Raw genomic sequence first — 115,343 nt, forward strand, 5'->3', positions numbered from 1 at the left:
GGTCAGGCCGCAGCATGCGCGCGGCGTGTTGCCGGTGTTCATGTTCTTCCACGGCGGTGGATGGATTCTCGGCGACTATCCGACGCATGAACGCCTCGTGCGTGACCTCGTGGTGCAGTCGGGCGCGGCGGCCGTGTTCGTCGAATACACGCCTTCGCCCGAAGCACGCTATCCGGTCGCGATCAACCAGGCCTACGCCGCAACGAAGTGGGTCGCCGCGCATGGCGAGGAAATCGGCGTCGATGGCGCGCGGCTCGCGGTGGTGGGCAACAGCGTGGGCGGCAACATGGCCGCGGTCGTCAGCCAGATGGCGAAGGACCGTAATGGCCCGGCGATCCGCTTCCAGGGCCTCATGTGGCCGGTGACGGACCACGCATTCGACAACGCCTCCTACGACGCTTTCGAAAACGGTTACTTCCTGAGCCGCGACATGATGAAGTGGTTCTGGAATGCCTACATCACCGACGCGACCGACGCAGGCGAGCGCAACCAACGCTACGCATCGCCGCTGCGCGCCACGCTCGACGAGTTGAAGGGCTTGCCGCCCGCGCTGATCCAGACAGCGCAGTTCGACGTGCTGCGCGACGAAGGCGAAGCCTACGGACATCGGCTCGACCAGGCGGGCAACGACGTGACGACGACCCAGTACAGAGGCACGATTCACGACTTCGGCCTGCTCAACGTGCTCGCCGCCGACGCCCCGACACGCGCCGCCATGCAGCAGATGGCGACGGCATTGAAGACGCACCTGCAACAACGCATCCACTAACACGGATATCGAGAGCCAATCATGAACAACGCCAGACAACTGCTTGCCGCTTACCTTGAGTCGATTCGCGACCCGCACGCGGCAGCCGCATTATTCGCCGACGACGGCGTGCTGGAACTGCCGTATCTGAAGTCGCTCGGCATCGACGGCCGTGCGCAGGGACCGGAAGCGATTGAAGGTTTTATCGCTTCACTGCTCGCGAAAGTACCGGATTTCGAATTTAAAAACGTGCGTTTTCTGATCGAAACGCCGGAGCAGGTCTTCGCCGAATATTAAGTGGAAGCGCTCGTGCCGTCGACGGGAAAAATCTATCGGCAGATGTACGCGGGGCGGCTCGCGGCGCGTGACGGCAAGATCGCGCTGTTGCGGGAGGCACTGGATACGGTAAGGGCAGCAGACGCGTTCGCGATGACCCGTGCCGTCTGATGACGACATTGATGAAAGGCCGCTTTGTCGCTGCGGTCCTTGGAGCTGGCATTCCCGATCGCCGGACTCCCGGGTCGCTTGTCTGCCGCGTAGCCGCGTAGTGGTAATCATTGAAAGGCCTCCTGGCCGCCCAGAGAAGGGGCGCAGGGGGCGCCATCTTCCGTGTATGCATGAAGGCCGGTTCAACGCCGGCATCAGCGTTCGTCGGCAGTCTGATAGCGTGTCAGGCCGGGGGGAAAGTGCAGGGCGAACACTCGCGGGTGCCCTGAGACGTTCAGCCGCTCGTTCACGAAGTCGATGTCATCCCGATCATCGACTGACGGCAGGCGGCGGCGCCGCAGTGACATGCGTACATATTCCGGATATCCGCGGTGACATCGCCATCGATTACGAGGCCGCAGTCGATGAAGAGTTCGTCCCCGGCCCGGATGGCGGCGACTGTATGAATAAAAACCCGATCGCCGGCTTCGATTGCTTCGCAGTTCGGTGTGCATGCATGGTTCAGGAAGCGCGCGCTGTTGCCGCCGCGGCTCCCATCAATCACCCGGCCCTGATCCGGATCTCGCATGATGGCGCGGCGCACGCCTTGTGAGCGGCGTGGGGTTCCGAACATGTGCAAGCCTGAACGGGCGGCGAGTCCGATTGCCAGGGAAGCCGTCAACTTGCGCGGGTTCTCAGCGTTTGGTGTGGAAGTCTATCCGGACGATCACGGCGTTTGTTGTGCGCGCAACCGTGCAATCTTCGGCGCAATCATGACGCCTTGGCATGGCGCTTCTGACAATCGTTGACAGTGGGGCAAAGCCAATGCGCATATCATTGAGCTATGCATGCATTGCCACAACAAATATGCTTCCGCTTCCCTTCGCTATCCTGGCCTCGATCCTTCTTGGCGCAGCCCTTTGTGTGCTCGGCCTTCTGCTGCTCGGTTGTCCGATGTAGGGTACCTCGGATGGTGGGGGAGCGAGCATGGCGGAACATGGCGTACAAGGAGCGAATGGGTCATATCGTTAAGGGTTATTCGATGCCTGCCATCGGCCACAGGAATGTGATGGCGGCTCTGCGCGTGTTGGCAGGCGTCGAATAAGCCTCGATGGAGGAAACCGCGGGGCGCGCCGATTCGCTCGGAGTTTCGCGGCTATGGCGATTGATAGGTCAGGATGCTGCGCGGTGTGGGATGCGGCGCGACCAATCGGGATGTGGGATGGGCGTTGACGCGGTGGCGAAGCGGTGCAGTCGTGCAATCGCGATGATGCAGCGAGCACGCGAGGCAGGTCGCGACGTGATATGCGCAAGCGTCCGCTCGTGGGCCGCATTGACGCGAAGCCGACGTTCGACATGCAGATCGGGGAACCGTGGAGCTCATGTCTGACCCCGTCGCATCGGCGGTGCGCGGATCGGAGCGGTGGGCATGATGATGTCGATGACGATCATTGGCGCGCCGCAGTGGCGGCAGATAAAGGTGGGCCGGCGTTCAATGAGAGCGTCGTCTGGTGACAGGCTGAGCCCGGGTGCAACATGCAGCAGTTCGCGCACCTTTGCTAGATTGGCTCGACGCACCGGGTTGGCAAGCAATCCATAGTGACGGATCCGATGGAAGCCGCCGGGCAGGACATGGAGCAGGAAGCGGCGCATGAATTCGTCAGATTCGAGGGTCATGGCCTTGTAGCGGGTACGCCCCTTGGCACGGTAGTCCTTCCAGCGGAACGTCACGCCGCGTTCATCGAAGGAGATGAGACGCTGGTTGGAGATGGCGACGCGGTGCGTGTAGCGTGAGAGGTACTCAAGCACCGCCTTCGGTCCGGAGAACGGGCGCTTGGCGTAGACCACCCATTCGCAGGTGCGTAGCGGTGCAAGCCACCGGGCAAAGGTGGCAGGGTCCGCGAGCTCGGTGTACTCGCCGAAGAACTGCAGTTGGCCATGCCGGTGTGCCACTTCGAGCGCTTCGAGGAAGCGGCGGCGGAACAGGCGTGAGAGCACGCGCACCGGCAGGAAGAAGCCGGGCCGGCACGTAATCCAGCGCTCGCCATCGGGCGAGAGTCCGCCGCCGGGTACGATGCCGTGCACGTGTGGATGATGCGTGAGTGCTGAGCCCCAGGTGTGCAGGACGAGCGTGGCCCCGATCTGGGCGCCGAGGTGTCTGGGATCGGCGGCGATCGTGCGCAACGTGTCGGCGGCGATGTCGAGCAGCAGGCCGTAGATGATCCGTTTGTTGTACCAGGCGATCGCGCTGATGGGTGCGGGAAGCGTGAAGACGACGTGGAAGTATTCGATGGGTAGCAGATCGGCCTGGCGTGCCTCCAGCCAGCGGTGTGCGGCGCTGGCCTGGCACTTCGGGCAATGCCGGTCCCGGCACGAGTTGAAGGACATCTCTGTCCTTGCGCAGCCTGAACAGCGCAGCACATGTCCGCCCAGTGCCGCCGTGCGGCACCGTTCGATGGCCGACATGACCTTCAGTTGCCCCGGGCTCAGCCGTACCGTGTTTCGCCATGCTGGCCCGCGGGCGCGGAAGATGTCCGCGACCTCAAGCACGGGACGTCCTGCGGGGCCAGTCTATTCGGAGGGCAGGAGCTCCAGTGGGCTGGTGACTTCGCGCAGCAGGTCGGTGGCCACCTGCGCGTAAAGCGCAGTCGTCTCGAGCTTCTTGTGACCGAGCAGCACCTGGATGACGCGGATGTCGACCTTCTGTTCCAGAAGATGGGTGGCGAAGCTGTGACGCAGCGTGTGCATGGACACGCGCTTGTCGATCTGCGCAGTCACGGCAGCGGCGTGTATTGCGCGGTTGAGCTGCTTCGGGGTCAGTGGGTTGACGGGATCCATGCCCGGAAACAGCCAGCCACCATCGAGCATCTTCCCCTGGGCACGCGCGACGCGCCACCAGACGCGCAGGCGTTCGAGCAGCACGGGCGAGAGCATCGCGTAGCGATCCTTGCGGCCCTTGCCCTGCTCGATGCGCAGCGTCATGCGTTGGCTGTCGATGTCGCCGACCTTCAGCGCGACCACTTCGCTCGCGCGAAGGCCGGCGCCGTAGGCAACCGAGAGCGCAGTTTGGTGCTTGAGATTGCCCGCCGCGGCAATGAGCCGGCGGACCTCATCGGGGCTTAGGACGACGGGCAGCACACGGGGCACGCGCACCGGCTGCATGCCAGCCATCAGTTCGGGCTGCCTGAGCGTGACCTCGAAGAAGAACTTCAGCCCGGTGATCGCGGCATTGAGAGAAACCGGAGAAGTACCGTGATCGACCAGATGCAACTGGTAGCGTCGCAGGTCCTCGGCGGAAGCCGTGTCGGGAGAGCGGCGGAGAAACCCGGCGAACTCTCGCACGAACCTCAGATAGGCGTACTGGGTCTTCGGAGAAAGCTGACGCATGCGCATATCGTCGATCATGCGCTGGCGCAGCGGGCTGACGGCTGGTTGGAAGGAGGTCATGATTCGGCTCCTGCTGAAGAACGAGGCGGATTGCCTCATTCGCCAACATAGAACCGGGCGCCCGGCCTCTCCCTGACCTCAAGCGTCGGACCGTAGCCCCTACCGCGTAAGCGGTTTAGTCCATCGACCCAGAGCGGTCCTCCGATGCATCTTGCTACCAACGACTCGTTTCAAAGCTATTCCGGTCATTCCTTCGAACACCGATGATTCGTGAACGGAAGAGGTGTTGCCCGAAGCATTTGGCCGACCGCTGCCCCACAGCATCGCACGAAATCTACCCCTTGCGGTGGCTCACGGTCCTCCACGCGAACGGAAGCAACCGGCAGCACAGCGCTGCCGGCTCGCGCGAGTCACCACATTCGCGTACCTCGTTCACCCTTTGAGTTTCTCGAAGTCCGGTAGGCCCCAGGACTTGTCGAAGAACGCTTGCGTCGGCGCGTAAAAGCGGAAGTAGGCGAACCAGCCCTTGTCCGGTACGGTCTGTATCCAGTTCGCTTCCTTCCCGGGGGGCGCCGTCGGGCCAAAATAGACGTCGATGGAGCCATCCGCGTTTTTGACGATGTCTTCCTTGCGTGAAGACAGATCGGGCCGTCCCTGCGCGGCAACGACCATTTGCCGCGTGCCCTCGTCGTATGCGGTCACCGACCAGAATTGCTCGACTGGAGGATCAGGCGGAACGTGCAACTTGTAGGTATTGCCGCCACTCAGCCAGTTGCCGTCGCGATCGCTGTACGAGGCAATGTAACGTTGCCCGACGCCGGGTGTCTGCGTCAGCATTCCTTTTGAAACGGCCACTGCTTCGTAGAACCAGGCTGCCCGCTCGTCGAACTGGTCGCAGTCCGCCGCACGTTGATCCACAGAGACGACAAGCGCGTGCTTCCAGTGCGTACCAGGCCAGAAGTCGGGCTCTACCCGCTTGTCGGAAGTGTTCGCCTTGGCCATTGCTTCGCCTACGACCGCAGCGTCTTCGAGGATTTTCTTCTGGCGCGCATCCGGATTGAATGGCTTGCCCTTTTCGATTCCAAGGAAGCGGAGCTGCGGCAGGATCAGGCGATCTCTCTCCATGACGGGCTCGCTCTGAATCACGTTGTTCAGGCTCTCCCAATAGGCCATGCCATGCGGGGGCATTTGACTCCACACTTCGTCGCCGGCTGGACGCACGGCCATGGCCGGCCCTGCGCCACTGGGTGACCACTGGTAGGTCTTAATGCCGGGAACGATCTCGCGGATTTCCTTTTCCTTGTCAGCGCCCAGAAGTCTCACGCCGGCGAATACCGTCCTGCCCGCAGACTGGACGACATAGTAGCCTTCAGGGTCTACCGTCGAGTGACCGGGCGGCAGGATCAGATACTTGCCACCCTGGCCCTGGTCCGGGCCGACTACGCCAAGATCCGCGAGAACACGCTGCCACGCGTCCATGATCATGCCCGCCATCAGGCCCCGCGGAAGTTCCACGACCAATGGCCCGCTCTCCTGCAGATCGATCAGCGTGGCGATATAGGGTGTTGTGTAATTTGGCGTGAGAATGCCGAGTTTTTCCTTGAAGTCGAGATACGAGAGCATCTGGCCGTTTTGCGCCTTGAACACGTCGCGATGGGCCGATCGCCATTGCTCCATGCCGACCGCCGGAATGCCCCAGAGATACGCCTGGCAGGCGCGCTGGAAATCCATTTCATCGTAGAGCTTCTGCACTGTCTCCTGTGACGGATAACCGCTCTCAAAGGCGAGTTTGCCGATGCGCGTGTCGACAATTTCCTGGGCGACACGGCTTGCCGGGCTGCCAGGAAGGGCGCTGAACGTAAAGATGGATGAAAGCGATCTCACTGTAACCTCTTTCAACGAGCGTGTTCAGGGATGACTTCCTTCGCCGGTGAAGTTGCCAGTTAAGTCCTTGGCGGAGCACTCCATTGCGTGCGGCGCCGCTCGACCTTTGTTCCCGGAAGGAGCCGAAGGCAGGGGCAGGAAATCGAGCCTACTTTGCACGTAGAGGCCAGTGACGATCCATAGGGGTTAAGGGCAACTGGATTGCCCTTGAAGGCAATGCAACGTTATCGATCGTGCCGCCATGGACGAAAGGGGCAGATCCTGCATGATCGGGCAACTGAATTGCCCCAACTCCCTATCGCGTCCGTTTCAAACCTCGGTAACACTGCCAGACGACACTCGTCTGCGTGTCGAAAGCAGGATTCGGCCGTCGGCCGCACGCATCAATTGACCGGGTCGGGAACAACGACGTCGAATAGCAACGCAAATCGAGCGACGCTGTTCGCGTTGTCTGTTGCGTCAACTTTCGGAGGCCACACCATGGCACAAACGAGTCGATTCGATGCCCTCGCGAACAGCGCATTCGTCGAAGGACGGCCAACCGCCGAGACGGCGAGCTCGCTCAAGGACGAGTTACTGTTTCAGCGCGCCACCCAGACTTACCTCTGGGCCATGCCCTTGCTCAACACGATGGGCATGCGCGACGGCTTCGCCGACGCATACGGCACCGGCTACAACGTCATGGCGATCTGGGAAAAGCGTCTCGACGCAAAGACGCTGATCACGACGCCAAATTCCGACCTGATCTACGGCATGCTGTTCGTCAATCTCGCCGACACGGGGCCGCTGGTTTTCGATGCGCCGCCAAAGCTGCAAGGCATCCTGCTCGACATGTGGCAACGCCCGGTACCCGGGCCGACGGTCAATGGCATTGCCTACGCCGGCGACCTCGGCCTGCCGGGACCGGACGGTGGCGCGGGCGGCAAATTCCTGATTCTTCCGCCGGGCTACATGGGCGACGTACCTTCGGACTACTACGTATATCGCTCCGGGACGAACAACATCTTCATTTTCCTGCGCTCGTTCTATCAGTCGCTCGACAACATCGGCCCCGCGTCGGATCTCCTCAAGCAATCCGTGCTGTATCCGCTTGGCAAGAAGGACAGCGCGGAGAAGATGAAATTCGTCGACGCTTCGGGCGTGCCGCACGACATGCTGCCGCGCAGTGACGCCACCGCGTTCCGTGATCTCAAGTATCTGGTGGATACCGAAGGCGGCAGCCTCGCCGATCCGGACTGGTTGGGCATGCTTGCCGGCATTGGCATCGTGAAGGACAAGCCGTTCGAGCCCGACGCCAACACGACGAAGATTCTCGACGATGCCGCGAAAACGGGCTACAAGACGAGTCGTGTGATCGGGTTGCAGGCAGGCAGTGAACTTCGTGTCTTCGAAGACCGGCAATGGGTGAATCCGGTCAACAACGTTTCCGCGCGCTGGCCTAACGCCGTCAATGACCTCAGTTTCTCTTCGAACAGCGGCGGCCATCGCGACCTCGATGCGCGCATCTGGTTCTTCACGGACTACTACTCCATCAGTCCCGGCATGGTGTCGATGACAGCGGGTAAAGGCGCCTTCTACATGATCGCGTTCAACGATGAATCGGGCCAGCCGCTGGTGGGGACGCAGAGCTACAGGGTCACGCTGCCCGCGAATATCCCGGCGGAGCTCTTCTGGTCGGTGACGTTGTACGACGCCTCGAATGCATCGGGCCTCCAGAACGGTCAGCCATTCCCGTCGCTAGGCAAGCTCAATCATCCGAAGGAAAACGCGGACGGCAGCACGACGCTTTACGTCGGACCGGAGGCGCCCCAAGGTGAGGATGGCAACTGGCTGGCCACGGCGCCAGGGAAGGGCTTCTTTGCGATCCTGCGGCTCTATGCACCGGCCGAAGCCGCGCTCAACGGCAGCTGGAAGCCAGGCGACTTCGAACGCGTGAAGTGACAGATGCGCGGGCGTGGCCGCGCTGTCGTTGATCGCGTGCAGCCAATCGTCGCCGGGGCCGGGCGCGCGTGTGCGCCCGCGTCACGAGCACTAAAGCGTCAATCCGCCGGGTTCGACCGATACCGGTTGCGATACTCGCGCGGACTGATGCCATGCAGCCGTTTGAATCCGCGGCTGAAATTCGACATCTCGCTGAAGCCCGTGCGTTCCACGATCTCACCGATCGGTAAAGACGTTTGCCGCAGGTACCAGCACGCCAGTTCGCTGCGCACTTCGTCGATCAGGTCCTGGTAAGCGAGATTCTCGGCGCTCAGGCGGCGGGCGAGCGTGCGTTTCGATACCGCGAGTTGCGAGGCGACTTCCTCGAGCGTGGGCCACTGCGGCGCCTGGGCATTGAGCAGTTTGCGGATACGCGCGCCCACGTTGCCGGATATTCTCGTCAGCTCTTCTTCACCCGCCATTGTCATCAGGCGATACAGATCGACGTCGGCGGTCGGTGAGGGCTTGCGCGCCGCGTTGGCCGTAAAGCCGACGCTGAACGCTGCCTCGCCAAAGCGGAAGCACGGCGACATGACGTTGTGGACGCTTCCCAGATCGGCGGGGGCGTGCCACGGAAAGCCGATGAACCCCTCGCTCAATGTGAGCGGTTCGGAAATCGCCCGAAGGATGTTCAGGATCGCGACCGCCGTCGCGTACTGCAGAAAGCGTTCATAGGCGCGCAGGTCGAGGCGCGGGGTCATCTGGATCGTGACCAGCCGGTCGTCTTCGGCGAAACGATAGTTGAAGAGACCGTTGCGCATCGGCACGTAGCGCACGACGGCCTCCATCGCGTCCCGGATCGTCGGGCTCGAGATCGCGGCCATGCCCATCGGACCGTGCGCGCCGCCCGGGATCGCCATACCGACTTCAACACCGGAGAGTGGACGCGTTGCCGCGAGGATCGCGTCGAACGAAGGCAAAAAGTCGATGATCGGGAGAAGCCGCGCGAGTCCCGCCGGCGGCCGCGGACTGGGGAGGTCGCGCTCTTCGAGCAGCCTCGCGAAGATGTGGAAATAGGACGTGTGTATCGCCGGTTCGAACCAGCCCGCCGGCATGTCACGGGCCGCCACCCTGCGATTTCCCCTCCCAGCCGTGCTCATCTTGTCCCCACCCACCATTAATTTTGGCATCTTAGGATAAATTTATGGCACGTACAACCCTGTGCCTGTGCGGGGTGTCCCGTGAGAATGGCCGACAGTTGACCTCGCCCGATTCGCGGCGCGGTAAAGCAAAAACAAAGTCGGAGACACCATGCAATACCCGAGCGCCACGCTTTCGACGGAGGCAGACCATGTCGTCTAATGCCTCGTCCAAAAACCCCATCAAGATTCCCGCGGAAAAAAAGGCCGAACTCTACCGCCTGACGAATCCGCCTGCGCTCGCGTGGCCGACGTTGTGGCTCATGCTCTACATCGTGGTCGGCACCGTTGCCGTCGATGTGGCGGCCTTCAAAGGCTGGATTCCGATGTGGGCCGGCATGCTGCTGAACGTAGCCACGATGTGGCCGGTGTTCCATGTGGCGCACGACGCGCTGCATCGCGCCGCGTCGTCGAATCTCACGCTGAACGAATGGATCGGCCGCATCGGTCTCGTGCTCGTCGTGCCGCACGTCTCGCTCGAAGTGTTCCGCTACTCGCACATGATCCATCACCGCTTCACGAACGATCCGCAGGACCCGGATCATTACGTGCACGGCCCATGGTGGAACATCTGGCTGCGCTGGATGACCTTCGACCTGTACTACGCCTGGTACAACCTGCGCAGCGGCGATCCGCGTGCGAAGAAAACGCTGCGCCAGACCATGCCGTATGTAATCGCGACCATTGCCATCGTGGCCGCGCTCTGCTATTTCGGCCACGCTCGCGAAGTGCTGATGCTGTGGCTGATTCCGTCGCGCATCACGCTCGGTCTCATCGCATTCACGTTCCTTTGGCTGCCGCACCTCGACGGCGACGAGAACGGCAAGCTCGTGCACATCACGACGGCCGCATCGACGAGCAACAACCTGACTGCCGGCACGACCATGCGCCTTGGCCGCGAGCGCGTGCTCGAACCGCTGATGCAGTGGCACAACTATCACCTGATCCACCATCTGTGGCCGACGACACCGTCGTACAACCACCGCGCCGTATGGGAATTGATGGAGCCTGAACTGCGTGCGCGCGATCTGCGCATCCAGCACGGCTTCGACCTTATCCCAACGTTCCACCCCGGCGGCACGACCGCGGCCGGCACGCATTGATTCGAGGCTTCACGTGAAGAAATACCGCTGTTCCTATTGCGCCCATGTGTACGACGAAGCGAAAGGCGATCCGGATTCCGGCATTGCGCCGGGCACGCGCTTCGAAGATATTCCCGACGACTGGAGTTGCCCCGAGTGCGGCGCCGCAAAGTCGGATTACTTCCTGATTGAAGACTGAGACTACGTAGTCAGCAGTTCATAAGGCGAACGGACTGAGATCCGGCCCAAAAAATCGGAGACATCGAATGAGAATCGCAAAGGTAGTCATTGGCCTGCTGATCCTGATTGCAGCGGCTGGCGGGTTGGTCGTCTTCTGGGCGTCGTCGAAGCTCAAGCACGACGATCCGGCCACACCGCGCCCGGAATTCACGCGTTACGAACTCGATTCGGGCGTGGCGGACGGCAGCGCGAAACCCACGCCCGTGGGTTACGCCGTGGACAGCGCAGGCCGCCAGTGGATCCTGCCCGAGATGCCGAATGCGCGTGCGCTCGACATTCATACGGCGGCCAACACGAAGCACGACCTGAGCCTGCATACCTGCTTCTGGCCGGGCCCGCGCGCGCGCAGCGGTGTGTACACCAACGACCAGAACTCGTTTCATTTCGAAAACCAGTTCCCGGATACCGCCACGACCTACGTGCCTACCGCGTTCAAACTGCCGCCCGGCGCGAAGCTCGTGATCAAAGGCCAGTATCCGCACATGCGTCACTGGAACTTCAACACGTACAACGCGAAGGGCCAGCCGCAGGACTCGCTGAGCGACATCGACATCAATCCGGATGCGGGCTCGTCCAATCCGTTCCGCCCCGGCGTGCCGCGTAACGTCGCTGCGCGCAATTACACGGTCTATATCGTGAGCGGTCCGGCGCCCGGGCAACGTGCGGCCAACACGCTCTACACGAATGCGGATGCCGGTGAGGAAGTGTTCCTCTGGATGCGCAACTTTGTGCCCGACAACAGCGTCGATTACGCGGGCGCGGTGCCGCTGCCGGGCATCCAGCTTCAGATGGCCGATGGTTCGGTCCTGAACGAAGACGCCGCCTGCGCCGCCACCGACACGCCGATGCGCGGCAAGCAACTGCCGCACAACGTCAATCCGATCGCGTGGGAGGTGCTGACCCATCTGCCCTGGGTCGATTCGGAGAACCCGGGCGCGTCGGACGCGACCGTGCGTCCGCTGCAGGCCTTCTTCAATCGCAAGCAGGTCGTGCTCGACGCCTTCGTGCCCGCGCTCGCGCCGAAGGATCCGGAACTGCTGGGTGGCTGGTGGAGCAACAAGGCCACGCGCTACGGTTACACGTTCCTGAGCCGCAATTTCGGCAAGGTCTACGTCGTGACGGGGCGTTTGCCGACCACGCCGAAGACGTACAACGGCGAAACGAACAACGACGCCGACGCGCAGGTTCGCTACGTCTCGTTCTGCACGGGCGGATCGCTGGCCGCTGCCACGACGACCGATTGCCTCTACGACGAACAGGTGCAGCGCACGCTCGACAAGGCCGGGCACTATTTCATCGTGGTCACGCGTCCAGAAGATCGTCCGACGAACGCCACCGAGCAGTGCGGCGTGGAATGGATGGACTTCGGCAACGGCGACGGCCTCGTGAGCGGTTCGTCGGAGTGGGCGATCTTCATCAACCGCCACACGATGATCAATCCTTCGTTCAAACAAAGCTGGTTTGCCGTCAAGAAGCCGGGCACCGAAGCCGAAGCCATGGGCGACTATCTGCCGCGCGTCATCAACATGCGCGAGAAGGCGAAGTTCGAAGCGCTCGGGTGCCCGGTCGATACGTCGAAACTCACCGGCATGCTTGCCGCCAACTAATTGCGCCTGAACTGGGCACATCGAGGGGAACGGCTATGACGCATCGCGAGTTCGACTATGTGGTGATTGGCGGGGGCTCGGCGGGCAGCGTGATCGCCGGGCGGTTGAGCGAGGACGCGCGCACGAGCGTCCTCGTGCTGGAGGCGGGCGGCCGCGGCGACAGCGCCGTTGTACGCACGCCGGCAGGGGTCGTCGCGATGCTGCCGACCAAGGTGAACAACTATGGCTTCGAGACCGTTCCGCAGGTCGGGCTGAATGGCAGAAAGGGCTATCAGCCGCGCGGACGTTGTCTCGGCGGCTCCTCGGCCATCAACGCGATGGTCTACATCCGCGGACATCGTTCGGACTACGATCATTGGGCCGCGCTCGGAAATCATGGCTGGTCGTACGAGGACCTGCTGCCGTATTTCATTCGCAGCGAGAACAACGCGAACATTCGCGGCGCCCTGCACGGCAACGACGGGCCGCTGCATGTGAGCGACCTGCGAAGCGGCAATCCGTTCCAGCAGATCTATCTCGATGCGGCGCGCGAAGCCGGTTTTCCGCTGACCGCCGATTTCAATGGCGAGCAGCAGGAGGGCGTCGGCATTTACCAGGTGACGCAGAAGAACGGCGAGCGCTGGAGTGCAGCGCGCGGTTATCTGCATCCGCACATGGGCAAGCGCAGCAATCTGGACGTGCTCGATGGCGCGCAGGTCAACCGAATCGTGTTTTCGGGCAAGCGGGCGACCGGCGTCGAGTACGTGCGCGACGGCGAGACCTTCACCGTCAACGCGCGCAAGGAAGTCGTGTTGTGCGCGGGCGCCTTCCAGTCGCCGCAACTGCTCATGCTGTCGGGCGTGGGTCCGGCGGAGCATCTGCGCCAGCACGGCGTACGGGTGCTGCACGAGTTGCCCGGCGTGGGCGCGAATCTGCAGGACCACCCCGACTTCATTTTCGGGTATCGGGCAAAGAGCCTCGACCTCGTGGGCTTCTCCGCCGGCGGCACGCTGCGCATGGTGCGCGAGACGGCGCGCTATCTGCGCACACGTCAGGGCATGCTCAGCAGCAACTTCGCCGAAGGTGGCGCCTTCCTGAAGACGGATGCGTCGCTCGCGGCACCGGATATTCAGCTTCACTTTGTCGTGAGCCTCGTCGAGGATCATGCGCGCAAGCTGCATCTTGCGCATGGCTATTCGTGCCACGTGTGCCTGCTGCGCCCGCAAAGCCGCGGCACCGTGACGCTCGCCGGCAACGATCCGCGTTCGGCACCGCGGATCGACCCGGCGTTCCTTTCGCACGATGACGATCTCGAACGGCTCGTCGCCGGGTTCAAGATGACGCGCCGTTTGATGGACGCGCAGCCGCTGGCCCGTTTGCGCAGCGGGGATCTGTTCACGGCCGACGTGCGCACCGACGACGACATTCGACGCGTGCTGCGCGAGCGCGTCGATACCGTCTATCACCCGGTGGGCACCTGCAAGATGGGCGTCGACGATATGGCCGTGGTTGATCCGCAACTACGCGTGCGCGGCGTCGCGAACCTGCGCGTCGTGGATGCCTCCATCATGCCGACGCTGATCGGTGGCAACACCAACGCGCCGATCATCGCGATCGCCGAGCGCGCGGTGGATCTCATGCGGGCGACGGCGTAGTCGTCGTGGTCGCCTGCGATTTGAAGAACGCAATTGAAACTGGCTTAGCATCATGAGCAATCAACCCGAGCCCACCTACGTCATCGACCCGGACCGCTGGCCGAATCTCGTGGCGCTGTTCGAGCACGCCATGGAACGTTACGCGGACAAGCCCGCGTTCACGTGTCTCGGGCAAACACTGACCTATCGCGACGTCGATGCGCAGTCGCGCGCGTTTGCCGCGTATCTGCAATCGGAGCTGAAAGTCGGAGCGGGCGACCGCGTGGCCATGATGTTGCCCAACCTGCTCGCGTTTCCGGTCGCCATGATCGCAATCGCGCGCGTGGGCGCTGTGCAGGTCAACGTGAATCCGCTGTACACGGCGCGTGAACTCGAACATCAACTCAACGACGCCCTGGCGACGACGATTGTCGCATTCGGCGGCGTGGCGGCAACGGTCGTGCAGGTCGCGAGCCGCACCGCGCTGCGCAACGTCATCACGGTCGGTGCGCCGGGCGCGACGCCCGGCGTCGAACCCAGCTCGCCGATGGCGCGCGCGGTCGCGTTCGAGTCCGCCATCGAGATCGGCCAAAGCTTGCCGTTCAAGCCAGCCGAGATCGATCGCGACGACCTGATCTTCCTTCAGTACACGGGCGGCACGACGGGTGTGGCGAAGGGCGCCTCGCTCTCGCATCGCAACCTGCTCGCCAATGTCGAGCAATTCAAGTCGATCATCCCGGACAACCGCCGTGAAGGCGAAGAACGCGTCGTGACGGCGATTCCGCTGTATCACATCTTCGCGTTGATGGTGAATTTCATCACCTACTTCTCGCTCGGCGGTCACAACTGGCTCGTGCCGAATCCCCGCGACGTGAATGCGCTCATTGACGTGCTGAAGACTTCGCGCTGCTCGGTTTTTACAGGGGTAAACACGCTGTTCACGGGCCTCGTTGCGCATCCGCGCATCGGTGAAGTCGACTTCTCTTCGCTGCGCATGGCGGGCGGCGGCGGCTCGGCCATCATGGAAGCGACGTCTGCGAAGTGGAAGGCGTTGACCGGGGTGTTCATCCGGGAAGGCTACGGTTTGTCGGAAACGAGCCCTATCGTGAGCTTCAATCCGCCCGATGTGGACAGCTTTAACGGCACGACGGGCCGGCCTTTGCCCGGCACGCGCATCAAGATCCTCAAGGACGACTACGCCGAGGCTGCCAAGGGCGAGACAGGCGAAATCTGCGTGAAGGGTCCGCAGGTCATGCGCGGCTACTGGCGCAAGCCTGAGGCCAACCTGGTGGCCTTCACGGCGGACGGCTATTTCCGCACCGGCGATATCGGCCTGCTCGACGAACGCGGCTTCCTGAAGATCGTGGACCGCAAGAAAGACATGATCATCGTGTCGGGCTTCAACGTGTTTCCGAACGAAATCGAGTCCGTGGTGAGCGCGTGCGCAGGCGTGCAGGAATGCGCATGCGTCGGCGTGAAAGACGAGCGCACGGGCGAGGCGGTCAGCGTCTACGTGGTGCGCGCGCCGGGTTCGACGCTCGAGGCCGACGCATTGATTGCGTGGTGCCGCGAACAGCTCACGGCATACAAGGTGCCGAAACAGATTGTTTTCGTCGACGCCCTGCCGAAGTCGACCGTCGGCAAGGTGCTGCGCAGGGAACTGCGCGCGTAACACCGTGATCTCCAACCTGCGAGAGGAAAATAATGAATGCACCGATGATGCACGCGGACGCGCCGGCCATTCCCGCTGACTTCACTGCCTGCCACGATGCGCAGCGCGAGGCCCATCTTCAGAATCCCGAGCCGGACTATCGCGAGCGGCTCGCCGACCTCGCGTCCCTCGGCCGGCTCATCAAGGACAACCAGCAGGCAATCGTCGAGGCAATCAGCCGTGACTATGGCAACCGTTCCGAGTTCGAGACATTGTTCGGCGAGATCTTCGTCGTGCTCGAAGGGATCAAGTCAACTTCGAAGCACCTGAAGAAGTGGATGAAACCGCAACGACGTCAGGTCGACGTGCTGCTGTATCCGGGCGCGTCGAACACGCTGATTCCGCAGCCGCTCGGCGTTGTCGGCGTGATCGTGCCGTGGAATTTCCCGATCAACCTGACGTTCTCGCCGCTCACGGCCATCTTCGCGGCGGGCAATCGCGCGATGGTGAAAATGTCCGAGAATTCGCAGCATCTCGCAGACCTGCTCATGCGCGTGAGCCCGCGCTATTTTCCCGAGACGAAGCTGAAGTTCTTCGACGACGGCGGCGGTCGTGGACCCGCGTTCTCGTCGATTCCGTTCGACCATCTGCTGTTCACCGGGTCGGGCGCGACGGGCCGTGCGGTGATGGCCAATGCAGCACGCAATCTCACGCCGGTCACGCTCGAACTCGGCGGCAAGGCGCCGGCGATCGTCGGTCCCGACTTTCCCGTGAAGACGGCCGCGGAACGCATCATGTGGGCGAAGATGTTCAACGCGGGCCAGATCTGCACGAACGTCGATTACGTGTTCCTGCCCGAAGAAGGCGTGACGGAGTTCGTCGGGCATTGCAAGCGGCTCTTCGCGGAACGCTTCCCTGACATCAATGCGAATGACTTCACGTCGATTATCGATGAGCGCTCGTACGAGCGCCTTCAGCACACGCTTGAAGACGCCCGCAACAAGGGCGCGACGCTCGTGAATCTGGCGCAAGGACAGCGGCCGGACCGGAGCGTACGTAAATTTGCGCCGCACCTCGTGCTCAACCCGACCGCTGACATGATCGTGTCGCAGCGCGAAATCTTCGGGCCGATCCTGCCGATCCGCACGTACCGCGACAAGACAGAAGTTGCGCGCTACATCAACGCGCACGACCGGCCGCTCGCGCTGTATCCGTTCACGCGCGACAAGCAACTGCAACGCTTTTATATCTCGCACGTGATGTCGGGCGGCGTGTCCGTGAACGAAGCGATGCTGCACATCGTGCAGCACGACCTGCCGTTTGGCGGCGTCGGCCCCAGCGGGATGGGTCACTACCACTCGCGCGAGGGCTTCACTACGTTCTCGAAGCTGCGACCGGTCTTCCGCCAGGGACCGATGTCGGGCATTCAGATGCTGCTTCAGCCGCCGTATCACGGCAAGGCACTGAAGCTGATCAAACTGCTGATCAAGTTGAAGGGGTAAGTGGGGCAATGGACGAAATGAGTGGGCAGCAAGGCGCGATCACGGTGATCGGTGCAGGCGCGGCGGGCTGGGGCACGATACGCGAGTTCAGAAAGCGCGACGCTGTGACGGAGGTCACACTGATTAGCCTCGATGATGCCGACTTCTATTCGAAACCGGCAATCTCGAACGCGCTCGCGCAAAAGCGCGCTCCCGCGGATCTCGTGACGACGCCGGGCGTGGACCTGGCGGCCACGCTCAACGTGAGGCTCGTCGCGCGGTCGCGGGTGACGTCGATCGATACAACCGGCAGGTCGGTGCAGGTCCAGACGCATGAAGCGGGCGTACTCACGCTGCCCTATAGCTGCCTCGTGCTCGCCACGGGTGCGCAACCGACCCGGGTGCCCGTCGCCGGCGACGAAGACCAGATCGTTTCGGTCAACAACCTCGACGACTACCGCCGGTTCCATGCGCTGCTCGGCTCGACGGCGAAGCGGGTCTTGATTCTGGGCGCGGGCCTTATCGGTTGCGAGTTCGCCGAGGATCTGCTCGCCGCGGGGCATGAAGTGCGGATCGTCGACCCCGCACCGCGTCCACTTGCTTCCATCCTGCCGGAGGCCGCGTCGAGACTCGTGCAGAACGCGCTTGCGCAGCGGGGCGTGCGATGGGATCTCGGCGCGACACTTGCGAAGGTCGAGCAAAAGGCCGGGGGAGCACTGTGCGCCACCCTCTCTACGGGCGAGGCGCATACGGCCGACCTGGTGCTGAGCGCGGTGGGCCTGAGGGCAGACATCGCGCTGCCGCAAGCCGCCGGCATTCGCTGCGAGCGCGGCGTGCTGGTCGACGACCATCTGCGAACGTCTGCGCCCGATGTCTATGCGCTCGGCGACCTCGCACAGTATGGCGCGGCCGGCAATCGCACGCTGCCGTACGTGATGCCGATCATGCACGCTGCGAGAGCACTCGGCGCGACGCTTGCCGGTGAGTCCACCGCAGTGACTTTTCCTGTCATGCCGGTGTTGATCAAGACGCCTTCCGTGCCCACGGTGGTCGTGTCTCCGCGACCGGGCAGCGAAGGCGCATGGCAATCGCTCGGTGAATCGAGCGCCTCGGCGTGGCGTTTCGTCGATGGGGCAGGCAAGCAGCGAGGGTTCGCCTTGCTCGGCGAAAGCGTGGGGCGCCGCATGGAAATGGTGAAATCGATGTCGCTTTGATCCGATCGCGCGTGTGACGGTCTCGATGGAAGTCGAGCCGCACGGGCAGGAACGGTTAAGGAGCGCAGAGTTAGCTGGGTGTTCTTGTTTAGTAGTAAGGATAACAAATCAAATGATCGGGCCTGTATGAAATTGCAGCTCGAATCAGATTGAAAACGAGAAAGACTATTCATCAAAAGAGGAGACGTTATGAGGCAGAAGATCGCCTTGGGCATCACGCTGGCCGCGATTGCGGGCGCGGTTCAGGCACAGTCGTCCGTCACACTGTACGGCACCGTGGATGCCGGCGTGTTGTGGCAGACCTCGTCGGCCGCTTCCTATAGCACGCTGGCAAAGAATCAGGGGGGTGTCGTGCGCTACAAGGACGGCGGCATCTATACGAGCCTTTGGGGTATGCGCGGCGTGGAGGATCTGGGCGGCGGCTACCAGGCGACGTTCCAGTTGCAGGGGAGTTTCGACAGCGGCACCGGCAAGTTCGGCATCGGCGATACCAGCGCACCAACGACGTCGATCTTCAATATGGCCGCGAACTTGGGCATTTCGGGCGGCTTCGGCTCGGTGAAAATCGGTCGGCAGTACGCCCCGATGATCCTTGCGCTGGCCGATACCGATGCACAACATGCCCAATACTTCGGCAGCATCCTCACGGCGCTCCTCGGCCTGAACTCGGCCACGGGCTGGGTGGGTGCGAGCAGCAACGGCTCGATCGGCTCCGTGTACGAAAGCAACGCGATTGTCTATGCTTCGCCGACGTTCGCAGGGTTCAAGGCGACGCTCGAATATGCGCCCGGCGGCGTGGCAGGCAGCATTCAGGGCAACACACGCGAATCGGCGGTGCTTCAGTACAGCAACTACGGACTCAAGGTTGCGGCAATCTACTACGAGGGCCATGACACGAATCCGGGCGCGACCACGGTACTTTCCGGGCTCGCCAACAACCGGTTCATGTCGCTGAGCGCGCTCTATACGATCAAGGGCTTTACGATCAGCGGCGCGCTGGCGAATGGGCGCAATCCTTCGAATACGGCGGCTGGAAATCTCAATCTCTATTCGGGCGGCCTCGGGTATCAGTTCACTCCGGCGTTCTCGGTGTCGTCCGGTGTGTATTACCTCAAGGACATGAACCACTCGTCGAACCGCTCGATCGCGTACGCGATGAACGCGAGCTATAGCCTCTCGAAGTCCACGCTGGTCTATGCGAACGTCGGCTACGTCGACAACCGCGGCACGATGAACCAGGGGCTGGAGTATGGTGCGCCCGTCGCACCGGGTATCGGCACGACGGCGGTCATGGCGGGTTTGCGGCACCGCTTCTGATCGCAGGTGGTTGGATGGACGCGGACCCGATGCATGTGGGGTCCGCGTTCGCGAGAGAGCATGTGCGTTATTGTGCGTGAGTGGGCCGCCATCTTGTGGATATCCACTTCGACTGGCGAACGGCGCACGGAGTGCTGACGAGGCACGTGTGCGCTCCGCACGCCGAACGGCCGCTTTTTCCGGAAGAGCAGCCGCCTGAGCGTCTGGGTTTCGAGCCGCATGAACGGCTCTTACTGGCCGAGAGTACCAGTTCGACGAGTCTCCACTGACCGGACATTGCAATCTTCGAAGGCAGCTTTCGGGTGACTTCTGTGAACGAGTACATTCGGCCACGAAGGGCCACTCGCTCTCGGGCTGTCGGCGACGTTCGAATGACTCACCCGTCCCGTACAGTGTGATAGCCTGGACTCAATCTGACAGTGTTCGGTTTCTCGTGCTGTTGCTCACGGGGCCGAACGGGAGCGTGGCCGCCCGTGTCGCACGCTTGTCTGCCGGCACGCGGACATTGATCTACGAGCCACGCAATAAACAATCGATATCCGGGGGCAATGGAGCGTGCGTCGGCTACGCTCCTCTCGCAGCGCGGCTAGATCGTGATGCTCTTGTACTCGAGATATTCGGCGAGGCCATGGACGCCCAACTCGCGGCCGTTGCCCGACCGCCTGTAGCCGCCGAACGGTGCGGCTGGATTCGCCGCGGCGCCGTTGATGCGCACCGAACCCGCACGCAGGCGTTGCGCCACGCGGCGCGCCCGGTCCGTGTCGCCTGACCAGACGTACGCGGCCAAGCCATATTCGGTATCGTTGGCGATAGCGATGGCTTCTTCCTCGGAGTCGTATGGGATCATGACCAGCACCGGGCCGAAGATCTCTTCGCGTGCGATGGTCGCATCGTTGCTCACGTTGGCGAAGATGGTCGGGCGAACGAAGTAGCCCTTGTTCACACCCTCGGGCAGACCAGGGCCGCCGGCCACCAGTTGTGTCCCATCCTCAATGCCGATTTCGATCATGCGCTGCACTTTCTCGAACTGAGCCCGGCTGGCCATCGCACCCACCTTGCTGTCGGGCGACGCGGGATCGCCGATCGGTAGCGCTGCCGCCGTCGCTGCCGCGATGGCCACCGCCTGGTCCATCAACGTGCGCGGCACCAGCATGCGGGTCGGCGCGACGCACGTCTGTCCGGAATTGATCATCACATTGATCACGCCATCGGATACGGCGGCTTTCAGGTCGGCGTCTTCGAGAATCACGTTCGGCGACTTGCCCCCGAGCTCCTGGAGTACGCGCTTGACTGTCGGCGCGGCATCGGTAGCGACCTGTACGCCTGCGCGTGTGGAACCGGTAATCGAAATCACATCCACGTCGTCGTGCCGGGACAGCGCGGCGCCCACGACGGGCCCCTCGCCGAAGATCATGTTGAACGCGCCAGCCGGTGTGCCGGCTTCATGAATGATTTCGGCGAAGATGCGCGCGTCGAGCGGCGTGACTTCCGATGGTTTCAGCACGACAGTGCAGCCGGCCGCGAGAGCGTAGCCGACCTTGCCCGCGATCGTTCCTGCCGGCCAGTTCCAGGGGGTGATGAGGGCGGCCACGCCGATCGGCTCGCGAGTCACTTCGGCCGAACCGAGCTGCTCGACGAATTCCATCTTTTGGAGGGCCGCGAGCGCGGACTGCAGAATCTGCAGTCCGAGCGGCGCCTGACGGGCCTTGCATAGCCACAGTGGTGCGCCGATGCTCTCGTGGATGGCGTTGGCGATATCGTCGAGCCGGGTCGAATAGTGTTCGATGATGCGCGTGAGTAGCGCCTCTCGCTCTTTGCGGGTGGTGGCCGACCACGCGGGGAACGCGGCCCGTGCCGCGGCTACCGCGCGGTCGACGTCTGCCGTGCTACCCATTGTGAGCTTGCCGATGACCGACTCGGTCGCGGGGTTGACGATGTCGATCGTCGAGCCGCCCACGGCGGGTGCGACCCACTGGCCGCCGATGTAAAACTGATCGAGTTGATGCATGAGAGATTGTTCTCCGGGGATGTCCGCGCGCCGCGTGTTGCGACGGAACGTTGCGGACTATTGGTGTTATTCGTCGAAGACGATGACCGAGCGTGCCAGTTCGCCGCGGCGGAGTTCGTCGAACGCCTCGTTGATCTGGTCGAGCCTGAGGCGGCGCGAGATCATCTGGTCGAGATGCAGCTTGCCCGACAGGTAGAAGTCCACGAGTCGCGGCATGTCCACAGGGAAGCGATTGTGACCCATCGGCGAGCCCTGGACGCGGCGGCCTTGCAGCAACTGATACGGGTCGATTTCAATTTTCTCGCCGGGCTTGACCATGCCGATTACGGTCGCCGAACCCCCGCGGCGCAGCATCGCGTAGGCCTGCTCGACGGTCGTCTTGAGGCCAATGCACTCGAAGGCGTGATGCACGCCACCGTGGGTCATCTCGCAAACAGCCTTGACCGCATCGGCGTCTTTCGCGTTGATGGTGTCCGTGGCGCCGAATTCGCGCGCCAGTGCGAGCTTGCTATTGAGCATGTCGATGGCGATGATCCGGCCGGCGCCGGCTAGCGCGGCCCCGTTGACCGCTGCCAGCCCGATACCGCCGCAACCGATGACAGCCACCGTTTCTCCGGGCGAAACGCGCGCTGTGTTGAATACAGCGCCGGTGCCGGTGGTGACGCCGCAGCCGATCAGCGCCGCGCGATCGAACGGCATATCGCGGCGGATCGCTACGCACGCATGCTCGTGAACGAGCATCTGCTCGGCAAATGCTGAGAGGTTCGCGAATTGCGGGATCGGCTTCTGGCGGTAGGACAGACGCGACTCATCGCCGTCCTTGCGCCTCGTGTCGGGTGATACGCACAGCGAAAGGACGCCGGTCACACAATGCTCGCAATGGCCACAATACGCGGAGAGGCAGGTCACGACGTGATCGCCGGGTTTGACGGTTCGGACTTCCGAACCGACCTGCTCGACGACGCCGGCAGCTTCGTGCCCGAGCACGGCCGGCACGGCGAAGGGATAGATACCGTCGACAAAGTGCAGATCGGAATGGCAGACGCCGACGGCGCGCGTACGGATCAGCACTTCGTGCGGCCCCGGCTTGCTGATCGACACGTCTTCGATCGTCAACGGCTCTCCCGGACTGTGAAAGACTGCTGCCTTCATTGAAGTCTCCTGAATATTATTGGTCGGAGCAATGCGGAGACGGATGAAGTCGCCGGCATCCGTCGTAAGCGTGGGTTGGAGGCACCCCGCGGCATGCTTGTTCAGCACATGTTCCGCGTTCACGTTATCAAATCGCCTCTTCTGTAGAACCTACTCGCCACGGGGGGCAGGACACAGGCAAGACGAACCGCTCTTGCCTCCCTGCTATGGGGGGGAGGGGGCGCGCGTGGAGGGCAATACGATGCTCCGACGCACTGCGTCGATCCGGGCCCGCTTTCCAGAGCACTTTGGCGACGGTACCAGGCGTTGCGTCCAGCGTGCACAAGCCGCGTTGCAAGGCACCCGTGCACCCGGCGCCTGCGGCGCATGGGTCGATTGAGCCTGGCAGATCATCGTATTCTCGAGTCGATAGCCGAACTGACGACTCTCACATTGAAACGGACGTCTCGATATGAAAAAGATAGAAGAGAGACTGGAGATTGGGGCCGTTGTGGGGCAAGAAGGTATCGCGAGTATCGCGGTCACGATTTTCCTGCCTGACGTAAGCCTGTTGCCGGCGCGGCCGGTCGTGATGTTTGCCTTTCCAGGCAGCGGTTACTCGCGTGGATATTTCGACCTGCATATGCCAGGGCACAGCCACTATAGTCAGGCCGAGTACCACTGCCAGAAGGGCTGCATTTTCGTCGCGGTGGATCATCTCGGGGTCGGGGAGAGCGTTGTGACCAACCCTGAGGCGTTGCGGATCGAACAGGTCGTGCAGGCCAACCACGAGACTGTGCAAGCCGTGTTGAAGCGGCTTGCGAGCGCAGACGTGGCACCCGGCTTTCCGCGCGTCGTGAAACCGCTTTGCGTCGGGGCCGGTCAGTCAATGGGAGGCGCATTCGTGATCGCTATGCAAGGGCGGTGCCGGACCTTCGATGCCATCGCAGTGCTCGGATACAGCGTGCCGCGAATCGCGATTCCAGCAAAAGACGGATTTGTCTTCGCCGAGCAAATGCCCACGCAGGATCAGTATCGCTTTGGATTCCACTGGGACGACGAGCCTGAAGAAGTCGTCCGCGCCGATTTCGCGGGCGGCTATCCGATCCGGCAGGTGACACCGGCGTTTGGGAGCAAGACACGCCCGGGTGAGGCGATACGATTTCGTATTCCAAACGTTCTTGGAGAAGACGCTGCGCGGATAGCGCAACCGGTCTTCCTGGCGTTTGGCGAACGAGACGTTAGTTTGAATCCGCATGCGGATCCTGCTTCTTATACGACGAGCCGCGATGTCTCTCTCAATGTGATCTCCTGCATGGCACACATGCACAATTTCGCAAGCACGCGGGAGATTCTGTGGTCGTTGCTGCAAGCCTGGGTGCAGCGACTCGCCGGCGACTTGTGAGGTTTTGCAAGTGCCCCGACTGGGGAAGCTGAAATTCGAAGTGGGTCGCGGCTAAGGATGACCCGATTATCCATAAGAGTCGCGGAAAAGACGCGCGCGAGGAGACAATTCAATGTATTTGACACAAGGCTTGCAGCGTTCCCTCCAACAGCGGCCGAATGAAATCGCCGTGCGCTATCTCGGCCGCAGCCTGACTTTCGCCGAGTTCGGCGAGCGTGTCGCGAGGCTCGCAGGCGCGCTACTTCAGCTTGGCGTGAAGATGGGTGATCGGGTGGCGCTCCTTTCGCTCAACTCTCAGCGCTACCTGGAGTATTCCATGGCGGTGCCCTGGTGCGGTGCCGTCCTCAATCCAGTGAATACCCGCTGGAGTGTGGCCGAGATCGCGTACTCGCTGGATGACTCGGGCACCGCTGTCCTGATCGTTGATGACACATTCAAGGACATTGCGTTCAAGGTGGCAGCGGCGTCGAAGGTGGAATTCCGTCTGGTCTACGCCGGTGACGGGGCTCTGCCTGAGGGCATGATGTCCTACGAGGTGCTGATCGAACAGGCTGAGGCGGTTGAGGATGCATACCGGCACGGTGACGACCTTGCCGGGATTTTTTATACAGGCGGCACGACTGGTTTTCCCAAAGGGGTCATGCTTAGTCACGCGAATCTCGTTTCCGGAGCTGTCAATACGCTGATCAACGGCGCATTCGGGAAGGACGCAAGTTATCTCCACGTGATGCCGATGTTCCATCTGGCGGACTTTGCCGTAACCGTGGCGCTATTCATGACGGGTGGCACACATGTCGTCGCGCCGTCGTTCGATCCAGGTCGCACGCTGGAAACCATCTCGCAGGCGCGCGTGACGAACGCGATGCTTGCACCCACCATGATCCAGATGTGCCTCGACTGGCTCGAGCGCCATTCGGAGCTTGGGGCGCAACTCGACCTTTCGTCGCTGGTAGGGCTGATCTATGGAGCGTCTCCCATGTCGCAGACACTGCTCGCGCGCACGCGCAAGGCCTTTACCAGTGTCCAGCTGATGCAGGGCTATGGCATGACCGAGCTTGCGCCGCTCGCGACGGTGCTGATGCCGGAGCATCACTCGGAGGCGGGAGTCGCGAGCGGCAAGATCCGGTCGGTGGGCACGCCCGTGCCGACGGTGGAACTCAGGATCGTCGACGTCGACGATCGCGAAGTGACGCGTGGCGTCGTTGGCGAGGTCACGGTGCGCGGTCCGAACGTGATGCTCGGGTACTGGAATCGCCCGGAAGCCACGGCAAGTGCGATACGCAATGGCTGGATGCATACCGGCGACGGCGGTTACATGGACGAGGACGGGTTCGTCTATCTCGTGGACCGTCTCAAGGACATGATCATCAGCGGCGGTGAAAATGTCTACTCGGTCGAGGTCGAGAATGCCTTGGGAAGCCATCCTGCGGTCGCCCAGGTGGCAGTGATCGGCGTGCCGCACGAGAAGTGGGGTGAGTCCGTCCATGCCGTCATCGTGCTCAAGCCGGGCACGAATACGACGCTGGAGTCCATTCAGACTCATTGCCGCGAGCTGATTGCCGGATACAAATGTCCGCGCAGCGTTGAATTCGTCAGATCGCTCCCGCTGTCCAGTGTCGGCAAGGTCCTCAAGAGCGAGCTGCGCAAATCCTGGCGAAACGGTCAAGGCAACACTGCGCAGGAAAAGCGATGACTCCGATTCACAGCGAGCTTGCCGTCATTACTGACACCGCTTCAAGCGTGGGCACGGTGAATCCCTCGGAGCGCTCGCGCACTGAACTTCAACGCTCGAGTGTGCGCGGTGTTGCGCGCCAGTCCTACATCGTCACGCCGCTTGGCGAGTGGTTCCGCGAGGACGTGCTGGCCCACCTGCTCTCACTCGACGCAAGCTCTCGCACGCTGCGCTTCGGCGATGCCGTGCGCGACTACACGATCAAAGCCTATGTCGACGCGATGGATTTCGCACGCGACATCGTGCTCGGCGCCCACAACACACACCTGAATCTGCTTGCGGTAGGGCACCTCGTCTTCAGTGGTGAAGCTGGCCAGCCGCCGCCTGTGGCCGAACTCGGTTTGTCGGTCCGATGCGAGTCGCGAGGGCGCGGCATCGGCACCGCGATTTTTCGCAGCGCACTTGAAATTGCACGCGCTCGAGGCGCACGCACGTTTTCGATGCATTTCAGCGTCGAAAACGCGGCGATGCTTCACATCGCCCATCGGGCTGGCATGACACCGAGTTACCAGTACGGCGAGTTTCATGGCGAACTCGACCTGCGCCCTTGCGTCACACCATCCACACCCCCCACCAGTCACCCGCGTACGTGAATGATCTGATGGCGTCGCGCGAGAAGACCATCTACTACTTCTCGTTCCCGCTTTGTGTGCAGCGCCCGTTTTTAATCTATCCTCCGGCGTACCCATTGGGAATGGAAGTAGAGTCGGGCGCGGCGCAGCTGTTCTGGCCGATTGTCCGCAGAAAGAACGCGGTGGTGGAACTGGCGATCAACCTGTCGCCGAGTTTAGAGGCCGAGTTGGCCGCCGCCGTTGCTGCGGCCATCATCGTCATGGCGAGCGGCGTTGCCATTGCCGTCGAGCACCGGGCGGGATGCCACGGATCAGGCGGTTTGCAACGCGTCCCTGGCGTTGAGCCTGAAGAGCGAAACCGCGGCGACTAGATCGGCGGCCTGACCACGCAAAGCCGTGGCCGCTGCCGACATCTCCTCGACGAGCGCGGCATTCTGCTGGGTCGCGAGATCCATCTGCGAAACAGCCTCGCCGACCTGGACTACGCCGACGCTCTGCTCGCTGCTCGCCGCACTGATCTCGCTCATGATCGTGGTGACGCGCTGGATGCTGGCTACCACCGCTGCCATCGTCGCGCCGGCCTCATCGACCTGCGCGCTACCTTGCTCCACACGCTCGACACTGTCGGAGATCAGCACCTTGATTTCCTTCGCGGCTTCGGCCGTCCTGCCTGCGAGACTGCGAACCTCACCCGCGACCACTGCGAAGCCGCGTCCTTGCTCGCCGGCACGTGCTGCTTCCACCGCTGCGTTGAGAGCGAGAATATTCGTCTGGAACGCGATGCCGTCAATCATGTTGATGATGTCGGCGATTTTGCGGCTTGCCTCCGAGATGCCCTTCATTGTGTCCACTACCTGACTTACAACCTGACCGCCCTGCACCGCGACGGTGGACGCGTCCTGTGCGAGCTGGTTGGCTTCGCTCGCATTGTGCGCGTTCTGGCGCACCGTGGCGCCCAGTTCCTCCATGGAGGCGGCAGTCTCCTCCAGTGCGCTGGCCTGGCTCTCGGTACGCCCGGAGAGATCTGAATTGCCCGAGGCGATCTGCGCGCTGGCGGAGGCCACCGTTTCCGAGCCTTGCCGCACGCTGCGCACCACTTCCCGCAGGCTGCGCTGCATGTGATCGAGCGATGCCAGCAGGCTGGCTTCGTCGCCGGACTGCAACGGAATGCTCTGACTCAGGTCTCCGGCCGCCACGTGACGCGCCACCGCCATCGCGATTGCGGGCTCGCCGCCGAGCTCCCGCATGATGCCGCGCACGATGCGCGCAGCGAGGATTGCGGCTGCGGCTGCACCTGCCAGTACGAGGCAGATAACCAGAGCGCGTGCACGTTGGTAGGTTTCCTGTGCATCGGCGTGGGCCGCAATGCCGCCTGTCCTGTTGATTGCGATCAGTTGCTCGACGTCCCCGAGCACCCCTGCAAATGCCTTTCGATCCGAAGTGCGATAGGAGGCCACCGCGTCGTGCTGCCTCGCGATGCCCTGGCGCGACAGCTCCAAAAAGCTTTCCCTCGTTCCGTCGAACGCGGCGAGATCAACCTTCATGTGCTCGAAAGTCCGCTGCTCATCGCCCGGCGTGACCATGGCCGCATAGGCCGTCAACAGGTCGGACAGGACATCGCGCGCTTTCTCGATACGTGCTTCGGCTGCTGTCATGTCCTCTGCGTTGTCGCCGGAGATCAGATGATCGGCCTCCGCACGACGTATCTCATTCAGGGAACCGCGTATCGAAGCGAGCGTTTCGATCGAAGGCATCCAGTTCGTTGCGATGTCCTCGGTATTGGTGTTGATGCGCCCCATTTCGACGACGCCTAACGTCCCGAGCACGAACGCCAGCAAGATCAGCGATCCAAATGAGGAAATGAGCCTGGTTTTTAAACGCATCTCGGCCCCAGCAACATAAACAGCTTTCATGACTCTCAATCCCCCGTTACGTCAATCAGATGAAACTCGCGCGACTTCATGTCTGGCGTAGAAGCTGCAGAAAACCAAGCTTGCTAAAGGCAATGACGATGGCGTGAGATTTTTTAACATGAGGCCCACATCCTGCCCCTCCCCAACGGGGGGGGCATGGAGGCAGGAGTCCTGGAGCTTGCCGACAGTGTGGCTCTGGCGGCCAAGACCATCCGCACCTTTTGCGTTGTTCTCTCTCCCATCGGAAAATTCAAAGCTCGCGGCGACTCCGCTCGTTATCGGTATCGGGATTGGAACGATCGTGAGTGGCAGTGGCGAGACTTGGGGCGGGTGTGCGATGCTTTACGTGCGCCCGGCACCGTGCAATTGCCGGATGAAGCCAACGAGAGGGCCTTTACCATGAACAGCAATGGAGAACAACGTTCCGACGTATCGATCCGGGCAAGCCTTGCGACTTCCGAGTTCCTCAAAGTTATCTGGCACTTGCGCAGTATTGTGCTGGGTCTCACGGGCCAGATTCTCGTGATGTCCGTGTTGATGTTCTACGTTGGCCGTCCCATCGATGTCGCGACGCGCACGCCGGCAAGCATGGGCGAAACGCTCTATTTCTGCGCGGTGACTGCGCTGACGATCGGCTATGGCGATGTGATCCCAACGACCTCGCTTGGCCGCCTCATCGCGGTGCTACTGGGTATGTTGGGCATCGTGATCACTGGCGTGACCACTGCCGCTGCCGTCTATGCGATACAGACGGCGGCAAGGAAAGCGCATTTGTAACGATAAGAGCGGGGTGCAGCAGTTGGTCGCGGCCCGATCGTTGGAAGAGATTTCGCCTGTCGTCGCGCCGCGAGACAGACGTCGTAGAGGCCGATGCACGCCAGCCCACGGTCTTTGGATCGGGCGGCCTCCGGAAAGCGGGTGGCCTCGTCCTGAGCCGCGAAGGCGTCGCATAAATTCAGGCGGCGGATAGGAGTTCACAACCTGGCGGCCGTGTCGAAGTGCTTTGTGCTGCTGCTGAATCACCCGGCGTCGAGAATCCCGGCAGCGAACGTCCGGGAACGGCCTGCGGCGCAGAGGCCAATTGACATCGTTGCCGTCGTCATCACCGCCGGGGTTGGCCCGGCGTTCACCCCAAGTTCTCCTCACTTGCCGCGGAATACTGGCACGCGGCGCTGCATCATCGCGGCCTTGCCTTCCTGAAAGTCTTCCAGCTGGAATTGCCAGCTCTGCTCAACGAATTCGCGTTCGGTCGCGGCTTCGACGGCGTCGGCGAGCCCACGGCGCAGCGTCTCCCGCACCGACATTACCGAGGCGGGCGCCGACGCGGCGATCTCGGCCGCGAGTTGCTGGGCGGCGCGACGCACCTCGTCTTGTGGCACGAGCATGTCGGCGAGTCCGATGCGCACGGCCTCGGTGCCGTCAATGCGGCGGCCCGTGTAGAACAGCAGTGCGGCTTGCTGGGCACCGACCAGACGCGGCAGCGTAGCGGTGGTCCCGAACCCGGGATGCGTGCCGAGGCGGGAGAAGTTTGCGCAAAAGCGGGCTTCGTTACAGGTCACGCGGAAATCGGCGACGAGCGCGAGGCCGAAGCCGCCGCCAACGGCTGCACCCTGGATCGCGGCCACGACCGGCTTGCGCGTGCGGAACAGGCGTATGCCGCGTTTGTAGAGCATGCCGGCGTTGAGCGCGCGGCCGTCGTTGAGTTCGGGCGCGGCGAAGTCGGCGCCCGCGCAGAACACCTTGCCTTCGGAGGCGAGGACGACGGCGCGGCACGCGTCGTCTTTGTCGAGCGCCTCCATTACGTCGGCGATTGCGCTGATGAGGTGCTCATCGAAGTGGTTATTAGGCGGTCGGGAGAACTCTACGGTTGCCACGTATTGCTCGATCTGGACGCGGACGTCGCCGGTAGTCGGGTAGCTGTGCATGGATGTCGATGGGTTGAATGCACGGCGGCGCCATGCATGCGTGAGCAGGAGCAGCACGTCGAAGCGTGCCATTGAGACTGCATGTTGACGACGCCGCCCACAACAGACCCACCCCGTCGCGGGGGGCTGGGCGCGCACCCGAATCCCCCCCGCGACGCACGGTGCGCGCAGATGCCGCCAGCCGTTACCTTCGGGTACATCCCTAGATTTGCGATCAGGAGACACGATGTTTGAAAACTATCAGCCGGCCTGGATGACCGACGATCTGTTGCAGTTCCGCGATGCCGCACGGCGTTTCGCGCGAGAGCAACTCGAAACGACCGACCTGCAATGCCGCGAGGTCAAGCGGACTTCACGCGAGGCGTGGCGCGCCATCGGCGCACTGGGCATGATCTTGCCGGACGTGCCTGAGGAGTACGGTGGCTCCGGCGGCACGCCGGCCCATGCAGCGATCGTGTTCGACGAATTCGGCTACAGCGGCAACACGGGGTTGGGGCTTGGCATCGGCATGAACCATATCGTCGCCCATTATGTGCTGCGCTATGGTACCGAGGCCCAGAAGCAGTGCTGGCTGCCCGGCATGGCGAGTGGCGAGCTGATCGCCGCTATCGCGATGACGGAGCCCGGCACGGGTTCCGATCTGCAGGGCGTGCGAACACGCGCCGAACGCCGCGGCGAGAGCTATGTCATCAACGGGGCCAAGACGTTCATTTCGAATGGCCAGCAGTGCGACGTGGTGCTCGTCGTCACCAAGACCGACCCCACGCTCGGATCGAAGGGCATCTCGCTGGTTCTGGTCGATGCGAACACGCGCGGTTTCCGCCGCGGCAAGGCGCTCGACAAGATCGGCCTGGAGAGCCAGGACACGTCCGAGATGTTCTTCGACGACTGCACGGTTTCAGCCGACTGCCTGCTTGGCGGCGTGGAGGGGCAGGGCTTCTACCAGCTCATGCAGCAGCTTCCCTATGAGCGCGCTCAACTCGCACTGAACGCCGTTGGCGCGATGCGCCGCGCCTTCGACCTGACCGTGGACTACGTGAAAGAGCGCAAGGCGTTCGGCAAGGCGATCGGCGACTTCCAGAACACGCGCTTCGTGCTGGCCGACGTCAAGGCCACGCTGACGGCTTCGTGCGCCTTTGCCGATCAGATCGTGCAGCAATGGGTGGATGGCAAGCTCGACCCCGTCACGGCCTCGATGGGCAAATTCTGGATCACCGAGCGCCAGGGCGAGGTCATGGACAAGTGCCTGCAATTGTTCGGCGGCTACGGCTACATGAAGGAATACCCGATTGCCCGCATGTACGCCGACGCGCGCGTGCAGCGCATCTACGGCGGCACCAATGAGATCCAGCGCGAACTGGTCGGCCGGTCGCTTTGATCCAAATTTAAACCCCCAGCAAGGAGATACGACATGTCCAAGGTAGTAGTGGCCGGCGTCGGCATGGTGCCGTTCAAGAAGCCCGGCGCGAGCGGTACCTACATCGAAATGGGCGCCGAAGCGGCGCGCCTTGCGCTCGCCGATGCAGGCATCGGCTACGGCAAGGTTCAGCAGGCTTATGCAGGCTACGTCTTTGGCGATTCCACCAGCGGTCAGGCCGCGCTGTATCCGGTCGGCATGACGCAGATTCCGATCGTCAACGTCAACAACAACTGCTCGACCGGGTCGACTGCGCTGTTTCTCGCCCGCCAGGCCGTCGAAAGCGGCGCGGTGGACTGCGCCATCGCACTCGGCTTCGAGCAGATGCAGCCGGGCGCGCTCGCCTCGGTGTTCACCGACCGTCCGGGCCCGATGGACCGCGCGCTGGTCCTCACGGCCGAGCTGAACCCCGAAGCCGTCGAGGCGGGCGTGCCGATGGCGCTGCTGCAATTTGGCGGTGCCGGCAAGGAGCACATGGACAAGTACGGCACGAAGCTCGAAACCTTCGCGAAGATCCGCGCGAAGGCGAGCCGTCATGCCGCCAACAATCCGCTGGCCGTATTCCGCAACGTGGTGACGCCGGACGACGTGATGGCTGCTCCGGTGATGTGGCCCGGCGTGATGACGCGTCTGATGGCTTGCCCGCCGACTTGTGGCGCGGCTGCCGCCATCATCTGCTCGGAAGACTTCGCGAAGAAGCACGGCCTGAAGCAAGACGTGCGTATCCTCGCGCAATCGATGACAACCGACAGCCCGGCCCTTTACGAAGATCGCTCGATGATCCAGGTGGTTGGCTTCGACATGGCGAAGGAGGCCGCGCGCCAGGTATACGAGCGTGCTGGCGTGAGCCCTTCGGATATCCAGGTATTGGAGTTGCACGACTGTTTCGCGCACAACGAACTCCTGACCTACGAGTCGCTGGGCCTGTGCCCGGTCGGCGGCGCGGAGAAGTTCGTCGAAGACGGCGACAACACCTACGGCGGCAAGTTCGTCACCAACCCGTCGGGCGGCCTGCTTTCGAAGGGACACCCGCTCGGCGCGACGGGCCTTGCGCAGTGCTACGAGTTGACGCGCCAGTTGCGCGGCACCGCCGGCAGCACCCAGGTGGACGGCGCGAAGCTGGCGTTACAGCACAACCTCGGCCTTGGTGGCGCCTGCGTGGTGACGCTGTACGGCCGCGCCTAACCGGTCGTGCCTAACCGGCCGTGCCTGATCGGCTTCGCCCGGCGCCGCCGGGCGAAGCGCTTCTTCGACTACCCATATGGCAAACAAAAGCGATATCGGCCGCGTATTGTCGCGCGGCTCGGCCGACGTGGAGAGAGGGCGTTTGCGCTTCTTCGCCAAGGCGACGGGCGAAACCCGGCCTGTCTACACCAAGGTGGCCGCCGCGCGCGACGCGGGATACCCCGACCTGCCGGCGCCGCCGACCTTCCTGTTCTGCATGAACAGCGAAGTGGGAAGCTTCGAGGAGGAGTTAACGACGCTCCAACTGGATCTCGGCCGCGTCTTGCACGCGGAGCAGGCGTTCGACTACCACCGCATGGCGTTCGCTGGCGACACGCTTTCGTTCGAGACCCGCGTCTGCGGCGTCTACGACAAGAAGGGTGGTGCGCTGCATTTCGTCGAGCAGATCACCCGGGTTGAAAACCAGAGGGGCGAGCACGTAGCCGATTTGCGCCTCACCATCGTCGAGCGGCGAGGCTGAGGCAGTTCCATTTATTGCATTACACGACAGAAAAGTAAGGAGTCCAATCATGACCAAACTCGCAGGCAAGGTAGCACTCGTCACCGGCTCGGGCCGTGGCATCGGCCGCTCGCTGGCCCTCAAGCTCGCTTCGGAAGGTGCGCGCGTGGTCGTCAACGATCTCGATGCCGATCCGGCGAACGAAGTCGTCGAACTGATCAAGTCGCAGGGTGGCGAGGCCGTGGCGTGCGCCGGTAGCGTAAGCGCACCGGACTTCGCTGATCGGTTCATCAAGACGGCGGTCGATCACTACAAGGGAATCGACATCATCGTCAACAACGCCGGCTTCACCTGGGACAACGTGCTCCAGAAGATGACCGACGAGCAATGGTACGCAATCATCGATTGCCACCTGACCGCACCGTTCCGCATCCTGCGCGCCGCTTATCCGGTGATCTCGGCCGCCGCCAAGGCCGAAGCCGCCGAAGGGCGTGAAGTGTGGCGCAAGGTGGTGAACATTTCGTCGATCGCTGCCGGCGGTAACGCGGGGCAGACCAACTATTCGTCGGCCAAGTCGGGCATCCTCGGCATGACCAAGACGCTGTCGAAGGAGTGGGGGCGCCTGAAGGTCAATGTCAACGCTGTTGCCTTCGGCCATATCGAAACGCGCCTGACCGTGCCGCTCCAGGGCACCGAGAGCAAGACCGTGAATATCGAGGGCCGCGAGATCAAGGTGGGCATCGGCGAGGCGCTGGTCGAAGCCTCGAAGAAGATGATCCCCGCTGGCCGCCCTGGCACGCCGGAAGAAGCGGCCAACGCCGTGTACCTGTTCTGCCAGCCGGAGTCGGATTATGTATCCGGCCAGGTCGTGATCTGCGGCGGGGGCTTCGGCAACGTCTGACCGGCGCGCCGCCCGCGCCACGCGCGCGGGCGCGTGACAAGCCGACCGTTACGCGAGCCGCACCCCAAAGGCTGGACGCCGATCCGCCTTTGGGGTGTTTTGTTTTTCGGGGCTGTGTTTCGAGGCAGCGTCTGGCGAACAATCGTTGCCAGGACAACACTGCGGGGAAGGCCCGGCTGTATGCGGATGGGAGAGCGGGACGGTGAATGGCTTTATCGGCGTCGATCGGTTGCGGGACGCGCGCAAGCCGTCTTCGCCAATGCCTCGACGCAAAGCGAACGCCCCGGGTCCCGGGCGAAGCGGAAGCCGGTGCGCAGATGTCGACCTCCGACCCGCACGGGGACCGTCAAGCCTAGCGCACCTGGTTTAGCGCGCGGGCCGTCTTCGATTCGTCAGAATCGTCATGTGAGGTAGGCGCGCAGAGCTTACGGCGCGAGCGCTCTGTGTGCAGCCAGCGCAGGCAGCCGATGGCGGCACAGAAGATCACGCCGGCCGCGCCCATGTAGCCCAGTTCGTAGCCGTGCGGGTTCGCTGCTCCCGCCGCCTGGACCAGATGCCCCGTCGCGACCGCCGCCACCGCGGCCGCAATGTTGCCGATGGCGGTGAATATTGCGAGCATGACGGGTTGCTGGCCGAGCGGTGTGACCTCGGCGAGCAACACCGGGCCGAACGCGGTGGCCAGGGCGCCGAGTCCGGACGACAGCGCGATCACGACGGTCTTTTGTATCGGCGCGAGCGGAAGCTTGCCCAGCGCGACCAGCAGCAGCGCCGAGATGATCATTGCCGCGCCCAGCAGCTTCGCGCGTGCGTTGCGGCTCGATGTGCCGCGTCGCATCAGGCGCTGTGACAGGCCGCTCAGGAAAACCTGCACCGGCATGAGGATCAGCACGACGACGGTGAACCAGCGCCCGGCCGATGCGGCGCTGTAACCCAGCCCCCGCTGCAGGTAAAGCGGCAGCCAGGTCATGGTGATGCCCAGCACGGTGTAGCCGGCAATCGCCCCGCCGTAGATGGCGAGCACCGAACGGTCGGCGAAGAGCGTGCGATAGGGCAGTGCATCCGGCAGGCGGTATCCTGCGTTGCCGCGTGCGTCGGCGGAGCGGCCTTCGCTGCTGCCGCGAATCAGGCGCGGATTGCAGCCGATGCCGAGCCAGAGCAAAGACCAGAGCGCGCCGATCGCGGCGAGAATTGCGAAGTTGCTGCGCCAGCCCCACGCCGCCGTGATCGACGGGATCAGCAGCCCCGCGAGTACCAGCCCGATCGACGCTCCGGTGCTGACGACCGCGACCGGCAGGTTGCGCTTCTCGTCGGGGAACCATTGGAACAGGGCGACCACGGTGAACGGGAATGCCGGCCCTTCAGCGGCACCGAGCAGCATGCGCGCCCACAGCAACTCGTGCGCATTGGTGGCGAATAACACCGGAATTTGCAGGGCCGCCCACGCTATTCCCATGACGAGGAGCAGCCAGCGCGCGGCGAGTCGTCGGCACGATAATCCGACGAGAATGCCGGATAGGGAGAAGAGCCAGTAGAAGCTGCCGGAAATCATGCCGAACTGGGCGGCGGACAGGTTCAACTCGCTCATCAACGGTACCGCCGTCATGCTCAGGGCGATCTTGTCGAGGAAGTTGACCAGCATGTAGAGCTGCAAGAGGACCACGATGGTCCACGCAGGTCCGCGTCGGAAAATCTGGGAATCAGTCATGGAGATGTGAGGGCGGATTGCTGCGGTAGGAGGACGCCGAGGCGTCTCGCGGTATGGCCGGCGAGACGCGGCGGCTTCGGCGAGTGATGACGAAAGTCCGCCCGGAGTCAGAACGGTTTGTCGCCGACGACGGTGGCGCGCATCATGCGGCGCGTCGCGGGGAAATAGTCCTGGATCGCGTAGTGCTGGGTCGCGCGGTTGTCCCAGAAGGCGATGGTGTGAGGGCGCCATTTCAGGCGGACCTGATACTCCGGCGCAGCCGCCTGCGTATAGAGATACTGCAGCAGGTTCATCTCCTCGAACTGATAGTCGAAGCCGAAGCGGTATCTGCGGAAGCTTTCGAAGTTGAGGATATGCGTCGTGAAGGCCTGGTTGACGTAGAGGATCTTCTCGCCGCTTTCCGGGTGAGTGCGCACGACCGGATGGTGCTGTGCCGGGAACTGCCTGCGCAATTCCTCGCGGCGCTCGGGCGTCACGTCGTTGCCGAAGGTGGGCAGGATGTCGTGCACAGCGATCAGGCCATCCAGGCGCGCCTTGATGTCGTCGGGCAGGTTTTCGTACGCGGCGACCATGTTGATGAAGAGCGTGTCGCCGCCGATCTCTGGGCATTCGACGCAGCGCAGCATCGAACCGAGCGAGGGAATTTCGCGCCATGAGACATCGGTATGGAAGATGTTCTCGCGGGCCTTCCTGTCCCTGCTGCCGCCGAGCAGCACCAGTTCGGGATGATCGGGGTGATGCGGGAAAACGGGATGCACTTCCAGTTCGCCGAAGCGCCGCGCGAAAGCCACATGCTGCGCCGGCGTAATGTCCTGATCCCGGAAGAAGATGACCTTGAACTCCACGAGCGCACGGCGGAGCGCCTTGATGGTGGTTTCGTCCAGGCTCTCGCGCAGGTCGATGTCACCGATTTCGGCGCCGATGCCTGGCTGGCATCGCGTCAAGGAGAAGGGCCAGTCTCCCGATACGGTGGCGATTGTGCGTGGTCCTTCAATGGTATTCATGCTGAAGTTGTCTCCTGGGGCGGCTCACGAAAGAATTTCTCGTTGCAGGCGGCATCGTCGGCGAGCAACGTACGCCGTTGCGCGCACTGCACGGGTGCCATCGTGCGCCGGTGCCGCCTGGGGCATCCCACCCCACGGCGGGGGGGCATTTCGCTCTGCGAAGGAACGCAACATGGATCGTCCGGGTGGATTGCATTGCGACGCCCTGATGTGGCGCCGCCCCCTCGCCAGGAGGGGGCGCACCGCCTGGCCGCGCCCCCCCGCGTTGGGGGTGACTCCGCCTCCCGCGCGACGCGATCATGGGGTCACAGCCCAGCCGGCACCGCGCCGGTCAATATTCGAAGCGGAGATCCGATTGAACATCAGCCGAAACGTATTTCGTGAAGATCACGAGCAATATCGCAACACCGTGAGCCGGTTCTTTGAACGTGAATGCGTTCCGCGCCAGGAGGCGTGGAACGCCGCCGGCCAGGTGGATCGCGAGACCTGGCTGAAGGCCGGACGCGAAGGCCTGCTGTGCGTCACCATTCCGGTGGAGTATGGCGGCGGCGGCGGCGACTTCGGCCATGCCGCGGTGCTCGTCGAGGAGAACGCTCGTGCGGGCGTCAGCGGCTTTAGCTTCGGCGTGCACTCGTTCGTGGTCGCGCCCTACATCAACCGTCTCGGCACGGAAGAGCAGAAGCAGCGTTGGCTGCCGAAGGCGTGCTCGGGCGAAACCATCATGGCCGTCGCCATCACCGAGCCCGGCGGCGGCTCCGACGTGAAGGCCTGCCGCACCACGGCCGTTCGCGATGGCGACGAATGGGTCATCAACGGCAGCAAGACCTTCATTTCGAACGGCGTCATTGCGGACCTCGTCATGGTCGTATGCAAGACCGACCCGTCCGCCGGTGCCAAGGGCGTGAGCCTCATCATGGTCGAGACCGACCGCGAAGGCTTCCGCCGCGGCCGCAAGCTGCAGAAGGTCGGCATGCATGCCCAGGATACCGCCGAGCTGTTCTTCGACAATGTGCGCGTGCCCGCGAGCAATCTGCTGGGCGAGGAGAACAAAGGCTTCAGCTACCTGATGCACGACCTGACCCAGGAGCGCATGGGCATTGCGCTGAATGCTGCGGCGCAACTGGAGCGCGCGCTCGATCTCACGCTGCAGTACGTGAAGGACCGTAAAGCCTTCGGCCAGACAGTGTGGGACTTCCAGAACACCCGGTTCAAGCTCGCGGACGCCAAGGCGGGTGCCGTGGCTGTGCGCACGATGGTCGACCACTACCTCGGCAAGCATATGCGCGGCGAACTGACCGGCGAGGAGGCCGCCATCGCCAAGCTCTACGCCACCGAAACGATGTGGAAGCACGTGGACGACATGGTTCAGTTGCACGGCGGATACGGGTACATGCTGGAGTATCCGATCGCGCGCATCTTCGTCGATTTTCGTGTGTCCCGAGTCTATGGCGGGAGCAACGAGGTCATGCGCGAGGTCATTTCCCGCAAGCTGTGAGCGTTGCGGAGCAATTCGAGGAGAAAAACATGGCAGAAAAGAACATGATCGGCACTGTGCTCGGCACGGGTTCAGTTGAAATCGAAAAGGGGCGCTTGCGATTCTTCGCCAAGGCGATCGGTGAAAACGACCCCATCTATACCGACGACGCCGCAGCCCACGCGGCGGGACATCCCGCATTGCCCGTGCCGCCGACCTTCCTCGCCTGCATGGTCAGCGAGACGTCGAATGTCATCGAGCGCATGAAGGTGCTTCAGATGGATCTCGGCCGCATCCTGCACGCGGAGCAGGCCTTTGACTACCATCGTATGGCCTACGCGGGGGACACACTGCACCTCGAGACGAAGCTGTCCGATGTGTACGACAAGAAGGGCGGTGCGCTGCATTTCGCGGTCATGGAGACGCGGGTTACCAATCAGAACGGCGAACATGTTGCGGACCTTCGCGGCACTCTGGTCGAGCGCCGCGGCTAACAGAAAGCAAGGAGAAAGAGAACATGCAAGCCCCCCGTTTCAGCGATGTCAACGTCGGCGACAAACTGCCCCCGTTGGCCCTGCCGGCGATCAACCGTACGATGCTCGCGCTCTACTGCGGCGCTTCGGGCGACCACAATCCGATCCACATCGATATCGACTTTGCGCGCAAGTCGCGCATGCCGGACGTATTTGCGCACGGCATGCTTTCGGCGGCCTGGCTCGGGCGGCTGCTGACCAGCTGGGCGCCGCAGACCGCGCTGCGCAATGTCTCGGTCCGCTTCACCGGCATCACGCACCTGGGCAACCAGCCGACCTGCACCGGTGAAGTCGTCGAGAAGCTCGAGGCCAATGGCGAGAACCGCGTCAAGGTCGCGATCAGGTGTACGAACCAGTACGGCGAAGACAAGCTGGTGGGCGAAGCCACCTTGGCGCTGGACTGACGGGAAGGACCCCGCGGTCGGCTGCGCGTGAGGGAGCCGTGGCGGGGAGCATTCGGAATCAGGAGCCGGTGGCGAGACAGTCGAACTGCCTCATGCCGCGGCCCGCGGAGATCAACATGTACATGACCCAGGGACTGCACCGGTCCCTCCAGCAACGTCCTGGCGCCGTTGCGATCCGCTTTGGCGACCACAGCGTCACCTTCCGGCAGCTCGGCGCGCGCGTGGCGCGTCTGGCCGGCGCGTTGCGCCAGTTCGGCGTGATGGACGGCGAGCGCGTTGCGATGCTCTCGCTCAATTCGGCCCGCTATCTCGAGTACAACCTGGCCGTGCCTTGGGCGGGAGGCGTGCTGAATCCGGTCAACATCCGCTGGAGCCAGGCGGAAATGCTCTACGCGCTCAACGATTCGGGCACCAGCATCCTTATCGTCGACGAGACCTTCAAGGGCCTCGCCGCCGCGCTGCAGGCCGGCGCGCCGAGCGTGCGCCACGTGATCTACGCGGGGGACGGCCCCGTCCCCGATGACATGCACGGATACGAAACGCTGATCGACGCCAGCGAGCCGGTGGAGGACGCCTGGCGCCACGGCGACGACCTTGCCGGCATCTTCTACACCGGCGGCACGACCGGCTTCCCCAAGGGCGTGATGCTGTCGCATGCGAACCTGACGACGACGGCGATGGCCGCCATCCTCGCGGGACGTTGCGGTGCGGAAGCCGTGTTCCTGCACGTAATGCCGATGTTCCACCTGGCCGCCTTTGCCGCGGCCAACGCACTGTTCGCCTCGGGCGCGCAGCAAATCGTGATGCCGGGCTTCAATCCGCAGGCCACGCTCAACGCCATCGCCCGCGAGCGCGTCAACCAGATCGGGCTCGCGCCGACCATGATCCAGATGCTGGTCGACTGGATGGCCGGGAACCCGGCCGAAGCGGCGGAACTGGACCTAAGCTCGCTTCGGCTCATTGCCTATGGCGCCTCGCCCATCTCGCAGACGCTCTTGCGGCGCGTTGGGGCCGCATTTCCAGGCGTCGCGTTCATGCAGGGCTATGGCATGACCGAGCTGTCCGCCACGTGCACGATTCTCGGACCCGAGTTTCACACCGAAGAGGCTTTCGCGAGCGGCAAAGCGCGCGCCGCTGGCAAGCCGCTGATGTCGGTGGAGGTGCGTATCGTCGGGCCGGACGGCGCGGAGCTGCCGCGCGGCGGAGTCGGCGAGATCGTCGCGCGCGGCGGCACGGTGATGCTCGGCTACTGGAACAAGCCCGAAGCCACGGTCGAAGCGATCCGCAATGGCTGGATGCATACCGGCGACAGCGGCTACATGGACGAAGAGGGCCTCATCTACGTGGTCGACCGGCTCAAGGACATGATCGTCACCGGCGCGGAGAACGTGTATTCGGCTGAGGTCGAGAACGCGGTCTCCAGCCACCCGTCGGTCGCCATGTGCGCGGTGATCGGCGTGCCCAACCAGAAGTGGGGCGAGTCGGTGCACGCGGTCGTCGTGAGCAAGCCCGGCATGAACGTGAGCGCCGAGGAAATCATTGCGCATTGCCGCGAGCGCATTGCGGGCTACAAGTGCCCGCGCAGCGTGGAGTTTCGCGACACGTTGCCGTTGTCGAGCGTCGGCAAGGTGCTCAAGGGCGAGTTGCGCAAGCCTTTCTGGAGCGACCGCGCGCGCAGCGTTGCGTGATGCGCAGCATTCCTGATCAATCATTCCAGGAGCTACTTTGACTTCTCTACTTTCGACGCTGTCGCTGGCGAGCATTCCGCCGGAAGACGAAGCGTTGCGCGCACCCGTGCGGGCATTCCTGCACAGCGAGCTGCGCGACTATCCCCCGCATTTGCGGGCTCGCAGCATTGGCGCCTACGATGCCGACCTCACCCGTGCGCTCGGCGCGAAGGGCTGGATCGGCATGAACCTGCCGCCCGAAGTCGGTGGCGACGGGCGTAGCCACTTCGCGCGCTTCGTGTTCACCGAGGAAGTGCTGGCGTTCGGCGCACCCGTCGTCGCGCACTGGACCGCCGACCGCCAGACGGCGCAGCTGATCGCGCGCTACGGCACGAGGGAGCAGCAGGCACGCTACATCCCCGGCATTCGCGCCGGCGAGATCGTGTTCGGCATCGGTCTGAGCGAGCCCGACACCGGTTCCGACCTCGCCAGCGTGCGCACACGCGCAGTGCGCACCGAAACCGGCTGGCGCATCAACGGCCGCAAGATCTGGACGACCAACGGCCACCGCGCGAGCCACATGTGCGCGCTGGTGCGCACGTCGGGCACAACCGAGGACCGCCACAAGGGCCTGTCGCAACTGATCTTCGACATGAAGACGCCAGGCATCAGCGTGCGCCCGATCCTCAACATCGTCGGCGAGGATGAGTTCAGCGAAGTGCTGTTCGAGGACGTGGACGTACCGGTTGACGCGCTGATCGGCGAGGAAGGCGACGGCTGGAGCCAGGTGACCGCCGAGCTGGCCTTCGAGCGCAGTGGCTGCGAGCGTATCTATTCGAGTGTGGTGCTTGCCGACATCTGGCTGGACGAGATGCGCGCGATCGAGAACCCGCCGTCCATCGTGGTCGATGTCGCGGGTCGTATCGCGGGTCGCCTGGCCGTGTTGCGCGCCATGTCGCTGGGTGTTTGCGCATGCCTCGACGCCGGCAAGAACCCGGAGCTCGAAGCATCGCTGGTCAAGGATCTCGGCACCGAGTTCGAGCAGGAGGTGCCCAGCTGGATCGCCGAGGCCAACGCAAGCATTCAGAGCTTCCGCCCGTCGCGCGAACTGGCTCTGGCGCTTGCCTACGTGACGCAGTACGCGCCGGTCTTTTCGATCCGCGGCGGCTCTCGCCACATCATGCGCGGCATCATCTCCCGCGGCCTTGGACTTCGTTGATTGAGTGACACCATGACTGATTCCATCCTGGGCGGCTTCGAGCGCCCGCTACGCGAACTGTGCACCGTCGAGGCGCTGCGCCGTGTCGAGGCAGGCGAAGGGGCCGAGGCGCTGTGGCAGAGCATCGACGCGCTCGGCTACACCGATGCGCTGGTGCCGGCTGAATCCGGCGGCGCGGGTCTGTCGCTCGCCGACATGCACGCGCTGTTCTTCGCCGCCGGCCGCGCCGGACTGAGTCTGCCGTTCGCAGAGACGGCCGTGGCGCGCGCGCTGCTGGCGTCGGCCGGGCATCAGCCGGGCGGCGGCTGCATCGTCGTTGCGCCGGCGGCCGAAGCCGATGGCGAGGCCGTGGTCTGCCATGACGTGCAGGATGCCGCGCTGGCCGAGTTCGTGCTGGTCAGCCGCGCCGGCGAATGGCTGCTGCTCGTGCGCGACGCGGCGCATTTCACGCCGGGCGCGTACCGTCCGACGATGTCGGCGGACACGCTGCGCTGGAGCACGGGGCGAGAAGCACTCGTGCGCTTCCCGGTGCAATGTGCCGACGGCGAGGCCATCCGCAACGTGCTGCAAGCTACGGCGATGGCCGGCGCAATGGCCCATGTGACCGACCTGACGGTGCGCTATGCCAACGACCGCAAGCAGTTTGGGCGCCCCATCGGCAAGTTCCAGGCAGTGCAGCAAGATGTGGCCGTGCTGGCATCGCAGGCCGCCACCGCCGAGATGGCTTCGCGCATCGGTTGCTCGAGCGCGAGCTTTCTGCCCGATCCGTTGCTGGCGGCCACGGCCATGCTGCGTGCGTCGGAGGCAGCGGCCCGCGTGGCGGCGATCTCACATGCGGTGCACGGTGCGATCGGCATGACCGAGGAGCACGAACTGGGCTTGTTCACGCGACGCCTGCATGAATCCCGGAGCAGCGGCGCCGGCGTGCGTTGCGCGGAGCAACTCGGGCGCACCGTGCTGGCGGAAGAGGGCCTGCCGGTGGTGGACTTCGTTCGCACGAGGCTCACCGCCGGCGCAGCGGCCGCGTGAGTTCATTCGAGGCCGCTGCTGACCGGCGCAGAGGGCTTGCCGACCCCGCGCCGGTCGTATTGCGCCACAGTGCGTCCCGCGCAGAGCCGGACGCAGCCGCCAAGCTATAATTGCGGGGGCGTTTCTGCGGCGCCATCGTTTTCGCATCACTGTTCTGAACCTGCCATGTCCGCATCCGATACCGTGACCGGCATCTCGCCGGAGGCCGGTAATACCGGTGCCTGCGATGCCTCTTCCTTCGCCGGCTCGCGGCTGCTTCCCCCGCGCGGAGAGCGCCGGCTGATGCCGCGCGACACGCTGATGAATCGCCTGATGGAGGCGCGCGAACGGCGTGGCATCGTCGTGCAAGGGCCTGCCGGAAGCGGCAAGACCAGCACGCTCCTCGCTTGGCGCAAGCGCCTTCTGGGACTCGATACGGACGTCGCGTGGCTGACATTGACCCCCGCGGACAATGACTCCAGCCGATTCTTCGATGATTTGCTAACGAGCATCGCCGAGGTCGACCCTGGCCTCGTGCGTGACGCCGCACTGCTGGTGGGACGCGACAGCGACGAGGCGGCGAGCGAGCGGCTGATGCTCGCGCTGCTGGCGGGTGTCGGACGGCATTGCCGCGACGTGGTGCTGATGCTGGACGATGTGCATTACCTGCACAACCCGTCTATCGTGGAGGCCCTGCGCTGCGCGGTCGAATATGCACCGCCCAACCTCCGTCTGGCTTTCGGCACGCGCGCGGCGTTGCCGCTGCCGTTGGCCGCCCTGAATGCGCGTGGCCAGATGCTGGAGATCGGCGCTCGCGACCTGGCCTTCAGCCCGGACGAGTCGGAGCGGTACCTGCAAAACTACGTGAGCGACATCGACAAGCGCGAAGCACGGCGGCTGCACGATCTCACGGAAGGCTGGGTGGCCGGCCTGCAGTTGTTCGCGGTCGATCTCAAGACGCAGCGCCGGCAGCGCGGCGAGCGGGTGCCGGTGCGCGATACGCAGACATTTGCGAGGTACTTCGAGCATGAGGTGCTTGGCAGCCTGCCTGAAGAGGATCTGCAGATACTCGTACGCATCTCGGTCTGCGAGAGCGTCAGCCCGGCGCTCTGCGCGACACTGATGGGGATGCCGCACGCCGTTGCGAGGATGATGCGGCACCTGATGCATCTCGAGGGGGGCGGCCTCTTCCTGACGCGGCATGACACGCGCGACCACGAGGTGTGGTATCGGCTTCATCCTCTGATACGCGAGGTGCTGCAGGCGCGTTGCCTCGAATGGCCCGAAGCCGATCTGCGGGCCATGCATGCGACCGCGTGGCGCTGGTTCGAAGCGCGCGGCTACCTCGACGAGGCGGTGCGCCACGCGGTGGAAGCGGGCGAGTGCGAAGCGGCGGCCGATCTGGTCGAGCAGCGGATCCCCGAACTGATGGAACACGGCCACTTGTCGCAGATGGCCGCGCTCATGCGCCGCTTGCCGCCCGAACAGGTGCGGCGGCGGTTCAGATTGCGCATCTTGCGATCGTATTTGCGGCTGTTCGCTCACGATTTCGAGTTGGTCACGGAGACGCTCGATGAACTGGAGCGCGAGGCGGCGCGCGGCCAACTCGACGAGCGCCAGCGCTACGCCGTCACCCTGTTGCGCGCAGCCTTCGCGCTGTATTCGGACGATGTGAGCGCGCTCGCCACGCTGCTCCCGCAGGTTCAGGACACGCCTGATGGCCTCGATCAAGTGGAGGCCGCCACGCGGGCCAATCTGCTCGGAATGATATACATCTTCTGCGGCGATTTTGCCCACGGCCGGCGCGTGTTGCAGGATGAATCGTGGGCCGAAAAGTCGATCCGCGCCGGGCTGATTGCCGATTGCGTGACCGCCATGAGCTTCGTGCTTGAAGGCCAGATCGCGCGGGCCGGTACCATCTTGCGCACGGTCCTCGACAGCGCTGAGAAGTTCGGCCCCGGCTATATCGGCGTCGCGAGCCTCGCAGCGGGACTGCTGGCCGAGATCCTGTACGAACTCAGCGATATCGACGCGCTGTGCAGCCTGCTCGGCACACGCATCGACGTGCTCGAGCGCGTCTCGATGCCCGACACGGTGCTTCGCGCACTGGCCCCGCTGGCCCTCGGGCACTGGATCGCGGGCCGTCCGCTAGACGCGCACGCCACGCTGGAGCGTCTGGAAGACTACGCGCTGCGCAACCGGCTGGACCGCTTGCAGGCCTACGTGCTCGCCTTGCGCGTGCGCATCTACCTTCAGGAAGGGGAGCCGGACTTTGCGGAGGGCTCGCTCGATCGCCTCGATTTGCTCGCCGCGCAATACACCGATGCTTCGCACAACTTCACGCTGGATCTGTGGCTTTGCGCCGGCCGCGCGCATCTCGATCTCTGCATGCATCGCAACGACCATTTCCAGATGCGCGCCCGAGCGCTGTCGTTGCTCGCCGTCGCTGAGAAGGCTGGGAGATGGCGGTTCGTCGCGACCCTGCACGTCCTGCTGGCGATCGCCGAACAGCACTGCGGTAATGCGCTGTCGTCCGACGAGCATCTGCTCGAAGCGGTGAGGCTCGGTCATCGGCTCGGCCTCGTGCGCACGCTGATCGACGCTTCGCCGCAGGCTCCGGCACTGCTGTCGGCATTGAGGCAGCGCGAGAACCTCGACCCCGTCCTCTGCTTCTATCTTCAGAGATTGATGGATGCCACCGGTGTACCGCAGGCGCGCAAGGCGGCACCCGCGGCAGCGCCTCGGGTTTTGCGCGAAGCGCTGTCCGAGCGCGAAAGCGAGATCCTCGAACTGGTGGCGCAGGCCATGCCCAACAAGAAGATCGCGGCCATGCTCAACATCACGCCCGAAACGGTCAAGTGGCACTTGAAGAACATCTTCAACAAGCTGGAAGTGGGTAGCCGCAACGACGCGGCCGCCCGGCTGCGGGCGCTGAAGGCTGAATCCCAGGGATAGGCCCCGCTTCCCGTTCGCCATTCCCGACGATTGGCGCCGAACTCCCGCAGTGCTCCGGGATGCCCGCCATGAATCCCGTCCGGGTCGGCCGCCGACCGGACGGAGCGCGAACCTGCGGCGACGGCTGACGGTCGCCGTCTGAAGTCGGGACAGCCAACGACCTGCTGCATGGACGGCCATCCGTCCATCCCGGCTGCGCGATTCTCCATTGGCCGATCCTGGCCACCCCCTCGATGCCCTATGGCGGCAACACCCCCCAAGCCCCCCGGCTTCCCCCCCACGGTGGGTTGCTCCCAATGTCCCGGTCGTCATTGAAGATGCCATCACGGTCGCCGCGCCTTCGCAAGAGGCCGGCGGACGCTTCTGATCCGGCAGCCGATGCGGTGTCCACTCCCGGCCCGCAGGCTGCCCTACCCGAGAGACATCAAGATGAGCGACAAAGTCATTGTTGGCGGCGTCGGCATGATTCCCTTCAGCAAGCCGGGCGCGAGCCCGAGCTACACCCAGATGGGTGCCGAGGCCGTTCGCCTTGCGCTGAAGGATGCCGGCATTGGCTATGAGTTGATCCAGGAAGCCTACGTCGGCTATGTGTACGGCGACTCCACGTCGGGCCAGACCGCGCTGTACGAGGTCGGCATGACGGGCATTCCGGTGGTCAACGTCAACAACAACTGCTCGACGGGCTCCACGGCCCTGTGGCTCGCCCGCAAGGCCGTCGAGAGCGGCGCGACCGACTGTGCGCTGGCGCTTGGCTTCGAGCAGATGCAGGCCGGCGCGCTGAAGAGCCACTGGGACGACCGCCCGCCCACCCGCGAGCGCTTTCTGCCGGTCCTGTGGAACCTGACGGCCGACGCGGAAGGCGTGCCGCAGGCCTTGCGCGGCTTCGGCGGCGCGGGCCGCGAGCATATGCGCAAGTACGGCACCAGCATGCGTACCTTCGCCGAGATCCGCGCCAAGGCTAGCCGCCACGCCGCCAATAATCCGCTGGCGCTGTTCAAGAACGTGGTGACGGCCGATGACGTGATGAACGACAAGGTGGTGTGGCCGGGCGTGATGACGCGCCTGATGGCTTGTCCGCCGACCTGCGGCGCGGCCGCCGCGCTGATCGTGTCGGAGCGTTTCGCGAAGAAGCACGGCATCCGCACCGACGTGCAGATCCTCGCCCAGTCGATGACGACCGATCCGGCCGAGTCGTTCGATCCACCCTCGCTGATCTCCTACGTGGGCGGCTACATGACGCGTGCAGCCGCGAAGGAAGTGTACGAGAAGGCCGGCGTCGGCCCCGAAGATATCAAGGTGTGCGAACTGCACGACTGCTTCGCGCACAACGAACTGCTGACCTACGAAGGTCTCGGTTTCTGCCCGACTGGCGAGGCCGAGAAGTTCGTCATGGACGGCGGCAATACCTATGGCGGCAAGGTCGTGACCAACCCGTCCGGCGGCCTGCTGTCGAAGGGCCACCCGCTCGGCGCCACGGGCCTCGCGCAGTGCTACGAGCTGACCCATCAACTGCGAGGCACGGCCGACCGGCGTCAGGTGGACGGCGCGAAGCTCGCGCTGCAGCACAACCTTGGCCTCGGCGGCGCCTGCGTGGTGACGCTGTACGGCAAGAACTGATTTTCCCCGCGGCCCCCGCGCGTCGCCTGTCCAGGGCTCGGAGGCGGGGACGCCGACCATTGCTGGTCACGGGCTCCCAGCGGCGGCCCGATATATACGCATGAAAGGAGATACGCAATCATGAACAGAACCCTCGAAGGCAAGGTTGCCATCGTCACTGGCGCTGGCCGCGGCATCGGCCGCAGCATCGCACTGCTTTTCGCATCGAAGGGCGCGCGCGTGGTCGTCAACGACCTCGACGCCGCGCCCGCGAACGAAGTCGTGGCCGAGATCGAAAACGCGGGAGGCCAGGCGCTGGCGTTTGCGTGCAACGTGACGGCCCCGGACTTCGGCACGCGCCTCGTCAACGCCACGCTCGACAAGTTCGGCGCCATCGACATCATCGTCAACAACGCCGGCTTTACCTGGGACAACGTAATCCAGAAGATGACCGACGAGCAGTGGGACGCGATCATCGACTGCCACCTGAAGGCGCCGTTCAACCTGTTGCGCGCGGTGCAGCCCTACTTCAAGGAGGCCGCCAAAGCGGACGCCGAGGCCGGTCGCGAAGTGTTCCGCAAGGTGGTGAACATTTCGTCGATCGGTGGCACGCAGGGCAACCCGGGCCAGGTGAACTACTCGGCTGCCAAAGCGGGCATCATCGGCATGACGAAGACACTCGCGAAGGAGTGGGGCCGCCTGAAGGTCAACGTCAACGTGGTAGCCTACGCCGCCATCGAGACGCGTCTCACGCAGGCTGTGACGCAAGACACCTACGTGGATGTCGATGGTCGTCAGATCAAGGTGGGTGTTCCCGCGGACAAGCACGCCGCCGGGCAGGCAACGATTCCGTTCGGTCGCATGGGGACCTGCGAGGAGGCAGCCGGCTCGGTGTATATGTTTTGCATCCCCGAGTCGAATTATGTGACGGGCCAGACGCTGATCTGCGGAGGCGGCCGCGGCGGCTTCTGACGCGCCCACCTTCCAGCGCGGCCGTAGCTCAAGCGCAAAGAGAACGCCACACCTTCGCGGTGTGGCGTTTTCGTTTGGTGGCGCCGCGTCGCGTGAGGTGAGCCGGCCCACGGTTGTGCGGTCCGCTTCCGTCGACGGCAGCGGACCGCGCCGCGTGGGCACGGGGCGTATCAACGTGCGCTTGCCGCGTTGAACGGCACATCCTTGTCCACGCGCACGTCTCCCGGCAGCCCGAGCACGCGCTCGGCGATGATATTGCGCAGGATCTCGTCGGTGCCACCCGCCACGCGCGAGCCCGGCGCGTACAGCATGGCCGTCTGGTACCAGGCCTGCATCGGCGCGAGTTCGGCGTCCATTACGGCGCCGGCCTGACCGGCGAGGTCCATGCCGAAATCGGCCATCTCCTGCAGCAGCCCGACGCTGACCACCTTGCACACCGACGCCTCGGGCCCCGGCGTCTGTCCGCGCGAAAGGCGCGTCATGGTGCGAAAGCGCGTGTACTTGACGCCCTGCGAACGGACGTACCAGTCGGCGAGTCGCCCGCGCACCGCGGCGTGCTCGAGCGCGGGCATGCCGTCGACGTCGCACTGGCGCGCCAGTGCGAGCATGTCGTCGATGTTCGGACGCGGCGCCTCGCCGACGGCGAGACGCTCGTTCATCAGCGTGGTCAGCGCGACTTTCCAGCCGCCGTTGATCTCGCCGAGACGCTGGGCGTCCGGAATGCGCACGTCGGTGAAGAACACTTCGCAGAAGTGCGAAGGGCCCGAGATCTGGCGGATGCGGCGCACCTCGATGCCCGGTGACTTCATGTCGACGAAGAACGCGGTGATGCCTGCGTGCTTGGGCGCGTCCGGATTGGTGCGCGTGAGCAGCAACCCGTAGTCGGCGTGGTGAGCGCCGGAGGTCCAGATCTTCTGCCCGTTGACGATCCACTCGTCGCCGTCGCGCTCGGCGCGCATGCGCAGTCCGGCCAGATCGGAACCGGCGGACGGCTCCGAGAAGAGCTGGCACCAGATTTCATCGCCGCGCAGCGCCGGAGCGACGTGCCGATCGAGCTGGGCCGGCGTCGCATAGGCAATCATGGTCGGGATGCACATGCCGAGGCCGATGCCGAACGGCGTCGCGTTGACGTCGTAAGCGGCTTCCTCTTCGTTGTAGATCACCTGTTCTATTGCCGTGCCGCCGCGGCCGCCCCAACGCTTGTCCCAGGTGATGGCGGCAAAGCCTGCTTCGGCCTTGCGGCGCTGCCAGTCTTTCGCGCGGGCGAGGCCCTCGGTGTCCGCCACGTAACGCTGGCGTGACTGCACCACGTCGTTGCGGCGTCGCGGCGCGCCGGCTTCGAGGAAGCGGCGGGCCTCGGCCCGGAATGCGGCTTCCGCGGGGGTATCGTTGAAATCCATGGCAGTCCTCAGTTGGCGGTGGCGGCCACGTCGTGCGCGGCCCACTGCGTGACCAGCAGGTCCTTCCAGTACGTCACGCTGCCCAGTTGCGTGGCGAGCATGCCGGCGCGGCGCAAGTACAGGTGGCAGTCCAGTTCCCAGGTGAAGCCCATGCCGCCGTGGGTCTGGATGTTCTCGCGCGATGCGAAGCGGTACGCGTCGGTGGCGCAGACGCGCGCGGCCGCGGCGGCCAGCGGCAGTTCGGGCGCATCGGCCTCCAGCGCCCAGGCGCCATAGTAGGCGTTCGAGCGCGCCAGCTCGGCCGCCGTGTACATGTCCGCGAGCTTGTGCTTGATGGCCTGGAACGAGCCGATCGGACGGCCGAAGGCGATGCGCTCCTTCGCGTACGCAGTACCCATCTCGACGCAGGCACTGGCGCCGCCGATCTGCTCGAAGGCGAGCAGCACGGCCGCCTTGCACAGCAGGCGCTCGACTGCCGCCCAGCCGGACTTGCCGCCCGCGAGCTTCTCGGCCGGCGCGGCGTCGAAGACGATCTTTGCCTGCGGGCGGGTCGGATCGACGCTCTCGAGGGGTGAGCGCGCGACGCCTTCGCCCGCGAGATCCACGAGGTAGAGTCCCGGAGCGCCAGCTTCGTCGTTGGCGACCACGACGGCGAAGTCGGCGATGCCGCCGTCCACCACGGGCCATTTCGTTGCGTAGAGGCGTCCGCCTTCGACATGCGCACGCACAGCAGAGGCGGAGGGATTGCCCAGCCCTTCAGCGAGCGCGAACGTGCCAATGACCTCGCCGCTGGCGAGGCGCGGCAGCCATGCGGCTTTCTGCGCGTCGCTCCCATGGGTCAGGATCGCTTCGGTGGCCTGATAGACCGACGATGCGAAAGGCACCGGCGCCAGCACGCGGCCGAGTTCCTCGGCCAGGACGCACAGTCCCTCATAGCCGAGACCGGCGCCACCGAACTGCTCGGGGATCGCCGCGCCGGTCCAGCCGAGCTGCGCGATTTCCTGCCAGAGTTTGCGGTCGAAAGCATCCTTGCCTTCGAGCACCTGCCGCACGGCGGTCGCCGGGCACTGCTGCTGTAACATCCTGCGCGCCTGTTCACGCAGCATGTGCAGGTCTTCGTTGAAGTCGAAGTTCATGCTTGCCTCAGGCCACGCTGACGACAGCTTCGCCGCTGATCTTGACTTCGCCATTCTGGTTGGCGCAATTCACTTCGATGCGCAGGCGCGTTTCGCCGTCCTGCTCGAAGCGTTCGACGACCTTGCCTGACAGATGCGGCTGGTCATGCACATGGGTGATGCCTGAAAAGCGCACGGAAAGCGAGCGCACGCGCTCCGGGCCGGCCCAGTCGGTGACGAGGCGCCCGACGTAGCCGCACGACAGCATGCCGTGCGCGAACACGTCGTCGAGCCCGGCGTTGCGCGCGAAGTCGATGTCGATGTGCATGGGGTTATGGTCGCCGGATGCCCCGGCATACAGCGCCAACGTGGTGCGCGAGATCGGTGCGAGTTGCAGGGCAGGGATGGCGTCGCCGGCGTTGAGCGAGTCCAGGTTCGATTGCATGCGAGGTCTCCTTAAAGCGGGCGTTGCACGAGCGATTTGCGCACGTTGGCGACATGCACGCCGTTCTGGTTGGTGATGCGTGACTCCGTGACGAAGAATTCGAGCGCGCCGCCCTTCTTGTCGTAGATGTCGACGAGCTTCGTTTCGAAGGTCAGCGTGTCGCCGGCGAAGGCGGGGGCGTGATACTCGAACGACTGCTCGGCGTGCAGGATGCGGCGCACGTCGAAATTGAGCAGTTCCTTGACCTTGACTGCAATGCCGAGCTTGCTTTCGAGGCAGAAGAAGTAGGCCGGCGCCACGCGCACCGACGGATAGCCGGCATTGCGGGCGGCGGCCACGTCGAAGTGGACGGGGTTGGACTCGCCGATGGCTCGGGCGTAGTCCTGCACAGCACCGGTTTCCACGGTGATGCTGCGCTGGCCAAAGCAATGGCCGATCAGGTTTTTGTCAAACACGTTGTCTCCAATTGATTCAATGATGGCGAGCGCTTCGCGGCGCGTGGGCCTTAGACGGACTTGCCTGCCGCTTCCCAGTAGCGCTTGCGCAGCTCCTGCTTGTAGAGCTTGCCGGTTTGCAGGCGCGGTAGCTTCTCGATGAAGTCCACGGACTTCGGAACCATGTAGCGCGCAACCTTGCCGCGCAGGTAGCGGATCAGTTCCTCGGCCAGTTCCGGCGACGGAACCACGCCGGCGGCCGGCTCGATGACGGCCTTGACCGACTCGCCCATCTCCGCGTCGGGCACGCCGATGACCGCCGCGTCCTCTACCTTCTCGTGCGTGACGAGCGCGTCCTCGATGGCCTGTGGATAGATGTTCACGCCGCCCGAGATGATCATAAAAGTCTTGCGGTCGGTCAGGTACAGGTAGCCCTCGTCGTCCACGTAGCCCATGTCGCCCACGGCGGTCCAGCTGGGATGCCGGGGATGCTGGGCGCCCTTCGTTTTTTTCGGATCGTTGTGGTAGATGAAAGGCTGCCGGTCCCGCTCGAAATAGATCAAGCCGCTCTGGCCCGGCGGCAGTTCGTTGCCGTCGTCGTCGCAGATGTGCAGCTTGCCCACCCTCGCTCGGCCGACCGAGCCAGGATGCGCCAGGTACTCGGCACTGTCGATCATGGTCATGCCGTTGCCTTCGGTCGCTCCGAAGTATTCGTGGACGATGTGCCCCCACCAGTCGATCATGGCGAGCTTGACGTCCTTCGGGCACGGCGCCGCCGAATGCGTGGCAAAGCGCAGGCTCGACAGGTCGTACGCGTTGCGCGTTGCGTCGGGCAGCTTGAGCAGGCGCACGAACATCGTGGCCACCCACTGGCTGTGCGTGACGTGGTAGCGTTCGATCAGCGCGAGCGCCTGTTCGGCGTCGAACTTCTCCATGTACACCACGGTGCCGCCGACTGCCCCGATCTGCAGCGCCCAGCCGAGCGGTGCGGAGTGATACAGCGGCGCGGTGGACAGGTACACCATGCCGTCGAAGAATCCATATTCGGTGAACTGCTTGCGGCGGAAGGGGTCGACGAACTCGCGCACGTCATACGACGGCTGGTCGCGCAGGATGCCCTTGGGGCGGCCGGTGGTGCCGGAACTGTAGAGCATCAGTGCGCCCAGCACTTCGTTGGCCAGCGGTTCGGCGGAGCAGGGCGCCACGGCATCCTCGTAGCTGGCCCAGCCGTCGATGGTGCCGTCGACCATCAGGCATCCCAGGCAATCGGGCATGCGGCTGCTAAGCCCCTCGGCCAGTTCGCGCATGCCGTACGAGCTGATGACGAGCTTCGACTCGCTGTCCGCGATGATGTATGCGGCCTCGTCTGGAGTCACGAAACGATTGACGGGCGTCAGTTTCAGACCCGAGCGCAATGCCGCCCAACCGATCTCGAAGCAACGCATGTTATTTTCCAGCACCATCGCGATGTGGTCGCCGGGGCGCAGGCCGATACCCCACAGGTAGTGGGCGAGCCGATTGGAGCGCTGGTCGAGTTCCGCGTAGCTCAGGCTGGCGCCGGTGCCGCCATTGATGACGGCGAGACGCTCGGGGTGCAGGCGGGCACGGTCGCCCAGATAAGACCAGTTCTGGTCGGTCATGGAAAGTGTCTCCATTGTGCGCCGGCGGCCCCTATCCGTGCTCACGGACATGGGGCCGCAACGCGCGATCTTCTCTTCGTGTGCTAGTTGAGCTGGTTCGACAGCACCAGCGATGATGCCGCCGTGAACATGCCGCCCACACCCTGCACGAAGCTCGTGCGGACATTGTCCACCTGGCGGAACGCTTCGCCGCGCAACTGGCGCACCGCTTCAAGGATGGCGAACATGCCGTACATGCCAGTGTGCGTGTAGAGGATGCCGCCGCCGTTTGTGTTCATCGGCAGCTTGCCGCCCGGACGCGTATGTCCTTCCTGGACGAAGCGGCCGGCCTCGCCGTGCTCGACGAAGCCGCAGTCGGCGAGGCCGTACAGCGGCAGGTGCGCGAACGCGTCGTAGACCATCAGGTGGTCAATGTCCTTCGGCGTCAGCCCGGCTTCGGCGAACGCATGCCGGCTCGAGTCGCGGAATGCGCGTGAGTGGCTGAAGTCCTCCATCTGCGAGATCAGCGACGACTCGCCAGCCTCGCCGGTACCGAGGATGTAGACGGGCTTGCCCGCCGTGTTCAGGTCGCGCGCACGCTCGGCCGAGGTGATCACGAGCGCGCCGCCGCCGTCGGTCACCACGCAGCATTCGAGCTTGGTGAACGGCCAGGCGATCATCGGTGCGGACATCACCTCGTCGACCGTCAGGCGCTTGCCGCGCGCGGCAAGCGGATTGCCCTCGGCCCAGTGGCTCTGTGCCACCACCACTTCGGCGAGCTGCTCGAGCGTCGTGCTGGTTTCCTTCGCATAGCGAAGGAACGGCAGTGTGAACGTGTTGGGCGGACCACCCGAGCCGTATGGCAGCTCGAACTGGCCTTGCATGGAGAACGGCGCCACCGAGCGCGGCGGCCAGCCCACGCGCGATCGGCCCGACTGGCCATGCGTGACGAGCACGACCGATGCGTGGCCCGCGCGGATCGCCGCCACGGCATGGCGCACGCTCATCATGAACGAACAGCCGCCGACGTTCGTGCCGTCGAACCAGCGCGCCTCGATGCCGAGGTAGTGGGCCACGTCGATTGGGTTGTCGACGGCGCTCGTCACGCCATCTACGTCGGCCAGCGTCAGGCCGGCCTCGGCCACGGCGCGGTGCGCGGCGATGGCTCGCAACTCCATCTCGGAAAGTTGCGGCAGCACGCCCAGTTCGGTTTCGGCTGCGCCGACGATCGCGATGGTCTGGGTCGAGCGGCTCATTGAACGTTCTCCTTGCCGCCGCCGGCCGGGCGGAACATTGGCAGCATCATTTCGCCGCGGGCCTCGAACACCACCTCCAGCGGCATGTCGAGTTCCAGGTGCCGCGGATCGACGGGCACGCCGACCAGGTTCGACATCATGCGCGGCCCTTCCTCGAGCTGGACCACGGCGATTACGTAGGGCGTCTCGCCTTGCCAGCCGGGCATCGCCATGTGGCTGATGACATACGAGTACAGCGTGGCGCGGCCGCTCACGCTCACCCACGACAGCGCTTCTGCACCGCACGACGGGCAATGCGTGCGCGGATAAAAGACATGCTTCGCACAGCTGGCGCAGTGTTGCAGGCGCAATTCGCCCGCCTGTGTGCCCGCCCAGAACGGCAGGGTGCCGGGAATGGGCACGGGCGCCGGCTTGGCCGGCGCGGACTTCGGGGCCGTCATCGTTCAGGCCTCCTGCTTTGCGGACGGGCGCTTGCCAGACGTATTGGCGTTTGCGGCGGCTCGGGCGACGAGGCCCGGAACCACGGCGCCGAGTTCCGACGGCTCCCAGCGGCTGCCCTTGTCGATCGACGGGCCCGCCGACCAGCCCTCCGCTACGGTGATGGAGCCGCCACGCACGCCGAACACACGGCCGGTCACTTCCGACGATTCCGCGCTGCCGAGCCAGACGATCAGCGGCGCCACGTTGGCCGCATCGAACGCGTCGAACTTGCCCACTTCGGCAACCATGCCGGCCTTCTTGAACACTTCCTCCGTCAGGCGGCTCGTCGCGGTCGGATAGATCGCGTTCACCGTCACGCCGAAGCGGCCCATTTCCTGGGCAGCCACGATCGACATGTTGGCGATGCCGGCCTTGGCCGCGCCATAGTTCGTCTGGCCTACGATGCCGTAGAGGCCCGACGACGAACTCGTGTTGATCACGCGTGCCGCACGCTGGCGGCCAGCCTTGGCCTCGTCGCGCCAGTAGGCGGCGGCATGGCGCATCGGGCAGAACGTGCCGCGCAGATGCACGCGGATCACCGAGTCCCATTCTTCGATGCTCATGTTGACGAGGGTCTTGTCGCGCAGGATGCCGGCATTGTTGACCAGCACGTCGAGGCCGCCGAACGTGTCGATGGCTGACTGGATGAGGCGCTGTGCGCCGTCCCAGTCAGAGATGTCGTCGGTATTGGCGAGCGCCTCGCCACCGAGCGCGCGGATTTCCTCCACCACCGCCTGGGCGGGACCGACATCGTTGCCGCTGCCGTCTCCCGCTACGCCGAGGTCGTTGACGACGACCTTTGCGCCCTGGCGCGCGAATTCCAGCGCGTACTCGCGGCCGATGCCGCGGCCGGCGCCCGTGATGATGACGATGCGATCCTTGCAAAGCTGGGTCATGCTGATGCTCCTCTGTTGTTCCTCTGAATGCCGTGACAGGCTGATCGGGTGCACGCAGGCGGCGCCCGAAGCGGGTCGGGGCTTGCCAAACGGCGCGATTCCAGTATTGACCGCCGCACTTGGCGGTCGCAATAATCGCGTTTCAATAATCGAAACATCGGAGACTGACCGCTTCCGTGCCGGACGGCCGAAACAGCCATGAAATCGGAGAATGAAACAGACGGAGATGCCTTCAGCCGCATGACGCCGGGCAGCCAGACGCTCGCGCGCGGCCTCGGCCTGTTGCGCGTGTTTCTCGGGGGCGCCCCGATGCTGAGCAACGCGCAAATTGCCGAGCGTACGGGGGTGCCCAAGGCCACGGTGAGCCGGCTGACGCATTCGCTGGTGAATGAGGGATATCTCGAGTACGACCCCGCCTCACGGGGCTACCGCCTCGCGCCGGTTTGCCTGAGCCTCGGGCGCTCGTTCGAGGTTGGGCGCACCGAACTGGCGACTGTCCTGCCGCTGTTGCGTGAAGTGGCGGTGTCGCAGCGTGTGAACGTGTCGCTGTCGGCGGCAGACGGCCTGTCGATGGTTTACCTGGCAACGATCCGCGAGGGCCGCGGGCCCCTGCGGCGGACAGCTGCGCCAGGCACACGCTTTGCCATGGAAACCAGTTCGATCGGCCATGCCTGGCTTGCCGCATTGCAGGCGCCACGGCGCAAGACGGTGCTGGCGGCGCTCGCCGACGAATGCGGTGCGGAGTGGCCCAGGTACTCGGCGGCGATCGACGAATCGATCGCCCTTTACGCATCACGCGGCTATTGCCGTTCGGGCGCGATGCTGGGCGCGGAGGGGATTGCCACGGCGGTGGCGGGGCCGTATGGCGTCATCTACACGCCGGGCATCAGCTTTTCGGCCGCGGACAACGATTACACGACGCTCATCGCGCACTTCGTGCCGGTGCTGCTCGGCCTGGCCGACGCCATGCGCGCGGCGTGGGCCGATTTCGCGGCAGCGTAGGTTCTCTCCGCTGCTGCCATGATCGCCCGCACGCACCGACGGCGGTACGGATCAGCGCGGCCTGTCGCCGATGATCGTCGCCCGGTTCATATGCCGCACAGCCGGGAAGTAGTCCGACACGGCATAGTGCTGCGTCGCGCGGTTGTCCCAGAATGCGATCGTGTTCGGACGCCACTTCAGGCGCACCTGGTATTCGGGCTGGCTGGCCTGGCGATACAGGTAGGCCAGCAAGTCGAGTTCGCCGAAGCGGGCATCGGAGCCCACGCGATACGGTTCGAGCTGGAGGAAGTTCGCGAGGTGCGTGGTCCAGCCTTCGTTGACGAACAGAATCTTCTCGCCGGTTTCCGGATGGGTGCGCACGACCGGGTGGGTTTGTGGCGGAAAGTCGTTGTGGAAGGTCTTGCGACGCTCGGGCGTCAACGTGAAACCAGGCAGGCCATCGTGCACGGCCTGGAGGTTCGCGATGCGGGCCTTCACGGCCTCGGGCAGGTTCTCGTAAGCCGCGACCATGTTGACCCACAACGTGTCGCCGCCGACCTTCGGGCATTCAATGCAACGCAGGATCGACCCCATCGACGGAATTTCGCGCCACGAGACGTCGGAGTGCCAGACGTTCTCCCGGCCGCGTGTGGTGCCGTCTCGGCCGAAGACGACCAGTTCCGGGTGCTCGGGATGGTGCGGAATCGTCGGGTGAATTTCCAGTTCGCCGAAGCGGCGCGCGAGCGCAACGTGCTGCTCGGCCGTGATGTTCTGGTCGCGGAAGAACAGAACCTTGTACTTGAGCAGTGCGCGGCGGATGGCCTGCACCGTCGTCTCATCGACCTGGCTCAGGTCGATGCCGCCGATTTCGGCGCCGATCACCGGCGTGACCGGCTCGACCGAGAACGGCCACGATTGCGCATCGGGGGCGGACAGCGGAACTGGCGTGAGCGTTACGGTGGGCTGCATGTTTTTGTCTCCTGTCGGTGTTCATTGCGGTTGCATGAACATGGTCGCTGTGGGCCGCCCCGGGGACAAGGCGCGAATTTCGCTCGTTGAAATTCTCGCGGTCCGCACACGCTGGGCCGGATAGTGGGGTGGCTTACCCCCCTTTGACGGGGTGGGGAGTATCAGGGCGACAGGGTGCATGCTGTAACGGCAGCGGCATGCCATTGTCATGCCGTGATTCGATTTGTCCGGCCCGCCTTTTCCAGCGTGATGCCGGTCCAGGAAGACAGAGACAAGGCTCAGAACATGTACAAGCTCAGCGAGTTCTATATCGATGGCGCCTGGCAGGCGCCCGCCCCAGGTGCGGCAACGACCGAGATCGTCAATCCGGCCACCGAGGCTGTGATCGGCACGCTCGCGCTCGGCACCGTAGTAGACGTTAATCGCGCCGTTAGTGCGGCGCGCGCGGCGTTCCCGTCGTGGTCGTCGACCAGCCGCGAGGAGCGCCTCGCTTTGCTGGCGCGCATTGTCAGATGCTACGAGGCACGCATCGACGACATCGCGACCGCGATCCACGAGGAAATTGGCGCGCCGATGTGGCTTTGCAAGACGCGTCAGGCTCCGCTCGGGCTGATGATGCTCGAGTCGGCCATCGCGGCGCTCAAGGAGATGGAGTTCGAGCGCAAGATCGGCCGCGCGGAGGTGGTGAGCGAGCCCATCGGCGTCGCGGCGCTCATCACGCCATGGAACTGGCCGGCCGGCGCGATCATGGGCAAGGTCGCTTACGCGCTGGCGGCCGGCTGCACGGTGGTGCTCAAGCCGTCGGAGCTGGCGCCGCTGGACGCACGCATCATTGCGGAGGTCATGCATGACGCCGGCGTCCCCGCCGGCGCTTTCAACATGATCTATGGTCTCGGCCCGGATGTCGGCGCTGCGCTCTCGGCACACCATGACGTCGACGTTATTTCGCTGACCGGTTCAACCCGCGCGGGCACTGCCGTCGCGGCGGCGGCGGCCAATAGCGTGAAGCGCGTGCTGCTGGAGTTGGGCGGCAAGTCGCCCAACGTGATTCTGGACGACGCCGACCTCAAGGCAGCGGTGACCGATGGCGTAATCAGTTGCATGATCAACTCGGGCCAGACCTGCGTGGCGCCCACACGGATGCTGGTGCCGCGCCACCTTCACGACGAGGCGGCGGCTATCGCGGCGGCGGTGGCGGACTCGCTCAAGGTGGGCGACCCGATGCAGGACGACAGCAAGGTCGGCTCGGTCGCCAACCGCGCACAGTTCGAGAAGGTGCAGCGCATGATCGGCATCGGCATCGAGGAAGGTGCGCAGGTGGTGGCCGGGGGCATTGGCCGCCCGGTTGGCATCGATAAAGGTTATTTCGTACGCCCGACTATTTTCGCGAACGTCAGTAACGAAGCAGTCATCGCGCGCGAGGAGGTTTTCGGCCCGGTGCTGACCATGATTCCCTACGACGGAGAGGCGCAGGCCATCGACATCGCCAACGATACAGAGTATGGCCTCGCGGCCTACGTCTGGTCGAAGGACGCGGCGCGCGCGCGCCGCGTGGCCGGCAAGTTGCGTGCCGGAACGGTGCGCATCAACGGCGCGTCTGCCGATTACGCAGCGCCGTTCGGTGGCTACAAACGCTCTGGCAACGGACGCGAACTCGGCACCTACGGTCTCGCCGAGTATCTTGAGCACAAGTCGGTGACGGCCTGACGGGAAAGCAGAAAGAGCCATGCGTAGCGGCGACGATGTGCCGTCGACACGGCGGCTCTCCCGCGAGTCGGGCCGCTTCGTGCGCAGCACGCCCGGCAGCCGCTCGCTGGCGCGGGGCCTTCAATTGCTGCGTACGTTCCGCATTGGCACCTCCGCGCTGACCAACGCCGAACTGGCCGACCGTACCGGGCTGGCACGTCCGACGGTCAGCCGGCTGACGCGCACGCTTGTCGATAACGGCTTCCTCCAGTACGACACAGGCCAGCAGGCCTACCGCCTGAGCGCCGTGGCGCTGAGCCTCGGGCTGGCGTTTCGCTTGCAGGTGCCGCTGCTGGACGTGGCAGCCGGATTGCTGGCGCAAGCGGCGCGTGAGGAGCGGGTGAACGTTGGCCTCTCCGTCGCGGACGTGGACGAAATGGTCATCGTGGAGTTCGTGCGTGGCAGCGCGGGCAGTGCCAGGCGCGTGGTGGTGCCGGGCGCGAGGGTGCCGCTCACGGGCAGCTCGGCCGGTTGGGCCTGGCTGGGCGGCCTGCCTGAGCGTGAGCGCGAGGAGCAGTTGGCATGGCTCGCGGGGCGTCACGGCACGGCGTGGGACGCCTTACACGCGGAGATGGGGACGGCATTTCATGCTGTTGCGACGCAAGGATTCTGTATCGTGCAAAGGCCGGACGGACCGGTTGGCCTCTCCGCGCCGGTACGGAGCCGCCAAGTGCCGGGTTGTGTAGTCAGCTTCGCCATTCCTCTGGCAACCCAATCCGCGGAGGAACTGGCCGCCCGCCACGGGCCCGCGCTATTACGGCTCGCCGCGCGGCTAGAACGGGCGGACGAGGCGCTGGAACCGCTCTGAAGGCCCGATCGGAAAATCCGCTGTGATCGTCCGCGCATCCCTTCGCGGACGAAGAATCAACCGCTACTTCGGCATCCTGAAGATATCACCCTCCGCTTGCGCGTGAGGGCGATGAGCATTTCCAGACGTAATGCTTAATGCAGGGTATTCAGCGTTTCCTGCGGCAACCACCCGGCCAGAACGCGGGAAAGCTCTTCGGTGACGGGCGCTTGCGGTGCAGTGGGCGTGCCAGCCGGCGTCCGGTTGAAGCGCGGCGCCGGTGCGGGCTGCACGACGCCGCCGATTTCCACGAAGGTGCCGCGGGCCTTCAGGTGCGCGTGCTCCGGCGCCTCGGCGAAAGTCAGTACCGGCGCGAAGCAGACGTCGGTGCCTTCCAGCAGCGCACACCATGCGTCGCGCGGCTTGCTGCGAAAGATCTTTGCGAGCACTTCGCGTGATTGATCCCATGTCGCCTTGTCGTTCTGCGCGCCAAGCGCCGACGGGTCGAGGTCGAGCTTTTCCAGCAACTGCGCGTAGAACCGGGCTTCGATGGGGCCGATGGAGATCCAGCGGTCGTCCGCGCACTGATAGCAGTTGTAGTAGTGCGCTCCCGAGTCCAGCACGTTGTTGCCCCGCTCGAGGTCCCATTGTCCGGCCGCGACCATGCCGTAAAAGGCAGTGGCCATGTGAGCGGTGCTGTCGGAGATGGCAGCATCGACCACCTGTCCCTTGCCCGATGCGCGCGTCTCGTAGATGGCGGCCAGGATGCCGAGCGCCATGTATACGCCGCCGCTCATGTCGCCCAGAAGCGCGAGCGGAATCGCGGGCGCCTGTCCCTTGGCGCCGATAGCGTGCAGTGCGCCGGTGAGCGAGATGTAGTTGATGTCGTGGCCGGCCACTGGCGCGAGCGGACCGGTTTGGCCCCAGCCCGTGATGCGGCCGTAGACCAGCTTCGGATTGCGTGCCTGGCAGGCCTCGGGCCCGAGGCCGAGGCGCTCGGTGACGCCGGGCCGGAAGCCTTCGAGCAGCACGTCGGCGCCCTCGACGAGCTTAAGCACCAACTCGATCGACTCGGGGTCTTTCAGGTCGAGTGCGATGCTCTTGCGGTTGCGCGCCAGCAGATTGTATTTGAGCGGCTTCTTGACGCCGAGGTCGGCGGGTTCCAGGCGGTCAATGCGCAAGACTTCCGCGCCGAGGTCGGCCAGCAGCATGGCCGCCATCGGACCGGGGCCGATGCCGGCCAGTTCGATGACCTTGAGGCCTGCGAGCGGGCCCGTGTGATTTTCTTGCATGATGAGGTTTCAGGTAATGGTTTGGTGTTGGTTACTCACGTGGCGGTGCGGGTGACGCCCGCCGCGAGCATGGTCTCGATCTGCGCGTCGCTGTAGCCCGCCTCGCGCAGCACTTCTGCGCTGTGCTCGCCAAGCTGCGGTGCATGGCGCGAGAGGCACGGTTGCGTGGCTGACCAGTTCGACGGTACCGAGATCGAGCGCATCGTGCCTTCGGTGGGATGCTCCACCGTTTGCAGGAAGTCGACCGCGCGCAGATGCGGATCGTCCATCAGCGATTCGATCGTGTGCATCGGCATGACCGGGATGTCGGCGGCTTCCAGCGCGGCCTGCCACTCGGCCGTGGTTCGGGTGGCGAAGATTTCGGCCAGCATTTTGTAGAGATCGCGGATGTTCTCCGTGCGCGCCGTGATGGAATTGAAACGCGGGTCGGTCTGCATGACTTCAGGACGACCAATCATCTCGAAGAAGTTCTGCCATTGCTTGTCGTTGTAGACGAGCACGCACAAGTAGCCATCGAGTGTCTTGTACGGACGGCGGTACTCGTTGAGAAGCCGCGCGTACCCGGTGGGGCCGGCGGGCGGCTCGAACGTGTGGCCGCTCATGTGATCGCCCAGCATGAACTGCGCCATCGTCTCGAACATCGGCACCTCGATCGACTGGCCTTCTCCCGTGCGTTCCCGGTGAAACAGCGCGGCCGTGATGGCGCCCGCTGCGGCAATGCCGACGACGCGGTCCGCCATGGCGCTGGGCACGTAGCGGGGCGCATCCGCGCCCGCGAGTATGCCCAGCGTGGGCAGCGCGATTGCGCCCTGGATCAGGTCGTCATAGGCCGGGCGCGGTGCGTAGGGACCGCGCTGTCCATATCCGTAGACGCCGGTATAGATGATGTTCGGGTTGGCCGCGCGCACGGCCTCATAGTCGAGGCCGAGGCGCGCCATTGCCTGCGGGCGCACGTTGTACACGAGCACGTCCGCGTCGACAACCAGCTTGAGCAGCGCCTCGCGGCCGTCCGGCTGCTTCAGGTCGAGCACGAGGCTGCGCTTGTTGCGATTGATGTGCAGGAAGCCGGCGGCCATGCCGCGATGGCGTGCGGGGCCGATGCCGCGTGTGTTGTCGCCTGCGGGAGCTTCAATCTTGATGACGTCCGCGCCGTAATCGCCGAGGATCTGTGTCGCGAACGGTCCCATCAGCACGGTTGTGAGGTCGATGATGCGCACGCCGCGCAGCGGCCCGGCGCTCATGCTGGGCTCCTGCTGGTTGCGCTGTGCACGCATGCACGGGGCGAGGAAAGGAGGGTCAGTCGCATGGCTTTCTCATGACGTCGGATTGGAATGGGGCGCTCTGGGCCGGGATCTTGGTCCGAGCGGGGCAGTGACTCCTGCATTTCAGTATCTGATGCAGCGAGGGTGTAGCCTCCCCCCCGCCGTGGGGAGCCATAGGTGAGGACCGGTTGGGACAACATCGGACTATGCGCTCCGATGCAGTGCCAACCGGATCAGGATGCGGTACAGGCCGGAGATCGTTGCTTTCACGGCGTGCGAAGGCGTGTGGACGCAAGTCGTCTGCGTCGGAGTCAATTCACCCGGCGCCCGGCAATCGCACGTCAGGCACAAACCCCATGTAGATAGATACGGTGGCGTTCAGATGAGTGGACCATTGCAAGGCATCCGGGTGATCGAAATGGCAGGCATCGGGCCCGCGCCGTTTTGCGCAATGATGCTCGCGGATATGGGAGCGGAAGTTCTTCGAGTGGACCGGCCGCTATCGAAGCGCGTCGATCTCGACGGCAAGCCGGCCAGCGAGGACGCGTTACGGCAAGACGTCCTGGCGCGCGGCAAGCGCACTGTGGCGGTCGATCTGAAAACCGTCGCGGGCGTCGAGGCCGTGCTCGCGCTCGTCGACCAGGCCGACGTTCTGATCGAAGGATTTCGTCCCGGCGTGATGGAGCGGCTCGGGATCGGTCCCGATGTGTGCCTTAAACGCAATCCCAAGCTCGTCTACGGCCGCATGACCGGTTGGGGGCAGAGCGGCCCGCTTGCGCACGCAGCCGGGCACGACCTCAATTACATCGCGCTTACCGGCATGCTCGGCGCAATGGGTCGCGCCGGCGAGCCGCCTGCACCGCCGCTGAACCTCGTCGGCGACTACGGTGGCGGCGCAATGATGCTCGCGTTCGGTCTGGCCTGCGCGTTCGTCGAAGCAGCCCGCAGCGGCGAGGGGCAAGTCGTCGATGCCGCAATGACCGACGGCGCTGCGCTCCTTGGCGCGATGCTCTATGGGATGAAGGCTCAGGGGACATGGAGCGAGGAGCGCGCATCGAATCTGCTGGACGGCGCGGCACCGTTCTACGACTGCTACGAATGTGCGGATGGCAAGTACATCGCGATTGGCTCGATCGAGCCGCAGTTCTATTCGCAACTGCTCGAATGTCTCGATATCGATGCAGCCGAATGCTCGCACCAGCACGACCAGCGTGCGTGGCCCGAGATGAAGCGTCGGTTTGCGAGTATTTTTCTCACTCGCACGCGCGCGCAGTGGACCTCACGCATGGAAGGCACGGATGTCTGCTTCGCGCCGGTGCTCGATATGGACGAGGCCCCTCGACATCCGCACAACGTTGCGCGGGAAACATTCGTCGAAGCGGGCGGCATTCTGCAGCCAGCACCTGCGCCGCGCTTCAGCCGAACTACGCCTTCCGGTCGTCCTGAGCCACACCTCGGCGAGTACGACGTGCGCGATGCGCTTCACGCCTGGCGCTCGACCTCGAGGAGTGCCGGGAACGTGTAGTCATCCTATATTTATTGTTGTCTGCATCAAAGAAGTGGTGTTTCAGACGGCTGCGGCTCAACGCTGGAATACCCGAGCGCGCAGTATGCATGACCTCGATCGCACCGGAATTGCGGCGCCGAGTATCGACAATTCCTGCCTGAGGGGCTCGAGCGCTCTCTCCTCGGCCTGCCAGGTCGAGGTGTCAGGAGGTGCGTACCCCGCTCCGCCATTCGGGAAGATTCAGCCGCGAGCGCAGAACTCGCACGGGGATGGTCGTCCCGGGCCACGCGCGCTACCTCCCTGTTTCAGGGGGCATGCGGCGTGAGGGCGAGTGCATATCATCGGCTGGTGTATTTGAACGATACGGAGTGAGCGAAAGTGAAGGTATTGGTGGCAGTCAAGAGAGTCGTAGACGCAAACGTGAAAGTTGGCGTGAAGTCGGACGGCTCGGGAGTGGATCTCGCGAACGTGAAGATGTCGATGAACCCGTTCGACGAGATCGCCGTGGAAGAAGCGGTGCGTCTGAAAGAAGCGGGCGTGGTGACTGAAGTCATCGCCGTTTCCGCTGGTGTGGCGCAGGCGCAGGAAACGCTGCGCACGGCGCTGGCCATCGGCGCGGATCGCGCAATCCTCATCGAGTCGAATGAAGACCTGCAGCCGCTCGCCGTGGCGAAGCTCCTGAAGGCGCTTGTCGACAAGGAACAGCCGCAACTCGTGATCCTCGGCAAGCAGGCTATCGACGACGATTCGAACCAGACCGGCCAGATGCTCGCAGCCCTCGCGAACCTGCCGCAAGCGACGTTCGCCTCGAAGGTCGTGGTTGCCGACGGCAAGGCGACCGTGTCGCGCGAAGTGGACGGTGGTGCGGAAACGCTGTCGCTGACGCTGCCCGCAGTCGTCACCACCGACCTGCGCCTGAACGAGCCGCGCTACGTCACGCTGCCGAACATCATGAAGGCGAAGAAGAAGCCCCTGGAAACGGTCAAGCCGGAAGACCTGGGCGTCGACGTCACGCCGCGTCTGAAGACGCTGAAGGTTGCCGAACCGCCCAAGCGTAGCGCAGGCGTGAAGGTGCCGGACGTGAAGACGCTGGTCGAGAAGCTGAAGACCGAAGCCAAGGTGCTGTAAGGAGCGAGACGAAAATGACGAATCTGGTGAATCTGGTAATCGCTGAACACGACAATCACTCGATCAAGGCTGCGACGCTGAACACCGTCGCAGCAGCACAGAAGATTGGTGGCGATGTGCACGTGCTGGTCGCAGGCCACAACGCCCAGGCCGCAGCGGACGCAGCCGCGAAGATCGCAGGCGTTGCGAAGGTGCTGCTCGCCGACGCGCCGCAACTCGAACAGGGCCTCGCCGAGAACGTCGAAGCGACGGTCCTGACACTTGTGCAAAATGCGGCGAAGAACTACACGCACATCCTCGCGCCGGCAACGGCAGCGGGCAAGAACGTTACCCCGCGTATCGCCGCGAAGCTCGACGTCGCGCAGATCAGCGACATCACCGCCGTGGATTCGCCGGACACGTTCGAGCGTCCGATCTACGCGGGCAATGCGATCGCGACGGTGCAATCGGTCGATCCGGTCAAGGTCATCACCGTTCGCACGACGGCGTTCGATGCAGTCGCAGCCGAAGGCGGCAGCGCAGCGGTTGAAAAGCTCGACGCCGCAGCAGACAGCGGCCTCACGCAGTTCGTCGGCCGTGAAGTCACGAAGCTCGACCGTCCGGAACTCACGAGCGCAAAGATCATCGTTTCGGGTGGTCGCGGTCTGGGCAGCGGCGAGAACTACACGAAGGTTCTGGAGCCGCTCGCCGACAAACTCAACGCCGCACTCGGCGCCTCGCGCGCAGCAGTGGACGCTGGCTACGTGCCGAACGACTATCAGGTCGGTCAGACCGGCAAGATCGTCGCGCCGCAGCTGTACGTGGCAATCGGCATCTCCGGTGCGATCCAGCATCTCGCCGGCATGAAAGACTCGAAGGTCATCGTCGCGATCAACAAGGACGAAGAAGCCCCGATCTTCAGCGTGGCCGACTACGGCCTCGTAGGCGACCTCTTCACCGTCGCTCCCGAACTGGCCGCCGAACTCGATCGGGGCGCCTGATCACCGACAGCATGCCTGCGCGTGACTGAGCAAAGTCGTCTGCTGCCGTCTCGCGCCGATGCGGCACAACCGACGCCGGGCAAAGCACGTCATACATGCTCTATGCTTGTACCGTTAGTATCCGCCACGCTCGTTTGAGTCGTTTGCAACGCGTGGCGGATTCCTTCGCTACCTCGTGCGGCTTCGTCGCGACGAGCTCGCTATGATTCGCCTTCGACGCTCTGCGTGACTCCACAAGTGTAAAAGGCTGGCTGCGACCGCGGACCAGGTCGGCCGCCTTCTCGCCGATCATCATGCTTGGGGGCGTTGGTATTGCCGCCGATCAGCGTAGGCATGATGGACGCGTCTGCCTCGCGCATGTCCGGCGAAGCTAGACGGATCTCGCCGCGGCTATGCTGGCGCAGTACGCAAACGTGGCGGAATAGCCGTCGTCGCGTAGTTTGAGTTCCGAGCGAGGGATCAGCGCGGGCGCGAAATGTAGTTGCAGGTCGGGGATGTTGAGGTCGCGGCTGCGGCAGCCGTTCAACGCGGCATCGGCAGTGTTGCCGCCGTGCCAGGAATGTGCCGGCCCCCCGCGGTCGGCACATTCCTGCAGTACGGCGGTCCATGCACGCTGCCATGCCGGACTGCTCGCACCTCCTTACTGGCCCAGCGGCCTCTGGACGGACAGCTTGGTGGAGACCGATGTCACGCCGGGAACACCCTTCGCGATTTCGGCCAGCTTGCCGATCTGGTCTGCCTCCAGCACGGTGCCGCTAATCGACACGGCGCCGCCATTCGCCTTGACGCTGATACTGCCGGCGTCGATCTCCTTGTGTTTCGCGATGGCTGCGTAGATTTGCTTCTGAAGCGCACGGTTCGCGCGCCGGTCAGCTTTTGTCGTCGTGCCATTGACCGCCATGGTCGCGGAGGCGCCCGATGTTCCCGTTGCGTCACTGGGTTGCGACCACGCCGTGGAAGCGGCAGTTGTCGCGGCCAGGACCATCAATGCGTTCAACCCCGCGTTGAACGTTTTCTTCGCCTTCATCATTTTCTCCCACCTTGTGTGTGTCGAGACATCAGAAGCTGTGACGAATGCCGAGAATGGCAGCCGTAGTCGACTGACCAGGGGCCACCGGCAGGCCATACGCGATCATCTGGACCATGTTTCCCTTGTTATTCACATAGCCGACATCGGCATAGAGTGTCGTTCGTTTGGACAGGCTGTAGTTGGCACCGATGGCAATTTCGTTCGAATGATTGGACGAGTTGTTCCGGTCCTTCACGTAATAATCACCCATGCTTACCCGAAAAAACGGGCTGAATTGATACGCGAGGGCGCCGGAAAAGAGTTCGAGATTGGCCAGGTTCGGGTGTGCGGGATTTTTGGCGATGGCGTACGAGGTCGACACAGACAAGCTCCGGTACGTGTACATCGCACCCAGGTAGTAGAAGCGATTGTTGTCCTGCCCGGTAATTGGCGCAGTGGACAACGTTCCGGCAGGCAGATTGATCGAATACGGATTGGTGTCATGTCCGTTGTAATACACAGCGGCAAGCTGCAACCCATAGTTCGAGTACTGCAGCACGGCCGATTCGCGCGTATTGCCTTGGGGCTGGCCCGCGACGCCACCCGGCGCGAATTCGAGCGCGAGCGAAGCGCCATAAAATTTCGGCGAGTGATAAACGATGGCATTGCTGTCATACAGCGCCCCGATCGGCGCGTTAGTGCTCGCGCCTTGCCAGCCCGCGGCCGTATTCAGGGAGAGCCAGGCCGTGAGGATACTGCCGAAGTACTGCGATCCGCGGGCGTCGGTCTCCGCCATCGCATAGGCCATCGGTATGATCTGCCGCCCAAAATCCAGGCTGCCGAACGGGCCGGAGACACCAACCGAAGCCTGTTGGGCAAAGAGCGCGCTGGCGCCCGCCGAATCGGCCAACTGAAGACTGCCGGTGGTGGCGTTGAAATTCCCCTGTAGCTTGAAGTTGACGTAGTAGCCGCCACCAATATCCTCGGTCCCCTTGAAGCCCAGGAAGCTGCCGTACAGACCGCCGTTCGTGAGGCCAAACGTCGAGCCCATGTTGTGCAGAGCCGCTAGCGGCAAACTCGGCGGGAAGCCCTTCGCCGAGGTGCTTTGATAGGCAAGACCCATGTCGATCGACCCATACAGCGCCACCGACGATTGCGCATTCGCTGCACTGGCGAAAACGAAACATGCCAACGCACTGCTTACCTTCAACTTCATTCTCATTCTGTCTCCTCTGTATTGGCGATATCCGGCCTGATTCGGCTTCTCGCTATTTTTCGAATGAAACTGAGCCGATTGTCTCTATCGGTATTTGGTTTGATAAGCATTACTGATCTACATAGCCTTTAGTTGAAACCTCCTTTCCTGGTAGTCTTTTTTCAGGAAGCCGATGTGCCAGTTCTTTGTTCTCTCAGGTTCATTGGCAGTGCCCGGGCTTCACCTTTCGGCTTTCAGCTTTCCGACCCCGCCTCTTCATGTTGGGCACGTTCGTATCATCCCAGGCGAGAAGTGGCGCGGATCGTTCAGGCGGGGTAAGCCATTACCAGCGAGCATCGCTTCGTTTCCCGTTTGCGCTTATGGCGCGGGCGATACACGATGTGGTACGTCGATACTAGGCGCACAGAAAAGTTGCCCCCCCTCCCTGTGATGGGGAGGGGAGCGGGTGAAATGCACTTGAGTTCAGCTGATGGTTCTTCATCGTCGAAACGTTCGAGTTCGCTGTGAGGACTGTGACTTGGCACGACCGCTTGAATGCGCTCGACTCGAATGTCTCGCATGGCTGGATCGTACGTAGCAGAGAACACCGCACGCCGATACCTGGAACCAGCAGGTCGGTTCGTGAACGAAGGAGAGTGTGATGCGCACACATCAGATTGAGATAGCGCATGCCGCCGAGTTCTTGCTGGCACTGCTGCCAGCGCACGGCCGCCCACCGGGCGACCCGGTGTCTCCCTGGGGCGCACACTTGGCGTATCTCTGGACTGCGCGCGCTGGATCGCGTGAATTTGATGCTATGCCGCTGCCGCGCCTGCATTTCCAGTAGCAAGGCGAGGTAGAACCGTCGCGGGGCGTGCATTTAGCGCCTCGATCGGTCTGCAGCGGCGAGCAAACGCATGAGCCTCGCGGGCGATCGACACTCGCTATTCAACGTGGTCAGTTCACGGAGTTCGAGGGGCGAATGAACTCGCTGACGACAAGCCCGAACCAGGGGCATGGACATCGTTCTGGCAGCGCCAATGCCGGTGCGGATGACGATTGATCAGGAACCGGTGGACCCAACTGTGGGAGGCGCAGACCAGCGGCCTGGAAGGTCCGGCGATGGCGCGCGTTCGGTCACTGCCCGGCGCTCACGCGCCAGGCACCGATGGCCGTGCGCAGATGACGAGTCTGCTCCTCGAGCGATGCGGCGGCGGCAGCAGCCTCTTCGACAAGCGCGGCGTTCTGCTGCGTAACCTCATCCATCTGCACGACAGCGCGGTTGATTTGCGCAATCCCGCCCGACTGTTCTTCGGAGGCTGCACTGATCTCACCGATGATGTTAGTTACCCGACGCACGGCATGAACAATTTCGCCCATCGTCGTACCGGCGCACCCGACAAGCGCCGAGCCGCTTTGGACCTTGGCCGCGGAATCGTCGATGAGCGTCTTGATCTCCCGGGCCGCGTTTGCACTGCGTTGCGCGAGAACGCGCACTTCGGCCGCCACCACCGCGAAGCCTCGACCCTGCTCTCCGGCCCGGGCGGCTTCGACCGCTGCGTTCAGCGCGAGAATGTTGGTCTGGAACGCAATGCTTTCGATGACACCGATGATGTCGACGACTTTGCTCGAACTCGTGGCGATCTCCTTCATTGTCGAGACGACCTTGTCCACCACCTCGCCGCCGCGTGACGCGATATCCGATGCGTTGAGCGCTAACTGGGCGGCCTGGCGCGCATTTTCAGCGTTCAACTGCACCGTGCCGGTGAGCTCATTCATGCTCGAAGCGGTGTTTTGCAGCGAGGCCGCCTGCTGCTCGGTGCGTTGCGAGAGATCGGTGTTGCCGATCGCGATTTCCCGCGCGCCAGTGTCGATAGATTCCGTGCTCGCGCGGACCGACTCGACCATCGTCACAAGGCTGCCCTGCATTCGCTTGATCCATGCGAACAGGTGGCCGACCTCGTTGTCGCCCGTAATCACCATCGACTGCGTGAGGTCGCCTCCCGCAATGCGCTCGAAGCACCGGGCTGCCTCCTCAAGCGGCCGAACGAAGAGGCGGCTGATGGCGAAGCGTGCGAGCACAACGATCAGCACGGCCAGCAACGTAACGGCGACGATCAGGGCGGTCATCAGGCTGAGGTTCGACAGTGCCTTGCCGTTTGCGGCAACGGCGCCTTGCTGCATGGCTTTGGCGATTTTGGCGGAAGCGCCGGAGTACGCAGCGAACATCGGTGCGACCTTGGTGTCGGCAAGCGCACCGAACGCCGACAGGTCGTTCGCGCCGAGCGCCGCGAGTTCTGGCTCGACGCCTTCGCGAATGAGCGCATCGTGACGCGCGAGAAGGTCATCGATCGTGGCCGCGTCAACGCCGGGTTTGGGTGCGCCCGCAAAGCGCTGCCATTGCTGTTCGGACAAGGCGAATATGCTTAGTGCGCGGGTGTATATCTGCTTCGCCTCGTCCGTTTTGCCTTGCGCGGTCAGCGTGACGTAATGGTTGATGCCCAGGTGCGCCAGCAGCAAGCCGGAGGTGGAATCGTCAAGCGATTTGATCGCAACCATGTCCCCACCCACGATCGCCTCGAGCGAGCGACTCGCGCCATTCAACGCGGTGAGAGCAAGCGTACCGACCGCCACGCTCAGTGCAGCCAGGATGACGACCATCGCTGTGAGCGACTTGCGAATCGACCATTTACCCATCATTTTTCTCCTTTTTTATTTGGTACCCCGCTGGCCAGTGCCCGGATCGGACGCCGTGCGCTTCTCCGGCGGCCAGACAACGCGTGCAGCCTCGCCATCCGCGCGGTAGGCGTAGCAGGTATCGATGACCCGCGGCTTCGGTATCGTGGTCATTTCGGCGACTTCGCGCAGGCGCTCCGCGGTTTGCATGCGGCCGAAGCTTGCCTGCATCACAGTGGTGGCCAGCGGGCCGAGCAGATCGGAGAGATGTGTGCAGCCATTCACGCCGCCAATGAGAGATCTGGCGCGTTCCTTGAATCTTGGAGCGATGCGCAAGCCGGCGAGCGCGGCATAGGCCGGATTGATGTCGCGGCAATATGGTGTGGGCGCGGCCTCCGAGCGCGCCTCGACGTGCTCGATCACGAAGTCAGCGCTGACACGCATGGTGATACGCATGTCGTGGAAAATTTCTCCTGCCTCGACAGTTCGAAACGGCAGCACGGCCACAGCCGATTTGCAGTCGACCATGCGCGCCTCAATCTCGTAGCTGCCGTTGCTGCTTTCATAGACATCGCATGTAATTTGCCGCGTATGCAGCGGCTTGCGCGCCGGTCCATTTGCGTGGTCGTTCGTCGACATACTCGTTCCCTCGTCAGATGCGATGCGTCGTTCTGGTCAGTGCGTCGGACGCTTTATTTCGTGAGGTCGCGACGTTCGAATATCACGATGGTCTCCGGGCAGACCAACTCACACCCCACCCCGTAGCGGGGGGTTATGTCTTGCTACAAGGGCTGTCACAGTCTCCGCGAGTGAAAGTTCGGGGACAGGTAGCTGATTTCCCCTATTGCCATGACGCGAGCGCGAAGGCTGGAGATTGCTCATCTACAGGCGGAAACCGGCAATTGGGGCCAGCCCGTCGCAGCGAAATTCAAAGCCGTCCGAGCACCAGCCCATGTTGCTTTTTTCGACCGTGACCTTACACGTCATGGACTCCTGTCAAATCCTCCGGTATCGCATTTGCGGCGGACCCAATCTATTCCAGATCAGACGACTCCGTTTGATTTGCCGTCATACCCGGCTCAGTTCGAGCACACACACCATGAACCATAAACCAATCAAGTCACTGCTAATTGCTAACCGGTCGGAAATCGCAATCCGTGTGATGCGCGCCGCCGCCGAGATGGACATTAGGACAGTGGCCATTTATTCGAAGGAAGACCGTCTCGCGCTTCATCGGTTTAAAGCCGACGCGAGCTACGTGGTAGGCGAGGGCAAGAAGCCTCTTGCTGCCTACCTCGACATCGAGGATGTTCTGCGCATCGCCAGAGAAGCCGACGTCGATGCCGTCCATCCTGGCTACGGCTTCCTCTCTGAGAATCCGGATTTCGCGCAGGCCGTGATCGATGCGGGCATGCGCTGGATCGGACCGACGCCCGAAGTGATGCGCATGCTTGGCAACAAGGTGGCGGCGCGCAACGCGGCAATCGCCGCGGGCGTGCCGGTGATGCCGGCAACAGATCCGCTGCCGGCAGATCTCGACGTGTGCAAGCGCCTCGCGGCCGGCATCGGCTACCCGTTGATGCTCAAGGCGAGCTGGGGCGGTGGTGGCCGGGGCATGCGCGTGCTGGAGAGCGAGGAGGATCTCGATGCTTCGATTTCGGCAGCTCGCCGCGAAGCACTCGCCGCATTCGGCAACGACGAGGTCTACCTCGAGAAGCTCGTGCGCAAGGCGCGTCACGTTGAGGTGCAGGTGCTAGGCGATTCGCACGGCAACATCGTGCATCTGTACGAACGCGATTGCACGGTGCAGCGTCGCAACCAGAAGGTCGTTGAGCGCGCGCCCGCGCCGTACCTGGATCACGCGGGCCGCGCCGAACTCTGTGAGGCGGCGCTGCGCCTCATGCGCGCGGTGGGCTACACGCATGCGGGCACGGTGGAGTTCCTGATGGATGCGGACACCGGGCGGTTCTACTTCATCGAAGTCAACCCACGTATTCAGGTCGAGCACACGGTGACCGAAATGATCACGGGCGTCGACATCGTGAAGGCACAGATCAGGATCACCGAGGGCGGCCGCATCGGCCTTGCCGAAGACGTCGTGCACGAGAGCGGCGACATCGTCGGGCGCGCAGCGGGTGTGCCCGCGCAGGCCTCGATTCCCTTGAATGGCCACGCGCTGCAATGCCGGATCACGACCGAGGATCCCGACAACGGGTTTCTGCCCGATTATGGGCAGCTGACGGCATACCGCAGCGCATCGGGTTTCGGTGTCCGGCTCGACGCCGGGACGGCATACGGCGGCGCGGTCATCACGCCGTACTACGATTCCCTTCTGGTCAAGGTAACGACATGGGCGCCGACGTCGGGCGAAACGATTCGCCGAATGGACCGCGCGCTGCGTGAATTCCGTATTCGCGGTGTCGCGTCGAATCTGCAGTTTCTCGAGAACGTCATTAACCATCCAGCATTCGGCAAGGGGGAGGTGACGACCCGCTTCATCGACCTCACGCCTGAACTGCTCGCCGTGACAAAGCGGCGCGACCGCGCCACCAAGCTGCTGCGCTATCTCGGCGAAACATGCGTGAACGGTCATCCGGAGATGATGGGCCGCTCGCTGCCGGCCCTGCCACTGCCAAAGCCCTTGCTGCCCGTGGTCGATACGTCGAAACCGTTGCTCGTGGGCACGCGCGATCGTCTACGCGATCTCGGCGCAGACGGATTCGCGCAATGGATGCTGGACCAGAAGCGTGTGCTCCTGACAGACACAACGATGCGAGACGCGCATCAGTCTTTGTTCGCAACGCGCATGCGCACAGCCGACATGTTGCCGATCGCACCGTTCTACGCGCGCGAACTCTCGCAGCTCTTTTCGATGGAGTGCTGGGGCGGCGCGACCTTCGACGTGGCGTTGCGCTTTCTGAATGAGGATCCGTGGCAACGTCTCGCGCAACTGCGCGAGCGCGTGCCGAATGTTCTTTTCCAGATGCTGCTGCGCGGCTCCAATGCGGTCGGCTACACGAACTACGCGGACAACGTCGTGCGCTTCTTCGTGCAGCAGGCCGCCAGTGCGGGCGTCGACGTGTTCCGCGTGTTCGATTCGCTGAACTGGGTGCGCAATATGCGCGTGGCGATCGACGCGGTACGTGAAAGCGGCGTGCTGTGCGAGGGCGCGATCTGCTACACCGGCGATCTCTTCGACGTCGCCCGTTCGAAGTACGACCTCAAGTATTACGTCGGAATTGCGCGCGAACTCCAGCAGGCTGGCGTGCACATCCTGGGCATTAAGGACATGGCGGGCATTTGCCGCCCGCGTGCCGCAGCGGCGCTCGTGAAGGCGCTCAAGGAGGAAACCGGTCTGCCGGTTCACTTCCATACGCACGACACGAGCGGCATCTCGGCGGCTGCGGCGCTCGCTGCCATCGAGGCGGGGTGCGACGCCGTCGACGGCGCGCTCGATGCGATGAGCGGTCTCACGTCGCAGCCGAATCTCTCGAGCATTGTGGCGGCGCTGGCCGGCACCGAACGTGATCCGGGCTTGAGCCTCGAGCGTCTGCATGAAGCCTCCACGTACTGGGAAGGCGTGCGCCGCAACTACGCGCCGTTCGAATCGGACATCCGCGCCGGCACGGCAGATGTCTATCGTCATGAAATGCCGGGCGGCCAATACACGAATCTGCGTGAGCAAGCGCGCTCGCTCGGCATCGAGCATCGCTGGACCGAGGTATCGCGCGCGTATGCGGACGTCAACCGGATGTTCGGCGATATCGTCAAGGTCACGCCCACTTCGAAGGTGGTGGGCGACATGGCGCTCATGATGGTGGCGAACGATTTGAGCGCAGCCGAGGTGTGCGATCCGGCGAAGGAGGTCGCGTTCCCAGAGTCGGTCGTGTCGCTGTTCAAGGGCGAACTGGGTTTCCCGCCTGATGGCTTTCCCAAGGCGCTGTCGCGCAAGGTGTTGCGTGGCGAGCCGCCGGCGCCGTTCCGGCCGGGCGACGAGATTGCGCGGGTCGATCTGGATGCCGCGCGCGCGAAGGGAGAAGCGGCGTGCGAGCATCCATTGGACGACCAGCAACTCGCTTCGTATCTGATGTATCCGAAGCAGACGGCCGATTACTATGCGCACTTGCGTGCGTACAGCGACACGTCGGTCTTGCCCACGCCGGCTTACTTCTATGGCCTGCAACCGCAGGAAGAGGTTGCAGTCGATATCGATGCGGGCAAAACCCTGCTCGTCTCGCTGCAGGGCCAACATGCGGACGTCAATGAAGGCATGGTGAAAGTGCAGTTCGAGCTGAACGGTCAGTCGCGCACGGCCGTCGTGGAGCAGCGCAGTACTGTCCAGGCATCGACGGTGCGGAAGGGGCGCCCAGTCGCCGACCCTGCAAATCCGTTGCACGTTTCTGCACCGATGCCGGGTTCGATCGTGAGCGTTGCGGTACAGCCCGGGCAGCGCGTGAGCGCAGGCAGCACGCTGCTTGCAATTGAGGCCATGAAAATGGAGACGCACATTGCCGCCGAACGCGACGGCGTGATCGGGGCGGTGCACGTGCGATCCGGCGATCGCGTAGCGGCGAAGGATTTGCTCATTGAGCTCGACTTGCCGAACGGTTGAGAGCGATCGCGCATGCCCTGTGAGGGGAGACTAACGGGCATGCGCCCCAACTTGGGAGGATCGTACTTATCATGCAGCATCTGGGAATCGCGACGCGCAAGAATAGCCACTAACTCCGGCCTGGAAGCGCCACGCGGGCTAATTATGGGTGTGTCGCCGCTACTGATTTCGCTGTGTGGGTAGGATAATGGGTACGTCGTGGCCTGAATGTGTGGAATCCAAACCTGGCGCGGCGTTCCGGGCGATCGTTGGAGTTGGCTGCCTTCCGCCAGTGGGCCTCTCAGCCGCTTCCACGCACCTCCTCCTGACTGCATCCGGCCGCAGTCGACCCGTTGCCGTCATTTATCTCGTCTCGACAGATGCGACCGTTCTGGAAGCACCAACGGCCATTCGTCTATCGCGCTGGCTAGTTCTTCACGTGGCATCGTTTCCCTTTGCGCGGACGTGTCGGCACGTTCGTCAAGGGTAAAGCCGGATCCCGTGAGTGACAGAATGATAAATAATGGTGACAAAATGATAAATCTGAAAAAGGCATAGTCCTTAAAGTGTTTCCAACGGATTCGCCACTGTGCGAAGGACGATCACTCACGTTGGAGACACACAATGAATTTTCTTGACGACAACCTTTTCCCGGAAAACCAGGAAAAGCTCGTGATCCAGGTGGCCCCCTACGGCCCACAATGGCTTCCGAGCGACTCGGACGATATTCCCGTCAGCATGGACGCTCAGATCCAGAAGGCCGTGGACTGCTACAACGCTGGCGCCACAGTGCTTCACGTCCACGTGCGTGAGGAAGACGGCAAGGGTTCGAAGCGGCTGTCGAAATTCAACGAAATGCTGGGTCTGCTGCGCGAAGCTGTGCCCGATATGGTGCTGCAGGTTGGCGGGTCGATCTCGTTCGCGCCGGAAGGCGAGGGACAGGAGGCGCAATGGCTCGACTACGATACGCGCCATATGCTCGCGGAGCTCGATCCGAAACCCGACCAGGTCACCATCACGATCAACTCCAGCCAGATGAACATCTGCGAGCTGCTAACCGCAGATGACGTCGCCGGTACGATCCTGGAGAAGCCGGAATATTTCAACGCCTACTCAGAAATGGTGGTCGACGCAAAACCGTCGTTTTTCATCGAGCATCTTCGCCGCCTTCATCGTTCCCGCATCCAGCCGCATTTCATGCTCGGTCACGTGCATCAGCTTGAAAGCGTCGAGCGTCTGATTCGCCGCGGCCTGTACACCGGTCCTCTGATCCTCAACTACGTCGCAATTGGCGGTGGCGCTGCAGGGCTGCATCCGGCCGACCTGATCGAGTTCGCGCGCCGCACGCCCGATGGTGCGGTACTCACCATCGAGAGCGCCATGCGTGCCGTGCTGCCGATGAACGCCATTGCCATCGCGATGGGGCTGCATGTTCGCGTAGGCATCGAAGACAACCTCTGGGGCCGCAAGGGCGAGCGCATGACGTCGGTGCAGCAGATCGAGCAGACGGTGCGGCTCGCGCGCGAACTGGGCCGTGACATCGCGACCGGCGCGGACGCGAAGCGCATCTACCGCATCGGCGAATGGTACGACAGCGCCGACGAAACCATTGCGGCGCTCGGCATGGCGCCCAACCGAAAGCCGGCGCAGCGCGGCTTCACCGTGCCAGGCCATGCCTGAGCGCGTGCGTATTGATCCTTCGCGAGTTGAAAGCATGGTCATGAAATTACGGAACAAGGTAGCACTGGTGACGGGTGTTGGCCCTGGTCTCGGTCTTGCGTGTGCGGTGGCACTCGCGGACGAAGGCGCACATGTCATCGTATGCGATATCGACGAGAACGCGATTGACGCGGCCCACAAGGCGGTCACGTCACGCGGCGCACAGTGCCTGGCAGTGCGATGTGATGTATCGTCGAGCGAGGAGGTAAGCCACCTCTTCGCGCAGATCGTCGCGCGCTTCGGCACGCTGCACATTCTCGTCAACAACGCCGCGCTCACGCCGAATCGACCGATCGACACCGAGCGCCGCAACAAGCTCTATGCCTACATGCAGACGCCCATGCCGCGCCAGTCGCTGGGCTTCACGAGCGAGATCAGCGACGAGGAGTGGCACCGCTACTGGGGCGTCAACGTCCACGGCGTGTTCTATTGCACGCGCGAGGCGTTGAAGCTGATGGAGCCGCAACGCGACGGCAAGATCATCAACATCGCGTCGATTGCCGGACTGTCGACGCGCAGCGCCCATAGCCCGCACTACTGCGCGACGAAAGGTGCGGTGATCGCCTTCACGCGCTCGGTGGCGTTCGAGGTCGCGGGCGCCAACATCTTCGTGAATGCCATGGCGCCCGGCGGCGTCGCCACGCCGGCCTTCAACGACTATCTCGACAGGATAGGCGAGGACGGCCGCAACCGGCTGTGGCAGAACTGCCCTCTGGGTCGTTTCGGCACCGTCGAGGAGTACGCGTCCACGGTCGTATATCTCGCGGGCGAACACTATCTGGTCGGTCAGATCATCAGCCCCAATGGCGGCTCGGTGATCTGAATCTGTCAACACTCTATTCGACACGCTATGGAAAAGTCACAAGGCACGCCTCACTACGATGCGATGCGGGCGGCGGGCCTCGCCGATGCCGCGCTCGATCCGCTCGCGCAGTGGGACCCCGCGTGGATCGAATCGCTCATGGCATTGAGCGTGGACACGCAAACGAACGATGTGCTGGACCCGAAGCTCGTCGCGTTGATCCGCCTGAACATCGACGTCACGGCCACGCACCTGTATGCGCCCGGCGTGCGGCGGCATGTGCGCGCGGCATTGAAGCTTGGCGTGACGCGCGCACAAATCCTTGAGGTGTTCAAGCTCGCGAGCGTAGTGGGCATCCATGCCTGCGCGCTCGGCGTGCCGATTCTCGAAGAAGAACTGGCCCAGGCGGGCTTGCCCGACGAGCCCGCGCCGCTCGCCTATACGCCGGTGTGCGACCGGGTGCGCGAGAGCGGCATGTTCAATCCTCTCTGGGAAACGATTTATCGTTGGGACCCGCAGTACCTGGAGAAATTTCTGGCGATGGGTCTTGGACTCTGGCGCGACAACATCCTTCCGCCGTTGTGGATTGAATTGCTTTGCATTGCAGGCGACGCGGCAGTCACCCACCTCTATTCGCACGGCACGCAGCGGCACATCAAGGCGGCGCTGGAACTGGGCGCCACACGCGGGCAGATTCTCGAAGTGCTGAAGATCGTCAGCCTGCAGGGTATCGAAGCCTGCGAGCTTGCCGTGCCGTTGCTCGACGCCGAATGCATGGAGCACGCGCGCGCAAGGCGCTGATTGTTTGAATGGGCCGTGCCTCCCGCACGACACGTCGGCAAGAACGTGCGTGCGGGACTTCAATTCTCGCGGCGCATTGCCGTCGCCCCATAGCTGTAGTCGGAGAAATCATGAGTCAAGCGGCCATCGAGGCCGAGGCCGCGAACGAGTCGGCCTCGTCGGAAGATTCGCGACTGGCGTATCGAAAGATCGCGTGGCGCCTGTTGCCCTTTCTATTCCTCGCCTATGCGGTCAACTCGATCGACCGCATTAACATTTCATTCGCAAAGCTGCGCATGGCGCAGGACCTTGCCCTTAACGATGCCGCCTACGCGATCGGCACCACGGCCTTCTTCGTGGGTTACATCCTGTTCGAGATTCCGGGCAACCTGTATATGCAGCGTGTCGGCGCGCGCGCAACGCTCACGCGCATCATGGTCTTGTGGGGCATCGTCACGATGCTGACCTGCCTCGTCTCCACGTCGGCGCAGCTTTACGTATCACGCTTCGCGCTCGGCGTGGCCGAGGCGGGCTTCTTTCCCGGCGTGATTCTCTATCTGAGTTACTGGTTTCCGTCGTGGAAGCGGGGCCGGGTCACGTCCATCTTCTTCATGGCGGGCTTTGTCGCGGGCATGGTGAGCGGGCCGATTGCGGGCCTCATCATGACGAGGCTCGACGGCTGGCACATGTTCAAGGGTTGGCAGGCGCTCTTTCTCCTCGAAGGCATTCCTGCCATTGTGCTGGGCGCGTTCGCGTGGTTCTGGCTCGATGATCAGCCCGTTCACGTGAAGTGGCTCAATGAGCGGCAAAAGGCCGTCGTGATCGCCAATCTTCGCAACGACGAAAGGCACGACGCACCGCGCGGCCCCTCGCTGCGCACGGTGATTCGCGATGTTCGCGCGTGGTTGCCGGGCATCGTGTTCTTCACGATCTACTCAGGCACCAACACGGTGGCTTACTGGATGCCGTCGCTGTTGCAAGGCGCGGGCCTGCACGACATGCATCGCATCGGCTTCGCATCGAGCGCGCCTTATGTGATCGGCGCGCTCGCGATGTACCTGATCGGCCGCAGTTCCGACCGCTGGCTAGAGCGCCGCTGGCACCTCTCGGCAACGATGATCACGGCGGCGTCAGGCTTTCTCCTCATGCATCTGCTGAGCGCGCATCTCGTGCTGTCGATGATCTGCATGGTGCTCGGCGCCGGCGCGTGCCTCGCGGCGGTTCCCGTCTTCTGGACCATTCCTCCAGCGTATTTCAGCACCCGCGTGGCGGCAGCGGGGATCGCCCTCGTGAGCAGCGTGGGCTCGCTTGCGGCGCTGGTGAGCCCGATGGTTGTGGGCGCGATCCGCGTATCCACGGGCAGCCTTTATTTTGCCTTCGACCTCATCGGCGCGATGCTGATCGTCGGCGCAGTCGTCGTGCTGGCCGGTATTCCGGCGAGCGCACTGCGCGAGCGCCGCAGGTAGGTCTTCGCACACCGCGTCCCCAAAGTCTCAACTGACGACTCCATGCGCCCTCGTCGGGCGCAGGGGCGCTGCTGCGCCGCAGAAAGCCGACGCGAAATGCCGAACGACCTGGATCACCGATTCAAACGCAGTGGCATCACCATAACAAAGGAGACGACATGAAAAAGCAGTTGATGATCGCGATGACGGCAGCGACGTGCGCAGCCGCAGCACATGCCCAATCGTCAGTCACGTTGTATGGCGCGATCGACGGGGGACTGCTTTACCAGAGCACCGCGGCGGCCTCGTTCAGCCCAGCGGCGAAGAATCAAGGCGCGATCTGGCGTTACAAGGACGCAGGTATTTATTCGAGCATCTGGGGCATGCAGGGCGTCGAGGATATCGGCGCGGGCTACAAGGTAACCTTCAAGCTTCAGGGCGTATTCGATTCCGGTACTGGCAAACTGGGGCTCTCGGACACGGCGGGCGTGCCAGGCTTCTTCAATCAGATCGCGAGTGTGGGTGTGAGCGGCACGTTCGGCTCGATCACGGCGGGCCGCCAGATCGTGCCAATGATCTACGCGATGGCGGACACGGATGTTCGTGCCTCACAGTATTTCGGCAGCATTCTTGGCGCATGGCTCGGCTTGAACACGGCCGCGGGGTGGCCTGGCACCAGTACGAACGGCCCGATTGGCGCGCTGTACGATTCCAATGCGCTCGTCTATCGTTCGCCCGCATTTCACGGTGTCACGGCCGAGCTGGAATATGCGCCGGGTGGCGTTGCCGGGCAGTTGCAGGGCAACACGCGCGAGTCCGCTGTGCTGAAATACTCGGGCTACGGGCTCAAGCTTGCCGCCGTCTATTACAACGGGCACGATACCAATCCGGGCGCCAACTCCGTACCAACGGGCTTGAACAATAACCGCTACTGGTATTTTGGCGCGCTCTATACGGTCCACGACTTCTCGATTTCCGGCTCGTATAGCAACGGGTCCAATCCCGCCCATCGCAACATGGTCAATCTCGACCTCTATTCGCTGGGCCTTGGCTATCGCTTCACGCCCGCTTTCCGGATCACGAGCGGCGCTTATTACATCACCGACAAGAACCACTCGGCGAACAACTCGCTCGAAGTGGCTGCTGGCGCTGAATACAGCCTTTCGAAGCAGACGCTGGTCTATGCGCAGGTTGGCTGGGTCAACAATCACGGCGAGATGACGCAGACCATCACCTACGGTCAGCCCGTCGCGCCCGGCAACGGCACCACGGCCGTCATGATGGGCATGCGTCACAACTTCTGACCGTTCGAAAGGACAGCACTGCGCCGCGCGAGGACCTTCACTCGTCATCGCGCGGCGTGTGGCCGTTTACGCCAGTTGCTCGGTGTCTCAGCGTGCCAGCGTTTGAACGCACGCGTGAAGTTGCCCTGGCTGTCGTAGCCCAGCCGCATCGCGACATCGGCGATCGGCAGGTCTGTTTGCGCGAGCAACTGATCCGCGAGATTGCGCCTCACGTCCTCTATCAGGGCCTCGTAGCTCGTTCCCTGTTCATCGAGACGGCGATAAAGCGTGAAGCGATGGATCGCGAAGAATTCCGCGACCTTCGTCGAAGTGCAGCCGTCCGGCAAAAGCGTTTCGATGACATGACGCACACGCGAACTGAAATCGTCGGCCTGCCGCGAGCGCAACTCAGTCATATGCTGACGCAGGAAGCGGCCGAGTTCCTGATCGTGACTCTTCCTCGCCTGATCGAGCAGCCCCTGCGGGAACAGCACTTCGTACTGCGATTGACCGAACCAGACCGGAGCCTGGAAATAGCGCTCGTAGAGCGCACTCGACTTCGGCTTGCGGTACGCGATTCTCACGAGCGTTGGATGCCAGGAGCGGCCGAGAATCAGCTCGAGAATGCGGATATTCGCGGCAAGGTACGCGGTGAGCAGATGCTTCGCGCCGGGAATGCCGCTGTCGACCGAGAGCGAAATGCACGCATAGCCGTCCTCCTCGGTCATGCGCACATGCAGTCCGCGATACCACACGCCGCAGAACTCGATCAGGTTTTCCACGGCCTCGCGCACCGTGGGCGCGTTGAGCACGAGAAAGCGCAGCGGCCCGATGTTGCCGAGCGCTGCCTTCTGCCCGAGCAGCAGGCCGAGATGCTCACAGCCGATCTTCTTCGCCGCCGCTTCGAGAATCCGTCCGTGTGTCACCGTGGACAGCGGATTGAGCGGCGACGCCATCGCCTCGCGGTTTACGCCGAACGATTCGAGCAGTTGCCACGGGTCCGTGCCGTGCTCGCGCATAACCGCCGGCAGCGAGTAGAGTGCGCCGATCGGGATGGATTTTTCCGCTGTCGGGGTCCGCATTGATTCGGTCTTCCGGCGCCTGGCAGTGACCGGGCTCCGAGGCTATGAGATGGTCTGTACTGGATATTCTATCCTGCAACTCAGGCGCACCTGGTCGCCAATCCGGCAAATATTCATGTGTGAATAGACAGACATCGTGGGTGATCGGCACGTGGATCGAGCGTCGGCTCGGAGCAGTCAAGGAGACATTCCAGCGTCAAGGCTTCGACGAAGTCCGACGACCGCTCCTGGCCGAACGCGGTCCGACGGTGAGCCGACGACGGTTGCTGCGTCGATCCGACCGCATTCGGCAGAAGTCCACCCATACCCGACATCGGCAGTACGGGTTTGGGCGCCCAGAAGCTGACGCTCGTACAGTCGAGCGACGAAGGAGATGTCGCCGCAGGCCCGTGCTCCCGATGGAGGTTTGCTGCCCCTTAGAGGGCCGGGGACAGTCGCACTGGTACCGCTGCATTGCAGTCAACCGCTGTCTACCCCTGGGGCTAGGCTTCAATTCCGCCCTCGGCCAAAAGCGCTGGAACTTTGCTCTCTGCGAACAACGTTCGCAACAACCGTCCGAAACGGTTCTCTTTCTCGGCTCTGACGATGCGCCGGCATGCTTCCAAGAAATTCATCCCAGCCTGGCCGAAGTGTTTCTCGTACATTTCGTGCTGCTCGAGAATGTCCAAACTTTTGAGTACGAAAAGCTTGAAATCGCGACCTTTCAACGTGCGCATCGCAGTCTCGAAATCGTCGATCGTAGCCGCTCTCATCGCCGCTTCTTCCCGATGGCCCCATCCGTCGTTCTCAAGAAGGTGCTTGATGGCATCGACGACGGTCGCACTGTGAGTTCGAGCATCGCGCGCATCGTCGATTGCTGCCTTAAGTTTTGGGTGTAGCGGCTGACGGAACGGTAATTCCCCGAATTCGGCCTTGTCGGCGATGGTCGCGAAGTGAGCCAACCAACCATCAATCAAAGCTTCTTCAAGTTTGGCACCGCCAGGTAGATCGGCCATTTGTTTTCCGAGCGCCGTGACAGTGTAGGCGTCAAGGTCGCCAACTCTGGTGATGAGCTTGACCGCATCAGCTACGAGATCGTCGTCGCAGTCTGTGACGTCCCAATTGAAACGTTCAAAGAATGCGTGCGCGAGATTTCTAGATTCGGTGCGATTCTCATTGCGTTGGTAGCCTTGGACGATGGCCTCAATCGCCTTTGCGTCGTGCTTTCCGTCGCAAACGAAGGCAACAACCAGTTCTTCAAATTCGTCCGAAGAATTGATCCCTAGCTTTGACAGCAGAACTTTCCATGCGGCCGGCTTTGAGTCCTCGGCTTTGTCCTTTGACGCATCGCCTTCCTGCCCGAGGTAGCGCCTCACAAAGTCGCTAGAACCTCGGTTGTAGCCTGCGACATACTCCAGAGTCGGCCCGTCCTTGATGGCTTTGTTTGCAAGAGCAGAAATGAGCACAATCGAGGGAACAGTTCGTGCCTGTATCGCGAGAGGCATGTCCCCAGTCGCACCGAGGAGCCGAACCACAAGACGGTAAGCCTGGCGGATGACCCGGATATTGGTGATCCCGCACGCGTCCACCGCAGTCCTGGCCGTCGCGCGGTAAGGGCTATCCAAGTTCGGAACCGCGATGTCAAACGCCTCCCCAGGTGTCGGCGTGAAACGAAGTTCTTCTTCGACCACCTTCTCTCGGAACGCCGCCCAGAGCGCGCTGTCGGTAGGTGCGGAGAACTGGTCCGAGTTGAGAATTAAGAGGAATCGCGTACCAAAATTCTGAGAGTATTCGTCGACGAAGCCCAGGACCTCGTCAACTGACAACGAGGCGTGCTTGCGCTCGATGTCATCGACGACTACGAATCGGTTGCGCAAGGCGACAGGAACTGCTACCAGCGCAAGCTCGTCGAGCGCCGAAAAGCCCTCGTGGACCTTCTTCAAGGCGTCGACGCTGACCTTCCAAGTCTTCATCAGACCTTCGGTCAACGAGCTGCTGTCACCGCCTACTGGGAGCGCGCTTTGGACCACCTTGAGCTTGAGCTGATTGATATCTTTCAAGCCAAAGAGGGACACGTAGCGCGCGCCTTCGACAATCGGGTCCTGCGACTCTTTGCGAATCTCGTTCCAGAGGTGGGTTTTGCCGGTGCCCCATGCGCCTGTCAGCGCGATGACTTTTAGGTCGGCGTTGTCGATGAGCGAGATCAACTGCGTTTTAGATTGTTCGATCGTCATTTGCTTTATTCGGTGCTGAATCCAGCAGGCGGTCCCGCCAGTACGACGTTTGGGTTGCATCACTGGCGCAGTCGACCAGCCAGCTCCTGTGAGGATTGTTCGAGATTCGAGGAGAACGCGTCGTCATATCGCAATTCTAAGTCAGCACCGGGCCACCGCGAGTTTATGGGCCGATCCGAAGCTGCCGTTCTCGACCGGCAGCAAATGGCCGACACCGGCACTGCGGCGGCAACGGCGCGTTGAACAAATAATGTCCCAACGGCCACATGCAGTGCGAACCACGGGCTTTGACGCGTTCGTTGTGCCTGATGTGCGGAAGCTTCCGCACATCAGGCACTGGCCCCGCAGTCGCAGCGTACTGCGTTGATGGGAACCGTCTGCGGAGCGAACCTAGACTGGAGCGAGCATGGTGCCGCGGCAACGCCTGGCGCCGCGGCGACAGGTGTACTCGCTGGCTGAATCGCGCGCTTTCGCTGGGATCTCGAGCGCGTAGTCGATGAACAGTTCCTCGCCGGGCTGGATGTCCCTGAGCGCGTTGATGTAGATGCGGCCTGATTGCTCGATCGCCTCGCAGTTCGCCTTGCACGCATGGTTGAGCCACCTTGCGCCGTTTCCGCCGCGGCCGCCATCAATGACGCGGCCATCCGACAACCCGAAGAGGAAAGTGTGCCCGGCGTCGGCGCGCCGCGCGTACGTGCGGGTCGCTTCCCGCCAGGTGGTGACAAGCCCCTTGTACTCAAAGATGCGCTCGCCGACGGAAAGCGCCCGCAGGGCAAAGACACCCTTTCCGTGAATGGGAGAGTGCCGAACGGAAACGCGCTTCATGCCGGGAAAGTGTGAGGAAGGGAGTTCCGGAGTATAGCGGCAGCAATGTCTCCCAACATGTGACGGTGGATCGTAGCGGGCGTCCGGTCATGGGCCGGCACATATGGGCCACTCGGCGCTCACTTCGTCGTCGCAAACGCGTCGGCTATTTGCCTCTCAAGTTTGACCTCGTCGCTGTGCATATTTTGAGGTAGTTGAGGCCGAAGCGTGCCGCAATTGTGGCGCACCGTTGTGAGTGACGCGCGGCTTAGGGTTCCCGCAAGCAGCGCATGATTAGCCTCGATGACGGTGGCGGTGCCCAGAAAACAAAAAGCCCGCTCTGCGGGCTTCCTGTCAACGTCGCAACGGGCCTCAGGCTGCGGCGGCGTCCTTCAGCTTCTTCAGCGCGCGAATCTTCAGCTTCACCGTTGCCGGCTTTGCATCGAACCAGCGCTCTTGACCCGTGAACGGGTCCTTGCCGAAGCGCTTTTTCTTCGCCGGGACAGCCTGGACGCCGATTTTCACCAGGCCCGACAGCGTGAACTCACCTGCACCCTTCTTATGCACCGAGCCCAGAATCGTGTCTTCGAGCGCAGCCAGAACGGCTTTGGCTGCTTTCGGATCGACACCGGATTGCTCGGCAACGTGCGTTGCCAACGAGGCCTTCGTGAACGTTTCCTTCAGCGGCTTGAGTACGCCATTGGTCGCAGCCTTCTTCGCCGGCGTAACAGCCTTCGGCGCGGCCTTCCTGGCTGCCGGCTTTGCTGCCTTCGGTGCGGCCGATTTTGCAGCCTTCGGGGCTTTCGTTGCGGTCTTCGTTGCCATGGATAATCCTCTATCAGGTTGAGAACCGCTTAAGACGGTGCACGACGCCTCGCGTTACTGCACCGTCTTAAGCTGGCGCTAAGCGTATCAACGGATTTCGCGATTCGCAACAGGAAAACGCCTTCTGGCAAGCCGTTTCTTCATCGCCAGCGAAAAAAACCTATGACGTACGCCCGATTTCGCAGGGGCCGCGCGTGAGAGCCGCGACTGAACAGGAAGAACCGCGTAGTGCCACTGCACGCATTTGCGTATCGGTAAGGCAGGCAGCTACCCAGGTTGCGGCGCTTTGCGGCATCGCCGAACGGGACACACGTGGCAACTCAGGACCACCTCAAGCAGCGCGCGGAACAAAAAGGCCGCCGAGGATGATTGACTGCCCAGCTCCCAACGGACGTCCGCTCAGAAAGGCGGCCGTCTACATGGCCAAAGCCATTCACACGGACTGGAGAAAATGCTCGCCAGCCTGAGCGGGTGGTGCGCTCGATCGTCTACTGCGTCATCAACACGACAATGCGACAGTGCCTCTGGAAGGCCTCCCCCCACGGATCGAGGGACCGGGCAGGCCGACAGGTTCATCGGAGGGCGGGGCGCGCGACCACATCCGGCGTTTTTTTGAAGTTGCGTAGTTTGATAGAAAAATAGATGCCTTGTGATAAGAAGGATTATCTTCATAGCGTGCGTTGCGCGTCACGTATTCGCGAAAAGCTGGTCGCTCACCAGAACGTGCCTGCTGTGAGAGCGTGGGCAAGTACATTCCGAAGCTGCTCGGCGAGAGGTCGTCGTGGTACAGGCATTCAGTGCAGACCGGGCCCATGCGATGACGCCGCGGCGCCTTTACTCAACGGCGCGCGGCGGTGCTCACGGAGGGAGTGTCGTCCGGGGACCAGCCCCCTCCCAAAGCGAGGTAGAGCCGCACGGTCGCCAGCGCGGCGGCGGTATTCGCCTCGTCCAGATCGTCTTGGCGCGAGATCGAGTCGATGCGCGCATCGAGCACGTCTTGCAACGTGCGCTGTCCAGCTTCGTAGAGTCGCTGGACCTGTTCGGCGTTGCGCACGGCGAGCTCGCGCGCGGCAGCGAGTTGTGCGCGGCGCGCATCGAGTCCATGCCGGACGCCGTAGGCGCTGTCGACTTCTTCCAGCGTCTGGAGGAGCGTCTTGTCGTGCAGCGCGAGCGCCGCCTGCAGGCGTGCGTCGTTGGCCGCCACGTTCGCACGCAGCTGCCCCGCGTTGAAGAGCGGAAGGTCGGCGCCGATGCCGACGAGGCCGCCCGTTCCGGAAAGTCCGGGCAAGCCGCTCAGGAGCAGATGGCCATCGAGGGCAATGAACGTGAGGTAAAAGCGTGGTAGCAGGTCGGCCTTCGCGCTGCCAAGCCGTGCCTCCGCTGCGCGCACGAGCGCAGCGCTAGAGCGCACGTCCGGACGGCGCTCCAGCACGCTCCACGGCAATTCGCCCGAAGGCGGCGCAGGGACGAGCAGGGGGCCGGGCGGTGCGAGAGGCTCGGCGTCCTGTGCGGGCTTGCCGGTGAGCAAGGCAAGCCGCCGCTCGCGCAATTCGATCTGGCTCACGAGCACGCCGAATTGCGCTTCGCGTTGAGCGATGCGCTCGTTCACACGGTCGATGTCGGCGCGCGTGGCCTGGCCTGCGTCGAAGCGGGCCGTTGCATAGCGCTGCATCGCTCGCAGCGTATCGAGGCTGCTGTCGAGCGCGGCCAGGCGCCGCTGGAGCCCTTGAGCCTCCAGATAGTTTTGCGCCACTTCTCCTGCGATGGCGATGCGCGTGCCGCGCAGCTTTTCCTGTTCGGCGTTCGCAACGGCCGAGGCGGCCTGCGCGTCGCTTGCGCGGCCGCCGAACAAGTCTACCTCCCAGACGGCGATCGCGCCGCCCGCATAGGCGTTCAGATCCGGCGAGTGATCCGGCGCGATGGCAGGTTCGCGTAAATCGCCAAACGCGCGTGCTGCGCCCGCCTGCGCCGAGAGCGTCGGATATCGGGCCGATTGCGCGACGTCCGCCATCGCACGTGCTTCCTGAACGCGGGCCTGCGCGATGCGCAGATCGGTGTTAGTGCGCAACGCCTGCTCGATATAGCGTGTGAGCACGGGATCCTGCCACGCATGCCACCAATGGACGAGATCGCTCTGCGGCGCGGCCGCGGGGACTTCGGTGAAGACCACCGGTACCTCGCGCTGGGGTGGAATCGACACCTCGACGAGCGACGTACAGCCGGCGAGCGCAATCGCCATGATCGAAACGAGGCGCGCGGCGCGTATCGGATGGGAAGAGCGTTTCATCGAAGGATCAATCCTGTTGCGCGAGCATGGAGCGAAAGCGCGTCAACGCCAGCGCGAGAAAGAGTATTCCTGCGACGCTGACGCCCGCAAGCTGCGGCCAGACGATATCCACACCGGCGCCGCGAAACAGGATCGCTTGGGTTAGGGAAACGAATTGCGTGGTCGGCAAGAACTTCACGAACGGTTGCATGGCCTCGGGCATGCTCTGTACCGGCGTGGCCGCGCCCGAGAGCAGATAGGCCACCGCGTAGGTCGGCACCGCAAGCAGTCCGAACTGGGGCATGGAGGGCGCGAGCGTCGCGAGCCACACGCCGAGCGCAGTGACGGAAAAGAGGTAGAGCGCCGTGCTGAGTGCGAAGAGCGCGAGCGAGCCCTGCAGCGGCACGCCAAGCCAACCATGCACGACGAGGACGAGTGAAATCATCGAGACACCAAAGATCACGAATCCGTTGGCCAGGATCTTTGCCGCGGCGATCTCGCTTGCGCGAACGGGCATGACGAGCAGATGCTCGATCGTGCCGTGTTCGCGCTCGCGAATCACGGCCGCGCCCACCAGAATGATCGAGAGCACCGTGATGTTGACGACGATCTGCATGGTCGAACTAAACCTGTACGACTCCATGTTGGGGTTGAACAACACGCGCACGACGGCGTTGGCTGGCAGCTGCGTTTCGATGCCGCGCGCGTGCAGGAATGTAAACGTTTCGCGAGTGAAGATTTCTTCCAGGTATGCGGTGCCGAGCCCTGCCTGGGTCATGGCGGTCGCGTCCACGAGCACCTGGACGCCGGGCGCGCGCCCGGCGAGGACATCGGCTTCGAAACGTGGCGGAATCTCGACTGCGAAGATGTAGGCGCCGCGATCGAGGGCAGCGTCGACGCCGCGCCGGTCCACATCGACCGGGGTCTTGAAGTACGGCGGCAAGATCGCGGCGCGCAACTGGCGCGAAAGATCGGAATGGTCGGCATCGACGATGGCGACCGAGGCGTTGGACACCTCCGCCTTGATGCCCTTCGCTACGGAGTACACGGCGAGCGTGAAGGCGAACACGATCAGCGCCATGAGCGTGGCGTCACGCAGCAGGCTGAACATCTCCTTGCGTGCGAGTCGCGCGACATTTTTGAGCCATTGAGTCACTGTTCAGGTCTCCTGTTTGGGCAGCATCCAGTACGCCGCGAGCAGGTAGACGAGCCCGAAGCCGAGCAGCGCTCCATACATCGCCGCGAAGCTGCCCGCGCCCAGGCCCTTCGTGAAGCAACCAAGGCTTACGAGCTGGAACCACGACGACGGAAACGCGAGCCCCGCCCAGTAGCTGCTGCCCGTGAGCGTGGAGACGGGATAGAGCAGCCCGGAGAAGTTCACCGACGGGATCAGGCAAAGGATGGCGGTGCCGAAGATCGCCGCCACCTGTGAGCGCACGAAGGTCGAGACGAGCAGCCCGAGTGCGGTCGTGGCAAATACGAAGAGTAGTGCGCCCAGCGACAGCGCGATGAATGAGCCCTTGAGCGGCACGCGCAGGACGCCAACGGTGAGCAGCACGAGCACAGCATAGCTCAGCATCGCGAGCGCAACATAGGGCAACTGCTTGCCGAGCAGGTATTCGCCCGCGCTGGCTGGCGAGGCGTGGAGGTTCGTGATCGAGCCCATTTCCTTTTCGCGCACGATGCCAAGAGCGGTGAGCATCGCCGGGATCAGGATCAGCGCGAGCATGAGGATGCCCGGCGTGATTGCATAGATGCTGCGAAACGACTCGTTGTAGACGAAGCGCGTCTCTACGCGCATCGGTTGCACGGGTTGCGCGAGCGTCGCGTGTGCCTGAAACGTCTGCACGTAGCCGAGCAGCACGGCATCCACATAGGTCGCGATGGTTGCGCCGGGGAACGGGCTCGATCCGTCCACGTGGAAGGAGATTTCGGGGCGTCGCTGCGCAAGCAGGTCACGGCCGAAATCCGGCGGAATTTCTATCACTAGCTGCGCCTTCGCGCTGCGCAGCAGGCGGCTGGCGTCGCGTTCGCTGTGCACGGCGCCCACTGGCTCGAGGTAGCGCGAGCCAGCGAACTGCTCGACCAACTCGCGGCTCGCGAGGCTCTGGTCGCGGTCTAGCACCGCGAAGCGCACATTCTCGACATCGAAGGAGACGCTCCACGCAGCTGCGAGCAGCAGCACGACCGGGCCAAGCAGCGCGAAGGAGAGACGCAGGCGGTCGCGGGCGAGCTCGATGGATTCGCGCCGCGCGAATGCCCAGATGCGTGCCAGCGCGAAGGATCGCGACCCTGCGTGCGTGGTGCGTGCTGCGCGAGTTACCGCACGCGTGTCGTGCGGCTCGGGCTGCGAGGCCGCAGGATGCACGGAAGGTGGCTCGGGCGGCGGCGCATCCTGCGCCTGCGCTTCTTCGAGCCAGGCGATGAACGCCTCCTCGAGCGTGGCGGCGTGGCGCACCTCGCGCAGCTCATCGGGATTCCCGACCGCGAGAACGCGCCCGCGATGCATCAGCGAGATGCGGTCGCAGCGCTCGGCCTCGTTCATGAAGTGTGTGGAGACGAACAACGTGACCGCCTGCTCTCGCGAGAGCCGCGCAAGATGCCGCCAGAACATGTCGCGCGCGGCGGGATCGACGCCTGATGTCGGTTCGTCGAGGATCAGTACTTCCGGTCCGTGCAGGCAGGCCGCCGCAAGCTGCAAGCGCTGGCGGATGCCGAGCGGCAGGCTCGCGGGGCGGTCGTCGGCGCAGGCTTCCAGCTCGAAGCCCGCGAGCGCTTCGCTCACGGCGCACCGCGCCTTTTCCCCTTCCATGCGATAGAGCCGTGCGTGCAGGTCGAGGTTCTGGCGTACGCTCAACTCTTCGTAGAGCGAAAACGACTGTGACATGTAGCCGATCCTCATGCGCATGCGCATTTCGGCTGCGTCGACGCGCTGACCCAGCAGCGTGGCCGTGCCTTCGGTCGCGTCAAGCAGGCCGGTCAGCATCTTCATGGTGGTCGTCTTGCCGCAGCCGTTCGAGCCGAGGAAGCCGAAAATTTCGCCGCGCTCGATGCGAAAGCTTACGTGATCGACTGCGACGAACGTGCCGAACCGGCGCGTGAGGTTGTGGGCTTCGATCGCGGGCGCGCCGTCGGTCCGGATGCGTGGTCCCATCGAGAATTGGCCGGCACTTCCGCGCCGTTGCGGTGGCAGGAGCGAGACGTAAGCCGCTTCGAGACTGTTCGTGCCGGTGCGTTGCAGCACGGCGTCGGTGCGCTCATTTACGAGCACGCGTCCATTGTCCATTGCCACCAGATGTGCGAAGCGCTGCGCCTCTTCCATGTATGCGGTGGCGACCAGCACGGTCATCGCACCGTGCGCGGCGCGTAACTCATCCACGAGCGTCCAGAACTGGCGGCGCGAGAGCGGATCGACGCCGGTGGTGGGTTCGTCGAGGATCAGCAGGTCGGGGTCGTGCACCAGGGCGCAGCACAGACCGAGCTTTTGTTTCATGCCGCCCGAGAGCTTGCCGGCAGGGCGTTCACCGAAGGGCGCAAGCCCTGTCGCGTCCAGGAGCCGTGCCACGCGCGCGGCGCGCTCGCGCGCCGGCAGGCCGAACAGGCGGCCGAAGAAGTCGACGTTTTCGTAGACTGAGAGCGAGGGATACAGATTGCGCCCGAGTCCCTGTGGCATATAGGCGATGCGCGGTAGCATGCGTTCGCGCGCGCTGCGCACGCGCAGATCGGCACCTAGCACAAAAACTTTGCCATCCTGAATGCGCTTCACGCCCGAGATCAGCGAGAGGAGCGTGGACTTGCCGATTCCATCCGGGCCGATCAGGCCGATCGTCGCCCGGGAAGGCAGTGTGAGCGAGACATTGTCGAGCGCGAGGACCGAGCCATATCGGTGCGAGAGACCTTCGATGCGGATCTCGTCCGCCCGCGCCGCGCGTGCCGTGTCGGATTCCTGCATGGGCATCGCTCAGCCTCCGTGCGCGGCGAGCGCGGGCGGCCACGGTTGCGACGCGTCGAGCCGCACGTAGCCTTCACCCGTCATGCCCCCCTTCAGGCGCGGCGCGAGACGACTCGCGACCTCGAGCGGCAGTTGCAGCTTCACGCGGTACATCAGTTTCGCGCGCTCGCCCTGCGTCTCGACGTACTTCGGCGTGAACTGCGCTTCGCCGGCGACATAGCCCACAGTGGCGGGAATCGGTTCGCCGGGAAAGGCGTCGAGGACGATGCGCGCCTCTTCGCCAATCGAGAGGCGGCCCGCCTGCTGGCCGGGCAGAAAAGTCGTGAAGTAGATGTCTTCGGGATTCAGCATCGAGACGACGCGCCCGCCCGCGGGCAGGACGGTCCCGACTTCCACGACGCGGTACTCCACGCGGCCCGCGAGCGGCGCGCGGATGATTGTTTCGTCTATTACGGCTTGCAGGCGCGCAATCTGTGCGTCGGCTTCCGCGATGGCGGCGCTTGCCTCGCCTTGCGCCGCTCGCGCGGCGTCCTGCGCCGCTTGCGCGCCGTCGAGCGCGTACTGGCGGCGCTCGCGCTCGACGCCAGAGACCTGTCCGGAGGCGAAGAGGTTCGACGCCTGGGTCCATTCGAGCCGTGCAAGACGTACCTGTGCGGTGCTCGCGTCGGCCTCATCGCTGGCACGCTGGCGGGTGGCGGTCGCTCGCTCGCGGGTGGCCCTGGCGGCGTCGAGCTGGGCGCGCAACTCGGCGTCATCCTCGCGCGCCACGATGGCACCCGCCGCGAGCAGGTCGCCCTCGTGCACCGGCAACGCGACGATACGCCCGCCGTACTTCACGGCGACATCGACGCGCGTCATCTCCAGCCGCCCGTTCGCGTGGGCGATATTTGCCGGCAATGCGCTTTCGCGGCTATGCCGCCAGGCGATGCCAGCAGAGAGCAGCACGGCGACGGCGAGCAGCGCGCTGACCCACACGAGTTTTCTTTTCATTTTCAACCTGTCGTTCACTTCATGGCCTCCGGTGTGTTCCTGCATCGCTTCGCCGGACGGGCGCTGGAAGCCGCATCACACACGTACGCGCGTGCCGGCCTTCCCGTTCGCCATGCCTTCGATCTGGTCCAGCGAGCCGATGACCGCTGTCCGCCCGGTCTGCGAAGCGAAAGCCGCTGCCGCGTGCACCTTCGGCCCCATCGAGCCCGCCGCGAACTGCAACGATTCGGCTTGCCTCACCGTCAGCTCGGAGAGAGCGCACGCGTGGGGGGTGTTCCAGTCGAGATAGACGGCGTCGACGTCGGTTGCGATCAGAAAGAGCGAGGCCTCGAGTTGCACGGCGAGCAGGGCGCTGCAGGCGTCCTTGTCGATGACCGCTTCGACGCCGTGCCACGTGTGCTGCGTTTGCTCGTAGACGACGGGAATGCCGCCCCCGCCCGCTGCGATCACGACGGATTCGTGCTCGAGGAGCCAGAGGATGGGCTCGATGCCCACGATGCGGCGCGGCTCCGGCGAAGCGACGACGCGCCGCCACCCGGCGCCATCAGGGGCGACCGACCAGCCGTTCGTGTGTGCGAGGCGCTGCGCATCGGCAGCGTCGTAGATAGGCCCGATCGGCTTGGTGGGCGTGCGCCACGCGGGATCGCTCGCGCTGACCTGCACCCGCGTGAGCAGCGTCGCCACGGGTCGGGTATCGGCCAGCGCGTTTGCCAGTTCCTGTTCGAGCAGATAGCCGATCATCCCTTCGGATTCGGCGTTCAGCACGTCGAGCGGCGTGATGCCTGCCACGCCGGCAAGCGCCGCCGCCTGGAGCGCGAGCAGCCCCACCTGCGGGCCGTTGCCATGCGCGACGATCAGTTCGTTGCCCGGCGCGAGCCGCGCCAGTTGCCGCGCGGCGCGGCGGATGTTCGCCAACTGGTTCTCCGTCGTGAGAGGCTCGCCGCGCCGTAACAGCGCGTTGCCGCCCAAAGCCGCTACGATGCGCATGCTTCGCTCCGGGTTGTGGGCTTCAGCCCAGCGTTGCGACGAGCACGGCCTTGATCGTGTGCATGCGGTTCTCGGCCTGCGTGAAGACGATGGAGGCATCCGATTCGAACACCTCGTCCGTTACCTCCAGCTCGGTCAGGCCGAACTTCTCGTGGATCGCGCGGCCGATGTCGGTTTCGAGATTGTGATACGACGGCAGGCAGTGCATGAAGCGCGTGCGCGGCTTGCCACTCGCGCGCATGAGCGCCGCGTTGACCTGGTACGGCTCCAGCAGCTTGATGCGCTCGCCCCATACGTCCATGGGCTCGCCCATCGACACCCACACGTCCGTGTAGACGAAATCCGCGCCTTTGACACCCGCTTGCGGATCTTCGGTCAGCCCGATCGAGGCGCCAGTGCGCTGCGCCAAGCGGCGCATGCGCGTAACGAGGTCGTCGTTCGGCCACAGCTCGCGCGGCGCGGCGATGCGCACGTCCATGCCCATCTGCGTGCCCGCGATCAACAGCGAATTGCCCATGTTGAAGCGCGCGTCGCCCACGTAGCAAAACGAAAGTGCGGAAAGCGGCTTCTCGCCGAATTCCTCCATCGTCAGCAGGTCAGCGAGCACCTGGGTGGGGTGAAACTCGTCGGTGAGCCCATTCCAGACCGGCACGTGCGATTCGCGCGCGAGCGCCTCGACAGCGGACTGGTGAAACCCGCGGTACTCGATGCCGTCGTACAGGCGCCCGAGCACGCGCGCGGTGTCGCGCAGCGACTCCTTGCGCCCGAGCTGCGAGCCCGACTGGTCGATATACGTGACGTGGCCACCCTGGTCGTGCACGGCTACTTCGAACGCGCAGCGCGTGCGCGTGGAGGTCTTCTCGAAGATCAGCGCGATGTTCTTGCCCGCGAGGCGCGGCATTTCGGTGCCCGCGTATTTCGCGCGCTTGAGCTCGACGGCGAGGTCGAGCAGAAAGCGGATATCGCGCGGGCTGAAATCTTCGGTGTCGAGCAGGCTGCGATTGCGCAGATTGAATCCCATGATGGCGTGCCTCGTATTCGATGTGGGCGATGTGGTTCAGAGCGGATCGCGCTCGAGCGGGCAGGTCATGCAATGCCCGCCGCCACGTCCGCGTCCCAGTTCGCCGCTGGGGATCGTGATGACTTCGATGCCCGCCTTGCGCAGCAGCGTGTTGGTGTAGACGTTGCGGTTGTAGGCCACGACCACGCCGGGCTCCAGCGCGATCACGTTGTTGCCGTCGTCCCATTGCTCGCGCTCGGCTTCCCATTGGTCGCCGCCCGTCGCGACGGTGCGCAGTTCGGCGAGACCGAGCGCTTCGGCTACCACGTGCACGAATGGCGCGGTTTCGGCGCGCACGTCGAGCGTGTCCTCGCGCTCGCCCGGACGCACGCTGAAGGTGCGGATCGAATCCACGACCTCGGGAAAGATCGTGACGAGATCGCGGTCGCAAAACGTAACCACCGTGTCGAGGTGCATCGCGCCGCGCGAGTGCGGCAGCTGGGCGGCGATCACGCGCTCGACCACGCCGCGCGCGAACAGCGCGCGGGCGAGCTGGGCGACGCCCTGCGGTGAAGTGCGCTCGCCCATGCCGACGAGTACGACGTTGCGCGAGACGGGCATGACATCGCCGCCCTCAAGCGTCGCGGCGCCGTGATCCTTGTCCGGATCGCCCCACCAGATCGGCGGACCGCCTTCAAATAGCGGGTGAAAGCGGTAGATGGCGGCAGTAAGCAGCGTCTCGTCGCGGCGCGCGGGCCAGTACATCGAGCCCAGTACGGCGCCTTCGTTGATCCAGCAACTGCTGTCGCGCGTGAACAGGGCGTTGGGCAGCGGCGAGAGCAGGAAATCGGCGGGCTGTGCACATTGCGCGGTCAGGCCTGACGGCCGGAACGGCAGCTCGGCGCGCACGATGCCGCCCACGAGCCGGTCCGCGAGTTCGCCGGGTTTCATCTCGTCGAGCCACGGCCACAACTGCGCGGCCAACTCCGCATCCACCCGGTTTGGCGCGAGACGGCGCTCCAGCAGCCACGCGCGGGCACTTGGCGCGCGCAGCACGTCGGTGAGCATGTCGTGTACGTCGTAGACCTCGACGCCGCGCTCCTGCATGGCGTTCACGAGCGTGTAGTGGTCCGCCTTGGCCTGCGCGACCCAGAGCACGTCATCGAACAACATTGCCTCGCAGTTGGCGGGCGTGAGGCGCGACTGGGCGAGCCCGGGCCGCGAGACGAGGACCTGGCGAAGCTTGCCCGCCTCAGAGTAGACGCCGAAACCCATGATGGCACCCGCGCTCAGAGGCCGAGACGGCCGGTTGCGAGCAGGCACGCCGCGAGCACGGCAAGGGCGACGATGGCAATCAATACGACGGCCTCATACGGCTTGAACCAGCGCGCGTGCTGTTCGCGCCGCGCCCAGCCGTACAGCAGGACGCCCGGCGCATAGAGCAGGGCGCTCAGCAGTAGGTACTTCGGGCCGGCCGCGTACAGGAGCCAGACGCAGTAGAGGGTGGCGAGCGCGCCGATCAGGGCGTCGCGCCGGCGTTGCGTGTCGTCGGGCGCGTAACCGTCGCCCGAGACCGCGATGCCGGTGGCATACACCGCGGAGAAGAGATACGGAATCAGGATCATCGAAGTCGCGAGCGAGATCAGCGCCTGATATGTGGCGTTCGAGACGAGCGTGACGATCAGAAAGAGTTGCACGAGACCGTTGGTGACCCACAGCGCGTTGGCGGGCACGCCATGCGCATTCTCACGCGCGAGCCACGCGGGCATCACCGAGTCCTGCGCGGGCGTGAAGAGTGTTTCGCCGGCGAGCAGGGTCCACGCGAGCAATGCGCCGCCCACTGAGACCAACAGACCGATGCTGATGAGGACGGTGCCCCACTTGCCGACCACATGTTCGAGCACGCCGGCCATCGAGGGGTTCTTCATGCCAGCAAGCTCGGGCTGCGAGACGATGCCGAATGAGAGCAGCGACACCATCATCAGCAGGAACAGCACGACGAAGAAGCCTGTCACCGTGGCGCGGCCGATATCCTCACGATGTTGGGCGCGCGCCGAGTACACGCTTGCGCCCTCGATGCCAATGAACACCCAGACCGTTATGAGCATTGTGCTCTTCACCTGGTCGAGCAGGCCGGGCAGCTTCGCGTTGCCCCAGAAATCGGCGCTGAAGCGGCCGGAGTGAAACGCGGCCGCGGCGATGACGATGAAGATCAAGAGCGGCACGACCTTGGCGAACGTCGTGACGGCGTTGAGCACAGCCGCCCCGCGCACGCCGCGCAGGATGAGCGCTTGCATGAGCCACAGCGCGATCGAGGCACCGCCGATCGCGGCGCGAGTATTGCCGTCGCCGAATGCCGGGAAGAAGTAGCCGAGCGTACCGAAGACAATCACCAGGTACCCAACATTGCCGATCCAGGCGCTGACCCAGTAGCCCCATGCGGAGTTGAAGCCCACGAATTCGCCGGCGCTGGCCCGTGCGTACGCATAGATGCCGTTGTCGAGCTCGGGCTTGCGCAGTGCGAGCGTTTGATAGACGAGCGCCAGCGCCAGCATGCCGATGCCGGTCACCAGCCAACCGAGCACGATGGCGCCAGCGCCGGCGCCCGACGCCATGTTCTGCGGCAGCGAAAAGATACCGCTGCCGATCATCGAGCCGATGACGAGGGCGCTCAACAGCCCAAGCCGCAGCTTGTGCGGCTCGGCTGAAATCTTCGGTTCGGCCTTCACCTGCTGCGGGGTGTCGTGGAAATGTCCTGCGGGTTGACTCATGACGAGCTCCTCGTAACGGAACGCCCGCTTATTACGCCACGGTATGGGGCCGCGCGTTTGATCTGGATCATCTCTGCCGGGGGGAGACGGACGTCACTGAGCGCGAGGCTGCGTGCTCTACGCGCAGATCCGCGTGTGATTGACGTGCGTCAATCGGATGACGCGCTTGCGCGCACAACGACTCCATTCGTGCGGAACCGTGGTGCGATGCGATTCTGAAGCCGAGCCCCGCCATGCAGAAACACCTGATCGTGGCCGCGCCGTTCAGTCGACGGCAGCTTCACCGTGAAGCCTGGCGGTAATCCGCGCTGTCCATGACGCACCCATTCACGACCTGTACCGATCGGGTTCAATCGCGTGTTCGCCACGCCCGATTCTTTTTTGCGGCTAACGATGCGTGCTCATTCGTGCCTGCGTTTTCCCTCGATGACGCACCCGGATTCTTCGGCAGTTGTCGGGCGATCCACACGATTGCGGCGAAAAAAGTGCCGCAGAGAAGGCTGTCGTGTGCGTAGCAGATTTCTGTTGGAGTTGGCCGACGGCGCGTGATCGGCGCTCAGGAGGACAAGAACATCGACGTCGCACTGGATCTGCTCAATATAGCCGGGCACGATCGTATATCCGCTATTCATTCTCAGTCTGCCAAGCCACAAGGGGAGCTTCTGCATGGAAACGCGGAGCAACATGTTTGATAGGAACGCCGCGAGCTATCTCGCCGGATCATAAAACGCCAACCGTATGGGTTGGCGTTTTGTCCAGGCTAGGGCTTCGAGGAAACTGGGGAAAAATTGGCAGGATCAGAAAAGGCGTCGCGCCGGCGGACGCACCGGCAAACGGACAGTGCTGACCGGGCAAACATGCCGTAAGCCAGCGCGGCCTGACGTAATCGACTGCTACGCGTGACAGGGTGATGTTCCTGCCCGTCGCTGGGTGCGGCAGCGGACTAGAGTGTGCCGACGCGCGCCTGTTTGCCCAACACTTCGTCGCATATGGCAAGCCATGCATGCGCGGCGTGTGACATGTAGCGATCCGGCGACCAGATATGCATGAGCGTCCAGTCGAGCGAGGGCTCCGTGACCCTCGCGAGGGCGAGATTGCTGGCATCGAGGCGCGCGAGAAACGGTTCGGGCAGGAAAGTCGTCCCGAGTCCCGCTCCCGCCATCGCCGCGAGAAAATCCCAGTGTCCACTTCTGGCCACAACGGTCGGCTCGATGCCGGCGTCGCGGAACGCAGCGTGAAGGCGACGAGTCAGCGCAAAACCGTCGTCGAGCAGGATCAGCGGCTGGTCCTTCAGCGCCGCGAGCCTGACGGTACGACGCCCCGCCCAGGGCGCCTCGCGTGGCCCTACGGCCCAGATCGTGTAGCGTGCAATCACCCGGCTCGCAAGCTTCTCCTGGGTGCTTCCGGGTAGCAGTACCGTCGCGCCGACTTCCAGTTCACCCGCGATGACCTTCTGCTCGAGCAACTGCCCACCGTGTTCCGCGAGCCGCAGTTCGAGTTTCGGGTAGCGTTGCTGAAAGGCTCTGACTGCGGCCGGGAAAAACAGATTGCCCATCGGTGGCATGCCAACGGTGAGCTGGCCGCGACCGAGCTGTGCGACGTCGGCGACCTCCAGTTGCAGTTCGCGGATCACGGACAGCGCCTGCAAGCCGCGTTCGTAAACGATGCGCCCCACGTCGGTGACCTGCACCTGTCTGCCGTCTCGGATCAGAAGCGGTTGGCCGACTTCGTCCTCGAGCTGCCGCACCATCTTGCTGATTGTCGACTGGGTGACAAAGACCGCGGCAGCAGCCTGGGTGAAGCTGCCCAGCTGAACGGTTTCCACAAAGTAGCGCAATGCGCGGATATCGATGGGCATGTCCGTGGACGCTGCATGAAAAAAACGACTGGACTACATGATATTAAATCACGTTATGCATCGATGATTCTTCACTAAACTTGATCACGTATCGAGTCGGATAGACGCCATTCATCGTACGGATCGCGCCGTATTGGCAGCCAGTCCTATATCAAGGGAGACAGAGGTGCTTGAGGAGCGGATTCGCCTGCCGCAGCTTCGCGACAGGATTGTGACGGCAGAGGAGGCCGTATCGCTGATTCTTGACGGCATGACCGTTGGCATGAGCGGCTTTGGTGCCGCGGGTGACTGCAAGGCGGTCCCTCTCGCGCTGGCTGCGCGTGCGCGCGAGCAGTCGTTACGGATTACGCTGATGACAGGCGCGTCGGTGGGGTACGAGGTCGATGGGGTCCTCGCCGAAGCGGGTGCCATCCGCCGGCGCATGCCTTTTCAGTCGGACAGGACCCTGCGTAACCAGATCAACGCCGGCGAGGCGACGTTCATCGATCTTCACCTGTCGGAAATGGCGGAGCAGCTGCGAGACGGATACCTTGGACCCGTCGACGTGGCCGTGATCGAAGCGGTGGCCGTGAGCGAAGCCGGGATAGTGCCGACGATGTCGGTCGGCAATTCGGCAGTATTCGCCGCGCTAGCAAGGAAGGTCATCGTCGAAATCAACCTGGAGATGCCGCTCGCGCTCGAAGGGCTGCACGACGTCTATTCGCCGCTGTCCCGACCCACCCGCGAGCCTATCCCTCTCACGAACGCTGCACAGCGGATCGGGCTTCCGTATATTCCTCTGGATCCTCAAAAGATTGCAGCGATCGTCGTCACGAGCAAGGGAGACAGCCCCAACAAGGTTCTTCCGCCAGATACCGATACCACGCAGATAGCCAGGCACCTGGGCAGCTTTCTCGCCCATGAGGTTCGCGCGGGCCGGCTTGGCCCCTCGTTGCAGCCCCTTCAGGCTGGCGTCGGCTCCATCGCAAATGCGGTGCTGCATGGCCTCGTCGATTCCGGATTTCGCGGCTTGCGCATGTATTCGGAGGTACTTCAGGACGGCGCAATCGAGCTGCTCGACACTGGGTGTGTCGATTTCGCATGTGCCTCCGCGATCATGCTATCGAGCGAATATCAGACTCGCTTTTTCAAGGGGCTGGACCGCTATCGGTCGCGCGTCCTGCTACGGCCACAGGAGATCAGCAATCATCCGGAAGTCATTCGCCGCCTGGGCGTCATTGCAGTGAACACGGCGCTCGAATGCGACATCTACGGCAACGTGAACTCCACGCATGTCGGCGGCACGCACATGATGAACGGCATCGGGGGCTCGGGCGACTTTGCGCGCAATGCTTACCTGTCGGTGTTCGTGACGAAGTCGCTGGCGAAGGATGGCGACATTTCGAGCATCGTACCGATGGTGTCGCACGTCGACCATATCGGGCAGGATGTCGACGTCATCGTCACCGAGCACGGGTTGGCCGACTTGCGCGGTCTCGCGCCTCGGGAACGCGCACTGCAGATCATTACGCACTGCGCGGACCCGTTGTATCGGGACGCGCTGCTCGACTATGTGTCAAAGGCGGTGGCGCGCGGCGGACAGACGCCCCATCTGATCGAAGAAGCGCTTGCATGGCACGGACACTATCGTGAGCACCACAGCATGCGGCCTGATCGAGCGCTGGCGTAACGACGCGGCCGACTTGATGTGTGGAACAAGGAGAACGACTGAAGGTCTGACGAATACGCATACAAAATATGCGCCTGTTTGTCCATGTCCCAGGCCGGTAGTTTCACCGCCGCAGCGCAGTCGTTCAACTCGACTACGGGCGCCATGTCTCGCGCGCTCTCGGAACTGGAGGCGCATCTGCGGGTACGGCTATTCAGCCGCTCGACTCGTCGATTCGCGCTTATGACTGCCGGAGAATGCTATCTGAAGCGGTGCAAGCTTCGCGAGCATCGGGCAGCATTACGTGCTAACGGCGAGCTCACAGTATCGCGCCTTGCATCCCGACGTGACGGTCGAATTCCCGCTCTCACAGTGCTTGCCCAGATCTGTTCGAGGTCGCCAGCGATGCATCGTTGGTGACCTCGACTTCACTGCCAGACTCTGACACACGTGGCTCACCAGGCACGCACGCCGATCTCGCACAGCATGACAGTCTGATCCTCAAGACGCCGACGTCGCCCGCGCACGAATGGACGCTCGAAGGACTGGAAGGCAACGCGGAAATGGACGTGAGTGGACCGGTGCAGGTGATTTGCGGAATCGCTCGCGGTGGCGAGTAAAGACGGCATGGGGATCGGCATGCTGCCCGTTTATGCGTCAATGGAAGGTCTGCGCAGTGGCGCGCTCATGCGCGTCCTGCCGCGGCACATCCTGCAGGAGGTCATCGTGTTTGCGCTATATTCGTCACGTAAGTTTGTCGATGCGAAGACGAAGACACGGGCGGGCTTTATGCGCGCGCATCTGCCACGAGTGACCACGCGCGACATGTCTCTGAAAAAATTTACGCTGGACCAACTTGCAGATACGGCGATCACAAGCGTGACGCGCTGCATGCGACGACATGAGATCCGCGCTGACGACAGTATGGCTGCAAATAATTCCTCCACCGCCCTTCGGTTTGCTCATCGTCCGCTCTCGGCGAATCCCCGAGCGCTTGGCGGGCGGCTCAGGAGGCGACGGCAGGATCGGTCAAGTTTCCGGATTTGAGTCTCAGCTGACATAGCGAAGCAACAAGCTTCGTCTGACCGGCCGTTTGCTGCGTTGCACTCATACCACACTGAATAATGCGACGAGCAGTTGCCGGACGATGGCTCGTGACTGATTACTGGGCTATCGGTTGATGCCGTCGTGACCTTCACAATCCTTGTTGATTCTGGAAATGGTTAATCCAGATTGGTCCATATAAGTTCAAAAAATGACGAACTATGCTCCCGCCTCGATTCAATCGTTCAACTGGCAGTTCGTCTTCTCTGCCGAAAAAGCTATCGATCCGGGAGGCCAATCCAATGAAAAAAGTCGTTATTCCCCACGCCATTGGCACACTTTTAGCCGTTGTAGCGTCATCGGCTTTCGCACAGAGTTCCGTCACACTTTATGGGCTTGTTGATACGGCAATCCGCTATCAGACGAACGCGGCAGCCGATGGGAAAGATCTGATCGGCATGACGGTCGGTCCGGAAACGCACAGCCGCTGGGGGTTGCGCGGCAGCGAAGACCTGGGCGGCGGCCTCTCGGCGATCTTCCGTCTTGAGAACGGCTTCGAACTTGGTGACGGGAAACTGCACGTACCGAATACGCTGTTTAGCCGGCAGGCGTACGTCGGTTTATCAAGTGCCCATTTCGGCGCTGTGACGTTCGGTAACCAGTACGCGCCTCTCTATGACACCATGGGCGATATCTTCGACCCGATGACAGTTGGCGACTATTGGCAAGACAGTTGGATGTACAACGGAATCGGAGACTACCTTACCGTTCCGAACTCTGTCAAATACAAGTTCTCGTCCAACGGACTGGCGATCGACGCAATCTATGGCTTTGGTAACCATGCCGGCGCGATGGGCCTCGACAGCACGTACGGCGTGGAACTGACGTATTCGCGCGGGCCGGCGTCGATCAACGCAGGGTTCCAGCAGACCTCCGTCTCGTCACTGAACGGCAGTTCGGTAAATGGCGCAAAGGTCAACTTCCTGCATGTGAGCAGCGCCTATCAGATCACCAAAAGCGTACGTCTGCTGGCCGGCTGGCTGCACGGTCAGGACAAGACCGGCACAACGGATCTCAACATGCAGCAAGCCGGTGCGCCGACGCTTCGGGGCAGCAGCCCGAACCGTATCGACGACACGCTTTACGTCGGTGGCAACTGGCAGGTGACCGATCCCTTGCTGATCACAGTGGCCGGCTACTACGGTCACACGCGTAATGCGGAACGACTCGACGGTACGCTCGGGTCGGGCATCAACTACTCGGCCACCGTGCTCGCCGAGTACTCGCTGTCGAAGCACACCGAGGTGTACGGCACCGCGGATTTCGCGCGAGGCAACGGTGCTTTTGCCGCCGACTATCCGGGCGTGACCAACCCTGCCACAGGCAATGTCGACAAGATCGGTCGAACCAACAACGTCGGTGTAGCGATTGGCATGCGCCAGATGTTCTAGTTGCGGCAGGGGACGCCTCGCGCCCGGCTCGCAACAGCGCTGCAAAACGTCGCTTGAGTCGCAGCCGGGTCGCAGCGTCGCAGTTCATGGAGGGATGAACGTCGGCGAGACACGCGCCCGATGCGCCACGGCAGGTTCGCCGACAAGGCGCGCCTCCACGCCCCTCAATTCCTGTGGATGGTGCTGGACGACCTGCAGGGCGAAACTGGTTGTCATCGACGCCGCGACTTGCCGCTAAGCCAGTCCGGCAAGCCGCGATGATCTCGATTGAGCCAGATCAACGTAACACGGAAATTGGTCGCTACCCTGAAGGTAAGCCCATGACGAGTCTAGGCGCAACCATGCATCGAGTGTATTTCCTTCTCCCGGGCGCCGAGGCGGCGCGCTCCCTTGTTGACGCTATCGAGCAGCACGGGATCAAGCGACGCAATATTCGCGTCGTTGCGAATCAGCGCATCGAAATGGATGCGTTGCCCGAAGCATCACTGGTCGAGGGGAGTGAGTTGAAGGCAATCACTTCACGCGGCATGGCTGCAGGCGTAATTGTCGGAACAATTGCGGGACTCGCCACAATGTTGCTCTCACCCGAAGGCATAACAATTGCGGGCAGCGCAGTGTTTGCCTTGACGCTGGTGGGAATGGTTTTTGGAGAGTGGCTCTCGACCACGTTGGGTATCGACGAGAGCTGCGAGCGTTACAGGCAGTTTGTCGAAGCGGTCCGACGCGGAAACGTCCTTGTGATCGTAGAGACACATTCACCAGAGCACATTGAATTAATTGAACGTGTCGTGGGAGACAAACATCCCTATGCACTGTTCGAGTCAGGCAGCGACACGGTTGCCCTAGTTCATTGAACGCGCTGGTTCTGCCTGTGCGCTCCGCGTCCTTCTTATATCACCATGCAGAGATCACTACAAGATAACGCGTGAATAATGTCTCTTCTGGATTCCCTCCTAATGCAATGGCGATTCTGGACGTTAGTGATACCTGTGATCTTCGCATCCCGCACCGCGTTGAACGGGCGCGAGCGCACGCATCAGAGTTCAAACACTTGCTCCAACTACTGTCACTATGACCAAAAATGCCAGCATTCGCACCCGCCTCGCGTTGGCGATGGGCTTCCTTGCAGCACTGTTAGTTATCGGCGGACTCATGGGAGTCATGGGTGTTCTGATGAGCAACGGCGATGTAAAGCAGCTGTATGCCAGCCGTCTGGCCTCTTCAGAGGCTTTGGGTCAGTCGAATGTAGCGCTGTCCAGGGCGCGTCTTTGGCTGTATCGCATCGCGCTCGATCCAGCCAGTCCGGAAGTTGAACAGGAGACCCAGACGGCCCATGATTTGCTTGGTACCTCGAAGAAGGCATGGGACGCCTACCGTGAGCTGCCTTTTTCGGGTCCGGAAGAGGCACAGCGCGCGACGGACGTCAACAGCAAATACGACGCACTCGTCGCAAACGGGCTTGACCTCATGTTCAGCGCGATTGCAACCCACGACGCCACGAAGATTCCCGAAGTATGGAAGAACCTTCCGCCTTCACTGTTTATTGACGTGTCCGACGGCATGGACGCGCTCGGCGCGATCCAGATCACGACCGCACGTGCGATGTTTGACACCGCACAATCACGATTTCACTGGTTTGTTGGAGTAGCGATCATCGGTATCGCGATTGCCCTGGCTGCGGCTGTTTTCGCATGGTGGTCGCTGCAACGGGCAATCGGCTTGCCCCTTGCAAGGGCACTGGACCACTTCAAGGCGATTGCAGAGGGAGACCTGACGACGGAAGTGGAAGTTCATTCGGGCGATGAGATGGGGCAGTTGATGTCGGGCCTGGATGTGATGCAAAGCAAGCTCGTTCGGACAATCGGTGCGGTGCGAGAAGGATCACGGTCGATCACAACCGCCATTCAGGAGATTTCGGCCGGCAATCTGGATCTGTCGCAACGTACGGAGGAGCAGGCAGCGTCGCTTGAGCAAACGGCCGCGTCGATGAACGAACTGACTTCGACCGTGCGCCAGAATGCTGATAATGCGAAGCAGGCGAACGAGGTGGTGAGGAATACAGCGGAACTCACGGAACGGGGTAATCAGGCGACGCAGGAAGTCGTGCAAACGATGCGAGGCCTCTCCGACTCATCGGGAAAGATCGCTGAAATCATTGGCGCCATTGAAGGCATCGCTTTTCAGACCAATATCCTGTCACTGAACGCAGCCGTCGAGGCAGCCCGGGCAGGCGAGCAGGGGCGAGGCTTTGCTGTGGTCGCCAGCGAAGTGCGCTCGCTTGCGCAGCGCAGTGCAACAGCGTCCAGGGAAATCAAGGATCTCATCACCGACTCGCTACAACGCGTTGAAGCGGGCGCGAGGCAAGCCGATAGCGCGATCGGCACAATGGAGGCAATACTGGATTCAGTCAGGAGAGCCAGCGCCTTGATGAACGAGATCACCACCGCGTCGGAAGCACAATCGAAGGATATCGAACAAGTCAATCAAGCCGTGTCGGAGATGGATCATGTGACTCAGCAAAATGCTGCGCTGGTGGAGCAGGCATCAGCTGCCGCCCTGTCGCTGAAGGAGCAGGCGGGGAAGTTGGAGAACGTGGTGTCGATATTTCTCGTTGTCAAGGATTGAGGAAGGTCAGGCGAGTCGCTACCCTCTACGATCGCAAGACACCCCTGCCGGCGGCTGACCTGCTTAACGGTCGCGTCGTTCCGTTCTCCGACAGTTTCGGCACCCCGTTGCTGCGCGTGCTAATCGATTGCGGCGCGGAATACTGCGAATAGTCATCAGCATTCCATGGCCTTTACCTTGACCATCGAACCCGCAGCCGCATGCCGGGACGCGTTGCGTGCCTCTATCGATATCGTACACGGGGTGTCGATGGGTCCCGACATTGCGCCAGCTCCGGCTGCAATCGCAACCACTCATCCGACCGGGGCGATCGCTACGAGTCGGCCGGGAAAACCGCCGCCTTCTATGCTTTTCCGGTTCGGTAGTCGGGTCCTTCCGTGTGCGCGGATTGCAGATGGCATATCGGGATGCGTCCCGCCGAATCTTTCAGCGTGAAAGTTGTGACCCGGCGGCGGGTGAGATAGCAATCAGAACGTGCTCCCGATTCCCAGCGCAGCGCACGCAGCATCTGTGGCTGGCCGCACGCCTTCGTTGACGCTTCATCCGGTCGCTGTCTGCCCAAAAAAATCGCGAAGCCGAAACTGACTCGAGAGAACGGATGCCTACGCTTTTGACTATCCGGTTAAGGAATACAGAACGTTCACCCGATGTCAGGACGCCTCCAATCCAGATAGCGAAACGATCATCTTGCCATCGACACTTCAGAATTCTTGTGTCTGGCCGATACTTAGCTGATAGCATGCCGTGTTGCGCGTTGAGGAAGTTGCCGATTCCGGGGACGACTGCGTAGACGATGGCGTTATGCGGGCACTCAGTCTCTTTGACAGCATGAAAAACCTTGGGATGGACGCCGGAAACGGTTACTGCGTGCCGGTTAGTGACCTGCCTATGCCGGTCATCCGCTACGACGCACATGGTCAACGGCGCTACATGAATAGCGCGGCCCTGGCGATGCTGGGAAATGTATCTGGCGGTTCCTGCGCGTCGGGTACCGAAACCGGATTGTTGTCGCCGAATGCGCTGCAGCAGTACGTGGACGCCATTCGGGAGGTCGCTAACACGGGCGTCGCGCGCGAACTCGAACTGTCGTTCGATGGCCTGCCCGAGCCGCAGCGCGCGCACTACCTGGTGCAGTTCATAAGCGATCCGGTTCAGGAGGGCCCTTGCGGGGTGCTTGCAGTCTATTTCGACATCACTGCGCGCAAACGCGCGGAGGCAAAACTCCGTGAGCGCGAGTCGTTCCTCGAATCGTTGCTCGATACCATCCCGATTCCCGTCTTCTCAAAGGATCGAGAGGGGCGGTACCTGCACCTGAATCGGGCCTTTGAAGGATTTCTGGGTGTCCCGAAGGAGCGCTTCGTCGGCAAGACCGTCTTCGAGACGAGCCCGCACGCGTTGGCGCAAACCTATTTCGCCAAGGACGAGGAACTCTTCGCGCAAGGCGGGATTCAGCGCTACGAATTCAAGGTCCAGAACGCGGGGCAAGAGGCGCGCGACGTGGAATTCAGCAAGGCCGTTTTCCACGACGATCAGGGCCGCCAGGCTGGCTTGATCGGGGCGATTCAGGACATTACCGAACGTAAGCAGGCGGAGTGCGAGCAGCGGGCGCAATACGAGAAGATTCTTCTGCTCAACAGAAGCCTTGAAGACAAGGCACTCGAACTGTCAGAGGCCCGCGCGCAGCTGATCACCGTGCTGCACACCATACCCGACATGGTGTGGCTAAAGAGTACGACCGGAATTTTCCTGCTGTGCAATCAGAGCTTCGAGCGTTTTGTTGGTAAATCGAAAGCTGAAATTCTTGGGAGAACCGATTACGCCATTTTCGATGCCGAGCTTTCCGACTTCTTCCTGGAGCGCGACAAGGCGGCCATCGACGCAATGCATGTTTGCGTCGACGAAGAGTGGGTAGTCGCACCCGCGACCGGAGAACGTACGCTGCTTGAGACTCGACGGCTACCGGTATTCGATGCGGCAGGCGCGGTAGCGGGCGTGCTCGGCGTGGCAAGAGACATGACTGAGCGGCGCCGTTTCGACGAAAGACTGGCCCGTCGCGAGCGCGAATTCAGAACCCTCGTTGAAAACTCGCCCGATACCGTCGCCCGCTACGGAGGGGACTTCAGACGCCTGTACGTCAATCCGACTTTCGCTTCGCTCACCAGGGGAGGGGCAAACGCGCTGCTCGGCAAGTCGCCTAGTGAGTTCCCAGGGGGGAGAGGTACCGTTCTCTACGAGCGGCAACTTGGGGAAGTATTCGCAACGGCAAGCGACAGGGAGTTCGAGCTGACCTGGGAGGCTTCCGACGGAAGACAACTCACTCACCTGCTCAGGTTGACGCCGGAGTTGGGAGCGAACGGTACAGTGGAAACGGTTCTTGCCGTGGGGCGGGACATCTCGGAACTTCACGCGTCCAGAGGAAAAATCCATCGCATGGCGTATTTCGATTCGCTGACCGCGTTGCCGAACCGCGTCCTGTTCAACGAACGGTTGCGCGAGGCGCTGACCACCAGTGCAGACGATCGCTTTACAGCCGTCATGATGATCGACATGGACCGTTTCAAGGGTGTCAACGATACGTTGGGCCACGCGGTCGGTGATGAATTGCTGCGCGAGGCGGCGTGTCGTCTGCTCGACTGCGTGCGTGCCGGCGATACGGTCGCCCGCGTTGGGGGCGACGAGTTCGCCATTCTGCTGCCCGAGGTTTGCGATCACGGCATTCTCGAACAGATTTCGGAGATGATCATCAAGCGGCTCGATGAGCCGTTCCTGCTCGATGGGAGAGAGGTGTTCATCTCATGCAGCATTGGAATTGCGCTTTATCCAAACGACAGCACGGATGCAAAGGATTTGCTGAGATATGCAGATTCGGCAATGTACCAGGCGAAGCGCTCAGGGCGCAGAGGTTTTCGTTTTTATACGAAAGACATGACCATCGAGGCCACCGCCCGTCTGTTGCTGGAGTCGGAGTTGCGCCGCGCGATCGATCAAGGTGGGTTCGAGTTGCACTACCAGCCGCAGGTGTTGCTCCAGGGTGCGGAGGTCATCGGCTCGGAAGCATTGCTGAGATGGAAACGTCCCGGCGAGGGATTCGTTCGGCCTGGTCAGTTCGTACCGCTTGCGGAGGAAACCGGTCTAATCGTCGATCTCGGGCGATGGGTGCTTCGCGAGGCCTGTCGTGCAGCCGCCGAATGGAATACGGATGGAGGCGTGCGGCACAAGGTGTCGATCAATCTGTCTGCACGGCAGTTTCAGTCGCGCGACTTGGTGCTGGTGATAAAAGAGATCCTCGAGGAAACAGGCTGCCAACCCCAGTGGCTGGAGTTTGAGATTACCGAAAGCCTGCTGCTTGCGGAGAATGATTTGGTCATGAGCGCGCTTCTGGCATTCGAGGATATGGGGTTATCGATCGCGATCGATGATTTCGGCACTGGCTACTCCGCACTCAGTTATTTGACCCGTTTTCCTATTGATACGCTCAAGATCGATCGTACGTTCATTCAGCGCGTCACTTCCGACCGGCGTCATGCCGAGCTCGTGAAGGCAATCCTTTCCATCGCACGCTGCCTTGGGCAGCGGGTCGTTGCGGAAGGCGTTGAGACGATAGAGCAGGCGACATTTCTCGATGCTCATGGTTGTGAGGTCGCGCAAGGGTTCCTCTACAGCAAGCCGCTGGCGAAGGCTGAAATTTCTTCACTTCCCCGTTATCTTAAACTTGCGTCCGACGGCAAACCTTAGGGGCGCATGATGGCAATCGCGGTTGGCGTATTGCCGTACAGGGCGCCTCCAGCGATGTGCCATATAGTGGCAGCGGCAGAGGGTCCCGATTCGACGGCAAAGTCGCATGGGACCGAATCGATACCTGCACCGACTACCGGGCCGACGACCGAGGCGGGCAGAATGGACAGCGAGTGCTTCTGGTGATCTACCGGTTTGGCTCTATTGTCTTTTTTCTCAGACTCGACCTGTCGCAATGTGAGCGCCGGAATTCTCGAATCAATAATGTACGTTTCATTGAGTTTCTGATCTATTCTTGAACAGATGGCAGGGTTGTATACTTAGTGATCTATTCGTATTTCGCAATATTCATGAGGTGCCCAGATGATGAATCTGGATGATTCGCCACTAGCCATCGCATGCCCAATGCTTGCTAATTGATGAATCAGAGCATCGTTAGCAAACAGGCTGTATCAATGGTAAGGTCGAAACGAAAAATGCGGGCGGACGCGATGAGCAGCGCCTGGTGCAGGCGCGTGCGTTGCACGGCAATGTTTGGAACAAGATACACCGACATCTAGGCCTGAGAACACAATCAAGGTGGTCCGATTAAGTTGGCGGCGGACATCATGACAATATTCATGGAGTGAGTGATGGCAACCAAACCGCAATGGCGAGCTCTGTTGTCTCTGAGTCTCCTGCCTCTGTCAATGCTGGGCGATGTCGCTCATGCACAGACTGTTCCCATTGTCACGGGGCAGCAGTGGACGGCGTCCTCGGAAGCTGAAAAGAAAGCGTACCTCGTCGGCATCGCCAATCTGCTCGAGGTCGAGCGTGCCTACGCCGGCAATAGTGGGAGCAACAGCGATATTTCGCTGCGCTTTGGCAAGGGCATGCAGGGCCAGACGCTCGACAGCGTGCGCCAGGGGCTGGACAACTACTACGCCTCGAATCCTGCAATGATCCAGCACCCGGTGATTGAAACCCTCTGGTTTCAAATGGTCTTGCCCGGCCTGAACAAGAGTCAGTGAGGATGCTGATCATGAAACGCTTTGGATGGTTAGTAGGTATGGGAACCCTGGTTGCGATCGTCGGCTGCACGGATATGACTCCTCGTCAGCAGGGCACGATGAGCGGAGCGGCGATCGGAGCGGCCGGCGGCGCCGGCATTGCGGCGATCGCAGGTGGCGACGCGTTGACCGGCGCGATTATCGGCGGTGTCGCGGGTGGCGTAGCTGGCAATATACGTGGTGGCCATCAGTAAAGTTGCCGGCCGGGTTCGAAGGCCGTTCCCCTGTCACGTTGGCGCTCGCGACACCGGCAGGAGAGTGAGCGTCAATACGCAGCGGTAAGGGCAGAAACCCATGTTAGAGAACCTCGCGCGCATTCTGGACCCTGTCACGCGAACGGCTTGCCATCGCGATGTTCGCCACGGTCGGCGTTTCAGCATTCAGGATTGCGTGTCAGGCATCGTCTGAACGATCAACGCATAAAGGCCGTCAAGCTTGTCTTCGGTCTCGAGGCTCTCAAATGGATCGCGATTTGTGCCGAATGCCTCGTCGATCTCCACCCAGTCGGCTAGTGTCAGATAGCGCTGCGCGCCAGGCAGGATCACGGTCTCCTCAAGATGCTGATGATTGGCGTAGAACTCGGCATAGGCGGTCACTTCGCCACGCAGCGCGGGCAAGGCGCTGGCGCCCTCCAGTTCGTACCGCGTGAGAGAGCGTTCGAGTGCCTGGATACGCCGCTCGCCTTCCTCGTGCTGGCGCCCAAGCTCCTCGATCGTGGGGTCAAGGTCGTTCGTACGCTCGCGAAGCCGTGCGAACAGATATCGTTCTTCCTTCGTATGGTGAATCTGCTCGGGGAATTCGTGTATGTAGTAGAGCATCGCGCGCATGAGCATTGGGCCCGATGAATCGGCATTAGACGCCATGCGATCGGTCACCCGAAGCATGCCGTGAACGACGCTCCTAAGGCGCCTGTGTTCGCTCAATATGACTTGTATCGCGCTGCGTCGCGTGGCGGGTTCCATGGCAGGCTCCGTGACAGGCTCCGCCAACCGGGTGGGAATGCGAAGTTGAGGGCGCCGGGAAGGCGCCTTGTGGTCGGCCTCAAGTTGTTCACTATGTAACGGGGGCTGCAGGAAGCATTGATCTTTATCAATCTGTATGCGGCCCGCACGCCACCGCGTTCTCATTCGCCGCACACCGCGGGCGGCGATCGGCTGCTTGAGTCAGTTTGTCTAACGGAGATGGGAATAGATCTGGTTCGCAATCGACGCGGCGGCGATTACGCCACCCATCATGGCCCCCGTAACCCCGGGGCTCGTGACATCCTGTCCGGCAAGAAACAGTCGCGGAATGGGTGTGCGGACATTCAAACTCTCCGAAAGGAATCGCCGAGGGCTGACTTCGAGCCCGTAGCTTGCGCCTCGATACGCTCCCGAATAGGCCGCCAGGCTCAACGGGGTGGAGACTTCATGGAACGCCACCATCGGCGCCAGTTCAGGGAAATGGCGCGCGAACTAGGCAAGCAGACTCTGCTCGATCACCGCCTTCAATGCCGCGTATTCGCCGGGTCTGTCTTGCAGCGTGGAATGGGACCAGCGCGCGAATGGCTCCCAGTCGGTGAGCGCAACGACCTCCGCCGTGTGCCGTTGATGGCCGCGAGAAGGGCTCTCCGGATCTTTCAGCGAGGGGAAAGAGACGAATAGCACGGGAGCAGACGTGGCCTGATCTGAAATTCGCCAAACGCCATCGCTCGTCCCCCAGCTTTCGTGGAACCAGTAGTTCGATGCCGATGCCCCATGCGAGCCGATATCCCCTTCGAGCCCGAGGTACAGCGTGACGTGGCTGACCGAGGGCTGGAAAGAGCGTATTTCTTTCGCCCAGGCACTCTCCTGCAGTTCTGCCGGCAACAAGCCAACCGTATTGTGCGCACCGATATCAGAGAAGATCGCCTGGGCTTGCAATACGGTTCCATCATCGAGCACCACGCCTGTTGCCTCTCCGTCCTCGATGCGCAGCGCCTCCACTCGGGTATCGAGTTTGATCGCGCCGCCAGCCTGTTCGATGATGGGCACAAGCGTGTCGGCGAAGACTTTTGCGCCGCCCACCGGATACCATGCCCCGTTCAGGTAGTGGTTCATCACGACAGCATGTATGCCGAAGCTGGTTTTTGCAGGGTCCGTGCCGCCATGGTCTCCCTGTTGCGCGAGAAGGACGGCGCGCAGTCGCGGATCGCTCACGAGATCGGCGAGCACGCCGGCGGTGGTGCGGCCCCACCACTTGTGAATCGCGCGACTGTGCCAGAGTCCATAAAT

The 115,343-nt window shown here is 63.0% G+C and carries 90 protein-coding genes and 3 pseudogenes (1 of these 93 running past the window's edge); 52 read left to right on the forward strand and 41 right to left on the reverse strand.

Features of this window, described 5'->3' with window-relative positions; translation table 11 throughout:
* The 3 genes from U5A58_RS25605 to U5A58_RS25615 form a co-directional block, all read left to right on the forward strand.
* Positions 1-769, forward strand: a 769-nt coding sequence (locus U5A58_RS25605; protein WP_321963580.1) for an alpha/beta hydrolase, incomplete at its 5' end; no start/stop codon positions are given.
* A 21-nt stretch (positions 770-790) separates the two neighbouring features.
* Positions 791-1,045 carry a nuclear transport factor 2 family protein gene (locus tag U5A58_RS25610; protein ID WP_321916092.1) on the forward strand — a complete coding sequence of 85 codons (255 nt, stop codon included), beginning with the start codon at positions 791-793 and terminating at the stop codon, positions 1,043-1,045.
* The gene (locus tag U5A58_RS25615; protein WP_321916093.1) at positions 1,046-1,195 is read left to right on the forward strand and encodes a hypothetical protein; all 150 of its coding nucleotides are present in this window, start codon (positions 1,046-1,048) and stop codon (positions 1,193-1,195) included. It abuts the gene before it with no gap.
* A 286-nt stretch (positions 1,196-1,481) separates the two neighbouring features.
* On the opposite strand, the pseudogene U5A58_RS25620 reads toward U5A58_RS25615, so the two are convergent.
* From U5A58_RS25620 to U5A58_RS25635, 4 genes and pseudogenes are all read right to left on the reverse strand, one after another.
* Positions 1,482-1,745: pseudogene (locus U5A58_RS25620) on the reverse strand (SET domain-containing protein-lysine N-methyltransferase); the annotation flags it as partial.
* Between the two features lie 809 nt (positions 1,746-2,554).
* Positions 2,555-3,724, reverse strand: coding sequence for an IS91 family transposase (locus U5A58_RS25625; RefSeq protein WP_321963581.1), 1,170 nt, complete (start codon positions 3,722-3,724; stop codon positions 2,555-2,557).
* A 21-nt stretch (positions 3,725-3,745) separates the two neighbouring features.
* A complete protein-coding gene (locus U5A58_RS25630; protein WP_321963582.1) occupies positions 3,746-4,621 on the reverse strand; it encodes a site-specific integrase in 876 nt (291 codons plus the stop codon).
* Positions 4,622-4,993: 372 nt separating this feature from the next.
* Positions 4,994-6,445, reverse strand: a complete 1,452-nt coding sequence (locus U5A58_RS25635; protein ID WP_321916094.1) for a DUF1254 domain-containing protein — start codon at positions 6,443-6,445, stop codon at positions 4,994-4,996.
* Between the two features lie 480 nt (positions 6,446-6,925).
* On the opposite strand from U5A58_RS25635, the gene U5A58_RS25640 reads away from it, so the two are divergent.
* Positions 6,926-8,386 carry a DUF1254 domain-containing protein gene (locus U5A58_RS25640; protein ID WP_321916095.1) on the forward strand — a complete coding sequence of 487 codons (1,461 nt, stop codon included), beginning with the start codon at positions 6,926-6,928 and terminating at the stop codon, positions 8,384-8,386.
* A gap of 98 nt (positions 8,387-8,484) precedes the next feature.
* Here the strand turns inward: U5A58_RS25640 and U5A58_RS25645 are convergent, their stop codons facing one another.
* Positions 8,485-9,495: a helix-turn-helix transcriptional regulator gene (locus U5A58_RS25645; RefSeq protein WP_321916096.1), complete on the reverse strand. Its 1,011-nt coding sequence runs from the start codon at positions 9,493-9,495 to the stop codon at positions 8,485-8,487.
* A gap of 221 nt (positions 9,496-9,716) precedes the next feature.
* Between U5A58_RS25645 and U5A58_RS25650 the strand changes: the two genes are divergently transcribed.
* From U5A58_RS25650 to U5A58_RS25685, 8 genes are all read left to right on the forward strand, one after another.
* Entirely contained in the window at positions 9,717-10,667 is a 951-nt protein-coding gene (locus U5A58_RS25650) for a fatty acid desaturase (protein ID WP_321916097.1), read from the forward strand.
* Between the two features lie 13 nt (positions 10,668-10,680).
* Entirely contained in the window at positions 10,681-10,845 is a 165-nt protein-coding gene (gene rd, locus U5A58_RS25655) for a rubredoxin (protein ID WP_321916098.1), read from the forward strand.
* A gap of 67 nt (positions 10,846-10,912) precedes the next feature.
* Positions 10,913-12,493 (forward strand): hypothetical protein, encoded by a 1,581-nt coding sequence (locus U5A58_RS25660; RefSeq protein ID WP_321916099.1) that lies wholly within the window; start codon positions 10,913-10,915, stop codon positions 12,491-12,493.
* A 35-nt stretch (positions 12,494-12,528) separates the two neighbouring features.
* Positions 12,529-14,127, forward strand: coding sequence for a choline dehydrogenase (locus U5A58_RS25665; protein ID WP_321916100.1), 1,599 nt, complete (start codon positions 12,529-12,531; stop codon positions 14,125-14,127).
* 52 nt (positions 14,128-14,179) lie between these two features.
* Positions 14,180-15,778, forward strand: coding sequence for an AMP-binding protein (locus U5A58_RS25670; RefSeq protein ID WP_321916101.1), 1,599 nt, complete (start codon positions 14,180-14,182; stop codon positions 15,776-15,778).
* Positions 15,779-15,810: 32 nt separating this feature from the next.
* A complete protein-coding gene (locus U5A58_RS25675; RefSeq protein ID WP_321963583.1) occupies positions 15,811-17,259 on the forward strand; it encodes a coniferyl aldehyde dehydrogenase in 1,449 nt (482 codons plus the stop codon).
* 8 nt (positions 17,260-17,267) lie between these two features.
* On the forward strand, positions 17,268-18,452 hold the full coding sequence (locus U5A58_RS25680; protein ID WP_321963584.1) for an NAD(P)/FAD-dependent oxidoreductase: 1,185 nt from the start codon (positions 17,268-17,270) through the stop codon (positions 18,450-18,452).
* Positions 18,453-18,641: 189 nt separating this feature from the next.
* Entirely contained in the window at positions 18,642-19,769 is a 1,128-nt protein-coding gene (locus tag U5A58_RS25685; RefSeq protein ID WP_321916104.1) for a porin, read from the forward strand.
* 586 nt (positions 19,770-20,355) lie between these two features.
* Here U5A58_RS25685 and U5A58_RS25690 read toward each other — a convergent pair.
* Positions 20,356-21,777 (reverse strand): aldehyde dehydrogenase family protein, encoded by a 1,422-nt coding sequence (locus tag U5A58_RS25690; RefSeq protein ID WP_321916105.1) that lies wholly within the window; start codon positions 21,775-21,777, stop codon positions 20,356-20,358.
* 66 nt (positions 21,778-21,843) lie between these two features.
* Positions 21,844-22,929: a Zn-dependent alcohol dehydrogenase gene (locus U5A58_RS25695; RefSeq protein WP_321916106.1), complete on the reverse strand. Its 1,086-nt coding sequence runs from the start codon at positions 22,927-22,929 to the stop codon at positions 21,844-21,846.
* 451 nt (positions 22,930-23,380) lie between these two features.
* Here U5A58_RS25695 and U5A58_RS25700 point away from each other — a divergent pair, with 451 nt between their 5' ends.
* The 4 genes from U5A58_RS25700 (at position 23,381) to U5A58_RS25715 (ending at position 26,988) form a co-directional block, all read left to right on the forward strand.
* Positions 23,381-24,313, forward strand: a complete 933-nt coding sequence (locus U5A58_RS25700; protein ID WP_321963585.1) for a hypothetical protein — start codon at positions 23,381-23,383, stop codon at positions 24,311-24,313.
* Between the two features lie 112 nt (positions 24,314-24,425).
* Positions 24,426-26,006 (forward strand): long-chain fatty acid--CoA ligase, encoded by a 1,581-nt coding sequence (locus U5A58_RS25705; protein WP_321916108.1) that lies wholly within the window; start codon positions 24,426-24,428, stop codon positions 26,004-26,006.
* Positions 26,003-26,638 carry a GNAT family N-acetyltransferase gene (locus U5A58_RS25710; RefSeq protein ID WP_321916109.1) on the forward strand — a complete coding sequence of 212 codons (636 nt, stop codon included), beginning with the start codon at positions 26,003-26,005 and terminating at the stop codon, positions 26,636-26,638. The genes U5A58_RS25705 and U5A58_RS25710 overlap by 4 nt, the downstream gene beginning before the upstream one ends.
* A complete protein-coding gene (locus U5A58_RS25715) occupies positions 26,635-26,988 on the forward strand; it encodes a hypothetical protein (protein WP_321916110.1) in 354 nt (117 codons plus the stop codon). Before U5A58_RS25710 ends, U5A58_RS25715 begins: the two co-directional genes overlap by 4 nt.
* Here the strand turns inward: U5A58_RS25715 and U5A58_RS25720 are convergent.
* Positions 26,929-28,530, reverse strand: coding sequence for a methyl-accepting chemotaxis protein (locus tag U5A58_RS25720; protein WP_321916111.1), 1,602 nt, complete (start codon positions 28,528-28,530; stop codon positions 26,929-26,931). The two genes, U5A58_RS25715 and U5A58_RS25720, sit on opposite strands and share 60 nt — an antisense overlap.
* 156 nt (positions 28,531-28,686) lie before the next feature.
* Between U5A58_RS25720 and U5A58_RS25725 the strand changes: the two genes are divergently transcribed.
* Positions 28,687-29,307: a potassium channel family protein gene (locus U5A58_RS25725; RefSeq protein ID WP_321916112.1), complete on the forward strand. Its 621-nt coding sequence runs from the start codon at positions 28,687-28,689 to the stop codon at positions 29,305-29,307.
* 365 nt (positions 29,308-29,672) lie between these two features.
* On the opposite strand, the gene U5A58_RS25730 is transcribed toward U5A58_RS25725, so the two are convergent.
* The gene (locus tag U5A58_RS25730) at positions 29,673-30,455 is read right to left on the reverse strand and encodes an enoyl-CoA hydratase/isomerase family protein (protein WP_321916162.1); all 783 of its coding nucleotides are present in this window, start codon (positions 30,453-30,455) and stop codon (positions 29,673-29,675) included.
* A 226-nt stretch (positions 30,456-30,681) separates the two neighbouring features.
* Between U5A58_RS25730 and U5A58_RS25735 the strand changes: the two genes are divergently transcribed.
* The 4 genes from U5A58_RS25735 to U5A58_RS25750 all read left to right on the forward strand — a co-directional run bounded on the left by U5A58_RS25735 (position 30,682) and on the right by U5A58_RS25750 (position 34,457).
* Positions 30,682-31,833: an acyl-CoA dehydrogenase family protein gene (locus tag U5A58_RS25735; RefSeq protein WP_321916113.1), complete on the forward strand. Its 1,152-nt coding sequence runs from the start codon at positions 30,682-30,684 to the stop codon at positions 31,831-31,833.
* Positions 31,834-31,866: 33 nt separating this feature from the next.
* Positions 31,867-33,057, forward strand: coding sequence for a lipid-transfer protein (locus U5A58_RS25740; RefSeq protein WP_321916114.1), 1,191 nt, complete (start codon positions 31,867-31,869; stop codon positions 33,055-33,057).
* 76 nt (positions 33,058-33,133) lie between these two features.
* A complete protein-coding gene (locus tag U5A58_RS25745; RefSeq protein WP_321916115.1) occupies positions 33,134-33,577 on the forward strand; it encodes a MaoC family dehydratase N-terminal domain-containing protein in 444 nt (147 codons plus the stop codon).
* Between the two features lie 49 nt (positions 33,578-33,626).
* Positions 33,627-34,457 (forward strand): SDR family NAD(P)-dependent oxidoreductase, encoded by an 831-nt coding sequence (locus tag U5A58_RS25750; RefSeq protein WP_321916116.1) that lies wholly within the window; start codon positions 33,627-33,629, stop codon positions 34,455-34,457.
* A 352-nt stretch (positions 34,458-34,809) separates the two neighbouring features.
* Here the strand turns inward: U5A58_RS25750 and U5A58_RS25755 are convergent, their stop codons facing one another.
* The gene (locus U5A58_RS25755; RefSeq protein ID WP_321916117.1) at positions 34,810-36,162 is read right to left on the reverse strand and encodes an MFS transporter; all 1,353 of its coding nucleotides are present in this window, start codon (positions 36,160-36,162) and stop codon (positions 34,810-34,812) included.
* Positions 36,163-36,269: 107 nt separating this feature from the next.
* Positions 36,270-37,166 carry a TauD/TfdA dioxygenase family protein gene (locus U5A58_RS25760; protein WP_321916118.1) on the reverse strand — a complete coding sequence of 299 codons (897 nt, stop codon included), beginning with the start codon at positions 37,164-37,166 and terminating at the stop codon, positions 36,270-36,272.
* Between the two features lie 355 nt (positions 37,167-37,521).
* Here U5A58_RS25760 and U5A58_RS25765 point away from each other — a divergent pair, with 355 nt between their 5' ends.
* From U5A58_RS25765 to U5A58_RS25805, 9 genes are all read left to right on the forward strand, one after another.
* Positions 37,522-38,661: an acyl-CoA dehydrogenase family protein gene (locus tag U5A58_RS25765; protein ID WP_321916163.1), complete on the forward strand. Its 1,140-nt coding sequence runs from the start codon at positions 37,522-37,524 to the stop codon at positions 38,659-38,661.
* A 29-nt stretch (positions 38,662-38,690) separates the two neighbouring features.
* On the forward strand, positions 38,691-39,134 hold the full coding sequence (locus U5A58_RS25770) for a MaoC family dehydratase N-terminal domain-containing protein (protein WP_321916119.1): 444 nt from the start codon (positions 38,691-38,693) through the stop codon (positions 39,132-39,134).
* Between the two features lie 23 nt (positions 39,135-39,157).
* Positions 39,158-39,577, forward strand: a complete 420-nt coding sequence (locus U5A58_RS25775; RefSeq protein ID WP_321916120.1) for a MaoC family dehydratase — start codon at positions 39,158-39,160, stop codon at positions 39,575-39,577.
* Positions 39,578-39,693: 116 nt separating this feature from the next.
* Positions 39,694-41,265, forward strand: coding sequence for a long-chain-fatty-acid--CoA ligase (locus U5A58_RS25780; protein ID WP_321916121.1), 1,572 nt, complete (start codon positions 39,694-39,696; stop codon positions 41,263-41,265).
* Positions 41,266-41,302: 37 nt separating this feature from the next.
* The gene (locus U5A58_RS25785) at positions 41,303-42,463 is read left to right on the forward strand and encodes an acyl-CoA dehydrogenase family protein (protein WP_321916122.1); all 1,161 of its coding nucleotides are present in this window, start codon (positions 41,303-41,305) and stop codon (positions 42,461-42,463) included.
* Between the two features lie 12 nt (positions 42,464-42,475).
* Positions 42,476-43,492, forward strand: coding sequence for an acyl-CoA dehydrogenase family protein (locus U5A58_RS25790; RefSeq protein WP_321916123.1), 1,017 nt, complete (start codon positions 42,476-42,478; stop codon positions 43,490-43,492).
* 165 nt (positions 43,493-43,657) lie between these two features.
* Positions 43,658-46,426, forward strand: a complete 2,769-nt coding sequence (locus U5A58_RS25795) for a LuxR C-terminal-related transcriptional regulator (protein ID WP_321916124.1) — start codon at positions 43,658-43,660, stop codon at positions 46,424-46,426.
* Between the two features lie 429 nt (positions 46,427-46,855).
* A complete protein-coding gene (locus U5A58_RS25800) occupies positions 46,856-48,043 on the forward strand; it encodes a lipid-transfer protein (protein WP_321916125.1) in 1,188 nt (395 codons plus the stop codon).
* 120 nt (positions 48,044-48,163) lie between these two features.
* Complete coding sequence (locus U5A58_RS25805) at positions 48,164-48,994, forward strand: SDR family NAD(P)-dependent oxidoreductase (RefSeq protein ID WP_321916126.1); 831 nt, start codon at positions 48,164-48,166, stop codon at positions 48,992-48,994.
* A 170-nt stretch (positions 48,995-49,164) separates the two neighbouring features.
* On the opposite strand, the gene U5A58_RS25810 is transcribed toward U5A58_RS25805, so the two are convergent.
* From U5A58_RS25810 to U5A58_RS25845, 8 genes are all read right to left on the reverse strand, one after another.
* Positions 49,165-50,394: an acyl-CoA dehydrogenase family protein gene (locus tag U5A58_RS25810; protein WP_321916127.1), complete on the reverse strand. Its 1,230-nt coding sequence runs from the start codon at positions 50,392-50,394 to the stop codon at positions 49,165-49,167.
* An 8-nt stretch (positions 50,395-50,402) separates the two neighbouring features.
* Positions 50,403-51,530: an acyl-CoA dehydrogenase family protein gene (locus U5A58_RS25815; protein WP_321916128.1), complete on the reverse strand. Its 1,128-nt coding sequence runs from the start codon at positions 51,528-51,530 to the stop codon at positions 50,403-50,405.
* 7 nt (positions 51,531-51,537) lie between these two features.
* Positions 51,538-51,954 carry a MaoC family dehydratase gene (locus U5A58_RS25820; protein ID WP_321916129.1) on the reverse strand — a complete coding sequence of 139 codons (417 nt, stop codon included), beginning with the start codon at positions 51,952-51,954 and terminating at the stop codon, positions 51,538-51,540.
* Positions 51,955-51,965: 11 nt separating this feature from the next.
* Positions 51,966-52,409: a MaoC family dehydratase N-terminal domain-containing protein gene (locus tag U5A58_RS25825; RefSeq protein ID WP_321916130.1), complete on the reverse strand. Its 444-nt coding sequence runs from the start codon at positions 52,407-52,409 to the stop codon at positions 51,966-51,968.
* 50 nt (positions 52,410-52,459) lie between these two features.
* Positions 52,460-54,028, reverse strand: coding sequence for an acyl-CoA synthetase (locus U5A58_RS25830; protein WP_321963586.1), 1,569 nt, complete (start codon positions 54,026-54,028; stop codon positions 52,460-52,462).
* Between the two features lie 83 nt (positions 54,029-54,111).
* A complete protein-coding gene (locus U5A58_RS25835; protein ID WP_321916132.1) occupies positions 54,112-55,263 on the reverse strand; it encodes a thiolase C-terminal domain-containing protein in 1,152 nt (383 codons plus the stop codon).
* Positions 55,260-55,703, reverse strand: coding sequence for a Zn-ribbon domain-containing OB-fold protein (locus U5A58_RS25840; protein WP_321916133.1), 444 nt, complete (start codon positions 55,701-55,703; stop codon positions 55,260-55,262). Before U5A58_RS25840 ends, U5A58_RS25835 begins: the two co-directional genes overlap by 4 nt.
* A gap of 3 nt (positions 55,704-55,706) precedes the next feature.
* Positions 55,707-56,639: an SDR family oxidoreductase gene (locus U5A58_RS25845; RefSeq protein ID WP_321916134.1), complete on the reverse strand. Its 933-nt coding sequence runs from the start codon at positions 56,637-56,639 to the stop codon at positions 55,707-55,709.
* A gap of 198 nt (positions 56,640-56,837) precedes the next feature.
* Here U5A58_RS25845 and U5A58_RS25850 point away from each other — a divergent pair, with 198 nt between their 5' ends.
* The gene (locus tag U5A58_RS25850; protein ID WP_321916135.1) at positions 56,838-57,641 is read left to right on the forward strand and encodes an IclR family transcriptional regulator; all 804 of its coding nucleotides are present in this window, start codon (positions 56,838-56,840) and stop codon (positions 57,639-57,641) included.
* Positions 57,642-57,692: 51 nt separating this feature from the next.
* Here U5A58_RS25850 and U5A58_RS25855 read toward each other — a convergent pair whose 3' ends face one another.
* Positions 57,693-58,589 (reverse strand): TauD/TfdA dioxygenase family protein, encoded by an 897-nt coding sequence (locus tag U5A58_RS25855; RefSeq protein ID WP_321916136.1) that lies wholly within the window; start codon positions 58,587-58,589, stop codon positions 57,693-57,695.
* Positions 58,590-58,874: 285 nt separating this feature from the next.
* Here U5A58_RS25855 and U5A58_RS25860 point away from each other — a divergent pair, with 285 nt between their 5' ends.
* Both U5A58_RS25860 and U5A58_RS25865 read left to right on the forward strand, forming a co-directional pair.
* Positions 58,875-60,296 carry an aldehyde dehydrogenase family protein gene (locus tag U5A58_RS25860; protein WP_321963587.1) on the forward strand — a complete coding sequence of 474 codons (1,422 nt, stop codon included), beginning with the start codon at positions 58,875-58,877 and terminating at the stop codon, positions 60,294-60,296.
* A gap of 19 nt (positions 60,297-60,315) precedes the next feature.
* Positions 60,316-61,143, forward strand: a complete 828-nt coding sequence (locus U5A58_RS25865) for an IclR family transcriptional regulator (RefSeq protein ID WP_321916138.1) — start codon at positions 60,316-60,318, stop codon at positions 61,141-61,143.
* A 134-nt stretch (positions 61,144-61,277) separates the two neighbouring features.
* On the opposite strand, the gene U5A58_RS25870 is transcribed toward U5A58_RS25865, so the two are convergent.
* The gene (locus U5A58_RS25870) at positions 61,278-62,414 is read right to left on the reverse strand and encodes a CaiB/BaiF CoA-transferase family protein (RefSeq protein ID WP_321916139.1); all 1,137 of its coding nucleotides are present in this window, start codon (positions 62,412-62,414) and stop codon (positions 61,278-61,280) included.
* Between the two features lie 35 nt (positions 62,415-62,449).
* Positions 62,450-63,655: a CoA transferase gene (locus U5A58_RS25875; RefSeq protein WP_321916140.1), complete on the reverse strand. Its 1,206-nt coding sequence runs from the start codon at positions 63,653-63,655 to the stop codon at positions 62,450-62,452.
* Between the two features lie 403 nt (positions 63,656-64,058).
* Between U5A58_RS25875 and U5A58_RS25880 the strand changes: the two genes are divergently transcribed.
* From U5A58_RS25880 to U5A58_RS25890, 3 genes are all read left to right on the forward strand, one after another.
* The gene (locus U5A58_RS25880) at positions 64,059-65,201 is read left to right on the forward strand and encodes a CaiB/BaiF CoA-transferase family protein (protein ID WP_321963588.1); all 1,143 of its coding nucleotides are present in this window, start codon (positions 64,059-64,061) and stop codon (positions 65,199-65,201) included.
* Between the two features lie 360 nt (positions 65,202-65,561).
* On the forward strand, positions 65,562-66,311 hold the full coding sequence (locus U5A58_RS25885) for an electron transfer flavoprotein subunit beta/FixA family protein (RefSeq protein ID WP_321963589.1): 750 nt from the start codon (positions 65,562-65,564) through the stop codon (positions 66,309-66,311).
* A 23-nt stretch (positions 66,312-66,334) separates the two neighbouring features.
* Complete coding sequence (locus tag U5A58_RS25890; RefSeq protein ID WP_321916164.1) at positions 66,335-67,291, forward strand: electron transfer flavoprotein subunit alpha/FixB family protein; 957 nt, start codon at positions 66,335-66,337, stop codon at positions 67,289-67,291.
* Positions 67,292-67,931: 640 nt separating this feature from the next.
* On the opposite strand, the gene U5A58_RS25895 is transcribed toward U5A58_RS25890, so the two are convergent.
* The 4 genes from U5A58_RS25895 to U5A58_RS25910 all read right to left on the reverse strand — a co-directional run bounded on the left by U5A58_RS25895 (position 67,932) and on the right by U5A58_RS25910 (position 72,810).
* Positions 67,932-68,321, reverse strand: coding sequence for a BON domain-containing protein (locus U5A58_RS25895; protein WP_321916143.1), 390 nt, complete (start codon positions 68,319-68,321; stop codon positions 67,932-67,934).
* Between the two features lie 28 nt (positions 68,322-68,349).
* A complete protein-coding gene (locus U5A58_RS25900; RefSeq protein WP_321916144.1) occupies positions 68,350-69,516 on the reverse strand; it encodes a porin in 1,167 nt (388 codons plus the stop codon).
* 1,116 nt (positions 69,517-70,632) lie between these two features.
* A complete protein-coding gene (locus tag U5A58_RS25905) occupies positions 70,633-72,195 on the reverse strand; it encodes a methyl-accepting chemotaxis protein (protein WP_321916145.1) in 1,563 nt (520 codons plus the stop codon).
* Between the two features lie 12 nt (positions 72,196-72,207).
* Complete coding sequence (locus U5A58_RS25910; RefSeq protein ID WP_321916146.1) at positions 72,208-72,810, reverse strand: DUF2889 domain-containing protein; 603 nt, start codon at positions 72,808-72,810, stop codon at positions 72,208-72,210.
* Positions 72,811-73,270: 460 nt separating this feature from the next.
* Between U5A58_RS25910 and U5A58_RS25915 the strand changes: the two genes are divergently transcribed.
* From U5A58_RS25915 to U5A58_RS25940, 6 genes are all read left to right on the forward strand, one after another.
* Positions 73,271-76,783 (forward strand): pyruvate carboxylase, encoded by a 3,513-nt coding sequence (locus U5A58_RS25915; protein WP_321916147.1) that lies wholly within the window; start codon positions 73,271-73,273, stop codon positions 76,781-76,783.
* 603 nt (positions 76,784-77,386) lie between these two features.
* Positions 77,387-78,442 (forward strand): 3-keto-5-aminohexanoate cleavage protein, encoded by a 1,056-nt coding sequence (locus U5A58_RS25920; protein WP_321916148.1) that lies wholly within the window; start codon positions 77,387-77,389, stop codon positions 78,440-78,442.
* Between the two features lie 40 nt (positions 78,443-78,482).
* A complete protein-coding gene (locus tag U5A58_RS25925) occupies positions 78,483-79,304 on the forward strand; it encodes an SDR family NAD(P)-dependent oxidoreductase (protein ID WP_321916149.1) in 822 nt (273 codons plus the stop codon).
* A gap of 27 nt (positions 79,305-79,331) precedes the next feature.
* Complete coding sequence (locus U5A58_RS25930) at positions 79,332-80,084, forward strand: carboxymuconolactone decarboxylase family protein (RefSeq protein ID WP_321916150.1); 753 nt, start codon at positions 79,332-79,334, stop codon at positions 80,082-80,084.
* A 110-nt stretch (positions 80,085-80,194) separates the two neighbouring features.
* Positions 80,195-81,529 carry an MFS transporter gene (locus U5A58_RS25935; protein ID WP_321963590.1) on the forward strand — a complete coding sequence of 445 codons (1,335 nt, stop codon included), beginning with the start codon at positions 80,195-80,197 and terminating at the stop codon, positions 81,527-81,529.
* Positions 81,530-81,687: 158 nt separating this feature from the next.
* Positions 81,688-82,812, forward strand: a complete 1,125-nt coding sequence (locus tag U5A58_RS25940) for a porin (protein ID WP_321916152.1) — start codon at positions 81,688-81,690, stop codon at positions 82,810-82,812.
* A gap of 44 nt (positions 82,813-82,856) precedes the next feature.
* Here U5A58_RS25940 and U5A58_RS25945 read toward each other — a convergent pair whose 3' ends face one another.
* The 13 genes from U5A58_RS25945 to U5A58_RS26005 form a co-directional block, all read right to left on the reverse strand.
* A complete protein-coding gene (locus tag U5A58_RS25945; protein WP_321963591.1) occupies positions 82,857-83,873 on the reverse strand; it encodes an AraC family transcriptional regulator in 1,017 nt (338 codons plus the stop codon).
* Between the two features lie 482 nt (positions 83,874-84,355).
* On the reverse strand, positions 84,356-86,086 hold the full coding sequence (locus U5A58_RS25950) for a P-loop NTPase fold protein (RefSeq protein WP_321916154.1): 1,731 nt from the start codon (positions 86,084-86,086) through the stop codon (positions 84,356-84,358).
* Positions 86,087-86,476: 390 nt separating this feature from the next.
* Complete coding sequence (locus tag U5A58_RS25955; RefSeq protein WP_321916155.1) at positions 86,477-86,911, reverse strand: SET domain-containing protein; 435 nt, start codon at positions 86,909-86,911, stop codon at positions 86,477-86,479.
* A 351-nt stretch (positions 86,912-87,262) separates the two neighbouring features.
* Positions 87,263-87,715 (reverse strand): HU family DNA-binding protein, encoded by a 453-nt coding sequence (locus U5A58_RS25960; RefSeq protein WP_321916156.1) that lies wholly within the window; start codon positions 87,713-87,715, stop codon positions 87,263-87,265.
* 838 nt (positions 87,716-88,553) lie between these two features.
* Positions 88,554-90,002 (reverse strand): TolC family protein, encoded by a 1,449-nt coding sequence (locus U5A58_RS25965; RefSeq protein WP_321915723.1) that lies wholly within the window; start codon positions 90,000-90,002, stop codon positions 88,554-88,556.
* A 7-nt stretch (positions 90,003-90,009) separates the two neighbouring features.
* Positions 90,010-91,137 (reverse strand): ABC transporter permease, encoded by a 1,128-nt coding sequence (locus tag U5A58_RS25970; protein WP_321915722.1) that lies wholly within the window; start codon positions 91,135-91,137, stop codon positions 90,010-90,012.
* A 3-nt stretch (positions 91,138-91,140) separates the two neighbouring features.
* Complete coding sequence (gene rbbA / locus U5A58_RS25975; protein ID WP_321963592.1) at positions 91,141-93,933, reverse strand: ribosome-associated ATPase/putative transporter RbbA; 2,793 nt, start codon at positions 93,931-93,933, stop codon at positions 91,141-91,143.
* Positions 93,934-93,942: 9 nt separating this feature from the next.
* On the reverse strand, positions 93,943-94,923 hold the full coding sequence (locus tag U5A58_RS25980; RefSeq protein WP_321915720.1) for an HlyD family secretion protein: 981 nt from the start codon (positions 94,921-94,923) through the stop codon (positions 93,943-93,945).
* Between the two features lie 75 nt (positions 94,924-94,998).
* On the reverse strand, positions 94,999-95,910 hold the full coding sequence (arcC, locus tag U5A58_RS25985) for a carbamate kinase (RefSeq protein ID WP_321915719.1): 912 nt from the start codon (positions 95,908-95,910) through the stop codon (positions 94,999-95,001).
* A gap of 22 nt (positions 95,911-95,932) precedes the next feature.
* On the reverse strand, positions 95,933-96,931 hold the full coding sequence (argF, locus tag U5A58_RS25990; RefSeq protein ID WP_321915718.1) for an ornithine carbamoyltransferase: 999 nt from the start codon (positions 96,929-96,931) through the stop codon (positions 95,933-95,935).
* 36 nt (positions 96,932-96,967) lie between these two features.
* Positions 96,968-98,185, reverse strand: a complete 1,218-nt coding sequence (locus U5A58_RS25995; protein ID WP_321915717.1) for an arginine deiminase — start codon at positions 98,183-98,185, stop codon at positions 96,968-96,970.
* A gap of 14 nt (positions 98,186-98,199) precedes the next feature.
* Positions 98,200-99,681 (reverse strand): arginine-ornithine antiporter, encoded by a 1,482-nt coding sequence (arcD, locus tag U5A58_RS26000; protein ID WP_321915716.1) that lies wholly within the window; start codon positions 99,679-99,681, stop codon positions 98,200-98,202.
* 943 nt (positions 99,682-100,624) lie between these two features.
* Positions 100,625-101,539 (reverse strand): LysR family transcriptional regulator, encoded by a 915-nt coding sequence (locus tag U5A58_RS26005; RefSeq protein ID WP_321915715.1) that lies wholly within the window; start codon positions 101,537-101,539, stop codon positions 100,625-100,627.
* 166 nt (positions 101,540-101,705) lie between these two features.
* On the opposite strand from U5A58_RS26005, the gene U5A58_RS26010 reads away from it, so the two are divergent.
* The 10 genes and pseudogenes from U5A58_RS26010 to U5A58_RS26050 all read left to right on the forward strand — a co-directional run bounded on the left by U5A58_RS26010 (position 101,706) and on the right by U5A58_RS26050 (position 113,285).
* Positions 101,706-103,208, forward strand: a complete 1,503-nt coding sequence (locus tag U5A58_RS26010) for a succinate CoA transferase (RefSeq protein WP_321915714.1) — start codon at positions 101,706-101,708, stop codon at positions 103,206-103,208.
* A gap of 68 nt (positions 103,209-103,276) precedes the next feature.
* Positions 103,277-104,021, forward strand: a pseudogene (locus U5A58_RS26015) (LysR family transcriptional regulator); the annotation flags it as partial.
* 512 nt (positions 104,022-104,533) lie between these two features.
* Positions 104,534-105,682, forward strand: a complete 1,149-nt coding sequence (locus U5A58_RS26020; RefSeq protein WP_321915713.1) for a porin — start codon at positions 104,534-104,536, stop codon at positions 105,680-105,682.
* Between the two features lie 257 nt (positions 105,683-105,939).
* Entirely contained in the window at positions 105,940-106,536 is a 597-nt protein-coding gene (locus tag U5A58_RS26025; protein WP_321915712.1) for a DUF1269 domain-containing protein, read from the forward strand.
* Positions 106,537-106,753: 217 nt separating this feature from the next.
* Positions 106,754-108,307, forward strand: coding sequence for a methyl-accepting chemotaxis protein (locus U5A58_RS26030; protein ID WP_321915711.1), 1,554 nt, complete (start codon positions 106,754-106,756; stop codon positions 108,305-108,307).
* 17 nt (positions 108,308-108,324) lie between these two features.
* Positions 108,325-108,453 (forward strand): annotated as a pseudogene (locus U5A58_RS26035) (IS481 family transposase); the annotation flags it as partial.
* Positions 108,454-109,108: 655 nt separating this feature from the next.
* On the forward strand, positions 109,109-112,042 hold the full coding sequence (locus tag U5A58_RS26040; RefSeq protein ID WP_321915710.1) for an EAL domain-containing protein: 2,934 nt from the start codon (positions 109,109-109,111) through the stop codon (positions 112,040-112,042).
* Positions 112,043-112,544: 502 nt separating this feature from the next.
* On the forward strand, positions 112,545-112,634 hold the full coding sequence (locus tag U5A58_RS40890; protein WP_415774294.1) for a hypothetical protein: 90 nt from the start codon (positions 112,545-112,547) through the stop codon (positions 112,632-112,634).
* A 40-nt stretch (positions 112,635-112,674) separates the two neighbouring features.
* Complete coding sequence (locus U5A58_RS26045; protein WP_321915709.1) at positions 112,675-113,052, forward strand: hypothetical protein; 378 nt, start codon at positions 112,675-112,677, stop codon at positions 113,050-113,052.
* 11 nt (positions 113,053-113,063) lie between these two features.
* Entirely contained in the window at positions 113,064-113,285 is a 222-nt protein-coding gene (locus tag U5A58_RS26050; protein WP_321915731.1) for a glycine zipper domain-containing protein, read from the forward strand.
* Positions 113,286-113,471: 186 nt separating this feature from the next.
* Here U5A58_RS26050 and U5A58_RS26055 read toward each other — a convergent pair whose 3' ends face one another.
* Both U5A58_RS26055 and U5A58_RS26060 read right to left on the reverse strand, forming a co-directional pair.
* Positions 113,472-114,053, reverse strand: coding sequence for a hemerythrin domain-containing protein (locus U5A58_RS26055; RefSeq protein WP_321915708.1), 582 nt, complete (start codon positions 114,051-114,053; stop codon positions 113,472-113,474).
* Positions 114,054-114,545: 492 nt separating this feature from the next.
* A protein-coding gene (locus U5A58_RS26060; RefSeq protein WP_321963593.1) for an NAD(P)/FAD-dependent oxidoreductase crosses the window boundary here: on the reverse strand, positions 114,546-115,343 show its 3' portion. It continues 471 nt past the right edge of the window; 798 of the gene's 1,269 nt are visible here — the last part of the coding sequence; its start codon lies beyond the right edge, outside the window; it ends in the stop codon at positions 114,546-114,548.

This window comes from Paraburkholderia sp. J7 (genome assembly GCF_905220155.1).
In the GTDB taxonomy this organism is placed as follows: domain Bacteria; phylum Pseudomonadota; class Gammaproteobacteria; order Burkholderiales; family Burkholderiaceae; genus Paraburkholderia.

Bases quoted from the DNA above. Each gene is read 5' to 3' on its own strand.
- U5A58_RS25610 (WP_321916092.1), top strand. From the start codon at position 791: ATGAACAACGCCAGACAACTGCTTGCCGCTTACCTTGAGTCGATTCGC.
- U5A58_RS25630 (WP_321963582.1), bottom strand. From the start codon at position 4,621: ATGACCTCCTTCCAACCAGCCGTCAGCCCGCTGCGCCAGCGCATGATC.
- U5A58_RS25640 (WP_321916095.1), top strand. From the start codon at position 6,926: ATGGCACAAACGAGTCGATTCGATGCCCTCGCGAACAGCGCATTCGTC.
- U5A58_RS25650 (WP_321916097.1), top strand. From the start codon at position 9,717: ATGTCGTCTAATGCCTCGTCCAAAAACCCCATCAAGATTCCCGCGGAA.
- U5A58_RS25660 (WP_321916099.1), top strand. From the start codon at position 10,913: ATGAGAATCGCAAAGGTAGTCATTGGCCTGCTGATCCTGATTGCAGCG.
- U5A58_RS25665 (WP_321916100.1), top strand. From the start codon at position 12,529: ATGACGCATCGCGAGTTCGACTATGTGGTGATTGGCGGGGGCTCGGCG.
- U5A58_RS25670 (WP_321916101.1), top strand. From the start codon at position 14,180: ATGAGCAATCAACCCGAGCCCACCTACGTCATCGACCCGGACCGCTGG.
- U5A58_RS25675 (WP_321963583.1), top strand. From the start codon at position 15,811: ATGAATGCACCGATGATGCACGCGGACGCGCCGGCCATTCCCGCTGAC.
- U5A58_RS25680 (WP_321963584.1), top strand. From the start codon at position 17,268: ATGGACGAAATGAGTGGGCAGCAAGGCGCGATCACGGTGATCGGTGCA.
- U5A58_RS25685 (WP_321916104.1), top strand. From the start codon at position 18,642: ATGAGGCAGAAGATCGCCTTGGGCATCACGCTGGCCGCGATTGCGGGC.
- U5A58_RS25690 (WP_321916105.1), bottom strand. From the start codon at position 21,777: ATGCATCAACTCGATCAGTTTTACATCGGCGGCCAGTGGGTCGCACCC.
- U5A58_RS25695 (WP_321916106.1), bottom strand. From the start codon at position 22,929: ATGAAGGCAGCAGTCTTTCACAGTCCGGGAGAGCCGTTGACGATCGAA.
- U5A58_RS25700 (WP_321963585.1), top strand. From the start codon at position 23,381: ATGAAAAAGATAGAAGAGAGACTGGAGATTGGGGCCGTTGTGGGGCAA.
- U5A58_RS25705 (WP_321916108.1), top strand. From the start codon at position 24,426: ATGTATTTGACACAAGGCTTGCAGCGTTCCCTCCAACAGCGGCCGAAT.
- U5A58_RS25710 (WP_321916109.1), top strand. From the start codon at position 26,003: ATGACTCCGATTCACAGCGAGCTTGCCGTCATTACTGACACCGCTTCA.
- U5A58_RS25720 (WP_321916111.1), bottom strand. From the start codon at position 28,530: ATGAAAGCTGTTTATGTTGCTGGGGCCGAGATGCGTTTAAAAACCAGG.
- U5A58_RS25725 (WP_321916112.1), top strand. From the start codon at position 28,687: ATGGAGGCAGGAGTCCTGGAGCTTGCCGACAGTGTGGCTCTGGCGGCC.
- U5A58_RS25730 (WP_321916162.1), bottom strand. From the start codon at position 30,455: ATGCACAGCTACCCGACTACCGGCGACGTCCGCGTCCAGATCGAGCAA.
- U5A58_RS25735 (WP_321916113.1), top strand. From the start codon at position 30,682: ATGTTTGAAAACTATCAGCCGGCCTGGATGACCGACGATCTGTTGCAG.
- U5A58_RS25740 (WP_321916114.1), top strand. From the start codon at position 31,867: ATGTCCAAGGTAGTAGTGGCCGGCGTCGGCATGGTGCCGTTCAAGAAG.
- U5A58_RS25745 (WP_321916115.1), top strand. From the start codon at position 33,134: ATGGCAAACAAAAGCGATATCGGCCGCGTATTGTCGCGCGGCTCGGCC.
- U5A58_RS25750 (WP_321916116.1), top strand. From the start codon at position 33,627: ATGACCAAACTCGCAGGCAAGGTAGCACTCGTCACCGGCTCGGGCCGT.
- U5A58_RS25755 (WP_321916117.1), bottom strand. From the start codon at position 36,162: ATGACTGATTCCCAGATTTTCCGACGCGGACCTGCGTGGACCATCGTG.
- U5A58_RS25760 (WP_321916118.1), bottom strand. From the start codon at position 37,166: ATGAATACCATTGAAGGACCACGCACAATCGCCACCGTATCGGGAGAC.
- U5A58_RS25770 (WP_321916119.1), top strand. From the start codon at position 38,691: ATGGCAGAAAAGAACATGATCGGCACTGTGCTCGGCACGGGTTCAGTT.
- U5A58_RS25775 (WP_321916120.1), top strand. From the start codon at position 39,158: ATGCAAGCCCCCCGTTTCAGCGATGTCAACGTCGGCGACAAACTGCCC.
- U5A58_RS25780 (WP_321916121.1), top strand. From the start codon at position 39,694: ATGTACATGACCCAGGGACTGCACCGGTCCCTCCAGCAACGTCCTGGC.
- U5A58_RS25790 (WP_321916123.1), top strand. From the start codon at position 42,476: ATGACTGATTCCATCCTGGGCGGCTTCGAGCGCCCGCTACGCGAACTG.
- U5A58_RS25795 (WP_321916124.1), top strand. From the start codon at position 43,658: ATGTCCGCATCCGATACCGTGACCGGCATCTCGCCGGAGGCCGGTAAT.
- U5A58_RS25800 (WP_321916125.1), top strand. From the start codon at position 46,856: ATGAGCGACAAAGTCATTGTTGGCGGCGTCGGCATGATTCCCTTCAGC.
- U5A58_RS25805 (WP_321916126.1), top strand. From the start codon at position 48,164: ATGAACAGAACCCTCGAAGGCAAGGTTGCCATCGTCACTGGCGCTGGC.
- U5A58_RS25810 (WP_321916127.1), bottom strand. From the start codon at position 50,394: ATGGATTTCAACGATACCCCCGCGGAAGCCGCATTCCGGGCCGAGGCC.
- U5A58_RS25815 (WP_321916128.1), bottom strand. From the start codon at position 51,530: ATGAACTTCGACTTCAACGAAGACCTGCACATGCTGCGTGAACAGGCG.
- U5A58_RS25820 (WP_321916129.1), bottom strand. From the start codon at position 51,954: ATGCAATCGAACCTGGACTCGCTCAACGCCGGCGACGCCATCCCTGCC.
- U5A58_RS25830 (WP_321963586.1), bottom strand. From the start codon at position 54,028: ATGACCGACCAGAACTGGTCTTATCTGGGCGACCGTGCCCGCCTGCAC.
- U5A58_RS25835 (WP_321916132.1), bottom strand. From the start codon at position 55,263: ATGAGCCGCTCGACCCAGACCATCGCGATCGTCGGCGCAGCCGAAACC.
- U5A58_RS25840 (WP_321916133.1), bottom strand. From the start codon at position 55,703: ATGACGGCCCCGAAGTCCGCGCCGGCCAAGCCGGCGCCCGTGCCCATT.
- U5A58_RS25845 (WP_321916134.1), bottom strand. From the start codon at position 56,639: ATGACCCAGCTTTGCAAGGATCGCATCGTCATCATCACGGGCGCCGGC.
- U5A58_RS25850 (WP_321916135.1), top strand. From the start codon at position 56,838: ATGAAATCGGAGAATGAAACAGACGGAGATGCCTTCAGCCGCATGACG.
- U5A58_RS25855 (WP_321916136.1), bottom strand. From the start codon at position 58,589: ATGCAGCCCACCGTAACGCTCACGCCAGTTCCGCTGTCCGCCCCCGAT.
- U5A58_RS25860 (WP_321963587.1), top strand. From the start codon at position 58,875: ATGTACAAGCTCAGCGAGTTCTATATCGATGGCGCCTGGCAGGCGCCC.
- U5A58_RS25865 (WP_321916138.1), top strand. From the start codon at position 60,316: ATGCGTAGCGGCGACGATGTGCCGTCGACACGGCGGCTCTCCCGCGAG.
- U5A58_RS25870 (WP_321916139.1), bottom strand. From the start codon at position 62,414: ATGCAAGAAAATCACACGGGCCCGCTCGCAGGCCTCAAGGTCATCGAA.
- U5A58_RS25875 (WP_321916140.1), bottom strand. From the start codon at position 63,655: ATGAGCGCCGGGCCGCTGCGCGGCGTGCGCATCATCGACCTCACAACC.
- U5A58_RS25880 (WP_321963588.1), top strand. From the start codon at position 64,059: ATGAGTGGACCATTGCAAGGCATCCGGGTGATCGAAATGGCAGGCATC.
- U5A58_RS25895 (WP_321916143.1), bottom strand. From the start codon at position 68,321: ATGATGAAGGCGAAGAAAACGTTCAACGCGGGGTTGAACGCATTGATG.
- U5A58_RS25900 (WP_321916144.1), bottom strand. From the start codon at position 69,516: ATGAAGTTGAAGGTAAGCAGTGCGTTGGCATGTTTCGTTTTCGCCAGT.
- U5A58_RS25905 (WP_321916145.1), bottom strand. From the start codon at position 72,195: ATGATGGGTAAATGGTCGATTCGCAAGTCGCTCACAGCGATGGTCGTC.
- U5A58_RS25910 (WP_321916146.1), bottom strand. From the start codon at position 72,810: ATGTCGACGAACGACCACGCAAATGGACCGGCGCGCAAGCCGCTGCAT.
- U5A58_RS25915 (WP_321916147.1), top strand. From the start codon at position 73,271: ATGAACCATAAACCAATCAAGTCACTGCTAATTGCTAACCGGTCGGAA.
- U5A58_RS25920 (WP_321916148.1), top strand. From the start codon at position 77,387: ATGAATTTTCTTGACGACAACCTTTTCCCGGAAAACCAGGAAAAGCTC.
- U5A58_RS25925 (WP_321916149.1), top strand. From the start codon at position 78,483: ATGAAATTACGGAACAAGGTAGCACTGGTGACGGGTGTTGGCCCTGGT.
- U5A58_RS25930 (WP_321916150.1), top strand. From the start codon at position 79,332: ATGGAAAAGTCACAAGGCACGCCTCACTACGATGCGATGCGGGCGGCG.
- U5A58_RS25935 (WP_321963590.1), top strand. From the start codon at position 80,195: ATGAGTCAAGCGGCCATCGAGGCCGAGGCCGCGAACGAGTCGGCCTCG.
- U5A58_RS25940 (WP_321916152.1), top strand. From the start codon at position 81,688: ATGAAAAAGCAGTTGATGATCGCGATGACGGCAGCGACGTGCGCAGCC.
- U5A58_RS25945 (WP_321963591.1), bottom strand. From the start codon at position 83,873: ATGCGGACCCCGACAGCGGAAAAATCCATCCCGATCGGCGCACTCTAC.
- U5A58_RS25950 (WP_321916154.1), bottom strand. From the start codon at position 86,086: ATGACGATCGAACAATCTAAAACGCAGTTGATCTCGCTCATCGACAAC.
- U5A58_RS25955 (WP_321916155.1), bottom strand. From the start codon at position 86,911: ATGAAGCGCGTTTCCGTTCGGCACTCTCCCATTCACGGAAAGGGTGTC.
- U5A58_RS25960 (WP_321916156.1), bottom strand. From the start codon at position 87,715: ATGGCAACGAAGACCGCAACGAAAGCCCCGAAGGCTGCAAAATCGGCC.
- U5A58_RS25965 (WP_321915723.1), bottom strand. From the start codon at position 90,002: ATGAAACGCTCTTCCCATCCGATACGCGCCGCGCGCCTCGTTTCGATC.
- rbbA (WP_321963592.1), bottom strand. From the start codon at position 93,933: ATGCAGGAATCCGACACGGCACGCGCGGCGCGGGCGGACGAGATCCGC.
- U5A58_RS25980 (WP_321915720.1), bottom strand. From the start codon at position 94,923: ATGAAAAGAAAACTCGTGTGGGTCAGCGCGCTGCTCGCCGTCGCCGTG.
- arcC (WP_321915719.1), bottom strand. From the start codon at position 95,910: ATGCGCATCGTAGCGGCTTTGGGCGGCAACGCGCTGTTACGGCGCGGC.
- argF (WP_321915718.1), bottom strand. From the start codon at position 96,931: ATGGGATTCAATCTGCGCAATCGCAGCCTGCTCGACACCGAAGATTTC.
- U5A58_RS25995 (WP_321915717.1), bottom strand. From the start codon at position 98,185: ATGGGTTTCGGCGTCTACTCTGAGGCGGGCAAGCTTCGCCAGGTCCTC.
- arcD (WP_321915716.1), bottom strand. From the start codon at position 99,681: ATGAGTCAACCCGCAGGACATTTCCACGACACCCCGCAGCAGGTGAAG.
- U5A58_RS26005 (WP_321915715.1), bottom strand. From the start codon at position 101,539: ATGCCCATCGATATCCGCGCATTGCGCTACTTTGTGGAAACCGTTCAG.
- U5A58_RS26020 (WP_321915713.1), top strand. From the start codon at position 104,534: ATGAAAAAAGTCGTTATTCCCCACGCCATTGGCACACTTTTAGCCGTT.
- U5A58_RS26025 (WP_321915712.1), top strand. From the start codon at position 105,940: ATGATCTCGATTGAGCCAGATCAACGTAACACGGAAATTGGTCGCTAC.
- U5A58_RS26030 (WP_321915711.1), top strand. From the start codon at position 106,754: ATGACCAAAAATGCCAGCATTCGCACCCGCCTCGCGTTGGCGATGGGC.
- U5A58_RS26040 (WP_321915710.1), top strand. From the start codon at position 109,109: ATGCGGGCACTCAGTCTCTTTGACAGCATGAAAAACCTTGGGATGGAC.
- U5A58_RS26045 (WP_321915709.1), top strand. From the start codon at position 112,675: ATGGCAACCAAACCGCAATGGCGAGCTCTGTTGTCTCTGAGTCTCCTG.
- U5A58_RS26050 (WP_321915731.1), top strand. From the start codon at position 113,064: ATGAAACGCTTTGGATGGTTAGTAGGTATGGGAACCCTGGTTGCGATC.
- U5A58_RS26055 (WP_321915708.1), bottom strand. From the start codon at position 114,053: ATGGAACCCGCCACGCGACGCAGCGCGATACAAGTCATATTGAGCGAA.